We start from the raw sequence: 114,741 nt of genomic DNA, 5'->3' as shown, positions 1-114,741 counted from the left end.
CCGGCAGCGACAAGTACAAGCTGTTGTACAACCTGGTCACCGAGAACAAGTGGGAACGGGTGATCGTCTTCGCCAACCGCAAGGACGAAGTGCGGCGCATCGAAGAGAAACTGGTGCGCGACGGCGTGAATGCCGCGCAACTGTCCGGCGACGTGCCACAGCACAAACGCATCCGCACCCTGGAAAGCTTCCGCGAAGGCCGCATTACCGTGCTGGTTGCCACCGACGTGGCCGGTCGCGGTATCCACATCGATGGCATCAGCCACGTGATCAACTTCACGTTGCCGGAAGATCCGGACGACTACGTGCACCGTATCGGCCGTACCGGTCGTGCGGGGACCAGCGGTGTGTCGATCAGCTTTGCCGGTGAGGATGATTCCTACCAGTTGCCGGCGATCGAGGCGTTGCTGGGTCGCAAGATCAGTTGCGAGATGCCGCCGACCGAGTTGTTGAAATCAGTGCCTCGCAAGCACGCGTGATCGAGAAAACGCAGCCTTGGAGCTGCGTTTTTTTATGGCTGCAATTTTTTCGCGAGCAAGCTCGCTCCTACAGATTCAGACCATACCGTGTCTGTAGGAGCGAGCTTGCTCGCGAAGCCCCTTGGTAGCCCCAATCTTTTTTTCCACCGGGATAGCGAAGACTTAAACTAAAAGTCCATAATGGAAAAATTAGTTTAGAAACCAGTCACCCCGGAGTCTCGAATGGCCGCGCCCCTCGTTCTCGATCAGCAGCACGCCCGTCAACTGCTCGCCCAGGTGGATGTTCCCCAGGTGCTGCGCGATCTGTTCCGTGACCTGGCAGCCGGCCAGGCGGTGCAGCCACCGCAACAACTGGTGGAATTCCCGTCCGGCAAAGGCGACTTCATCAATTACGGCGGCGTGCTGGCGCAGGAGCGCGTCTACGGGGTCAAGACCTCGCCTTATATCGTCCGTGAGCAAGGCGCACTGGTTACCGCCTGGACCTTGCTGATGTCCATGGACAGCGGTCAGCCGCTGTTGCTGTGCGATGCCGGCGAACTGACCACCGCGCGCACCGCCGCAACCACTGCCGTGGCCGTGGATGCCCTGGCCCCGGCCGACGCCCGGCGCCTGACCCTTATCGGCAGCGGCCCGATTGCCCGTGCTCACCTGCATTACGTGCGCAACCTGCGCCCATGGCAGGACATCCGCCTGTACTCGCCGAGCCTGAACGGCAAGAGCGCCAGCGAACGCGACGCCCTCACCGCCCTTGATCCACGCCTGAGCCTGCACGACGACGCCGAAGCGGCCCTGGTCGATGCCGACGTGATCCTGCTGTGCACTTCGTCGGCCAAGCCGGTCATCGATCCGGCCAAGCTGAGCAAGCCGGCACTGATCACCTCCATCAGCACCAATGCGGTGCGTGCTCATGAAGTGCCACCGGCCAGCCTCGCGGCGATGGACGTGTACTGCGACTACCGGGTGACCACGCCGGGCAGCGCCGGGGAAATGCGCCTGGCCGCCGAGGAGCATGGCTGGAAGACCGACGCCATCGTCGGCGACCTGCCGGAGCTGATCAGCGGCCAGGCTCCACGCCCGGACTACCAGCGCCACGCGTTCTTCCGCTCCATCGGCCTCGGCCTGGAAGACATCGCCCTGGCCAACGCCCTGTACCACCTGCAACGCGCGCGCTGACAGCGTCGGAGGCCCCATGCAACAGGCTGATTTCATCATTATCGGCGCCGGTATCGCCGGCGCGTCCACCGGCTACTGGCTGGCCGCCCATGGCCGGGTGCTGCTGCTCGAGCGCGAGACGCTGCCGGGTTATCACTCCACCGGTCGTTCGGCGGCGCTGTACACCGCCGCCTACGGTACGCCGCAAGTCCGCGCCCTGACCCTGGCCAGCCGGGCGTTCTTCGACCAGCCGCCCGCCGGCTTCGCCGAGCACCCGCTGCTGACCCCGCGCGGCGAGATGACCGTGGACTTCGACGGCGACGCCGCCGAACTGCAACGCCAGTTCGACAGCGCGCGCGCCTGCGTGCCGGAGATGCAGTTGCTCAGCGCCGATGAGGCCTGCGCGCGCCTGCCGGTGCTGCGCCGCGAGAAAGTCCACGGCGCGCTGTACGACCCGAGCGCCAGCGACATCGACACCGATGGCCTGCATCAGGGTTATCTGCGCGGCATCCGCCGCCAACAGGGCGAAGTGCACGGCGACTGTGAAGTCCTCGCCCTGCATCGCGAGGACGACGGCCAGTGGCGCGTGGAAACCAGCCGCGGCGAATTCCGCGCACCGGTAATCATCAATGCCGCCGGCGCCTGGGCCGACCACATCGGCCAACTGGCCGGCGCCCGTCCGCTGGGCCTGCAACCCAAGCGGCGTGCCGCGTTCATCTTCGAAGCACCGGCCGACTTGGACACCCACGACTGGCCGATGCTGGTCAGCCTCGATGAGTCCTTTTATATGAAGCCGGACGCCGGCATGTTGCTCGGCTCGCCGTGCAACGCCGACCCGGTCGAACCCCACGACGTGCAGCCCGAAGAACTGGACATCGCCATGGGCATCTACCAGATCGAGGAAGCCACCACCCTGAGCATCCGCCGCCCGTTCCGCACCTGGGCCGGGCTGCGCAGCTTCGTTGCCGACGGTGACCTGGTGGCCGGTTTCGACGGCGCTGTGGCCGGCTTGTTCTGGGTCGCGGCGCAAGGCGGCTACGGTATCCAGACCTCGCCGGCGATGGGTCAGGCCAGCGCCGCGCTGGTGCGTGGCGAGCCCCTGCCCGCCCACCTCGGTGATTTCGGCCTGAGTGCCGAGCAACTCTCGCCCGCGCGCCTGGCCACCCGCCAGGAAGGATGACGCGCCCGCGCGTTTGCGGCACACTCCCAGCGCCCTGGCCCCAGGGCGCTGAACCCGTCCGGAGCCCGCCCGAATGTCGACACCCGATGATGTCCTGCAGAACTACCGGGCGATCGCCGATGCCATCGCCACGCTGTTCTTCCCCCATGCCGAAGTCGTGCTGCACGACCTGCGCACCCAGAAGATCGACTACATCGCCAACAACCTGTCCAAACGCGAAGTCGGCGACGACGCGGCGCTGGAAGACATGTTCGAGGAAGGTACCGACGAGACCAATATCGGCCCCTACGAGAAGCTCAACTGGGACGGGCAGAAGATCCGTTCCCTGAGCACGGTACTGCGCGACGCCACCGGCAACCCGCAGGCCGTGTTGTGCATCAACCTGAATATTTCCCTGTTCGAGAATGCCAAGGCGGCGCTGGATTTGTTCCTGTCACCGAGCAAATTGATCCCGCAGCCCGACGCCCTGTTTCGCGATGACTGGCAGGAACGGATCAATACCTTTCTCAACAGTTGGCTGCGCCAGCGTCAGCTCAGCCTCAATGTGCTCAACCGCGACCACAAGCGCGAGCTGGTCCTGGCCCTGCACGCCGAAGGCGCGTTCCGCGGCAAGAGTGCGGCCAACTATGTGGCCAATGTGCTGAATATGGGGCGGGCGACGGTGTACAAACACCTGAAGGAACTCAAGGCCTGAGGCTGCGGGTACCGCTTCGCGAGCAAGCTCGCTCCTACAGAAAGGGCAGCAGCCCCGGGCGCTTGAGTCAGGCGATCAGTCGCCGTAGATGTCGGTCTTGAAGTACTTGCTCTGGATCTTCTGGTACTCGCCATCGGCGCGGATTGCGGCAATGGCATCGTTCAGTTTCTTCACCAGCTCGGTATTGCCCTTGCGCACGGCGATACCAGCGCCTTCACCGACGAATTTCGGATCTTTCAGCTCAGGGCCGACAAAGGCGAAGCCCTTGCCGCGTGGCGTGTCGAGGAAGCCCAGTTGCAGCGGGATGGTATCGGCGAACACACCGTCCAGGCGCCCGCTTTCCATGTCCAGGAAGATTTCTTCGTTGGTGGTATACGGCACCACGATCACGCCCTTGGGCTCCAGCACCGCACGCACATAGCGGTCAGTCGTGGTGGCGCGCTGCACACCGATGCGCTTGCCCTTCAGGGCTGCGTACTGGTCGTCCACCTGGGTGCCTTCCTTCATCGCCAGGCGCGCCGACGTGAAGTAGTACTTGTTGGTGAAGTCCACGGACTTCTTGCGTTCTTCGGTGATGGTGATCGACGACAGGGCCGCGTCGATCTTCTTGACCTTCAGCGACGGGATCAGGCCGTCGTATTCCTGCTCGACCCACTGGCACTTGACCTTCATCTCGGCGCACAGCGCGTTGCCGATGTCGTAGTCAAAGCCTTCTATGCCGTTCGGGGTCTTGTAGGCAAAGGGCGGGTAAGCAGCCTCGATGCCGATGCGCAGAACGTCGTCGGCCGCGAACACAGGGCTGCTGGCCAACAGGCCAAGCGCCAGACCGGCGATCAGGTTGGAGGTCTTCATGATGGGGCTCTCTCGCTCGTTGTTGTGTTGGGGGTGACAAGACAGAGGAAAGGGGCCGGCCAGTGGCCGAACAATTTTATACTTATATTTCTATTATGGACTTTATCGTACACACGGCAGGTGCAAGCTACAAGCGCCAAGCTGCAAGAGAAAGCAGTCGGTGGCGTTCCAGCCTTTTTCTTGCAGCTTCAAGCTTGCAACTTGCGACTGCCCCTCACTACCAACGCTCAGCGGCGTCAGCATCACTCTGCTTGCCCTCGACCCAACGCGGGCCTTCGCAGGTCTGTTCCTTTTTCCAGAACGGGGCGCGGGTCTTGAGGTAGTCCATGATGAAGTTGCAGGCGTCGAATGCCGCCTGGCGGTGGGCGCTGGCGACGCCGACGAAGACGATCGGCTCGCCCGGTTCGAGCGCGCCAATACGGTGCAGCACCTCGACCTTGAGCAGTGGCCAGCGCTCCTCGGCCTCGATGACGATCTTGCCCAGCGCCTTCTCGGTCATGCCTGGATAGTGTTCGAGGAACATCCCCGCCACCTCCCGGCCATCATTGAAGTCACGCACATAACCAACGAACGCCACCACGGCGCCAACACCGACGTTGGCCGCGTGCATGGCATTGGTTTCCGCTCCCGGATCGAAGGGCGCGGTCTGGACCCGAACGCTCATCTCAACCTCCGGTGACCGGCGGGAAGAACGCGACTTCGTCGCCGTCTTCCAGGGCTTCGTCCGGCTTGCACAGGTCCTGGTTGCGCGCGCACATCAGGTTCTTCTCGGCCAGCACGGCGTAGCGCTCGCCCTTGTCGAGCAAGGCCTGGCGCACGTCTTCGATGCAGGCGAAAGCGCCGACGAGCACCTCGCCGTCCGTGCCCAGCAGTTCACGGTAGCGGGCGAAATACACCACCTTGATCGTCATTGCGCATCCGCCTGGTAGTGGCCGCTCTTGCCGCCGAGCTTTTCCAGCAGGCGCACGTTTTCAATGGTCATGCCGCGATCGACGGCCTTGCACATGTCATAGATGGTCAGCGCGGCGACGCTGGCGGCGGTCAGCGCTTCCATTTCCACACCGGTCTGCCCGGACAGCTTGCAGCGGGCGACGATGTGCACGGCGTCCTCGCCTTCGGCGCTCAGTTCGACCTTGACGCTGGTGAGCATCAGCGGATGGCACAGGGGGATCAGATCGCTGGTTTTCTTCGCCGCCTGGATCCCGGCAATACGCGCCACGGCAAACACATCACCCTTGGGATGGGCACCGTCGACGATCATCGCCAGGGTCTGCGGGAGCATGCGCACGCGGGCTTCGGCCACGGCTTCGCGGAAGGTCACGGCCTTGTCGGTGACGTCGACCATGGCGGCGCGACCTTGGGAATCGAGATGAGTCAGCACGGGGTTACTCCAGATCAGGAGCCCCGATTGTAAACCTGGGAGTCAGCTTTGCCAGCGAAAAAAACCGGGCGGCGCGAGGCCGCCCGGAGCGTGGTTTACAGGTGGGATTCGGCGTATTCGGCGAGGATCGACCGCGGCACGCCCTGCAGGGTGATGTGGACCCCGTTGGGGAAGTCCTTGAAGCGTTCAGTCAGGTAGGTCAGCCCGGAACTGGTGGCCGACAGGTAAGGGGTGTCGATCTGTGCCAGGTTGCCCAGGCAGATCACCTTCGAACCGGTACCAGCACGGGTGATGATGGTTTTCATCTGGTGCGGCGTGAGGTTCTGGCATTCGTCGATCAGGATCAGGCTTTGCTGGAAGCTGCGACCGCGAATGTAGTTCAGCGATTTGAACTGCAGCGGGACGCGTTCAAGGATGTATTCGACGCTGCCGTGGGTGCTCTCGTCGTCCATGTGCAGGGCTTCGAGGTTGTCGGTGATGGCGCCGAGCCAGGGTTCCATTTTTTCCGCTTCGGTGCCCGGCAGGAAGCCAATCTCCTGGTCCAGCCCCTGCACGCTGCGGGTGGCGATGATGCGCCGGTAGCGCTTGCTGACCATGGTCTGCTCGATAGCCGCGGCCAGGGCCAGGATGGTCTTGCCGGAGCCCGCGGCGCCGGTGAGGTTGACCAGGTGGATGTCCGGGTCGAGCAGCGCGAACAGTGCCAGCGCCTGATGAATATCGCGAGGTTTCAGGCCCCAGGCTTCCTGGTGCAACAGCGGTTCCTGATGGAGGTCGAGCAGCAGCAGTTCGCTGTCCTTGATGCCCTTGATCCAGCCGACGAAGCCCTGTTCGTCGATGATGAACTCGTTGACGTGGACCGCTGGCAGGTTGTCGATCAGTTGCACACGGTGCCAGGTGCGCCCCCGTTCCTGGCGGGTCTCGACCTTGCTCACGCGGTCCCAGAACGATCCGGTGACCGAGTGATAGCCCTTGGACAGCAGGCTGACGTCGTCAACCAGCTGGTCGGTACTGTAGTCCTCCGCCGCGATTCCACAAGCGCGGGCCTTGAGGCGCATGTTGATGTCTTTGGTCACCAGCACCACGTCGCGGTCCTTGCGCCGACTGCGCAGTTCCAGCACCTGGTTGATGATGATGTTGTCGTTCAGGTGTTCGGGCAGCAGACGGTGCGGTTCGGCACGCGGGGTCATCAGGATCGACAGGAAGCCCTTGGGCCCGCCCTTGCCACGCTGGATCGGTACGCCCTGTTCGACATCTTCGGGGTTGGCGTCACCGAGGGTCTGGTCGATCAGGCGGATGGCCTGGCGACATTCGGCGGCGATGGTGTGTTTTCCGGTCTTGAGCTTGTCGAGTTCCTCCAGCACCGTCATCGGTATCGCGACGTGGTGCTCCTCGAAGTTGAGCAAGGCGTTGGGGTCGTGAATCAGGACATTGGTATCGAGCACATACAGGATTGGCTGGTTGGAGGAAGGGTTGCGTCCTTGGTCATCCATACTCGGTCACCTTATGTGGAAGCTACACGATGCGGTACTTCGCGCATCGCAGAGTGACCGCCGCGCTTCCCGTATCCGCGTTGCTACGGGCGGGAAGAGAACCTGCCAACAAGGGGGCCTTGGAAGACGCCACCTGGCTGCAGGGTTCGGCTGTCTGACTCCTACATACCGCAAAAACCGTTACCGGAAAAAGCATTTTCATGCACAAGGGCAGTTTATTTTTCGCTTGGACGAATTGCCCTTGGCGGCGTCGCAAAGCGCGACTACATTCAAGGATGGAGCCCGTTGAAACGTTTCGCCCAGCCCCGGACTCCCCTGCTACTGCCGACCCGCGAAGTCTCGGCAACTCTCCCAGCCAATCCCGCTTTGTGCCGTGTGCGTCAGTACCCAGGTCACTACCGCCTGCGCTTTCGGCTGGCTGTCGTGCAACTGGATCAAGCCGCGACGCCATAACAACATCAGGCTCAAGGTGCGCTGCGCCGATTGCTCGGCGGTCAGCGGACTGAGGTCCTGGGCGTCGATATCCCACAACGTCACGCGCAGGTTCTGACTGGCGAAAAAGCCGGCGCTGTCGGCCCGGCGCTGGCCGTAGGGCGGGCGAAACAGTGGCACATACTGGTCAGGCAGATCGCCCTGAACCCGCGCCACACTGCGCAGCACCGAGTCTTCCCAGTCCTTCCACTGAGCATGGGAACGGTACTGCCAGCCCTGCACACCCACGCACTGTCCGCGATAGACCTCACGCAGCGCCGCAAGCGAAAGTTTGTCGCGCCGGCTCTGCACGCTCTGGCCGAGGACGAAGAACAGGCCGTCGAGTTTCTGCTTGCGCAGGAACACGCTCAATTGCTCGGTGCTGGCCCCGGCCATGCTCGGGCCACCATCGAAGGTGAACAAGAACACGCGGTCATTGAGGCGATCACCGTTGACCTCTGCGGCGTCGTAGAACATCACTTCGCTGGCGGTCTGCGGGAACAGCGCGGCCTTGCGCAGCAGTTCATTGAGGTAGGCGGTGTGGAATTGCCGGCTCGGCTCGGCCCAGCCGGCATAGAAGGAGTCGGCGTCGACGGCGAACTTCGCCGCCTGCTGGCGCAGGTCACCGAGGTTTTCGATGGCATAGCAGAACGACGCGTCCTGCTCGCAACTTTGCTGGGCCATGTCGTAGTTGCGCCACAGCGTGCGCCAGAGCCGTTCGCGGTATTCGCTGATGGCCGGCAGGTTGATCTGGCGCAGTTGCAGGCGCGCCGCCAGGGTCGGCTCGTTCAGCACCTCGGTTTCACTCAGGACCCGGGCAAAGGACAGAATCTCGGCCCGCGAAGCAACGTCGAACAGCACCGGGGTATCCAGCGTTTCCGGCCAGTGGCTGCGCTCGAACGTCGCGATTTCCAGCGGGGCGGCCTGGGCCACGAGGCTGAGCAGGGCTGTCAGGGCAACTAGGGCTATGCGCACGTTCACACTCTCCGGTTCATCCGCCGCGCACTATAGCAGCGCGCCCGGCTATCGCCGCGATAGCTGGAGAACATTGCCCCCGCCCCGTAGAATCGCGGCCACGATTCAAGGAGCCGACCTCATGCTGACGGTGATTTCCCCCGCCAAGACCCTCGATTACGACACCCCGCCCGTCACCTCGCGGCACACCCTGCCGCAGTACCTGGACGACTCCCAGGAACTGATCGTGCAACTGCGCGACCTGTCGCCGGCGCAGATCAGCGAACTGATGCACCTGTCCGACAAGCTCGCCGGCCTCAACGCCGCGCGTTTCGGTAGCTGGACCCCGGATTTCACCCCGGCCAACGCCAAGCAGGCGCTGCTGGCGTTCAAGGGTGACGTGTACACCGGGCTCAATGCCGAAAGCCTCAGCGAGGACGATTTCAGCTACGCCCAGGATCACCTGCGCATGCTGTCCGGCCTGTATGGCCTGCTGCGCCCGCTGGACCTGATGCAGCCGTATCGCCTGGAAATGGGCACCAAGCTCGCCAACGCCCGCGGTAAAGACCTGTATGCCTTCTGGGGCACGCGGATCAGCGAATGGCTGAACCAGGCGCTCGCCGAGCAAGGCGACGACCTGCTGTTGAACCTGGCCAGCAACGAATACTTCAGCGCCGTGAAACGCAGCGCCCTCAAGGCGCGGATCATCAACACCGAGTTCCGCGACCAGAAGAATGGCCAGTACAAGATCATCAGCTTCTACGCCAAGAAGGCGCGCGGCCTGATGAGCCGCTTCGTGATCCAGGAGCGCATCAATGATCCGGAGCGCTTGAAACAGTTCGATGTGCAGGGCTACTACTACAGTGCCGAGCAGTCGAAGCCGGATAACCTGGTGTTTTTGCGGGATCATCCTGACGACTGATCCGTCGCGTGGCTCATGGCCTTATCGCTGAGAAGCCAGCGACAAGGCCATGAGCACCAATCTCCCTCTCCCCGTCCAGAATCGCCATTATTCCGGCGCCAAAAAACCACCCTTCCATCCTTATCGCAAAACGCCATAAGACCGTTCGTAGTTTTTTGACGAAAAATCCTGAAAAACTTTTCAGTACTGGCACAAAACCATCTCACCTCAAGTTCGCCCTTTATATACCGGGACGAAACTCCCGCGTGCCATCAAAGTGAAAGTATCGGCAAGTAGAGAAATATTAAAAAATCTTTCACCAGCACTCTCCGCCCTCAGGAACTTATCCCCTCGCCGCTCGCTCATACCACCCGTAACGATTTTCGAACCATGTGTGAGAAATGACTTACATAACAAACTGAAGTCAGGAAGTTATACAGAGTCAGTCGAGCACTCGCCCGAAACCCTTTCGGTGCGCGGCTCACGCCCAGGAGAATACGCACTCACAACTCGTCCTAGTGGTTGATTTCAAAGGATTTAATCCACTTGAAAAAACAAGCACTGCAGTATTGAAAGTGCAGTACTGCAATAAAGACGGCTAGCGTTTTGGGCACGTCCCGATTAATGGCCATTGGCTGCCTACTTTGAGCGCGTGAACGTTCGCGCTCACAAATTACTTATGCCTGCACGCGGTACTGCGTATTTAACGCCACAGTTCCGTGCGCCCGAAAAACGGCTGGTAAATCAACCCGGTCCGGTTCTTTTAATGGAATCGGCAGTGCTAACTACATGAGGTGAATGCGATGCGTATCAGCATCTTTGGTTTGGGTTATGTGGGTGCAGTCTGTGCCGGTTGTCTGTCCGCACGAGGCCATGACGTGATTGGCGTGGACGTTTCCGCAACCAAGATCGACCTGATCAACCAGGGCAAATCCCCGATTGTCGAGCCAGGCCTCGAAGGCCTGTTGCAACAGGGCATCAGCACCGGCCGCCTGCGCGGCACCACCGACTTTTCCCAGGCCATTCGCGACAGCGATCTGTCGATGATCTGCGTCGGTACTCCCAGCAAGAAAAACGGCGACCTGGGCCTGGAATACATCGAGTCGGTCTGCCGTGAAATCGGTTTCGTCCTGCGCGACAAAGCCAGCCGCCACACCATCGTGGTGCGCAGCACCGTGCTGCCGGGCACGGTGAAGAACGTGGTGATCCCGATCCTCGAAGACTGCTCGGGCAAGAAAGCCGGGGTCGATTTCGGTGTCGCGGTGAACCCCGAGTTCCTGCGCGAAAGTACCGCGATCGCCGACTACGACAAGCCGCCCATGACCGTCATCGGTGAGCTGGACCGCGCCAGTGGCGACGTGCTCCAGGCCCTCTACGAAGAACTCGACGCACCGATCATCCGCAAGGACATCGAAGTCGCCGAGATGATCAAGTACACCTGCAACGTCTGGCACGCGACCAAGGTCACCTTCGCCAACGAGATCGGCAACATCGCCAAGGCGGTGGGTGTCGATGGCCGCGAAGTGATGGACGTGGTCTGCCAGGACAAGGCCCTCAACCTGTCGCAGTACTACATGCGCCCAGGCTTCGCTTTCGGCGGCTCGTGCCTGCCCAAGGACGTCCGCGCCCTCACCTACCGCGCCGGCAGCCTGGACGTGAAAGCACCGCTGCTCGACTCGCTGATGCGCAGCAACGAGTCCCAGGTGCAGAACGCCTTCGACATCATCGAAAGCCACGACAAGCGCAAGGTCGCCCTGCTCGGCCTGAGCTTCAAGGCCGGCACCGACGACCTGCGCGAAAGCCCGTTGGTGGAACTGGCCGAGCGCCTGATCGGCAAGGGCTACCAACTGAACATCTACGACCAGAACGTCCAGTACGCCCGCGTCCACGGCGCCAACAAGGACTACATCGAATCGAAGATCCCCCACGTCTCCTCGCTGCTCAACGCTGACCTGCAACAGGTCATCGACGACGCCGAGATCATCGTCCTGGGCAACCGCGACGAGCAGTTCCGCGCCCTCGCCCAACAGGCGCCGGCCGGCAAGCAAGTGATCGACCTGGTGGGCTTCATGAGCAAGGCCACCTGCCCGACCACCCGTACCGAAGGCATCTGCTGGTAAGCAGGCCGCGCGGGGCTGTCCGGCCCCGCGCGCTTTTTCCAACCTGACGTCACCGATACGGATGCAGAACATGCAAAGCCTCAAGCACGGCCTGCTACAGGCTGCCGGTTGGCTGTTCTACGTGACTTTGCTCATGTTGATCGCCCTGGCCTTGCCCAACACCCTGTTCGACCCCGACTCGAAGGATTTCCTCTTCCTGATCGGCGCCGTCGGCATCTGGCGCTATTCCATGGGCGCCACCCATTTCGTCCGCGGCATGCTGTTTCTCTACGTGGTTTACCCACGGCTGCGGCGCAAGGTGCGCAAGCTCGGCGCCGCCGCCGACCCGTCGCACGTGTACCTGATGGTCACCAGTTTTCGTATCGATGCCCTGACCACCGCGCAGGTCTACAGCTCGGTGATCCGCGAGGCGATCGACTGCGGTTACCCCACCACCGTGGTCTGCTCGCTGGTGGAAATGTCCGATGAGCTGCTGGTGAAAAGCCTGTGGGCCAAATACAACCCGCCTGAACGAGTCAGCCTGGACTTCGTGCGCATCGCCGGCACCGGCAAGCGCGATGGCCTGGCCTTCGGTTTCCGCGCCATCTCCCGTCACCTGCCGGACGACAACGCAGTGGTCGCAGTGATCGACGGCGACACCGTGCTCGGCGAAGGCGTGGTGCGCAAGACCGTCCCCTGGTTCAAGCTGTTCGGCAACGTCGGCGGCCTGACCACCAACGAATTCTGCGAAGTGCGCGGCGGCTACATCATGAGCGAGTGGCACAAGCTGCGCTTCGCCCAACGCCACATCAACATGTGCTCGATGGCCCTGTCCAAGCGCGTGCTGACCATGACCGGACGCATGTCAGTGTTCCGCGCAAGCGTAGTGACCAACCCCGAGTTCATCGCCGACGTCGAGAGCGACTCGCTGATGCACTGGCGCCTGGGTCGCTTCAAATTCCTCACCGGCGACGACAAGTCGAGCTGGTTCAGCCTGATGCGCCTGGGCTACGACACCTTCTACGTGCCTGACGCGGCGATCAACACCGTCGAGCACCCGCCGGAAAAGAGCTTCATCAAGGCCAGCCGCAAACTGATGTACCGCTGGTACGGCAACAACCTGCGGCAGAACTCCCGCGCCCTCGGCCTCGGCATGCGTCGCCTCGGCCTGTTCACCAGCGTGGTGCTGTTCGACCAGCGCGTGTCGATGTGGACCAGCCTGCTGGGCCTGACCGTCGCGGTGATCGCCAGCCTCAAGTTCGGCGGCAAGTTCCTCCTCGCCTACCTGCTGTGGATCGGCCTGACCCGCCTGATCCTGACCCTCATGCTGCTGTGCTCGGGGCACAAGATCGGCCCGGCTTATCCGCTGATCCTTTACTACAACCAGATCGTCGGCGCGCTGATGAAGATCTACGTGTTCTTCCGCCTCGACCGACAGTCCTGGACCCGCCAGCCCACTGCGCTCAAACGCGACCTCGCCAGCTTTCAACAATGGTTCAACACCTGGTCTTCCCGGACCATGACCTTCTCGGCGGCCAGCATCTTCGTTGCTGTGCTGTTCGTGGTCGTGTGAGCCGCGGTAACCCAACGGACCCAACAGGAAAACATAACCATGAATACCGCCGTGAACGTCAATGTCGTGCATGAGTCCGAAACCCAGCGTCAGCATGCCCGGGTGCGCATTCCCGCCAAGCTGCGCTATCTGGGGGCCAACCGCGAAACCCTGGAGATGAAGGTCGACGACCTCTCCGCCGGGGGCCTGAGCTTCCACGCCAAACAGCCACTGACGGTAGGCGACGTGCTGCGCGGCCGCCTGCAATTCACGGTGGACAACCTCGGCCTGTCGATGGACGTGGAATTCCAGGTGCGCTCCTTCGACCCGTCCAGCGGCCGCACCGGGGTGCAGTTCCAGAACCTCGAACAGCGCGACATCGCCACCCTGCGCCACCTCATCACCTCGCACCTGTCCGGCGAGTTGATCAGCATCGGCGACGTGCTCAGCACCCTGCAGCGCGACAACTTCACCAAGGCGCGCAAGCAGAAAGACACCCACGGCGGCCTGAGCCCGCTGGGCCGGCTGCGGGCGGTGACCTTCAGCCTCGGCGTGTTCGTGGTCGGGGTCGCGGCGTTCGGCTTTGTCGCCAAGTCGATCTACGGCCTGTACTTCGTCAGCCATGCCGAGGCCGGCGTGGTCAGCGTACCGACCACCCAGGTCACCATGCCCCGCGACGGCACTGTGCAGGCGCTGGTGGACAACGGTGGCGAAGTGGTCAAGGGCGCGCCGCTGGCGTCGTTCAGCACCAGCATGCTCGACCTGCTCAAGGGGCATCTGGACGACCAGCAACTGGAGCCGGCCAAGGTTGAAGAACTGTTCGGCAAGCAGATGAGCGGCACCCTCACCAGCCCGTGCGATTGCACCGTGGCGCGGCAACTGGTGGACGACGGCCAGTACGCGGCCAAGGGCACGGTGATCTTCCAGTTGATCCCGCGCACCACCAACCCGACGGTCGAAGCGCGCTTCAGCTATCGCCAGTTCGACGATGTGAAGCCGGGCACCCGGGTCAACTTCCAGGTTGCCGGCGAAGAGCAGACCCGTACCGGGCAGATCGTCAGCAGCAGCAACCTGAACCAGGACGACCTGTCTTCGGATATCCGCGTGCAGATCAAACCGGATGCACCGATGCCTTCGAACCTGATCGGCTTGCCGGCGAGCGTCAACGCCAAGCGGGGTCCGTCGCTGGACTGGTTGATCGATAGCGCTGTGGCGCATGGGCTCTGAAGAGGGTTCCACGATGAATAATCATATTGCGTCCATCGCGAGCAAGCGGAACGCCGCCCGGCTCTCTCCTACAGCAAATACGCACCCATCCGTTGTAGGAGCGAGCTTGCTCGCGATGAGGCCCCCAGCCTCACCACTGCTGTGCGCCCTGGTCCTGGCCATCAGCCTCACCGGCTGCGCCGGCCTCCCCGACCAGCGCCTGGCCAACGAAGCCCTGAAAAACGGTGACACCGCCACCGCCGAGCGCAACTACCGGCAACTCGCCGACCTCGGCTACAGCGAAGCCCAGGTCGGGCTTGCCGATATCCAGGTGGAAACCCGCGACCCGGCCAAGCTGAAGGAAGCCGAAGCCACCTACCGCGCCGCCGCCGATGTCTCGCCCCGCGCCCAGGCCCGCCTCGGCCGTCTGCTGGCAGCCAAGCCCGATGCCAGCGAAGCCGAGCGCCAGGAAGCCGAAACCCTGTTGAAGAAAGCCTTCGCCAACGGCGAGGGCAACACCCTGATCCCGCTGGCGATGCTCTACCTGCAATACCCGCAGAGCTTCCCGCGGATCAATGCGCAAAACCAGATCAACCAGTGGCGCACTGCCGGCTACCCGGAAGCGGGCCTGGCCCAGGTGCTGCTGTACCGCACCCAGAACACTTACGACCAGCACCTCGATGACGTCGAGCGCATCTGCAAGGCTGCGCTGACCAGCACCGACATCTGCTACGTCGAGCTCGCCACCGTCTACCAGAAACGCGCCCAGCCCGAGCAACAGGCGGCGCTGCTGGACCAGCTCAAAAGCGCCTACCAGCGCGGCGTGGTCCCGGCCAGCCGGGTCGACAGCGTGGCCCGCGTGCTGGCCGACCGCAACCTCGGCCAGACCGACGAAAAAACCGCCCAGGCCCTGCTCGAAAACATCGCGCCGCAGAACCCGGCGTCCTGGGTCAGCCTCGCGCAACTGCTCTACGACTTCCCCGAACTGGGCGACAGCGAGCAGTTGATGGGGTACATCGACAAGGGCCGCGCCGCCGAGCAACCGCGCGCCGAACTGCTGCTGGGTCGCCTCTACTACGAAGGCAAGACCCTGCCGGCCGACGCGCCGAAAGCCGAATCCCACCTGCTCGCCGCCGCCAGCGCCGGCGAGATCAGCGCCCATTACTACCTCGGCCAGCTTTACCGCCGCGGCTACCTGGGCGATGTCGAGCCGCAGAAGGCGGTCGATCACTTGCTGCAAGCCGCACGCGGCGGCCAGCTCAGCGCCGACTACGCCCTGGCCCAGTTGTTCAGCGAAGGCCACGGCATTCGCCAGGACCCGGTCAACGCCTGGGTCTTCGCCCAACTGGCGCAGGCCAACGCCAGCGAACAATCCACCACCCTGGCGGGCGAAATCGACGCCCAGCTCAGCCCCGAACAGAAAGCCGCCGCCCAGCGCCTGCTGGAACAGGAGCGCGCCGCCCGTGGCGCCATGGGCCCAGGCCCTGCAGCCCTGGCCATGCAAACGGTGCAAGCCCCCGACGACGAACCAGCTGAGGACTCCCTATGACGCTCAATCCGTGGATGAAAGCCGGCCTCGGCCTGAGCTTCGCGCTGTTCTGGGCCTGCCCGACCCTGGCCGCCGAAACCGCCGAAAAGAACTTCGGCCTGGAAGTGAAAATCACCGGCCAGTCCGAAGACGACCGTGACCTCGGCACCCGCGCTGGCGGCGACGTCAACGGCCTCGGCCTCGACCTGCGCCCGTGGGTGTTCTTCGAGCGCGGCGACTGGAGCGCCTACGCCATGGGCCAGGCCGTCGCGGCCACCGACATCATCGAGACCGACACCAGCCGCCAGTCCGCCGACGGCAGCGAAATCGACAATGCCAACAGCAGCAGCGACGACCGCGAAGCCAAGAAAAACTACCTGGCGATGCGCGAGTTCTGGGTCGGCTACAGCGGCTTCACCGCCTACCCCGGCGAGCAACTGCGCTTCGGCCGCCAGCGCCTGCGCAACGACGACGGCATGTGGCGCGACACCAATATCGAAGCGCTGAACTGGACCTTCGACACCACTCTGCTGCGGGCCAACCTCGGCGTGGCCGAACGCTTCAGCGAATACCGCACCGACCTCACGGAACTGGCCGCCGAAGACAAGGACCGCCTGCATGTCTACGGCGACGTGGCGGCGCAATGGACACCTGGCCACTGGGTCGGCCTGCGCGCCCACCACACCCACGACGACGGCAAGCTGAAGAACCCCGGCGAAACCCTCGACGTCCTCGACAAGACCCGCACCGGCGACCTCACCTGGCTCGGCGTCGAAGCCAACAGCGACGCCTACAACTGGCGCAACCAGAACACCGTCAATTACTGGGGCAGCCTCACCTGGCTGACCGGCGACCGCGACACCCTCGGCAGCACCACGGTGAACGGCGAGCAGGTCGCCACCGGCAAACAGAGCGGCGACGTCAACGCCTGGGCCACCGACCTCGGCATCCGCCTGCGCCTCGACCCCAACTGGCAAGTCGGCGCGGCCTACGCCCGCGGCAGCGGTGGTGGCGGCAGCGACGGCTCGAACAACTACGAGCAGACCGGCCTTGAGAGCAACCGCTCCAACTTCACCGGCACCCGCTCGCGCGTGCACCGCTTCGGCGAAGCCTTCCGCGGCGAGCTGGGCAACCTGAAAGCGGCGACCCTGTTCACCTCCTGGCAACTGCGCGACGACTACGACGCCAGCCTGATCTACCACAAGTTCTGGCGCGTCGATGGCGACCAGAACCTCGGCGGCAGCGGCATCAACGCAGTGGTCGACGACGGCGGCATCAACCGTCCGCTGATCCAGGGCGAGAAAGATGTCGGGCAGGAAATGGACCTAGTGGTCACCAAGTACTTCAAACAGGGCCTGCTACCGGCGGCGCTGAGCAAGTCGATCGACGAACCCTCGGCGCTGGTGCGTTTTCGCGGCGGCGTGTTCAAGCCGGGCGACGCCTACGGCAAAGAGGCCGACTCCTACATGCATCGCGCCTTCGTTGACGTGGTCTGGCGCTTCTGATGCACGGAGAGCACTGACATGAACCTTCACCCGAACAGGCTCCACGCCCTGCTGGCCGGCGCCCTGCTGCTGGCCGCCGGCATCGCCCAGGCCAATGGCCAGGCGGCGCCGACCGCCAAAGGGCTGCAACACGCCAAGACCTACACCGTCAGCAGCGCGCCGGTGGAGCCCTTGCACATGGACCCGCCGACCCTGCCGGACCTCAGCGGCTACACCGCCGAGGCGGTGCAGAAGAAGATCGACCGCCGTCACAAGGGCCAGGTTTCGGTGCGCCGCATGCTCCAGGAAACCACCCTCAAGGAGTTCATCGGCGGCGACAACAAGGGCGCCGAATGGGTCGCCCGCCAGCGCGGCATTCCCCAGGCGATCTTCATCGACGGCGGCCACGTGGACTTCGCCGAACTGGCGAAAAAAGTGCCCGAGCGCTATGTCCGTGAAGTCTCGCCGGGCGTGTACCTGGCCCGCCTGCCAATCGTCGTCGGCCACGACGCGACCCTGGAAATCAACGGCAAGGTCAAGGAACTGCGGCTGTCGCAGGAAGGCGGCTCGTTCTTGGTCAACGACGGCAAACTGTTCGTCAGCGACAGCCGGGTGGTCGGCTGGCGCGAGGCGGAAAACCGCCCCGCAACCTTCCGCAAGCCGGATGAATTCCGGCCGTTCCTGCTGTCGTGGGGCGGCACCGAGACGTACATCGTCAACACCACCATGGCCAGCTTCGGCTACGCCAAGAGCAAGTCCTACGGTGTGAGCATCTCGCAGTACACGCCGAACATGGCCAAGCAGATGGGCCGCGCCGAACCCACCGGCTGGATCATCGGCTCAACCTTCAGCGACATGTGGTACGGCTTCTACTGCTACGAAACCAGCGACTTCGTGGTCAAGGACAGCACCTACCGCGACAACATCGTCTACGGCATCGACCCCCACGACCGCTCGCACCGGCTGATCATCGCCGGCAACACCGTGCATGGCACCAAGAAGAAACACGGGATCATCATTTCCCGCGAGGTCAACGACAGCTGGATCATCAACAACAAGAGTTTCGACAACAAACTCTCCGGCGTGGTGATCGACCGTAACAGCGTCAACAACCTGATCGCCTACAACGAGATTTACCGCAACCACACCGACGGCATCACCCTGTACGAGAGCGGCGACAACCTGATCTGGGGCAACAAGCTGATCAGCAACCGTCGCCACGGCATCCGCGTGCGCAACAGCGTGAACATCCGCCTGTACGAGAACCTCGCCATGGCCAACGGCCTGGTGGGTGTCTACGGGCACATCAAGGACCTGTCCGACACCGACCGCGACATCGCCCTCGACCCGTTCGACACCAAGGTCTCGCTGATCCTCGTCGGCGGCGAACTGGCGGCCAACGGCAGCGGCCCGCTGTCCATCGACTCGCCGCTGAGCGTCGAGCTGTACCGGGTGTCGATGCTGGCCCCGAGCAAGGCCAGCGGCATCAGTTTCTCCGGCGTGCTCGGCGAGCGTCAGGACGAGATCCTCGACCTGATGGTGCGCCAGCAGAAGGCCGTACTGATCGACCCGGTCGAGCGCCAGACCGAAATGCTGGATTGAGGAAGCCCGACATGACCCCACACCTGATGAAACTCCTCGGCCTCAGCGCCGCCCTGCTGGCGATCAGCAACGGCGTGCGCGCCGACGAGGTCAAGGCGCCGACCTTCAGCGCCGAGCCTTGCTGCCAACTGTGCCCGGAAGCGCACGATGCCAGCCGCTACACCACCCGCTACCAGCAGAACTTCACCACGCTGGTGCAGGCCCAGGGCGACTGGCTGTTCCGTACCAAGGAAGACCTGCGCACCGAGTTCAACACCACCCCGGCCGGCTACAAACGCCTGCAGCAGATCCACGATGCGTTCAAGGCGCGCGGCATCGAGCTGGTGGTGGTTTACCAGCCGACCCGTGGTCTGGTGAACCGCAACATGCTCAACCCCGCCGACAAAGCCGCCTTCGATTACCAGAAGGCCCTCGGCAATTACAAAGCGATGCTCAAGCGCTTTGGCGGCATGGGTTACAACGTGCCCGACCTGTCGCCGCTGACCAACGAGCAACTGGCCGCCGCCGATCAGGGCAAGGATTTCTACTTCCGCGGCGACCAGCACTGGACGCCTTACGGCGCCGAGCGCGCGGCAAAAATCGTGGCCGAGACGGTGCACTCGATGCCCGCCTTCGAAGGCATTCCGCGCAAGGAATTCGAGACGACCAAATCCGGGCGCATGGGCAAGACCGGCACCCTGCACAACGTCGCCGGTCAGCTCTGCGGCACTAGCTACGCGGTGCAGTACATGGACCAGTTCGCCACCGAGCCCAAGGGCGAAAGCGGCGGCGACGACCTGTTCGGTGATTCCGGCAACGCGCAGATCACCTTGGTCGGCACCAGCCACAGCGGCAAGAACTACAACTTCGCCGGCTTCCTGGAACAGTACATCGGTGCCGACGTGCTCAACGTCGCCTTCCCCGGTGGCGGTTTGGAAGGCTCGATGATCCAGTACCTGGGCAGCGAGGAATTCAAGAAAAACCCGCCGAAGATTCTGGTCTGGGAATTCTCGCCGCTGTACCCGCTCAACCAGGAAACCATCTGGCGGCAGATGCTCGCCCTGCTCGACAACGGCTGCGAAGGCAAGCTGGCGCAGATGAGCGCCAGCACCGCGCTCAAGCCGGGCGCCAACGAGCTGCTGGTCAATGGTCGCAACGGCGTGATCAAGGACCTGACCAATCGCAATCACCAGCTCGATATCCGCTTCGAGGACACCTCGGTGAAGACCCTCCAGGCCACCCTCTGGTACCTCAACGGCCGCCACGAAGACCTGAAGATCGACAAGCCGACCACCTCCGACACCGATGGCCGTTTCACCTTCCAGTTGCGCGAGGACGAGGACTGGGCCGGGCAGACCTTGCTGGCCGTGGAACTCCAGGGTCCGGAAAACGGCAGCCAGAAGGTGCAGGCCACCTTGTGCAAACGCGGTTCAGGCGATGCCTCGCGCAACGCCCAGGCCGGACTGTGAGGACACCATGAACAGACTCAGCATGCTCGCCAGCGCGGTACTGCTCAGCCTCGGCGGCCAGGTCATGGCCGCAGGGCTGGTGCCGCCGCCCGGCTACTACGCCGGCATCGAGAAACAGAAAACCGGCAAGAACGACTTCAAGTGCGATGCCGTGCCGACGCCCTACACCGGCAAGCTGCAATTTCGCAGCAAGTACGAAGGCTCGGACGGCGCCCGCTCGACCCTAAACGAAGACGCCGAACAGGCCTTCCGCGACTCCACCGCCAGCATCACCACCCTGGAGCGCGGCGTCGCCCAGCAGGTCACCCGCTACCTGCGTGATGGCCGTCCGCAGCAACTGGACTGCACGCTCACCTGGCTGGGCACCTGGGCGCGGGCCGATGCGCTGCTGTCGAAAGACTTCAACCACACCGGCAAGTCGATGCGCAAATGGGCGCTGGGCAGCATGAGCAGCGCCTGGCTGCGCCTGAAGTTCTCCAATGCGCGGCCGCTGACGGCGCATCAGGCCCAGGCCGAGGAAATCGAAAAATGGTTCGGCCGCCTGGCCGATCAGGTGGTCAGCGACTGGAGCAACCTGCCGCTGGCCAAGATCAACAACCACAGCTACTGGGCCGCCTGGTCGGTGATGGCGACTGCCGTCGCGACTGACCGCCGCGACCTGTTCGACTGGTCGGTGAAGGAATACCGCGTCGCCGCCAACCAGATCGACGACCAGGGCTTCTTGCCCAACGAACTCAAGCGCAAGCAACGCGCCCTCGCCTACCACAACTACGCCCTGCCGCCGCTGGCGATGATTGCCAGCTTCGCCCAGGTCAACGGCGTGGACCTGCGCGATGAAAACCATCAGGCGCTCAAGCGCCTGGGCGATCGGGTGCTGAGCGGGTCGAAAGATCCGTCGGCGTTCGCGCGCAAGAACGGCGAGGACCAGGACATGAAAGACCTCAAGGTCGGCAGCAAGTACGCCTGGCTGGAGCCGTGGTGCAGCGTCTACGCCTGCGGCGCCGACGTGCAGCAGCGCCGGCATGACTTGCAGCCTTTCAACAGCTTCCGCCTCGGCGGGGATGTGACGCGGGTGTACGACCCGGGGGCGGAGGCCCGGAAATAGGGGCTGCTCTGCAGCCCTTCGCGAGCAAGCTCGCTCCCACAACATCAAAAGCAGCAGCGATCCCTGTGGGAGCGAGCTTGCTCGCGAAGGACTGCAAAGCAGTCCCAAAAAAAGGTTTCCCCCATCTTCACGGCTGGGGGGTTTGGGGGGCGCTGTTGCCCCGGATGCTTGAACAACAAGGAGAACCGGGATGGTCTTCTCATCCAACGTGTTCCTGTTCCTGTTTTTGCCGACCTTCCTCGGCCTGTACTACCTGAGCGGGCAACGCTACCGCAACCTGCTGTTGCTGCTGGCCAGCTACCTGTTCTACGCCTGGTGGCGGGTGGACTTCCTCGCGCTGTTCGCCGGGGTCACCCTGTGGAACTACTGGATCGGCCTGAAAGTCGGCGCCGCCGGCGTGCGCACCAAACCCGCCCAACGCTGGCTGCTGCTCGGCGTGGCAGTGGACCTGTGCATCCTCGGCTACTTCAAGTACGCCAACTTCGGCGTCGACAGCATCAACGCGATCATGACGTCGTTCGGCCTCGAACCGTTCATCCTCACCCACGTGCTGCTGCCGATCGGGATCTCGTTCTACATCTTCGAGTCCATCAGCTACATCATCGACGTGTACCGCGGCGACACCCCGGCCACCCGCAACCTGATCGACTTCGCCGCCTTCGTCGCGATCTTCCCGCACCTGATCGCCGGCCCCGTGCTGCGCTTCAAGGACCTGGCCGACCAGTTCAACCACCGCACCCACACCGTCGACAAGTTCGCTGAAGGCTGCACCCGCTTCATGCAGGGCTTCATCAAGAAAGTGTTCATCGCCGACACCCTGGCGGTGGTCGCCGACCATTGCTTCGCCCTGGAAAACCCCACCACCGGCGATGCCTGGCTCGGCGCGCTGGCCTACACCGCGCAGCTGTACTTCGACTTCTCCGGCTACAGCGACATGGCCATCGGTCTCGGCCTGATGATGGGTTTCCGCTTCATGGAGAACTTCAAGCAGCCGTACATCAGCCAGTCGATCACCGAGTTCTGGCGGCGCTGGCACATCAGCCTGTCGACCTGGCTGCGCGACTACCTGTACATCACCCTCGGCGGCAACCGCGGTGGCACCTTCGCCACCTACCGCAACCTGTTCCTGACCATGTTGCTGGGCGGCCTGTGGCATGGCGCCAACTTCACTTACATCCTCTGGGGCGCCTGGCACGGCATGTGGCTGGCGATCGAGCGGGCGCTGGGCCTGGACACCAATCCGCAACGCTTCAACCCGGTCAAATGGGCCTTCACCTTCCTGCTGGTGGTGATCGGCTGGGTAATCTTCCGCGCTGAAAACCTGCACGTCGCCGGCCGCATGTACGCCGCCATGTTCAGCCTCGGCGACTGGAGCCTCTCGGAACTCAACCGCGCCAGCCTCACCGGCCTGCAAGTGGCAACGCTGATCCTGGCCTACATCACCCTGGCCTGGTTCGGCCTGCGCGACTTCTATCGCAACGCCAAGCCGACCGCCAAAGCCAGCCCGGTGGTGATCCACAACGACGGCAGCGTCGGCCTCGACTGGAGCCTCTACGCCACCCGCGCGCTGGTGCTGCTGCTGTTCGTGGCCTCGATCCTCAAGCTCTCGGCGCAGAGCTACTCGCCCTTCCTCTACTTCCAGTTCTGAGCGAGCCGACCATGACCCGATCATTACGCATCCTCTACTCCCTGCTGTTCCTCGCGCTGTTGGCGGCGCTGGGCCTGTGGTCACTCGGCGGGCTCGGCGGCTTCCAGCGCACGGCGCAGATGAGCCTGCTCGACGGCAAGCTGGCCAAGGCCGCCGAAACCCACTACGACGAGCAATTCCCGCTCAAGCGCATCGGCACCAACCTATGGGCGGCGCTGGACTTCAAGCTGTTCAACGAAGGCCGTCCCGGCGTAGTCCTGGGCCGCGACCAGTGGCTGTTCAGCGACGAGGAATTCAAGCCGGCGGCCAACACCGAGCAGGCCCGCACCGAGAACCTCGCCTTGCTGCGTGGCGTGCGCGACACCCTGCGCGAGCACGGTGTGGAACTGGTGCTGGCGATCGTCCCGGCCAAGGCACGGGTCTACCCCGAGTACATTGGCAAGCAGGCCCCGGCCAGCGTCCACAATGACCTCTACAACGCCTTCCACGCCCAGGCCCGTCAGGCCAACATCTTCGCCCCGGACCTGTTCGGCCCGCTGCAAGCGGCCAAGGCCCGCGGCCAAGTGTTCCTGCGCACCGACAGCCACTGGACGCCGATGGGCGCGGAAGTCGCCGCCCAGCAACTGGCCGAAGCGGTGGCCCGGCAGACCCTGCTCAACGGCGAGCCGCAGACCTTCGTCACCGAGGACCAGCAGCAGACCCCGTACAAGGGCGACCTGACCAATTTCCTGCCGCTGGACCCGCTGTTCAGCAACCTGCTGCCCAAGCCCGACCAACTGCAGAAACGCAGCACCCGCGCCACCGAAGAAGGCCACGGCGACGACGGCGCGCTGTTCGCCGACAAGCAGATCCCGGTAGCTCTGGTCGGCACCAGCTACAGCGCCAATCCCAACTGGAACTTCCTCGGCGCCCTGCAACAAGCGCTGCGCAGCGACGTCGCCAACTACGCCGAAGACGGCCATGGCCCGATCCTGCCGATGCTCAAGTACCTGCAAAGCGAAGAATTCAAAAACAGCCCGCCACAAGTCGTGGTCTGGGAATTCCCCGAGCGTTATCTGCCAATCAAGAACGATCTCAGCGGCTTCGATCCGCACTGGATCGCGCAACTGAAAAAAACCCGTACATCCCATCAAGAGCTGGCCCTGTCGTCCCATCGGACGGAACACTGAAGAGGAAACGCACATGACCTTGCACACTTCCAAGCACCGTATCGCCAAAGCCTGCGCCCTCGCTGCCGGCCTCACCCTCGCCTCGCTGCAAGCCTGGGCCGGCGGTGACGCCGCGCTCTACGGCCCGACCGCACCAAAAGGCTCGACCTTCGTGCGCCTGTACAACGCCTCCAGCCAGCCGGTCGAAGCCACGGTCGGCAACACCCCGATCAACCAGGTCGGGGCGCAAGCCAGCAGCGACTTCAGCTTCATGCCGCAAGGCGACTACAGCGCCAAAGTCGGCAGCGCCAACCTGCCGGTAAAACTGGCCGCCGACCACTACTACACCCTGGTCAACCACGCCAATGGCAAGCCGCAACTGGTGGAAGAACCGCCGTTTCGCAACAAGCAGAAATCCCTGGTGCGCGTGCAGAACCTGAGCGACCAGGCCCTGACCCTGAAGACCGCCGACGGCAAGACCGAAGTGGTCAAGCCGGTGGCCGCCAGCAGCCGCGGCGAACGCGAGATCAACCCGGTCAAGGTCAGCCTGGCGCTGTACGAAGGCGACAAGAAAGTCAGCGACGTCAAACCGGTCGCCCTGGAGCGCGGCGAAGCCGCCGTGCTCTATGTCACCGGCTCCGGCAACACGCTGTCCCCGGTCTGGGTCAAGCGCCCGGTATCGACCCGTTAATCCCACTGCCCTTTATTGAACGATTCGGAGAACACCCATGATTCCAGTCATCCTGTCCGGCGGTAACGGTTCGCGTCTGTGGCCACTGTCGCGCAAGCAATTCCCCAAGCAGTTCCTGGCCCTCACCGGCGAACACACGCTGTTCCAGCAGACCCTGTCGCGGCTGGTGTTCGACGGCATGGACACGCCCATCGTGGTCTGCAACAAAGACCACCGCTTCATCGTCAACGAGCAACTGAACACCCTGAGCCTGGAGACCCAGGCCATCCTCATGGAACCCTTCGGCCGCAACACCGCACCGGCGGTGGCGCTGAGCGCGATGAAGCTGATCAATGAAGGCCGTGACGAGTTGATGCTGGTGCTGCCGGCCGACCACGTGATCGACGACCAGAAAGCCTTGCAACGCGCTCTCGCCCTGGCCACCGTAGCCGCCGAGCGCGGCGAGATGGTGCTGTTCGGCATCCCCGCGACCAAACCGGAAACCGGTTACGGCTACATCCGTTCCAGCCAGGACGCGCTGCTGCCCGAAGGCGTCAGCCGGGTGGCGCAGTTCGTGGAAAAACCCGATGAAAAACGCGCCCGCGAGTTCGTCGACGCCGGCGGTTATTTCTGGAACAGCGGCATGTTCCTGTTCCGCGCCAGCCGCTTCCTCGAAGAGCTGAAAAAACACGACCCGGACATCTACGACACCTGCCTGCTGACCCTCGAACGCAGCCAGGAAGACGGCGACAGCCTGAGCATCGACGAAGCCACCTTCGCTTGCTGCCCGGACAACTCCATCGACTACGCCGTGATGGAAAAAACCCAGCGTGCCTGCGTGGTGCCGCTGTCTGCGGGCTGGAGCGATGTCGGCTGCTGGTCATCGTTGTGGGACGTGCACCCGAAAGACGACAACGGCAACGTCACCAAGGGCGACGTGGTGGTGCAGGACAGCCACAACTGCATGATCCACGGCAACGGCAAACTGGTGTCGGTGATCGGCCTGGAAAACATCGTCGTGGTCGAAACCAAGGACGCCATGATGATCGCCCACAAAGACAAGGTTCAGGGCGTCAAGCAGATGGTCAACACCCTCGACGCGCAAGGCCGCAGCGAGACGCAAAACCACTGCGAGGTCTACCGACCGTGGGGCTCGTATGACTCGGTGGACATGGGCGGGCGCTTCCAGGTCAAGCACATCACCGTCAAGCCGGGCGCCAGCCTGTCGCTGCAGATGCACCACCACCGTGCCGAACACTGGATCGTGGTCACCGGCACCGCCGAAGTGACCTGCGACGAGAACGTGTTCCTGCTTACCGAAAACCAGTCCACCTACATCCCGATCGCCTCCATCCACCGCCTGCGCAACCCCGGAAAGATCCCGCTGGAAATCATCGAAGTGCAGTCCGGCAGTTACCTGGGCGAAGACGATATCGAGCGCTTCGAAGACATCTACGGGCGCTCGACGCCGATCGAGCGTGGGGTGTCGATCAAGACGATTGCGCAGTAATGCAGCCATGATCTGCGCGGCACTTACCTGTGCCGCGCAGATCAACCGCGCCTGGCGAAGGCGAGGAAGTTGCCGATGCTTCGGTCGGGGTTGGAATAATCGCCGAACCTCAACAACACCTCTCCGGCTTTATTCACCACGCCCAAGACGCTGGAAGCACCGCCGTCGAGGTTCAGCGAGCGGCCAGGGTCGGCATTCATGCGGTCGATCCGGGCCACTGCGTCAGCCCACTCGGCCATGGTGTAGCCGGTGCCTTCCGGGCCTCGGCCCTTGCTCGAACCTACAACCAGCCTTGTCCGGCCATCGGTACCCGAAGCCGGCTGACTGATCGCCGAGCGGGTATTTCGCTGGTCCGCGTGCCCCAGATTACCCGGCACATTGGTACCGCGACTGAAGATGAACCGGGAATGATTGAGATGGTCCTCGGTGAAAGAAGCGATGCCCTGGAATGCCAGCATCGGAGCGGAATGAATATAAGAAAGGTCTGCCATGAGCAATTTATGGTAGTCGCGAGCATGCACCTCGGGGATCGCAACCGAGTGCACGGTTTTGCTGTCGATCACTGCTGCGCCGATCGGACTGCTCTCGGGAAGCCTGCGGTCTGTCGTACTCTGCCAATTGAAAAAGCCACCATTGATAAACGCCATATGACTGGCGCCCCCGGTTTTCGCCACAGCGTTCAACTGCCGCCCGGCAATGGACTGAAGCGAAGTCAGAGCCCGGTTGGCCCCGGCAACTTTTCCTTTGTAACTCGAATCGATCGACAGCCAGGTCAATGATCGGTGCGCGGGAAACTGTCGTCCGTCGGGAAACCGGCAGCCTCGAAGACAGAACGGTCTCCGGACAGGTGCACCTTGACGATCCCCGGCGCCACACTGGCGATGGCCTTGCGGTGAAAGTTGTAGGCCGTTCTCCATCGCTCCCGCGCCTTTTGCGAGTTGTGGCCCGTCAGGTCGATATGGGTCAGCGGGCTGTTCCTGAGCATCCGGTAGAGGTTCAATCCATCCACCGCCCCGGCCGGATCAGGGTTGAGCCAGCGCTGTAGCCAAGGCATGTAGTAACGGGCGCCGTAGTAATACAGCCCGGTCGCATCCCGCTCCTTGCCCGAATAACGGTGGGTCTTGTAACCCACCTCGATCTCGCTGCGCCCGGCCATCCAGGCGGTGCCACCGAAGGGGTAATACACCTCGTGACTGATCAACGCTGCCGTCTCATCCAGCTCCAGGGTGCAGGAGCCGAGATGATCGCTCAGGGCATAGCGCTGCTGGTCCGGGGCGATTTCAGCGGGGCGCCCGGCCAACCAGTGCAACACCCGCACACCGCATGTACCGGCCTGTACGGTGATGATCTGCAATCGCTCGTCGGTGACCGCGTTGTCGTGCAGTTCCAGACCCGGCAGGTAGCGCACTTCGCTGTGCAGAAGTCGACCCGCAACCAATGCCGAGCGTTGCTTGCGCACGCGCTGGCCGGCGCCATCGTAAAGGTAACGCTCGGTGTCGTTGGCGGCGCCTTCGCGGATCACCGGATGGACTTCGCTCAACTGGTTGCGCACATCCCAGTGCAGCCGCCGGCCCGGTTGCAATTCCAGCCGGTTGCCGCTGGCGTCGAAGCGCTCGAGAAAGTCGTTGTCACTGGGTGGGCGATCGCCGAACTGTTCCAGGCAGCGGTTGCTGTGGCGGTCCGCAGTCAGGATTCGTCCGTGAGATTGCGCCCCGACATGGGTCAGTTCCAGCAGATTGCCGCCGGCGTCATAGCGATAGGTCTGGCGGTAGTTGGCGCGCGCCTGTGGGTCGTTCAGCGTGCCCTGCCCCTTGCTCGTCGCCCCGGCTTCCCAGCCGCTCGCCTCGATCAATTGATAGAGGCTGTCGTAGCGGTAGTGGCAGCGCGGCTCGATGCGCTGGTTGGCGAAGTGGCGCAATGGCTGGGCGCGGTCTTCCACTTGGATGACATTGCCTGCGGGGTCGTAGCCGTAATGAATGTCTTGCAACGTTTCGCCGGTCTCGCGGCGGGCGCTCAGGCTGAGCAGGCGGCCGTCCTGCTCGCAGTAGGCGCGCTGGATGATCACGCCGTTGCCGAGTGTTTCTTCCAGCATCTGACCCGAGGCGTTGTAGCGCGCATGGCTCAACAGCGTTTGCACCGGCTGGCCAACCAGCTGGACGCGGACCTGTTGCAGCTCACCGCTCAGCTGTGAATGGAAGGATTGGCGATGCCCACCGGCGTCGGTCTGTTCCAGCACCTGGCCCAGCGGGCCGTGGCGCCAGTTGGTCGAAGCGCCCTCGCCCGCTTCCAGCAGCGCATCGCGGGCGTCGATAGCGACGGGCCAGTCTGACCCGTCGGTTGCAGCCAGAAAATGCCGCCGCTCGGTACTTGCCTCGCCCGTCAGCGAGAAGCCAGACCAGCGGCGCGTGCCCGCCGTGTCGTCATGGCGCAACAGGCGACCGCTGCGGTTGTGCTGGCCGTTTTCGTCGCGGCCATCGGCGTAGGTGAAGCGTTCACTGCAGCGCTGCGGTTGGTGCGCCGACTGCTCGAACACTGCCACCGGACGCAGCAAGTCGTCGTACTCCACCGTGCGCCGGCTGCCGCGCCCATCCCACTGGCAAACCACCTGCCCCGCCTCGCCCGACAAGCTGCAACACCAACCGTTATCCACACCGTCACTGCCAAGCACCTGGCCCGATAACGACTGCACCGTTACAAGATTCGCGGGCGCCTCAGGTAACGCCCACAGCCGTGGATCACGCTGCTCGACCCGCTGGCCAGCGGTGTCGAAACAGGTGTGATCAATCCGCAACTGCGCCGCTGCACCGGGCGCAACGCGGCAGTAATCCACCGAACGCACAGTCAACCCTCGGGGGTCGCTGACAGTCAGGTGAGGGGTCTTGGCGTGCATTACCCGGGCCTCGAAGGCGAATGCCCCACTCTACTGCCACCCGCCTGCGCCATCACCTGACAAAAATGCCAGGTCGCTGCGTTTTTTCAGGCAAAAGGTAGTGCGTAAAGCGCGGAAACTTCCTCAATCTTCGACTTTCTTGTAGGCAACTTCCCAAGCATGCTGCACCGCCCGCCAGCTTGTTGCGCGGTGTGGAATCGCTGCCTAGTCTCCCTCCGTCGTTGCCAAATCAACGGACGGATTAGCACATCAACAACCTGTCATGGCGGCTGTACGTGTGGGCACCTTCGGGTGCGCCGGGGTTTCTCGTGGCTCGGTCTGCTAACCCGCGTACAGTGGCCACCCTTCGTTTAGCGGCGAAGTGAGGGGAGCACCTGACAGAAATGCCAGGTCGCCGCGATTTTTCAGGCGAAAGGCGGCGCCTAAAGCGCAGAAACTTCCTCAATCTCCGACTTTCTTGTAGGCAACTTCCCAAGCATACTGCCCGGCCCTGCCAGCTTGTTGCGCTCTGTGGAATCGCTGCCTAGTCTCCGTCCGTCGTTGCCAAATCAACGGCCGGATTAGCAGTCCGAACGATACAAACCCAACAGCAACCCGTTATGGCGGCTGTGCGTGTGGGCACCTTCGGGTGCGCCGGGTTCTGTGTCCTCGGTCTGCTAACCCACGCACAGTTGCCACCCTTCGTTTAGCAGCGAAATGTGGCCGCTCCATAAGCCGACGCAGAGTATTGCCATGAAAAAACTCGTCCCCGATCCCCCGCCCGTTGCCTCCATCCGCCCCGGTGTCACCCATGACGAGGCGGTCCGCCAGGCGGCGGAATTCCTCAAGCATGCCCTCGCCAAAACCTCGTGCCTGCCCCGGCAACCCATCCCCGCACAACAGACGCTGCTCAGCGCGTCGATCCTGGAGATGGAGATTTGTCAGGCGTACCTGAAGATCGCGTTGGCCGGGTCGGCCACGGCAATGCCGATCTGAACCCGCGCTGCGGGGGGCCAGCCTCGGCACGGCCCCCTTTCAACCCCAGACAAAAATGACAGTCCGCCCACCTTGCCGCTAGGATCAAGGAACCCTTCTGTCTCGGTACTCGACATGATCATCGGCATCCTGCTCATCCTCACCTGGCTGGTCCTGCTGCTGCGTTACCCGGCCAAGGCGCTGCCGGTGTCGCTGGCGGCGCTGCTCGGGCTGGTCATGGTCGGCGCCTGGGTAGTCTGGCTGGACAACCGTGAGGCACGCCAACTGGCGCGACTGGAACTGCGCCTGGACTACGCGCCGCAAGAGTGCCCCGTCGGGCGCCCGCTGCGGGTGAGGATGAATAACGGCAACGACGTGCCGTTGGTGGAACTGCATTGGCGGGTCGCGGCCTATGCGCCGGGCGACAGCGTCAACCTCGCCGAAAACACCTATGCTGCGCCCCGCTACCGCGGCCCCGGCGAACTCCAGGCCGGCGCCAGTTGGAGCGACTGCCTGCCCCTGCCGCCGGTGCGTCCCGGTTATCGGCCGCAAACCCTGGAATTCCGCGCTGAGCGCCTGCAAGGCAGCTTCGCCAACTAGCTTTTTCCACTGCGGCAAAATCCCCTCTTCCTGAATCAATCGAAGGACCGCCTCATGCCCATCGCTCTCATCACCGGTTGCTCCAGTGGTATCGGCCGTGCCCTGGCCGACACGTTCAAACAGGCGGGCTACGAGGTCTGGGCCACGGCACGCAAGGCCGAGGATGTCGCGGCGCTGGCGTCCGCCGGGTTTCGCGCCCGCCAACTGGACGTGAACGATCCACAGGCGCTGCAGCACCTGAGCGAAGAAATCGACTACGCCCACGGCGGCCTCGATGTGCTGATCAACAATGCCGGCTACGGCGCCATGGGGCCGCTGCTGGACGGCGGCGTCGAGGCGATGCGCCGGCAGTTCGAGACCAATGTGTTTGCCGTGATCGGGGTCACCCGCGCGCTGTTCGGCTTGCTGCGGCGCAACCGCGGGTTGGTGGTGAATATCGGCAGTGTGTCCGGGGTGTTGGTGACACCGTTTGCCGGCGCTTACTGCGCTTCGAAGGCGGCGGTGCATGCGTTGAGCGATGCGCTGCGGCTTGAGCTGTCGCCCTTTGGCATCCGGGTGATGGAAGTGCAGCCGGGGGCGATCCAGTCCAGTTTCGCCAGCAACGCCGGGCATGAGGCCGAGCAACTGCTGAAGCCGGAATCGGCGTGGTGGCCGATGCGTGAAAGCATTCGGGCCCGGGCCCGGGCCTCGCAGGACAAGCCGACACCGGCCACGGAGTTTGCGAAGGGATTGCTCAAGGCGGCGCAGCAAAGCCCGACGCCACCGCTGGTGCGGTTGGGGAATGGGAGTCGGGCGTTGCCGTGGCTGGCGAGTTGGTTGCCGACGCGGTTGCTGGATAAGGTGTTGAAGAAGAAATTCGGGCTGGATCGGGTGTTGTAGGGGGGCTACTGACTTCATCGCTGGCAAGCACAGGACGTCAGATCGCCTCGTACTGTGGGAGCGGATTCATCCGCGAAGGGCCGCAAAGCGGCCCCAAAAACCATCCCGCACGAGGTGGCTGTCTATGTCCTATATTTCTTTCGACCTCATGATGCTTGAATGTGAGATCCAGACCAGCCAGAAACAATGTGCTGGATGGATTTAGGGCCGCTTTGCGGCCCTTCGCGGATGAATCCGCTCCCACAGGATTGTGAGCTGCTGACGGTTTGCGAGTGCCTGCGAGATGTGTAGGTACCCATGCAGCGATGAGGCCCTGAAACCGCCCCATCAATCAAGCAATCGCCCGCACCACCCCACCATCAACCCGCATCGCCGCGCCGGTGGTCGCACTGGCCTGCCGCGACGACAGGTACACCACCAGATTCGCCACTTCTTCCACCGTCGCCAGACGCTGGATGATTGAGCTGGGCCGGTGTTCGGCGATGAAGTTGGCTTCCATCTCCTGCACCGACACGCCCTGCTCTTTCGCCATTTCAGCGAAGAAATCACCCACACCTTCCGAGCGGGTCGGCCCCGGCAACACGGCGTTGACCGTCACTCCGGTGCCAGCCAGGGTTTCCGCCAGTCCGCGGGAAACCGCCAGCAGCGCGGTCTTGGTGGTGCCGTAGTGAACCATCTCGGTAGGAATTTCCAGCGCCGACTCGCTGGACAGGAACAGCACCCGCCCCCAGTTGCGCTCGGCCATACCCGGCGCGTAATGCCGCGACAGGCGCACCGCGCTCATGACGTTGACGTCGAAGAAGCGCTGCCAGTCGTCGTCGCTGATCTCGAAGAAGCCCTTGGGCTCGAAGATGCCCAGGTTGTTGACCAGGATGTCGGTCTGCGGCACCTGCTCGAACAACACGCGGGCGCCGTCCACCGTGCCCAGGTCAGCGGCAATGCCGATGATCCGCGCCGCCGGCACCCGTTCGCGAACCTGCTTGAGGGCTTGATCGACCCGCTCCTGGGTACGGCCGTTGAGCACCACTTCGGCACCCGCCTCGGCCAGGCCAATGGCGATTGCCAGGCCGATACCGGCGGTGGAACCGCTGACGATGGCGCGTTTACCGTTCAGGGAAATATGCATTCGGGCTTGCTCCTACCGTTATCAATCTTCAGTTACTGGCGAGATCAAATGCCTGCCAGCCCCCACCCAGCGCCTTGTACAACCCCACCAGGGCCTGTGACACCGCCGCCGAGCTGTCGATCCATTGTTCTTCACTGGCCAGCAACGCACCTTGCACGCTGAGCACATTGAGGAAGTCCACCGCGCCTTCGACGTACTGGCGCTGGGCGGTTTCCAGGGCGATGCGGTTCTGCCGCACCGCTTCGGCAAGATGATCGCGGCGCAATTGGCTGGCGTTGTACAGGCGTAGCACATCGTCGATTTCGTGCCAGGCGCGCAGCACCACCTGACGGTAATTCAGCGCCGCTTCCTGTTGCTGGGCCTCGCGCAATTCGAGGGTGCCCTGCAAGCGCCCGCCCTCGAAAATCGGCAGGGAAAGCTGCGGGCCGATGGCGAACCGGCGCGAATCCCAGGCGCCGAAATCGCTCAGTTGCAGGGCCTGGAAACCGAGGTTTCCAGACAGACGGATGCTCGGATAGAAGTCCGCCTTGGCCACGCCAATGCTGGCGGTGGCAGCATGCAGCCGGGCCTCGGCCTGGCGGATGTCCGGCCGACGCTCGGCCAGTTCCGACGGCACGCCGATGGCGAAGCGTTGTTGCGGCGCCGGCAGTTCGGTGGCTTCCAGCAAATCGCTTTGCAGGCTGCGCGGCGGCTCGGCGGCGAGCAGGCTGAGGGCGTTGATCAGGTCAGCCTGCCGCGCTTCCAGGCTCGGCAGGCGCGCTTCGATGGACGCCACCTGGGCGCTGGCCTGAGCGACGTCGAGACGGGTGGCGACGCCCTGGTCCTGACGATCGCGGGACAGCTTGAGGCTGTGCCGGGCCACCTCGAGGTTGTCGCGGGTCACCGCCAGGGTGTGCTGCACCGCGCGCAACTGGATGTAGTCGCCGGCAGTTTCCGCCAGCAGCGCCAGCAGCACACCGCGACGATCGTTTTCGGCCACTTGCACCGTGGCGTCGGCGGCTTCGACCTGACGCCGCACCCGGCCCCAGAGGTCGAGTTCCCAACCCGCAACCAGGTCGCCCTGCCACAGGTTGTAGGCGGCCTTGCCGGAATTGCCGGACGGATCGCTAAGGCCTTCGGCGCTGTTGCGGGCGCGGCTGTAACCGGCATTCAGGCCGACCGACGGCGTCTCGTCGGCGGCGATACTGCTGCGCAGGGCGCGGCTTTGCAGCAGCCGGGCACTGGCCATGCGCAGATCGAGGTTGTTGTCGGCAACACTCTGGATCAACGCGCTGAGCCGGGCGTCATGAAAACTCTCCCACCAGCGCAGTTCCAGCGGCTCGGCCTGCGGCTGGCTCGCCGCGGCGTCGCCCTGCAACGGCGCCCACTCAGTCGGCGCCTGGCTGTCGGGACGCTGGAAATCCGGGCCAAGGCTGCAGCCGGCCAATACCAGGCCGAGCAGCAGCGGGCTCACACGAAAGATGGCATTCATCGGGCGCTGACCTCCTTGCCGCCGAGGGTGTCGCCCTGGGTATCGATGGTCGCTTCCACCGACATGCCGACGCGCAAGCGCTCCAGCAGCGGCTGATCGGCGTCGAAGACGATCTTCACCGGAATCCGCTGGACCACCTTGGTGAAGTTGCCGGTGGCGTTGTCCGGTTTGACTGCGGCGAAGGTCACGCCGGTGGCCGGGGCGATGCTCTGCACATGGCCGCGCAGGGTTTCGCCGGAGAAGGTATCGACGCTGATGCTCACCGGCTGGCCGGGCTGCACGTGGGTCAGTTGGGTTTCCTGGAAGTTGCCGACCACGTAGGCCTCGGTCAGCGGCACCACCGACAGCAACCGCGCCCCCGGATTGACGTAGGCGCCGACGCGCAAGGCGCGCTCGCCGACCATGCCGTCCACCGGCGCGACGATGCGCGTGTAGGACAGGTCCAGGTGGGCCTTGTCCACCCCGGCATCGGCGCGTTTGAGCTGGCCATCGGCACTGGCAACCTGGGCTTGGAGGATGTCTACCTGCTTGCGCGTCGCCAGCAGCGCGGCCTGGGCGTTGGCCTGGCGAGCGCTGGCCTGATCGACCCGGCTGCGCGCCTGTTGGGCGTTCTGCACGGTGCCGGCGCCCTGCTCGGCGAGGCGGCTGTAGCGCGTCACTTCATGGTTGGCGAAGGCCGTTTCGGCCTGCGCGGCCTTGAGCGCGGCGTCGGCCTGGGCAATCAGCGCGGCCTGGCGTTCAAGGGTGGCGCGAGCATCGGCGCTCTGCGCGCGGGCCACCAACAACTGGGCCTGGGCGGCGTCCAGGGCGGCCTGGTAATCGCGGTCATCGAGGGTCGCCAGCAACTGTCCGGCGCGCACCTGCTGGTTGTCTTCCACCCGCACTTCTTTGATAAAACCCGCCACCTTCGGCGCGACCACGGTGTAGTCGGCGATGACGTAGGCATCGTTGGTGCGCTGGCGGTGGTCGCTGCCCAGCAGGTGCGGGCCGCCGATCGCAGCGAGAACGGCAATGGCGAGCACCGAACCGATAAGGATGTTTTTGCGTGTGTTGGTCATGTCGGCAAGTCTCTAATTCATCCAGGCTCAGGCCACCGCACGCGGTGGATAGACCCGGACAGGCACGAAAGGAATCAGGCAGATCAGCGCCACGGCAATGCACGCCACAACCAGGTAGAGGTCGGCCGAAGCCAGCACCAGCGCCTGTTCATGGATGCGCCGGGCCAGGTTGGCAGCGCTGTCGTCGAGCAAGGGCGCGTTGCCCAGGCTGTCGGTGAGGTGGTTGGAATGGAAATGCCGGCGCAGGGTGCCGAGGGCATCCAGCAGGCCCCCGGCAACCACGGCCGAGAGGCCCTTGACGGTGTTGAACCAGGCCGAGGCGAACGGGCCTTCCTGCGGGCTCATGCCGTTGGTCGCGAGCATCAACAGCGGCAGCACCGCCATCGGCTGGCCGAACACCTGCAGCAGTTGCAGCAGGTAGAAGTTGTCGCGAATCCATTCCGAGGTCAGTTGCGTGCCGCCGAAACAGCTCAGCGCCAGCATCCCCAGGCCCACCGCCAGCACCCAGCGGCAGTCCACCGCGCGGATGTTGCACAGCGCCGCCACCAGCGGCAGCGAGATCAATTGCGGCATCGCCACCAGCAACATCAGCGGGCTGGTCTGGGCCGGGCGGTAGCCCTGGATCTGCGCCAGGTACGCGGACGGAATGCTGATCACCGCCGACAGCACCACCAGCACGCCGGCCAGGGTCACCAGGGCGAAGCTGAGGTTGCGCCGGCCGAGCATGCGCAACTGGAAGAACGGCAGCGGCTCGGACCATTCGTTGAACATGAACAGCACCAGCAACAGCAGGCCGCCGCCCAGCAGCCAGCAGATCAGCGTCGAATCGAACCAGCCCCAGCGGTCACCCAGACTCAGGCCGAGCACCAGCGAGCTGATCGCCGGCAGGCCGAGCAGCACACCGCGCCAGTCCAGTTGGCGGAAGCGTTCCAGGCGCAGCGGGTCTTGCGGCAGGCCCCAACCGACGCAGAACATCGCCAGCGCCGAGGGCAGGATGATTTGCCAGAACGACCATTGCCAGCCGACGTATTCAGTCCACAAGCCGGCCAGCGGCGTGCCCAGGTTGGGGCCGAAGGTGGCGGTCAGGGCGTAGCAGGCCAGGCCGTAGACCTTGATGCCCGGCGGCAGGAAACGCAGCGCCACGCTCATCAACATCGGCGGCAGCGCGCCGGAGGCCAGGCCCTGGAGTATTCGCAGCACCATCAGGCTGTGCAGGTCTGGCGCATAGGGCTGCACCAGCCCGAGCACGGCGAACAGGCCGACCGCGCAGAGGGTGAAGCGGCGCAGGGAAAAGGTCGCCGCCAGCCATGGCGAGAACGCCATCGCCGAGACCGACGCGGCGGCATACACCGCCACCAGCCAGGCGCCTTCGTCGGCGCCGATGCCCATGGCGCCGCGAATATCACCCAGCGAGATCTTGGTGACCATCTCGTTGAGCCCGGCGCAGAGCACCGCCAGCAACACGCCGAACAGCCCGACCACTACCCGCAGGCCGAATGCCTGTTGCGCGGGAGCGGCCGCCACAGGGGCAGCGGCAGGCGCAGCAAGGGGCGCGGTGAGGGACGTCATCAGTAGAAATCTCCAGCAACAAATTGACTGGAGCGAGTCTAGAAACACTGAATGCTTACGAAAACTGACTTCTCGGCAGTTTACAGTTGCACCAAACGCAATCGACGGTTCAAGGGTCGACGCTGCAGCAGGTTTTCAGGGTCTGGCGCAGCCAGCGGTGCGCCGGATCGTTGTGAAAACGCGGGTGCCAGGCTTGCATCACCGTCACCCGTTCCATCGGCAGTGGAATCTCGAACGAACGCAGCGGCAGGCCGAGCCGGGCGACGCTGTTGAGGATGTTCGCCGGCATCGGCAGGATCAGGTCCGACGCCGGCAGCGAGAACATCGCCGAGTGGAAACTCGGCGTGATCAACGCCACCCGCCGCTGCACCTTGAAGTTGGCCAGCTCGACATCGATCGGCCCGTTGGCCCGCCCGCGCCGCGACACGCTGATCTGTGGATAAGCCGCAAAACTCTCCGGCGTGATCTCACTGTCGAAGATCGGGTGATCGCGGCGCACCAGGCCGACATAGACGGTGTGGAACAGGCTCTGCACCTTGATCTCCGGGCCGAGGTCGATGCTCGAACTGATGATCAGGTCGGTGCGCCCGTCGCGCAGCACCACATCGTCATCGCCGCCGGTTTCCGGGACGAAGCGCAGCACCGTGCGCGGCGCCTGCTCGTGCATCTTGCGCAGCAACTGCGCGCCATAGAGGGCGATGAACAGGTCGTTGGTGCGGATATTGAAGGCACGGTCGAGGTTCGGCAGGTCCACCTCATCGCCGCCCCGAAACACCTGCCCGGCCTGCTCCACCAGCACCCGCACCTGCTCCTGCAACGCCAGCGCCCGCGGCGTCGGCACCAGACCGCGGCCGGCGCGGACCAGAATCGGATCACCGAGCGCTTCGCGGATGCGGCTGAGGGTCCGGCTCATGGCTGCCGGGCTCAGGTTCATGCGTTGGGCCGCGCCGACCACACTGCCCTCGTCGAGCAACGCATCGAGGGCGACAAGCAGGTTCATGTCCGGGAGTTGCATGGCCGGGCTCCGTGGTGGCGTGATGGAAACGCGATCTTAGCAGCTCGGCGGATTGCGTCTGGTGCAATGATCCACTGCACGCCGGGCCATTTATTCGGGCGCTGCATCCGGTCGAAAATGCCCTGTCTCCGCCCCAGCCAAGGAACCCGCATGCCCAGCCCGGTACTTATCGCCATCGACGCCTCCCCTGCCTGCGCCAGCCTGCTCGACCTCGCCCGTCGTTACTGCCGCCCGGAACAACATCACCTGCACGTGCTGCTGGCCATCGACGCCACCTTCGCCGTGCACGGTCAACCCGCGGCCTACACCCGCGGCGAAGAAGAGGAATACCCTGCCGCCTGCGAAGAGCAGCACCTGGCTGAACGAGCGGTGCAAGACGCGGTGGCGGTTCTGCGCGAAAGCGGGTTCACCTGTGACGGCAGCGTCGTGGCGGCCGAGCCGGTGGCGGCGATTGTCGACCAGGCCAAGGCACTGGATTGCGAGCTGATCGTCATGGGCCATCGGCATCTGTCGCGGCTGGGGAGGTTGCTGGATCCGTCGGTTAGCGGGAAGGTGATTGACCGGGTGGGGTGTCCGGTGTTGGTGGGGGTTGCTGGCTGAGCGGGTGGATCCTGGGGCTCGTTGATGCATGGGTGGCTACCTCTCACAGGCAATCGCTAACCGCCAGTCACTTGCGATCCTGTGGGAGCGAGCTTGCTCGCGAAGGGCCGCAAAGCGGCCCCAAAACCATCCAGCACGAGGGTGCTGTCTACATCCGGTATTTCTTTCAACCTTCAGGATGCCTCAATGTGAGATCCAGACCATTCAGAGACAATGTGCTGGATTGATTTAGGGCCGCTTTGCGGCCCTTCGCGAGCAAGCTCGCTCCCACAGTTAGCGATTGCCTGCGAAATGTGTACTGAAACCCTCAATCAAGGCTTCACCACCACCGTACAAGTAGTCCCCGCCGCCAGCAGAAACCCGTCTGGCACTTCATCGATATGAATCCGCACCGGCACCCGCTGCGCCAGGCGCACCCAGTTGAACGTCGGGTTCACATCAGCGATCAGTTCGCGGCTCTCGGGGTTGTCGCGGTCGTAGATACCGCGGGAGATGCTCTCCACATGGCCCTTGAGCACTTCGCCGCTCATCATCTGCAACTCGGCTTCGGCGCCCACTTTCACATGGGGCAGTTTGGTTTCTTCGAAGAAGCCGTAAACCCAGAACGAGTTGCTGTCGACCACTGCCATTTTCGCTTCGCCGGTGCGGGCGTAGTCGCCGCGGTGGACGTTGAGGTTGGTGACGTAGCCGTCGACGGTGGCGAGGATGGTGGTGCGTTTGAGGTCGAGTTGCGCCGCCGCCAGTTGAGCCTGCGCCTGTTGGTAATCAGCTTGTGCAGAGTTGGCGATGTTGCTGGCGTCGTCGCGGTTTTCCTTGGAGATCACCAGGTTGTCCATGTCGGCACGGCGGCTGGCGTTGACCTTGCGCATTTCCCAGGTGGCCTTGCGTGAGGCCACCAGCGCTTCAGCCTGGCGCACCGCGACTTCGTAGTGCTCGGGGTCGATGCGCAGCAGTACGTCGCCCTTTTTCACCAACTGGTTGTCCTTCACCGGTACGTCCACCACGTAGCCGGGCACGTCGGCGGCGACGTTGATGATGTCGGCGCGCACCCGGCCGTCGCGGGTCCAGGGCGTGGTCATGTAGCTCACCCAGAGCTGCCGGCCGATGGCCACGGCGGCAAGCAGCACGAGCAAGGTGGCGATCAGGCTGAAAAACTTCTTCATCGACGGGCTCTCAACGGTAAACGGTCAGCGCCATGGCGCCAAACAGGCAGATGAACAGGCACAGGCGCAGCAGCGCCGGGTGCCAGAAAAAACGGTAGCCATCGATGCTCGCGATAAAGCGGTCCAGCCCCCAGGCCAGGACGGCGGCGAACAGGAACATCAGGGTCACGGTCGGCATGTAAAGGCCATGGAAGGCGATTTCACGGAGCATGGGGCAGTCCTTGCGACGGGCCGAGTTCGGCCAGCGGCGATTGAGGGTCGAGCAGGGAGGTCCGGATAAAGTGCAGGTAGCTCTGCACCCGGCGCAGCGCCGAGGTATCGAAGTGGCGGGCGAACGGTTCGTCGGTGGCCTGCACGCGGCTGATGGCGTGGTCCACGGCGATCAGCGCGCGCTCGTGGTTGCTCGCCGTCGGTTGCAGGAACAGCCGCGCCAGCGCCCGGCCCATGACCCGGATCGCCTGACGCCACGGCTGCGACTCGGCGTAGCTCGGGTGCACCGGCAGGATCGCCTGTTCCTTGCGCAGCTCGATAATGGCGTGGCCGACTTCCAGCACCACGAACATCCAGCGCAGCAAGCGGCTCTGCACCAACGGTTGACCCACCGCCAGGCCATAGGCTTGGTGCAGCAGGTCGCGGGTGCGGCTTTCGAAGCCCGAGCCCAGGCCGCGCAGGCGTCCAGTGATGGCGAACAGCACCTGTTCGCGCAGATCCTGCTCCAGGCGGCTCCACAACCAGCGGCTGTTGGGCGGCAGGATGATCGCACCGGCGGCGGCGCAGACCAGCATGCCGATGATCATGCCGATGTAGTCGTTGATGTAGGTGTAGGGGTTGTACACCGTCAGGTTGTTCGGCACCGAGCCGATGGCGAAGAACACCAGCAAGCCGATGCCGTAACCCGCGTAGGCCGGGCGCGAGGCGAGGAAGGCGCCAAGCACGAAGACCGGCGCCAGCACCATGCACAACAGCGGGAAGCCATCGATCCAGGGGAACACGAAGAAGGTTTCGAAGAAGCCGACAAAGGCGCCGAACAGCGTGCCGCAGGCCATCTGGAACGACATGCGCTTGGGGTTCGGCGACGCCGCCGAGAGGCCCACGGTGACGGTCGCGATCAGCGTCATCATGCCGCCGCTGGGCCAGTTGCTGACCAGCCAATAGCTGCCGAGCAGGAGCAACACCGCCGCCGCGCGCACGCCGGCGGCGGCCGACACCAGCCAGTTGGTTTGCGCCACATAGGGCTCGTCCCATTGCTCGCGTTCGTGGTTGTGCGCGGCCAGCGAGGCGTGCGTCTCGGCGTAGCTGTGCATGTCGTCGACGAAGCGGTAAAGCAGCTCGTAGGCGGTATGGAAATCCAGCAGCTCGGTTTCGCTGGGCCCGGTTTCCTCGAAGGCCGCACGCAGGCTGCGCACCTGGGCCGGCAGGCCTTCTTTGTACGCGGCAAGTTCCAGGGTCAGGCGCAGGGCGTCGGCATCAGTCAGGGCACGGCCAACGTAAGGGTCGAGCAGCTCGATGAGGGTTTTCAGGCCCGGTTCGATGGCGCTGACGATCTGCAACGGTCCACGTAGACGCAGGCGTTCGAGCAATTGGTGCAGGGCGTTGTAGCGCGTGGTGATGGCCATGAACTCGCTGTTCATGCGTACCAGCCGGCCGCTGCGGCGGCGCATGTGCGGGTCTTCGAAAGTGGTCACGCTGCGCAGGCTTTCCAGGCCCACCGCCTCGGCGATAAAGCGCACGTTGCTGCTCTCCAGACGATCACGCTGGCTGTCGCCGCGCAGCCCTTCCACCACCACGCCGGCGAACACGCCAAAGCGCTGATACAAGGCGTTGCGCATCGCGGCGCTGGCCGATTGCGGCAGGATCGCAGCGCTGACCAGGGTCGAGATGAAGATCCCCAGGCCGATTTCCAATACCCGCCAGACCGCAGCCATGAAGGCTTGCTGCGGCTGGTCGAGGATCGGCAGGCCGATCATCGCCGCGGTGTAGCCGGCGAGGACGAAGCCATAGGCGCGGAAGGTGCGGTAGCGCATCGCCCCCGCCGAGCACAGGCCGACCCACACCGCCAGGCTGGGCAGAAACAGCTCGGTGTTCTGCGGAAAGATCGCGATCAGCGCCACCATCATCGCCGAGCCGGCCAGGGTGCCGAGCACCCGGTAGAAGCTCTTGGCGAAGACGTGCCCGCTCTGCGGCTGCATGACGATGAACACAGTGATCATCGCCGTGCGCGGCTGCGGCAGTTCCAGGCGCATGGCCAGCCAGAGAGTGGCGAAGGCGGCGACCAGCACCTTGAAGATGTACACCCAGGTCACGCCGTCGGTGCGCGCCCAGTGGAAGAATCCGCGGCGCCACTCAAGCGAGGCCAGCCAGCGGAACGGCAGGGTCAGGGCGTTCATTCGGAGTGATCGGCTTTATCGAAAATCGCCAGGGTGCGGGGTGTCGGGGGAGCGTCCTGTTTGCCGGGCTCGGGCACATCGGTGCCGGCACCGAGGCCGCCGCCCAGCGCCGTGACCAGTCCGGCATAGGCGCTCAGGCGCGCGGCCTGGACCTGCTGCTGGATCATCTGCTGCTTGAACAGCAGGGTCTGGGCGTTGAGCACATTGAGGTAATCGGTCAGGCCGCGCTGGAAGGCGATCATGGCGATGTCGTAGGTCTTCTGCGCGGAGGCCACGGATTCGGCGGCGAAGTGCGCCTGTTCCTTCATCGACTCGCGGCGGATGAGCTGATCGGAAATACCCTTGAGCGCTTCCACCACGGTCTGGTTGTAGCGCGCCACGGCGATGTCGTAACCGGCCGAGGCCACGCCGAGCTGCGAGCGCAGGCGACCGCCGTCGAAGATCGGCAGGCTGATCGCCGGGCCGACGTTGTAGTTGAACTTGCGCCCGGTGAGGAATTCCAGCGGGCCGCCGCCGGTGGCCATGAAGCCGAGGCCGCCGATCAGGTCGACATTGGGGAAGAAGCCGGCATGGGCCACGTCGATGCCACGGGCCTGGGCCGCGACCTGCCAGCGGCTGGCGACCACATCGGGGCGCTGGCCAACCAGCTCCGCCGGCAGCGCCGACGGCAATTTCAGCGGTGCGCCAAGGGACAGTTGCGGACGCTGCAGTTGCGCGCCCTCCCCCGGACCTTTGCCGGCCAGGGCGGCGAGCTGGTTGCGGGCCAGGGCGATTTCTTCATTGAGGGCGTCGAGCTGGCGGTGGGTTTCCGGCAGCGGCGTCTGTGCCTGGCTGATTTCGAACTGGGTGCCGATGCCGCCGGCCAGACGCCGTTCGGCGAGGGCCAGGATCTGTTCCTGCTGAGCCAGTTCGGCCTTGACCACATCGCGCTGGGCAAAATGCAGGGAGAGCTGGATATAAACTCGCACCACGTTGTTCTGCAGTTCGAGCTGGGCCTGGCGGGCCTGGGCCACGCTCATGTGCGCCATGTCCACGGCCTGCTCGCTGGCATTGCGCTCACGACCCCAGAGGTCGAGGGCGTAGCTGAAGCCGAGCGCGGCGTTGTTGTCCCAGGTGTTGGCGCCAGACAAGGCGCCGGGGCCATAGAACTGGTCTTCCGGCCAGTTGTGGCGTTTCAGGCTGGCGTCGCCGTTGACCTGGAGTTTTTCCGCCGACTCGACCACGCCGGCCATGGCCCTGGCCTCGCGCACCCGCGCGGCGGCCATGGCAATGCTCGGGCTGCCGTTCATCGCCAGGGTGATCCAGCGGTCCAGTTGCGGATCGCCATAGGCACGCCACCATTGCTGGTCGGGCCAATGGGCATCGCGCGCGGCTTCGGTAATCGCCGCGTCGGGGGTCAGGTTGTTGGCTTGCAGCGTCTTGCTTTGCGGGGCAATGCCCCAGGTTCCGATACAGCCGCTCAAGGTCAAGCTAAAGGCACAGACACTGAGCGCATTCAGCGCTCTGATGATGCGACGCGGCACAGCTGCGAGTTCCCGACGTAGAGGTGGATGAGGCCGGGCAATTCTAGGGGGCCGCCGCGGTGGCGATAAGCGTGCTTTCCTGCGAATCTTTGTTACCGAATTGGCGATAATCCGGCTTTAGTCGCAAGACCGGCCTGGTTACTTCATGTCACAATTCTGTCGTCTTCCTTGAGAGCGCCCCATGGACACCCTGCAAAACATGCGTGCTTTCAGTTGCGTCGCGCAAGTCGGCAGCTTCACCGCCGCAGCCGTGCAACTGGATACAACCACCGCGAACGTCTCGCGGGCGGTTTCCAATCTTGAAGCGCACCTGCAAACCCGCCTGCTCAACCGCACCACCCGGCGCATCGCGTTGACCGAGGCCGGCAAGCGCTACCTGATGCGCTGCGAGCAGATCCTCACCTATGTCGAGGAAGCCGAGGCCGAGGCCAGCGACGCCCACGCCCGCCCCGCCGGGCAACTGAAAGTGCATTCGATGACCGGCGTCGGCCAGCATTTCGTCATCGACGCGATTGCCCGCTACCGCCAGACCCACCCGGACGTGACCTTCGACCTGACCATGGCCAACCGCGTGCCAGACCTGCTGGACGAAGGCTATGACGTGTCCATCGTGCTGGCCAGCGAGCTGCCGGACTCCGGTTTCGTCTCGCAGCGCCTGGGCATTACCTACAGCATCGTCTGCGCATCGCCTGAGTACGTGGCCCAGCACGGCATCGCGCAGAAACCCTCGGACCTGCTCAAGCACGCCTGCCTGCGCATGGTCAGCCCGGTGATTCCGCTGGAGAAATGGCTGTTCGACGGCCCGGAAGGCCAGGAAGTGGTGAACATCACCCACGCGCCGTTCCAGGTGAACTCCGCCGACGCGATGAAAGCCGCGATCCGCAGCGGCATGGGCGTCGGCGTGCTGCCGATCTACTCGGCAATCGACGGCCTGCGCGACGGCAGCTTGGTGCGGGTGATGCCCGAGTACCGCTTGCAGGAGCTGAACCTGTACGCGATCTACCCGTCGCGGCAGTACCTCGATGCCAAGATCAAGACCTGGGTCGAGTACCTGCGCAACTCCCTGCCGGAAATCCTCGCCGCCCACGAGGCCGACCTGAAGACCCACGAGCTGCGCGTGGCCAACTGAAATCTTGCTGCACAGCGGCGGCGGGGAATGATAGCGTGCTACCCATTCTCCACCGCCCGCAGAGATTTCGCCGATGAAAAAGACCGTCCTTGCCTTCAGTCGCATTACCGCGCCGATGGTCGAACGCCTCCAGCAAGACTTCAATGTGATCGTGCCCAACCCGAAGCTGGGCGACATCGCCGCGCAGTTCAACGAAGCCCTGCCCGAGGCCCACGGCCTGATCGGCGTAGGCCGCAAGCTGGGCCGCGCGCAACTGGAAAACGCCGCGAAACTCGAGGTGGTGTCCAGCGTGTCGGTGGGCTACGACAACTACGACCTGGCCTATTTCAATGAACGCGGCCTGGCCCTGACCAATACCCCGGACGTGCTGACCGAAAGCACCGCCGACCTCGGTTTCGCCCTGATCATGAGCGCTGCCCGGCGCACCGCCGAACTGGACGCCTGGACCAAGGCCGGCCAGTGGCAGGCCACCGTCGGCCCGGCGCAGTTCGGCAGTGACGTGTTCGGCAAGACCCTGGGCATCGTCGGCCTCGGCAACATCGGCGCGGCCATCGCGCGGCGCGGACGTTTCGGCTTCAACATGCCGGTGATCTACGCTGGCAACAGCCGCAAGGAAGCGCTGGAGCAGGAACTGGGCGCGCGCCATGTGAGTCTTGAGCAGTTGCTGGCCGAAGCGGATTTCGTCTGCTTGGTGGTGCCGCTCAGTGCGCAGACCAAACACCTGATCGGCGCGGAACAGCTACAACAGATGAAGCGCAGCGCGTTCCTGATCAACGTGTCCCGCGGGCCGGTGGTGGATGAAGCGGCGCTGGTGGAAGCGTTGCAGAACGGCGTCATTCGCGGCGCGGGGCTGGATGTGTATGAGAAAGAGCCGCTGACCGAATCGCCGCTGTTTGCGTTGAGCAATGCGGTGACCTTGCCCCATGTCGGTTCGGCGACCGCCGAGACCCGCGAAGCCATGGCCAACCGCGCCATCGACAACCTGCGGGCGGCGCTGTTGGGCGAGCGGCCGCGGGATCTGGTGAATCCGCAGGTCTGGAAGTAGTCGCTTAACGCTAATCGCGAGCAAGCTCGCTCCTACAGAGGAACGCGATCCCCTCCCCTGTAGGAGCGAGCTTGCTCGCGAAGGGCTGCAGCGCAGCCCCAGAACCATCCAATACCGTCTCGCTACCTCAACACCGCCTCCGCATTCACCGCCTTGGGCCGAGACTTCCTGAACACCAACACATTCCCCACCATCACCAACACCAGCCCCATCAACGCCGGTGCCGTCCACTGATACCCCTCCACCACCGCCGACACATTCAGCGCCACCAACGGGAACAGCACGGTGCAATACGCCGCCCGCTCCGGCCCCATGCGCCCGACCAGCGTCAGGTACGCGGTAAAGCCGATCACCGACCCCGGAATCACCAGATACAGCAGCGACCCGACGTACTGCGCGCTCCAGTCCATGGCAAACGGAATCCCGCTGACCAGGCAGTACGTCGCCAGCATCCCCGCGCCATAGGCCATGCCCCAGGCGTTGGTAGTCATCGGCCGCAGCCCGGCTTTCTGCTGCACGCTGGAAAGCATGTTCCCCGCCGAGAAACACAGCGTGCCGGCCAGCGCCAGGCCCAAGCCCATCAGGGTTTCATGGCTGGCGGCCTGCCCGGATAGCTCCGGCCAGAACAGCAGCCCCAGCCCGCTCAAACCCAGCGCACCGCCCAACAGCACGTTGGCGGCGATCTTCTGGCCAAAGAACAGCCGCGCATTCAGCGCGTTCCACAGGGTGGCGGTGGAAAACACCACGGCGATCAGCCCGGTGGTGACCCACTGGCTGGCAGTCAGGAAGCACATGAAGTTGACGCAGAACAGGCACAGCCCCTGCGCCACGCAGACCAGATGCCCACGGCGGTTCATCGGTTGCAGCTTGCGTGTCAGCAACAGCACGGCGAACAGCACCAGCGCCGCGAGGGCGAAGCGCCAGACGATGGACACCGGAATGGCCACCACGCCCAGTTGCAGTTTCAGGGCGATCCAGGTGGTGCCCCAGATCAGGACGGTGAGCAGATACAGCGACAGGTTCATGGCAAGCCTCCCAAGGTTGCCGTCAGTGTCCCGCGCCGTTCGGGCGGGCCGCTTGCACAAACTTGCGCTTTTGTCGGGTCAGCCGCTGTCAGACCCGGTTCACAGGCGTAGGATGGCGTCGGAGGTAGCCACCATGACCGCGCTCGATCAGTTACAGGTTTTCAAATCCATGCACGCGTCCCCCCACGCTCGCCTGGAACATAGCGCGCAGCTCGGCGACGGCATGGCCGCGGCCCTGTGGAGCAACCGCCATGACGCCCGCGACTACGAGGCGCCCAGCCACCATACGTTGTCGTGCTACATCGCCGACGGCACCGGCACCTTCCGCCGTGAACGCCCGGCCACCAAAGGCGCCCCGAACAAGCTGTGCATCATGCCGGCCGGCTGCGTCTCGAACTGGGTGGTCAACGGCAACATCCGCCTGGCCCACCTGTACATCAGCGAAGAACAGTTCGCCCTCGGTTGCGTGACCCTGCTCGACCGCGAACCCCGCGAACTGCAACTGCGCGAGGCGGACTTCGTCGAAGACCCGGAGCAGGCACGGCGCTTTCACCAACTGATAACCCTGAACTGGGAAGAACCCGGCGAACGCCTGCTGACCAGCAGCCTGGCCCACGAGATTCTCAGCCACGCAATTCTCAGCGAAGTCGGCTTGCGTGAAGGGCTCAAGCGCAAGGGTGGCCTGGCCGCGCACCAGCGCCGGCAACTGGTGGATTACATCGACAGCCACCTGGAACAGTCCATTGGCCTGAGCGAACTGGCGGCGCTGTGCAACCTGTCCGAATACCATTTTGCGCGGATGTTCCGAGAGAGCTTCGGCCTGCCGCCGCACCAGTACCTGCTGGCCCGGCGCCTGGCCAAGGCACGGCAGTTGCTGGCTTGCGGGGATCTGCCACTGGTTGAAGTGGCGCTGGCGTGCGGGTTTGCCAGCGCCAGTCATTTCAGCAACCGGTTCCGGCAGGCGGTTGGGGCGACGCCGGGGGCTTATCGGTTGGCGTTGCGGTTAGGTTGAAGGGTCTCATCGCTGCATGGGTATCTACACATCTTGCAGGCAATCGCAAACCGTCAGCCACTCGCGGTCCTGTGGGATTCACCGGACGCCGGACCGCCGCGAAGGGCCGCAAAGCGGCCCTAAATCCATCCAGCACACTGTTTCTGGCTGAACTGGTTATCACATTCAAGCGTCCTGGCAGTCGAAAGAAATGCCGGACATAGACCGCCACCTCGTGCGGGATGGTTTTGGGGCCGCTCTGCGGCCCTTCGCGGCGGTCCGGCGTCCGGTGAATCCGCTCCCACAGGTTGGTGAGCTGCGAGATGTGTCAGAACTCCAGCGTGCTCGACAAACTCACCTGCCGCGAATCCCCCACCGCCACAAAGTACCGGTTCACCGCCGAGGTGTAGTAGGTCTTGTCGAACAGGTTCTTCACGTTCAACTGAAAGCGCACTTTGTGCTCGTCCAGCCGGGTCTCGTAGCTGGCGAACGCATCCGCCACGGTGTAGGACGGCAGGTCGAAGTCGTTGACCGGGTTCCCCGCCCGCTCACCCACATAACGCGCGCCCGCGCCCACCCGCAGGCGGTCGCCGCCGAACACGCTGCCGACGTCATACACCGCCGACACCGAGCCACTGTGCTTCGCCACGTTCTGCAAACGGTTGCCCTTGTAATCCGGGTCCTTGGTCACTTCGGCATCGGTGAAGGCGTAGCTGCCGATCAGGCTCCAGCGCTCGCTCAACTGGCCGCTGACATCCACTTCCAGCCCACGGGAACGCACTTCGCCGGCGTTGCTGTAGACGGTGTCACCGGTGGTGGTATCGAAGTTGGAAACCAGCACGTTCTGCTTGGTGATATCGAACAGCGCGACGGTGGCGCTAAGCGAGTCCGGCAGATCGAGCTTGGCGCCCAGTTCCCAGGACTTGCCCTCTTCCGGCGCAATCGCCGAGTCCAGCACCAGGCCGCCGGTCAGCGGGGCGATGCTGGAGTTGGGTTTGAACGATTCGCTGTAGCTGCCATAGAACGACAGGGTGTCATCGACGCGATAGACCACGCCGGCATGCGGCGTCCAGGCCTGGTCCTGGTTGTTGGTGTTGGCCTTGAACGGGCGACCGCGACCGGCGAGCTGGTCGTAGGTCTGCCAGCGCGCACCCGCCACCAGAATCCAGTGCTCGTCCAGGTGGAGGGAGTCCTGGAAGAAGATCGAGTCGTTGCGCAGTTTGTCGGTCTGGTCGCTGTCGGTGGCACGAACGGTGGTGCCCTCGACTTCACGGCCATACACCGGATTGAGGTAGCTGAAGGTGCTGCGGCTGGTCTGGCGGATCAGGTCGGAGCGGTAGATCTTGCGGTACTCGCTGTCGACGCCGAACAGCAGGTCGTTCTGCAAGCCGGCGATCTGCACCTTGCCGTCGAAGCTGAGGGTGGCGAAGCGGTCGGTGCTCAGCGAGCCACGGGTGCCGTCGATGCTGCGGGTCAGGGTGCCGGCGGTGGTATTCACGCCGGTCACGCGGACCTGGCTGGCGTCATAGGTTTCGCGGTTGAAGCTGTAGCCGAAGTGGGCTTTCCAGTCATCGGAAAACTGGTGGTCGATTTCCAGCCGGTACAGGTCGGAGCGGCCTTCCATATCATTGAACGGCTCATCCAGGCGACGCTCGCGAGGGATGTTCAGCGCGCGATTGGTGCGCGGGTCGATCGCGGTGCCACGGTCGAACGGGTAGAGGAACTCGCGGTGCTCGTAGGCCAGTTGCACCTGGGTGTTTTCGCCGTACCAGGCCAGCGACGGCGCTACCAGCGATTCGCGGTGCACGCCAAAATTGCGCCAGTAATCTTCGTCTTCGTGGTCCAGCACCATCCGGTAGGCCAGCCCGCTGTCGCCCAGCGCGCCGGTGCTGTCGATGCCGCCGCCGCTGCCGTTCTTGCCGTCGCCGTAGGTCGAGCCACGCAGGTTGATGGCGTTGTAGCTCTGCAGTTGCGGACGCTTGCTGACCACGTTGATCACCCCGCCCGGGTCCTGGATGCCGTACAGCAGCGAGGCCGGGCCCTTGAGCACTTCGACCCGCTCGGTGGTGGCATTGAGGCTGCGGCCCTGCACGATGGGCATGCCGTCGCGCATGATCGAGCCGTCGCGGTTGTCGCCGAAGCCGCGCTTCATCACGGTGTCGGAGGTGCCGCCGAAGTTGTTGCCCTGGGTGATGCCGCTGACGTTGTACAGCGCGTCGTCGAGGTTGCGCGGGGTCTGGTCCTTGAGCACCTGCTCCGGCACGACGTTGATGGCGTGAGGGATTTCCATGCTCGACGCCGCGCCGCGCATGATCGAGCTGGTCTCCGGCTGGCGGTAGCTGCCAACGCCGTCACGCTGCGAAGAGACGGTGGTGGCGTCCAGGTTCAGGGCACCAGCATCGCGGGCCAGCGGTTCGAGGGTCAGGGTGCGGGCGTTGATCCGGCGGTAGCCGTAGCCGGAATTCGCCAGCAGGCGTTGCAGGGCCTGTTCGGCGCTGAGGCGGCCATTGAGTGCGGGCGCTTGCAGGTTCGGCAGATCGACGGTGTAGACCACACTCAGCCCGGTCACCCGGCTGAAATCGCTCAGGGCGTGGGGCAACGGCTTGCCCGGCTGGTCGAACGCGTAGACCTGCTCGACCTGCTCGGCGGCGAACGCCGGAACCGCGCAGGCAGCCATAAGCCCCGCCGCCACACCGATTGAAATGCTGTGAACCACCGCCGATCTTGCCTTCATGCCGATGAACCTGTGAGAGAGAAGCTTTCATATATGCGAATCAATCGCACTTCCACTCACTACACGGACGCCGTCGCGGGATACCTCACCTGAATCTGAAAATATTTTTTCAGCGCAGCAACGTGACCCGCCCGAGCAGGGTGTGACGCTGGAATCCGGCTACCGCGCCGAGGGCATCGAGGGCCGCCAGCGGGTCGTTGCTGGGGAAGCTGCCGCTGACCTTGCGCGTCGCCAGTTCATCGCCGAGCAGGACGATGCGCCCCGGGTAATAACGGGCGAGGTCGTCCACCACCTGGCCCAGCGGCGCCTGGTAATAATTCAGCCAGCCTTGGCGCCAGGCCAGGCGGCTTTCGCTGTCGACACCGTGGACAGTGCCGGCGCTGCCGTCGCGGTAATTCACTTGCTGACTGGCGCCGAGCACCTGCTGCGGCTGGCCTTCGGCGGCGGTAACGCCGACCCGGCCAGAGAGCACCGTGACCTCGGCGCCTTCCTGCTGCCGACGGACTTCGAAGCGCGTGCCCAGCACCTCGGTGCGGCCGCCCTCGGCTTCGACGATAAATGGTTCGCCGGTATGGCTGACCTGGAAGAACACCGCGCCGCGGTGCAGTTCGATACGGCGCTGGCCCTGGCTGAAATCGACGCTGATGGCGGTGTCGGCATCCAGCACGAGCTGCGAGTTGTCTGCCAGGGTCACCTGGCGGATCTGGCCGACGTCGGCCACATAGTCCGCGCCGAGGTCGCGCAACCAGTCGCCGGGATGCCAACCGGCGCCGACGCTGACCATCAACACCACCGCTGCCGCCGCGGCCAGTCCGCCAACACGCCGGCCGATCCGCGACCCGGGTGCCGCAGCGGGCCGATCCATGGCGCGCAGGTACGCCTGCAACGCCGCGTCTTCTTCCTGCGCCAGCCGCGCCGCCGGTTCCGCGCTGCGCTGCCATAGCGCCTGGGCCTCGCGATAGGCCCGCGCGTGCGCAGGATCAGCCAGCAGCCAGCGCTTGAAGGCGGCGCCGTCGGCCAGCGCCGGCTGCCCGCTGATGCGGGTCAGCCAGTCGAGGGCCATCTGCTGCTGTTGGGGAGTGGCTGAAGCGTTCATCGCGGCGCGGTTCCAGGCTTGCGGGGCAGCTCGGGCTCTGCGGCGACACTCGCCTTGCAGGCCTCGAGGGCCCGCATCATATGTTTTTCCACCGCGCTTTGGGACACCTGCATGACCTTGGCGATCTCGCTGTAGGTGCGGCCGTGAATGCGGTTGAGCAAGAAGATGTGCCGGGTGCGCTCGGGCAATTCCCGCAGCGCCGCCTCGATCCGGCGCAGGTCGCTGTCGGCTTCGAGCGCGGCCTGGGGCTCGCTTTCCAGCGTCTGTTGAATGGGTTCGGGCAGGTTGTCGTTGATCCGCTCGCGAGCGCCTTCACTGCGCAGGTGGTCGATGGCGATATTGCCGGCGCAGCGCATCAGGTAGCTGTCCAGCGATTCAACCTCGACCTGCGGCCGACGCCAGAAGCGCAGGAACAGCTCCTGCACCAGATCGGCCGCCGTGGCCCGGCAACCGACTCGCCGGCTGACCAGGCTTTCCATGCGCGCACGCTGGGCCAGGAACACCTGGAGAAAGCGCGCGCGGGCCGGGGCGTCGGTGGACGGCGGGTCGAGGGGTTCGCTCATCGGTTCAGATCAGCCCCAGTGCGGAAAACGGCGCCAGCAACAGGCTCGCCGCCGCCAGCCCCAGCAGCCAGCGCGGCCGGTACGGCAAGGCGAACACCCACAGGCACAGGCCGGCCATCAGCACGCCGGACAATTCGACCAGGCCCATCGCCCAGCCGCTGTGATGCACCGCGGCGGCCAGGGCCAACGCCATCAACAGCCAGCCGGCGACACGCAGCCCCTTGAGCTGGCGCGGGGTCGGTTTGCGTCCGAGCAGGTCGCTGAAATGCTTTTCCATGGCCAGGCACAAAGCAGCAGAACCGGCGAAGGCAAACAGGGCAATGGCCAGCATCAGTGCACCTCCACTTCACGGGTGGCTACCGGTGCGGCCTTCGCCGCTTTCGGCGTGCGCTTTGGCGCCTGCACCGGTGGGCGCAGCATCTTGCTGGCGGTCCAGGCGAAGAACAGGCCGCAACCCAGGGCCGTCAGGTCGAAGCCGGCCATGCCCCAGTCGCCAGCAGCCAGCGAGTGATTGAGGCCGGCGTCGGTGGTCAGGCCGTTGAGCAGCGGCAGCCCGCCCCAGGCCAGCGCCGCCAGCGCCAGTTGTTCGCCCCAGGCTTTGCGGCCCGGTCGCAGCAGCGCATGCAGCAAGCCCAGCAGCCAGACGCCGAAGAAGGCGTTCACCTCCCAGCCGGAGCGCCCTTCCAGCGCCACCGGCAACAGGCGGTTGGCCCAGAAGAACCCGGCGATCCCGAGAATCAGCCCGCTCATGCTGGCAATGTTCAGCACTTCCACCAGCCGCAGTTCGAACGGCTGGGTGCCGCTTTTCGCGTGCTTGAGCTGGCGCTTGCCCAGCCACATCACCAGGCCGGTGCCGATCACCGCCGTGCCGGCCAGGCCGAAGAAGAAGTACAGCCAGCGCAGCAGCGGCCCGGCGAACTCGCCCATGTGCAGACCGTAGAAACCACCGGCGATCAGCACCGGTGCCGGGTTGGCCAGTTCGCTGTAGGCCAGGGTGCCACCAGCGCCCTCGACCACCCAGCCAACACCGCGCTGACGGGCAATGTGCGCGCCGGTTTCGGGGATGAAACGAATTCGCGCATTGAGGTCGCCCGGCTGCTGCACTTCGACCCAGCCGATGGAGCTGCCCGGCGCGGCTTCGACGATCTTGTGGTGCAGCGCCGCCAGCGACTGCAACGGCACCGGCTGGTTGGCCCGCTCGATGGTGGGCTGCGGACCGAACACCTCGTTGAAGAACGCCCGGGTGTCGTTGCCATAGCTGGCGAGGATGCTCGCCGGCATGACCATGGACATGAAGATCACCAGGCTGCTGTAGCTGATCATCAGGTGGAAGGGCAGCACCAGCACGCCGATCGCGTTGTGCCCGTCGAGCCAGGAACGCTGGCCCTTGCCGGGGCGGAAGGTGAAGAACTCCTTGAAGATCTTCTTGTGGGTGATGATCCCGGTCACCAGCCCCACCAGCATCATCAGCGCGGCGAAGGTGGACAGCCAGCGGCCCCACGGGTACGGCATTTCCAACTGGAAATGGAAGCGGTAGAAGAACTCGCCGCCCAGGCTGTCACGCGGGGTGATTTCGGCGCCGCTGGCAGGATCAAGGGTCTTTTCGGTGAAGTCGCGCCGCCCGGCGCCGGGCGCGCGCCAACCCAGCGTCAGCGCCGGCTCGCGGGCGTGCGGCAACTGGATGAACCAACTGCCGGCATCGGCGGCGTTGCGTTGCAGGTAATCCTGGGCCATCGCCAGACTGGCGGCGCCGTCGAGCGGGCGCACCGGGATTTCCGGCTGGCTCCAGTGGGTGATCTCGGACTTGAAGTAAGACATCGTGCCAGTCAGGAAAATCGCGAACAGCAGCCAGCCGAAAATCAGTCCGGCCCAGGTGTGCAGCCAGGCCATGGCCTGGCGAAAGCCCTCTTTCATGCGTTGGTCACCCACCACGTCAGTCCGTTGATCACCCCCAACACCGCACTCGGCGCCAGCACGCCGAACCAGGCCAGCCACGCACTGCGCGCAGCAAAGACCCAGATGAACGCCCCCAGGTAAAACAGGAACGACAGCATCATCCCGCTGAGCACCGCTTCGGCCCGGGGAATCGGCAGCAGCAGGCTGAAACAGACGCTGGCCATCGCCGCCAGCAGGTAGCCGCCGAGCAGCGCCGCGAGGCAGCGAGACGCCACGGCCATGCGGTAACTCAAGGGCAGCCCGGCGGCTTTGCTTTTCATGAGGGAGATTCCAGGGCGGAAAAGGCCGCCAATATAAATGATAAGGATTCTCACAAGCAAAACTGTCTGACCGACGCCCTCGCGACGTGATTCCTGCAGACCGCCAGTCAACGTCCGATTGCCGAATTCCGGCTTTCACTCATACAATGCGAATTATTCTTATTCTGTTGCGCATCCCGGCGCCGGAGTGTCCACGGTGCCCAGTGCCCCAACCGCCCTGTCTTCCTCGGTCGAAGGTCTTTACCACGATCACCACCACTGGCTGACCGGCTGGTTGCGGCGCCGTCTCGGCTGCCCGGACAGCGCCGCAGACCTCGCGCAAGACACCTTCATGCGCCTGCTCCAGGCCCGCGAAGCGCCAGCGCCGAACGAGCCGCGGGCGTTCCTCACCACCGTGGCCAAGCGCGTGCTGTTCAACCACTACCGCCGCCAGGAGCTGGAGCGCGCCTACCTGCTGGCGCTGGCGCAACTGCCGGAAGAGGTCGCGCCGTCGGAAGAACACCGGGCGATCATCTTCGACACGCTGCTGGAACTGGACCGCCTGCTCGACGGCCTGCCGGCGCAGGTCAAGCGCGCCTTCCTGCTGGCCCAGGTCGACGGCCTGACCTACAACGAAATCGCCGCGCAACTGGGGATTTCCCTGGCCACGGTCAAACGCCATCTGAACAAGGCCGCCCTGCGCTGCTATTTCGCCCTGTGAACACACCCAATCCCGCGTTTTCCCATCAAGTGGCCGAGCAGGCCGTGCACTGGCTGATCGAACTCCAGGGCGGCACGCTGGATCACCGTCAGCAACTGGCCATGGAGCGCTGGTTGCAGGCCAGCGAAGAACATCGCCGGGCGTGGGCGCATATCCAGCGGGTCAACCAGCGTTTGGGCGGACTGTCCTCGCCGCTGGCCCATGCCACCTTGCAGGCGCCCGCCTCGGCCAGCCGTCGTCGTGCGCTGAAAATGCTGTTGTTGCTGGGCGCCGGCAGCGCCGTCGGGTTCGGCCTGCAGGCCAACCACACTCTGACACCGCTGCTGGCCGACTACCGCAGCCCGCTGGGCCAGCGCCGGCAAATGCGCCTGGACGACGGCAGCCAACTGCACCTGAACACCGCCAGCGCCGCCGATGTGCGTTTCGACGCCGAGCAGCGCCTGATTCACCTGCTCGAAGGCGAGTTGCTGCTAACCGTGGCCAATGACAGTCGCCCGTTGCGGGTACAGACCGACGACGGCCTGCTGGACCTTTCCGCCGGGCGCTTCAACGTTCGCCAGTGGTCGCGGCACAGCAGCGTGGCGGTGTTTCAGGGCAGCGCCGGCCTTGATGGTGCGTTGCTGGAAAGCGGCCGCCAGGCCCGCTTCGACGCCAGCGGCTGGAGCGCCAGACGCCCGCTGGACGCCAACAGCGGCGCCTGGGTCGACGGCATGCTGGTGGCCGCGCATATGCCGCTGGGCGAATTCCTCGACGAACTGGGTCGCTACCGTCGCGGGCAGCTCAATTGCGATCCGAAGGTCGCGGGGTTGCTGGTGTCGGGGAGTTATCCACTGGCGGACAGCGAGCGGATTCTGGATCTGCTGGAAGTGGCGTTGCCGGTCCGGGTGAAGCGGTTTACGCGGTATTGGGTGACGGTGGAAGGCCGGGCCTGATGGGTAATGCCTGTCAGTTAAACCCATTGGGGCCGCTTTGCGGCCCTTCGCGACGGTTCGGCGCCCCGACAAGCTCGCTCCCACAGGATCCTGGCCAAGGTGCAAGTGTGTGGGAGCGAGCTTGTCGGGGCGCCGAACCGTCGCGAAGGGCTGCAAAGCAGCCCCAACATAGGCGCCAAAACGTTAACTGGCTGGCATTAGGCCTGATGGGTGTTTTCAAACCACCCATCCACTGCGCTGTGAATTATTTTCAAAACCCGTGAGCCGTTTTCCGCTCCTCGCGTGACAGAGAAGACAGAACCCTTCCGCTCCTGACTTCTCAAGGATCCCGAAATGCCCTTGCGTCCAAGCCCGCTTGCTCTCGCCCTGCTGCTGACCTTCAGCGCCATCGCCCCGACCCAGGCCGCCGATGCCCCGGCGCGCACTTACCAGATCGCGCCGATGCCGCTGGAAAACGCCCTGAACCAGTTCGGCCGGGAAAGCGGCGTGCTGATTTCCTTCGGTTCGGAGGTCACCCAGGGCCTGCAAAGCCACGGCCTGAGCGGCAACTTCACGGCAGAGCAAGCCCTCGCCGCGCTGCTCCACGGCACCGGCCTGTACGCCCGCGCCGAGGGCAACAACGCCTTCAGCCTGCAACCGGTGAGCAGCGCCGCCAGTGCGCCGGTCGAACTGGGCGCTTCCAGCGTGGTGGGCGACTGGCTCGGCGACGCGGCGCAGGACAACGTCTTCGAGCACGCCGGTGCCCGTGACGTGATCCGCCGCGAAGAATTCGAACGCACCGGCGCCAGCAGCGCGCGGGAAGTGCTCAACCGTATCCCGGGGGTCAACGCGCCGGAAAACAACGGCACCGGCAGCCACGACATGGCGCTGAACTTCGGCATCCGCGGCCTCAATCCACGCCTGGCTTCGCGCTCCACGGTACTGATGGACGGCATTCCGGTGCCCTTCGCGCCCTATGGCCAGCCGCAACTGTCCTTTGCCCCAATCAGCATGGGCAACATGGACGCGGTGGACGTGGTGCGCGGCGGCGGCGCGGTGCGCTACGGGCCGCAGAACGTCGGCGGCATCGTCAACTTCGTGACCCGGGCGATCCCGGACGAGCCGACCGTCAAGGCCGGCCTGCAAACCCAGACCAGCCCGTCGTCCAGCCACGACGGCTTCAAGAGCAGCGCCAACCTGCTCGCCGGCGGTACCGCCGACAACGGCCTCGGTGGCGCCCTGCTCTACTCCGGCACCCGCGGCGGCGACTGGCGCGAGCACAGCGACACGCAGATCGACGACCTGATCCTCAAGGGCAAATTCCAGATCGACGAAGCCAACAGCCTGCACGCCACGGCCCAGTACTACGAGGGCGAAGCCGAGATGCCCGGCGGCCTAAGCACGGCTGCGTACGACGCCGATCCGTACCAGTCGACCCGCCTGCAGGACGAGTTCTGGGGCCGTCGCACCATGTTTAACGCCGGCTACGACTACAAGGAAGGCGAGCGCCAGTTCAGCGTCAACAGCTTCTTCACCAAGACCCTGCGCAGCGGCTACCTGCGCCAGGGCAACTCGATCTCGCTGTCGCCGCGCGAGTACTGGGTGCGTGGCATCGAGACGCGCTTCACCCAGGGCTTCGCGCTGGGCGACAGCCACCACGAAGTCGGCCTCGGCTACCGCTATGTCAACGAGGCCGGCCACGAACTGCGCTTCATGGAAGCGGTGAGCGCCAATCGCCTGCCGTCCACCGCCAGCCTCAACGACCGCGACACCCGCGGCGCCACCGAAGCCCATGCGCTGTTCCTCGATGACCGCATCGACATCGGCCAGTGGACCATCACCCCGGGTATCCGCTACGAGATGATCGACTCGCGGCAGAACAACAACCTCACCGGCAAGGACTACCAGGGCAGCTACAACACCGCCCTGCCGGCACTGAACGTGATGTACCACCTGAGTGAGAGCTGGAACCTCTACGCCAACACCGAAGGCTCGTTCGGCAGCGTGCAGTACAGCCAGATGCCGAACCGCGTGAACCAGGGTGAAGTGAAGCCGGAGAAGGCGCGTACCTGGGAAGTCGGAACTCGCTACGATAACGGCAACTTGCAGGCAGAAGCCGGCCTGTTCCTCATCAACTTCGACAATCAGTACGAGAGCAACCAGACCAACGACAGCGTCATCGCCCGTGGCGAAACCCGTCACCAGGGCCTGGAAACCAGCGTGAAATACGCGCTCGACGGGCTGACCCCGGCGCTGGCCGGTTTCGATGTGTACGCCAGCTATGCGTTCGTCGACGCCACCATCCGCGAAGACGGCGCCAACAAGGGCAACCGCGTGCCGTTCTCGTCGCGGCACAAGGGCACACTGGGCGTGGGTTACAGCGAAGGTGCGTGGAAGCTCAACCTGGACAGCACCTACCAGAGCGGCCAGTTTGCCGACAACGCCAACACCTCGGCAGAAAGCGCCGACGGCAGCACCGGACGCATCCCTGGCTACATGCTGTTCAGCAGCCGCGCGGCTTACGACTTCGGTCCGCAACTGTCGAACCTGAACGTGGCGGTAGGGGTGAAGAACATCTTCAATCGTGAGTACTTCACGCGCTCGTTCGACGACAACAACAAGGGCAAGTATGTGGGTGAGCCGCGCACGGTTTACCTGCAAACGTCCGTGGCGTTCTGAAGACCCTGGGGGCCGCGTTGCGGCCCTTCCTGGGCAAGAGTGAAATGCCCCCATGCAACTTATCTACCGGATCCTAACCCTATTCCCCAACCCACTTGAAACAAAATATTTTTATTTTTTAGGGGGTTGAAATGTTCGTCCAAGTGCCTGACCTTGTAGTCAAGAGGCAATGATTCCCACAGAGCGCAAAGCTCCTGGTCAGTCTCTTGCGAGCTAGCTGAATAAGGATTGGAACCATGCAAATCCAGGTCTACAGCGACAACCATATTCAAGGCAATATCCGGCTGAACGAGTGGGTTCGCAGCACGGTGGAAAGCACGCTCGAACGTTACGAAGAGGACCTCACCCGAATTGAAGTCCACATGCGCGATGAAAACGGCGACAAGCCCGGCCCGCATGACAAACGCTGCCAGATGGAGGCACGCCCAAAAGGCCATCAACCGATTTCCGTGTCCCACAAAGCCGAATCGCTGGAGAAGGCTGTCGCGGGCGCCGCAGACAAATTGAACCACGCGCTGGAACACCATTACGGCAAGCAGCGCAGCAAACGCGCAGTCACCCAGCAGGAAAGCAGTGCCAATGACGCCGATGGGCTGCTGCAGGAAGAATTCCTGGAAAACGAACAGGCTCGTCTGAGCTGATAATCCCGCGGTAACGCGGACGGTAGAGAAAGCCCCTGGCCTTGAGGCCCGGGGCTTTTTTTGTTCTTCACGGGGCTCTGGGCTGGCCAGGCTGCGCTCCGGGTCGCCGCTGCGGTGTTTCCTCCATGTCGTAATCCGACAGCCCCGGGACGCAACCGGGTCAATTCCCCCGCAACCGCTCAAGGTAAGGTATTCCCGCCGGAACGCCTGACCCGGCCCATGACAACACGCGTAGAGGCACGTCCCTTGAAGCGGCTTCATTGATTTCCTAACGCTTCGCGGCGTCGCTTCGTCTCTGCCTCCAACAATCCCTTCAAAAGAGCAGAGTATGTCGAGCCTGAACGACTCCAGCGGCGGACAACTGTCCAACGGTTTCAAACCTCGTCACGTCACCATGCTGTCCATCGCCGGAATCATCGGCGCCGGACTTTTCGTCGGTTCCGGCCATGCGATCGCCGCTGCCGGCCCCGCCGTTATCCTGGCCTACCTGGCCGCCGGCACGCTGGTCGTGCTGGTGATGCGAATGCTCGGCGAAATGGCCGTGGCCAACCCGGACACCGGCTCCTTCTCCACGTACGCCGAAAAAGCCATCGGCCCCTGGGCCGGCTTCACCATCGGCTGGCTGTACTGGTGGTTCTGGGTGCTGGTGGTGCCGATCGAGGCGCTGGCAGCCGGCTATATCCTCAACCAGTGGTTCCCCGGAGTGGACACCTGGATCTACGCACTGGCCTCGGTCGTCCTGCTGAGCATCACCAACCTGTTCGGCGTGGCGAAGTACGGCGAGTTCGAGTTCTGGTTCGCCTTGCTCAAGGTCACTGCGATCATTCTGTTCATCGGCTTCGGCGCCATGGCGCTCAGTGGCTGGGTGCCCAACCACGAAAGCGCGGGCCTCATCAATCTGATGCGCGAACATGGCGGCTTCGCGCCGAACGGCATGGCGGCGGTGGTCGGTGCGTTCATCACCATCATGTTCAGCTTCATCGGCACCGAGTCGGTGACCATCGCCGCAGCCGAATCAGGCGAGCCCTCGCGCAACATCGCCAAGGCCACCCGCTCGGTGATCTGGCGCATCGGCGTGTTCTACCTGCTGTCGATCATGGTGGTGATTTCCGTGGTGCCGTGGAGCGATCCGCAACTGGCAACCGTCGGTTCCTACCAGCGTGCGCTGGAGTTGCTCAACGTTCCCCATGCAAAGTTGATCGTCGATCTGGTGGTGCTGGTGGCCGTGACCAGTTGCATGAATTCCTCGATCTACATCGCCTCACGCATGCTGTATTCCCTGGCCCGGCGCGGCGATGCGCCCGCAGCGGCGGCGCGAACGTCCGGCAACGGCGTGCCGCGCACGGCAGTGCTGATCACCGCGTCGGTCGGTGCGTTCATTGCCGCGTTGAATCACTTCGCGCCGGCCAGCCTGTTCGACTTCCTGCTGTCCAGCTCGGGCGCGATCGCGTTGCTGGTGTACCTGGCGATCGCCATTTCCCAACTGCGCATGCGCCGCCTGCACGGCGATGCTCTCACCTTGAAGATGTGGCTGTTCCCGTGGCTGACCTATGGCGTGATCGTGTTTATCTCGGCGGCGCTGGCGGTGCTGGTGGTGACGCCGGAGCATCGCGCCGAAGCGACCAGCACGCTGGTGCTGGTAATGGGCGTGTCACTGGTGGGGATTTTCGTCTGCCGCAAACGCGGCAAGGAATCGGCGGCGGGACTTGAACGGGTCTACTGACAAATTTCAGGCATAAAAAAACCGCGAAGCGCCATCCGGCCCTTCGCGGTTTTTTTTAGATCAGAACGAAGCGTTCTGCAGACCATCCAGGTAGCGCTCGACATCCAGCGCGGCCATGCAGCCGGCACCGGCCGAGGTGATCGCCTGGCGGTAAACGTGGTCGGCCACGTCGCCAGCGGCGAACACGCCCTCGATGTTGGTGGCGGTGGCGTTGCCTTCACGGCCGCCGGCAACAACCATGTAGCCGTCTTTCAGCTCAAGCTGACCTTCGAACAGCGAGGTGTTCGGGGTATGGCCAATGGCGATGAACACGCCGTCAACCTTGATCTCGTCGAAGCTGCCGTCGTTGTTCTTCAGGCGCGCGCCGGTGACACCCATGTTGTCGCCCAGCACTTCGTCCAGGGTCGCGTTGAGCTTGAGCTCGATCTTGCCTTCGGCAACCCGGGCGTGAAGCTTGTCGATCAGGATCTTCTCGGCGCGGAAGGTCTCGCGACGGTGGATCAGGGTCACTTTGCTGGCGATGTTGGCCAGGTACAGCGCCTCTTCGACAGCGGTGTTACCGCCACCGACCACGGCAACCGGCTTGTTGCGGTAGAAGAAGCCGTCACAGGTCGCGCAGGCGGAAACGCCTTTGCCCATGAAGGTCTCTTCCGAAGGCAGGCCCAGGTAACGCGCGCTGGCGCCGGTGGCGATGATCAGTGCGTCGCAGGTGTAGGTGCCGCTGTCGCCCTTGAGGGTGAACGGCTTCTGCTGCAGCGCGACTTCATTGATGTGGTCGAAGACGATTTCGGTCTCGAAACGCTCGGCGTGTTCCTGCATGCGTTGCATCAGCGCCGGGCCAGTCAGGCCATGGGGGTCGCCCGGCCAGTTGTCGACTTCGGTGGTGGTGGTCAGCTGACCGCCAGCCTGCATGCCGGTGATCAGCAGCGGCTTGAGGTTGGCACGGGCGGCATAGACAGCAGCGCTATAACCGGCAGGGCCGGAACCGAGGATGATGACCCGCGAATGACGTACTTCAGACATGACACGCTCCTGTCAGGCCGGCGATGCATTGCCGGCCCCGTTACGCCGGAATCACCGGCGGAAATAAAAAAGAACCTGCAAAGCACTTGGGGAAGGCTTATGGCTGCAGGTCCTGAAAACCAATGTGCGCACTGTAGCGAGGGGGCAAAGATTAAGGAAATATCCTTAAACAATCCACCTTATAGACTTGATCTATATTCCCCTTCATCGCGTGGTTCATTTCCTATTGGCGACTTTCCCGAGGATTTGTTACAGCCCGTTGCGCCGCCCCCGGACGGCTTTCGTCGCGTCGGCAAACTCGGTAAGGTCGGCGCGTTTTCCATCGCTCGGAGCCTTATATGCAAGCCCCTGTCCTTTCCGGCCCACAGTACCTGCGCGAGGGCCTGAAACTGGTCCTGAGCCCCGGATTGCGGGCGTTCGTGCTGCTGCCGTTGGCGATCAACCTGCTGCTGTTCGTCGGCCTGATCTACCTCGCCGGCCATCAGTTCAGCCTCTGGGTCGATGCGCTGATGCCCACCCTGCCACACTGGCTGAGCTTTCTCAGCTATGTGCTGTGGCCATTGTTCGTGGTGCTGGTGGCATTGATGGTGTTCTTCACCTTCACCTTGCTGGCAAACATCATCGCCGCGCCCTTCAACGGCTTCCTCGCGGAGAAGGTCGAAGTGGTGCTGCGTGGCAAGGATGAATTCCCGCCCTTCAGTTGGGGCGAACTGACCGCCATGGTGCCACGCACCCTGGGCCGCGAAATGCGCAAGCTCGGCTACTTCGTGCCGCGGGCGCTGGGGCTGTTCATTCTGTCGTTTATTCCGGTGGTGAACATCGTTGCCGCGCCGCTGTGGCTGCTGTTCGGGATCTGGATGATGGCGATCCAGTACATCGACTACCCGGCGGACAACAACAAGATGAGCTGGCAAGACATGCTCGCCTGGCTGCGGCAGAAGCGCTGGCAATCGTTGGGGTTTGGCGGGATTACTTATCTGGCGCTGATGGTGCCGTTCGTCAACATCCTGATGATGCCGGCAGCGGTGGCGGGCGCCACGCTGTTCTGGGTGCGCGAGCGCACCTGATCCCGTCCATGGCCGGTGCCTTGCGCACCGGCCATCGTTCTCCCGCCCTTACTTGAGCTGGTTGGAGAACTGTCCTACCGCATTCACCACCTTCTGCGCACCGTCCTGAATCTCGACGATCACCGTACCGGTCTGCCCGGCCAGGGCCAGGCCCTGTTCGGCCTGGCGCTTGCTGCTGTCGATGATGTCCACGGCAGCCTTGGCCAGTTGCTCGTTCTGCTGTACCACCCGGGCAATTTCCTCGGTAGCGCTGCTGGTGCGCGAGGCCAGTTGGCGGACTTCGTCGGCGACCACCGCAAAGCCACGGCCTTGCTCACCGGCGCGGGCCGCTTCGATGGCGGCGTTGAGCGCCAGCAGGTTGGTCTGGCCGGCGATGTCGCTGATGGTCTTGATGATCGAACCGATGATCTGCGACTGCTTGTCCAGCGCTTCGATGCCGCTGGCGGCGTCCTGCATGTAGGTTTCCAGGCCGCGCATCACTTCGACGGTCTGGGTCACTACTTCCGTGGCACGGCGTGCGCTCTCGTCGGTGGCGATCGAGTTGCTGTAGGCAATGTCGGCCGCCTTGGCGACCGCAGCTTCCTGGTTGACCTGTTCAGTGATCACGGTGGCGAACTTGACCACTTTGTAGAGCACGTCATGGGCGTCGATGATCGGGTTGTACGAGGCTTCCAGCCATACGGTACGCCCATGGGCATCGATGCGCTTGAAGCGCTCGGCGACGAATTCGCCGCGACGCAGCTTGTCCCAGAATGCCTGGTAAGTAGCGGAGTTGTATTCCTCCGGCTCACAGAACATACGGTGATGTTTGCCGCGCACTTGCTCAAGGGTGTAACCCATGGTGCGCAGGAAACGGTCGTTGGCGCTGAGCACTTCGCCATTGAGGTTGAACTCGATCACCGCAGTCGAGCGCATCAGCGCCTTGATCAGGCTTTCGTGCTCGCGGGAGCTTTCGATGGTGCGGGTCAGGTCGCTGGAGTGCAGGGTGAAGTACTTGATGCGGCCTTCACTGTTCTTCACCGGCTGCAGGATCGAACGCAACCAGGCTTCCTCGCCATTGCCACGCAGCAGGCGGAAGGCGCCGTTGAGGTGTTCAGCACGGTTGAGGGCGTGACGCATGCGCTGGTAGAAATCCAGCGGCTTGACGTGATCGGGAACGATCTCCTCGATATGGCGACCGATCAGTTGCGAACTGTTGTACAGCATCTCTCTTTCGAAGTTGCCATTCACCGACTCGATGCGCCCGTTAGGGTCTAGTTGAAGCACCAGCATTTCACTGTCGAGGCTGCCTTTTACCTGTTCCAGGGACATCAGTTCTTCGCGTAATTCGAGAACTTCTTTTTTCAATTTGCTGTTGAACATCAACGCTCTCCTGGAGCGAAATCGTCATTCGGAATGTCGCTTTTATCGGCTGACAGGTGGCCATTCTTGAGCAGTAAAACCGGGAATATTTCGCGGTCCGGAAACGCCAGGGATCGGGCGTCACGGATACGTCACCAGAATGTCATACCGGCGCAATTTGGTCGCCGGAGACTGGCCATCATGACAACACTCCCGCTGCATATCACCCTGATCAGTGAAACCTTCCCACCGGAAATCAACGGCGTGGCCAATACCCTTGGCCGCCTCAGCGAAGGCCTGCGCCAGCGCGGTCATCGGGTCGAGCTGGTGCGCCCGCGGCAGAGCGATGACCCGCCGGGGCAGGCCGACAGTGACCAACTGCTCTGCCGCGGCTGGCCGCTGCCTGGTTATCCGGGGCTGCAGTGGGGACAAGTGTCGATGCACAAACTGCTGCGACGCTGGCGGCGGGACCGGCCGGACGTGCTCTACATCGCCACCGAAGGCCCGCTGGGCCTGAGCGCTCTGCGTGCCGCGCGGCGCCTGGGGATTGCCGTGGTCAGCGGCTTCCACACCAACTTCCAGCAGTATTCCAGCCAGTACGGCCTGGGCTTGCTGGCCCGCGCGCTGACCCATTACCTGCGCTGGTTCCATCACCGCACCCACAGCACCCTGGTGCCCAGCCCGAGCCAGCACCTGAACCTGGAACGCCGTGGCTTCGAGCGCCTGACGCTGCTGTCGCGCGGCGTCGACGGCTGCCTGTTCAACCCGGCGCGGCGCAACCCGGCCCTGCGCGAACAGTGGGGCCTGGGCGAACATGATATTGCCCTGCTCTACGTCGGTCGCCTGGCTGCGGAGAAAAACCTGGGCATGCTCGGACGCACCCTTGAGGTGTTGCAGCAAAAGTATCCACAGCGGCGCATGCGCCTGGTGATCGTCGGCGACGGTCCGCAATGGGCGGCGTTGCAGGAGCAGTTGCCGGATGCCGTGTTCTGCGGCCCGCAACGCGGCGAACACCTGGCGGAACACTATGCCTCGGGGGATATCTTCCTGTTCCCGAGCCTGACCGAGACCTTCGGCAATGTGGTGCTGGAGGCCCTGGCCTCAGGGTTGGGCGTGGTCGCGTATGACGAAGCCGCGGCGGGCCAGCATATCCGCCACGGCCACAACGGCGCACTGGCCATACCCGGCGACGCCGCCGGCTTCATCGACGCGGCCTGCTGGCTGCTGGAAGACCGCGAAACCCTGCGCCGAGTCCGCCTCAATGCCCGCCAGCACGCCAGCCGCCAGGGCTGGCCGGCGATCATCGAGCAGTTCGAAGGACACCTGCGCGACGCCTGCGAGCCGCTGCATCCCGAGCAGGCGACTCACCGCGACCACGGTTTGCAGGTCAAACCAGGCTCGTCAGCGCCTCACGGCTGAACGGCAGGATCTCGGCTTCGCGACCATCGCGCACCTTGGCCGCCCACTGCGGGTCCACCAGCAGCGCACGGCCGACCGCCACCAGGTCGAACTCCTGATTGTTCAGGCGTTGCAGCAAGTTTTCCAGGCTGGCCGGCTGCGCGACTTTGTCGGTGTCCACCATGAACTGCAGGAACTCGCCGTCGAGGCCGACACTGCCCACCGTGATGGTCGGCTTGCCGGTGAGCTGGCGGGTCCAGCCGGCCAGGTTGAGCGGCGAACCATCGAACTCCGGCTCCCAGAAGCGCCGCGTCGAGCAATGGAAAATATCCACGCCGGCGTCGGACAGCGGCTTGAGGAAAGCCTCCAGCGCCTCGGGGGTGGTCACCAGACGCGCGCTGTAATCCTGCTGCTTCCACTGCGAGAAGCGGAAGATGATCGGGAAATCCGCGCCGACGGCGGCACGCACGGCCTGGATCAGCTCGATGGCGAAGCGCGAACGGCCTGCCAGGTCGCCGCCGTATTCATCGTCGCGGCGGTTGCTGGTTTCCCAGAAGAACTGGTCGATCAGGTATCCGTGGGCGCCGTGGATTTCCACGCCGTCCATGCCGATGGCCTTGGCGTCGCGGGCCGCCTGGGCGAAGGCGGCGATGACCTCCTGGATGTCCTGGTGGGTCATGCCGTGGACCACTTCCTGGCCATCCTTGAGTTTTTCGCTCGGGCCATAGCCCGGCACGCTGGCGTCCGGCTCGGTGCCGATGCGGCGCACGCTGCCCACGTGCCAGAGTTGCGGAACAATGCGTCCGCCCTCGGCGTGCACGGCCTCGACCACTTTCTTCCAGCCGGCCAGGGCGTCTTCACCGTAGAAACGCGGCACGTTCGGGTAGCCATTGGCGGCCTTGTGCCCGACCGTGGTGCCTTCGGTGATGATCAGGCCGACACCGGCCGCGGCGCGGCGACGATAGTAATCCACCACTTTGGCGTGGGGCACGCCGCCGGGGCAGAAGGTGCGGGTCATCGGCGCCATGACCACGCGGGTCGGCAGCTCCAGGGCGCCCAGTTGGAAGGGGGTGAACAACGGGTTGGCGGACATGTGGCGCTCCGTGGGGGTGGCAAGAGCGCTTGAGGATAGGGTCGGCTTGAGGGAGGGCCCAGTACTATTGATTTGGGTGATTTGGCGGTAAAGGTCTGGTGTTGGTCTTCAGGGCCTGAATGGATAAGCCCGCAACATAAACACCCAACAGCCTGCCGCCCGGCCCGACCCTTGCAACCTGATCTGAACTACCCGCCTTGAGGCCAGTCAATCGATGCACGTCATTTGTCAGGTGAGCACCATGCACAATCCCTTTCAGCAGATCAGCGCCGCCTTTTCGGCGCAGTACCGGGTCAACCTGAGTATCGAGCGGCTGGACGGCAGCATCATGCTGACGCTGTCCAACGAAACCGGCGGTGTGGTCGCCAAACGCCTGATCAGCCCGGCCCAGCGCAACGACCCGCAACGCCTGGATCGGCTGATCGACAGCGTGCGTTTCGGCATCGCCATCGAGCAGGGCCACAGCGCCATGGACATCCTCGCGGCCATGACCGAAGAAGGTGCACGCCACAGCCGGCGTGACAATCGCTGGGGCACCAGCGCCACCCGGCATTAATCGGGCGACCACCATTCGTCGCCTGCCACCTCTACGGCCCGGTCCTCATCGACGAACGGCACGCGACTGCGGACCTGTTCGTACACCCGGCGCACGCCTTCGCCCAAACGAATTTCGCCGCGCAGGTCCACCGCCTGCGCGGCAATCACCGCTTCGATGCGGGTCAGCCATTCCAGCCGTTGCAGCAGCGCGCGGGTCTTTTCGATCACCGCCAGCGCCTGCCCGGCATAATCCTCCACGCGGTCAGCCACCGGCACGCTGATGGCCGGAATCGGGTTGGCCAGATGGCTGATCTCCGCCACCAATGCCGCCGCCGTGCGCTGCAACGCCGCCAGCCCGACGCGCCCCGGACGCGGGCTGAGCGAACGCGGCAGGTCACTGGACGCCGGCGACAGCAGCTTGGCCATGCGCTCCGCACTCGCCACCGCCACCCGACTTAACGCCAGTCCCAGTCCTTCAAAGGCCAGAGCCAGGTGCGTGCTGTCGAAGTTGGCGGTCACCAGCACCTGCCGGCTTTCGTCCACCAGCGCCGGATTGTCCGCGCCGCTGGCCAGCTCGATTTCCAGCATGTCGCGGGCATAGGTCCAGGCGTGCCGGGCGGCGCCGAGGACGATGGTCGAACAGCGGAAACTCAACGGGTCCTGCAAGCGCCGCGCATGCGACGAATCGTTCAAGTCGCTGCCCGCCAGCAATCCGAGCAACTCGGCCGCCGCCTCGACTTGCCCCGGCGCCGGACGCAGACCCGCCGCCCGAGGCTGAAACGGCGCGAGGCTGGCGCGGTAGCCTTCGCAAGACAACGCCAGCGCCGCCAGTTGCCGCGCCAGCACACGCTCCGCCTCGATCACCAACAAGGCGCCAAGGCCGATGCTCGCCGCATTGGCCGAGACCAGCGCCAGACCGTCCTTGTCCCGCGGCACGATCGGACTCAGCCCGGCACGGCGCAGGGCCTCATCCGCCGCCAGCCGCTCACTGCGGTATTCGACCCAGCCCTGCCCCTGCAACGCCAGGGTCAGATGGGCCAATGGCGCCAGATCACTTTCGCCCAGGGAACCGAGCAAAGGCACTTCGGGATGGATGCCATGGTTGAGCAGATCAAGCAGGCGCTCGGCGCTGGTCAGGGAAATACCGGAACGGCCCTGGACCAGCCCGGCCAAGCGGGCGCAGATGATCGCCCGCACCTCGCGCCGCTGCGCCAGGCGCCCGACACCCACCGCCCGGCCTGCGGCGATGCGTTGCTGGAACGCCATATCGTCCAGCGCTTGCGCCTGATCCACCGCTGCACCAAGCCCGGTGGTCACACCGTAGATCGATTCACCGGCGGCGATCAGCTCACGCAACAGGCGATGTCCGGCCTCGATGCGTCCGCGCGCCGCGCTGCTCAGTTGCAGCGGGACGTCATCGTCCACCAGCGCCAGCAACTGAGGCAGCGCGAGGCCATCAACCCCCAGTTCCAGCGCGCTCATGCAAAGCGCAGCCGCTGGCCGATACCCAGCCGACGGGCCTTTTCCAGCAGTGCATGGCCGAGGGCGATATCGCTCAGGCTCAGGCCGCGGTGCCAGAACAAGATGGTTTCCTGCGGGTGCTCACGACCGGTTTTCAGCCCGGCGACGATCTGCCCAAGCTCGGCATGCAAGGTCTGCTCGCTGAGCTTGCCGGCCTCGACATGCGCCCGCAGCGAACCGAACTGGCCGCCCTTGCACTGGCCCCAGTCGTCAACCACCAGCTTGTCCATGATGTCGGTCAGCGACAGCTCCACCGCGCTCATGGTGCCGTAGGGCACGACAAAGGCGCCGGGCTTGATCCACTCCGTACTCAGTAGCGGCTCGGGTTGTTGCAGGCGCGAGGCTTCGACCACGATATCGGCATCGCGCACGGTGCTTTCCCAGTCTTCGGTGACGATCACCGGCTTGCCCAGGTCGCGGCGCAGGCGTTCGGCGAAGGCTTCGCGGCTCTCGACCCGGCGCGAGTGCACGCGGATTTCGTCGAAGTCGAACAGGTGATCCAGCAGCCGCACATTCCAGTACGCCGTGCCACGCGCGCCGATGTGCGCCAGCACCTTGCTGCGTGGATTGGCCAGGTGCCGGGCGCCGATGGCGGTCAGCGCGCCGGTGCGCATGTCGGTGATCGCCGAGGCGTCGAGAATCGCCTGGGGCACGCCGGTGGCCGGGTCCAGCAGGTTGAGGATGGCCAGTTCCGAGGGCAGCCCTTGCTGGTAGTTGTCGACGAAATCGCCCACCACCTTGACCCCGGCACGGCCGATATCACCGCCGAGCACGCCGCGCAGCACGTTGAAATGACCATTGATGGCGCCGCCCGGAATCAGGTGGGTGCGCGGTTCTATCACTGCCGCGCCCTGCCCCTGAAGGACAAGGCCAGCTTCGACGGCGGCGAGGATTTCATCGTTGTTCAGGTTCAACTCGGCCACGTCGAGGCCGTTGAGGAAGTCGATGTAGATCGGTCGTGTGCTCATGCAATCACAGGCTCCCGCTCACCTTCGCCGCCACATCCGCCGGCAGCCAGGCACGCCACACGTCGGGGTGGTCGCGCAAGAACGCCTGGGCCACGGCCTTGGGTTGCAGACGCTTTTCCGCCATCTGGCCGAGGGTCTGGTTGAGCAGGTCGATGGGCAAATCGACTTTCTCGAAGAACGCCACCAGCTCCGGGTACTGCGTGCGGAACGGCGCGGACACGCCGATCGCCAGGCGCGCCGGCATCGAGCGGGTGCCGCGCGGGCTGGGGTTGTTGGTGTCGGACAGGGTTTTCCAGGCCTCGGCGTCGAACGGCGGTTCTTCCAGCTTCACCAGCTTGTAGCGGCCCAGCAGCGGCGTCGGCGACCAGTAGTAGAACAGCACCGGCTTGCCACGGCGGATCGATGCGCCGACCTCGGCATCCAGCGCCGCGCCGGAGCCAGTGCGGAAGTTGACGTAGCTGTCGCTGAGCCCGTAGGCCTTGAGTTTCTGGCTGTTGACGATTTCCGAGGTCCAGCCGGTGGGGCTGTTGAGGAAGCGGCCCTTGTCGGGGGATTCCGGGTCTTTGAAGACGTGGGCGTAGCGCGGCAGGTCGGCCACCGATTTCAGCTCCGGTGCCAGCGGCGCGAGGCCGCGCTCGGGGTCGCCCTTGATGACAAATTCCGGCACCCACCAGCCTTCGGTAGCGCCCTTGACCGTGTCGCCGAGGCCGAACACCTTGCCTTCGGCTTCGGCCCTGACCCAGGCCGGACTGCGCCCGGCCCATTCTTCGCCAATGACCTGGATATCGTTTTTCGCCAGCGCCGCTTCAAGGCTGACGGTGCTGCCCGGCAGTGTGTCGGTGGTGTAGCCGTAGCCCTTTTCCACCAGGGTACGGAGGATCTCGGTGATCAGGCTGCCGCTTTCCCAGGTGATGTCGCCGAAGTGGATGGGCTGCGGTTTGTCGGCGGCGTGGGTGAGCAGGGACAGGGTCAGCAGCGAGCCGGCCAGGAGGGTTTTCAGTGGTTTCATGGTGTGCCTCGGTACACGGAGGGACCGCGTTGCGGCCCTTCGCGAGCAAGCTCGCGCCTACACGGTCGTCCCCTGTAGGCGCGAGCTTGCTCGCGAAGGCTGCAGCGCTGCCTCGGATCAGAAGTCGTAAGTGAGCTTGGTGTAGTAGAACGCCCCCTCCGGCGCCGACGGCGCGAGGTAGCTGTACTGCTGCCCCGGCGTCTGGCGCAGGCGGAGGTTGAAGTCGTCCGGCTTGCTGTTGAACAGGTTGTTGGCGCCCACCGAGAGTTTCAGTTGCTTGGTGAACGCGTAGTTCACGTCCAGGTCGGTGTTCCACTGCGCCGAGAAGGTCTGGTCGTACTGGGCGTTGGTCGCCGAGGCCGCGTATTTGCGGTACTCACCGTAGCGGGTCTCGGACAGGCTCACCGTCCACGGGCCGTAGCGATGCACCGCGCCGAGCACCAGCTTGCTTTCCGGGTAACCGTGTTCAAGGAAGCCACGGGCCTCGCGGGTCAGGATGTCGAAGCCGTAAGGGCTGGCATTGACCGACTCGATGGTGGTCCGCGCCTTGGTGAAGCCGGCCGACAGCGCCAGGCTGCCGAACTGTTTGAGGTCGAGGTTGTACTTGCCGACGATGTCGACGCCGCGGGTCCGGGTGTTGGCCGCGTTGGTCATGAACTGCGCCCAGCTGTACTGGCCGTAGCCGGCGGCGGCGAGGATGCGCTCGGCATCCGGCCCGGAGATGCCGCCGCTGTAGAGCAGGCGGTCGCGGATGGTGATCTGGTAGGCGTCGATGGTCAGCGAAGCCTGCTCGCTCGGCCGGAACACCACGCCCAGCGAGTAGTTGGTGGATTTCTCCGGTTTCAGTGCCTCGGCGCCCAGCGCCTGGGCGGCCGGGTGGTCCACCGGCAGCATGCGGGTCAGCACCGGGTTGCCGTTGACGTCGACGTTGGTGGTGGTGGTCCAGGACGTGCCGATCTGGCCCAGGGTTGGCGCGCGGTAGGCGCTGTTGACCGTGGCCCGCAGGCCCACTTGCGGAGTCAGTTCGTAACGCGCCGAGAGCTTGCCGGTGGTGGCCGAGCCGAAGTCCGAATAGTGTTCGGTACGCCCGGCAATACCCACCTGGAATTTCTCGGTGAGCTGGTTTTCCAGGCCGAAGTACACACCGCCGACATCACGCTTGTAGACCCCTGCGTCATCCGGCGTCAGCCCGGACGCCTGCACCGCGCCGACCTGCACACCGTCGATGCCGCCGTAGGAATAGGAGTCGTAGTCGCCCGCCTCCAGGGTGTACTCTTCGTGGCGGTAGGCAACGCCGGCGGACACCGTCAGCGGGTTGTCCGACCAGGCCACCGGCAGGTCCTTGGTGTAGTCGATGCCGACGTTGGTCTGTTCGTTGATCAGGGTGGCGACATCGAACTTGGTCGGGCTGCTGGCGCCGTAGCTCGGGTTGACCGTGTCGAAGGCCAGCTCGTCGTGTTTGTCGCGGCCGTAGGTGGCGCTGATATCGAGGCGGCCGATGACATCGTCCTCAAAGCGCGAACCCACCGTCAGCGAGGAATCTTCGTAGCGGAAGCGGTATTTCGGAATGGTCCCGTTGGGGTAGATCGACGCGACGTTGTTGGGGTTGGACGCCAGCAACGGCGGCGTGTTGTTGATCGATTTGTCCTGACCGAAGGTGGCGAAGCTGTACAGCCGCCATTGGTCGTTCAGACCGACCTCGGCGTTCGCCGCGAGGTTGTATTTGTCGCGGCCGGCACCACCCCAGCGCGGGTCCTGCAGCTTGCCGTCGGCGACGTATCTGTCACCGATATCGGTGGGTTTACTGTTGACGCCGTTGAAGCTCAGGGTCAGGAAACCATCGCCCGGCAGACCGATGCCGTACCAGCCATCGGCGCTCTTGTTGAAACCGTCGCCCTGGCCGTACTGGCCGACCTGAGTGTTGATCTGCCCGCCCGTGTCGCGCTCCTTGAGCACGATGTTGACCACCCCGGCCACCGCGTCGGAGCCGTACTGCGCCGAGGCGCCGTCGCGCAGCACTTCGACGTGGTCGATGGCGCTGATCGGGATCATGTCCAGATCCACCGGCTGGGCGCCAATGAACGGCACGCCGCTGGAAATGTTCACCACCGCCGAGGCATGCCGGCGCTTGCCGTTGACCAGCACCAGGGTCTGGTCCGGCGCCAGCCCGCGCAACGAGGCGCCCTTGGGGTTCTGGCCGCGGGTGGCGCTCTGGTTCTGCGGGAAGTTGAACGACGGCAGCAACTGGAACAGCGCCTGGTTCAGGGTGGTGGCGCCGGTCTGCACCAGCTCTTCGCTGTTGATCACGTCCACCGGCGCGGCGCTGGTCAGCGCGGTGGCGTCACTGCGCCGGGTACCGAGAGCAACGACCCGGTCCAGGGTCGGCACACTGGCCGCGGAAGTCTGATTGCGCGCGACCGTGCTAGCGCTGGCGCTGGTGGTTGCTGCGGGCTCGGTGCCATTGCCCTTGATGATGAACGCGCCGGTGGGGCTGACTTCCAGCTCCAGGCCGGTGCCGCGCAGGGCCGCGTTGATCGCCTGCTCGGCGGAGAGATTGCCGTCGACCCGCGCCGAAGAATAACGGCCCAGTTCCGGCGTAAAGGAAATCACCTGACCGCTCTGCCGGCTGATGCTCAACAGCACCTCATCCAGCGGGCCGGGGTTGATATGCCAGTTCTGCCGCGCCTCGTCGGCGAACGCCATGCCGCTCAGCAGCAGGCTGAACGCGATGGCACCGGTTGCGGATGTCGTGTTGCGTTGGATCTTGTCTTTGCTCTTGCGCACAACGATTCCCCCCACGGAATCAAACGACGCTGCTCCCTCGGCAGCGCTTACGGGAAGGGTGTGGCGCAGGAAGGGGAAATCTTGCAGATCGATTGGTTATGGGCTTAGAACCGGGTGTGAAGCCGCTGCGCCGGCAAAAATCACCAACACATAAGAGCTGCTATAGTCGACCTTAAATTAATTAAGCATTCTCAAAAGAGTTCTTATGACGAGCATCTTTCCATTGGCCTGCGCTGACAGGCTCGAAAAGATTGGGCTTCTGGTCAAAACCAGACGCCTGGAGCGAAAAATTCGCCAAAAAGACCTTGCCGCTCAAACAGGCCTGTCCACGACGACACTCGGCAAGATCGAGTCCGGCATTCCAAGCGTCGAGATACGCAGCTACATGACAGCCCTCTGGCACCTGGGGCTGCTGGACGAGGCCTTCCAAGACCCCGCTGTTCCCACCATTGCTCCGCGTGCCACGGAGCACCGCGTCCGTCTCAGGAAATTTTCCGAGGAAGACTTCTGATGGCTTCCGTTTACATCTACATGCAAATACCCGGCTCGGATGACGTCAACACACTGGGCCGCCTGGAAGTCCGTAACGGCATCGGCGAATTCGTCTACAGCCCGGCCTGGGTCAATGCCGGCGGCTGGGTGCCGGACCCTGTCCGTTTTCCGCTGCGATCCCAGCCCTACGGCAACCTAACCAAAAACCGCGGCGTACCAGGCTTCATCAGGGATGCCGCGCCGGACGGCTGGGGAGAACGGCTGGCAATCCGGGAATTCGACGGCGAACTCGATGCAGTGGGTTTCCTGCTCAAGTCACCGAACCACGATCGAACCGGCAGCCTGATGATGGGGACAGCACGCGTCGCTCCGGAAGGTGTGGGCCAGGCAGGACTGGCGAACCTCACCCAACTCGACGACTTCATACAGTTTGCCGATGGAATACAGGGAGGGTTCCCGCCCGGAGCAGACAAAGCCACCAGAGCGACGCTGCAGCAGCGCTCTTCGCTCGGCGGTGCACGTCCGAAATGTACGCTGCTTCACGAAGGACGGCTGATTCTGGCCAAACCGAGAGACCGTCACGATGCCTATGACATTCCGGCACTTGAATACGCCTGCATGTCATTCGCTGCCCGAAAAGGTTTGAATACCGCTGGCGTGACGCTGCACCGTAGTCGCGTCAATACACTGCTGGTGGACCGGTTTGACCGCGAGCCGGCGGCGGACGGCCGGTTCCTTCGCATCCCCATGATCAGCGGGCTGACACTACTGGATAGTGACTGGAACACGCCATCGGCCTGGCCAAGAGAATGGCACTACGGCTATCTCGTAGACGAAATGACCAGGCGCAACATCCCCGAAGGGGACCGGCAGGAGTTGTTCAAACGCATCTGCTTCAACATTCTGGTGGGCAACGACGACGATCACCCGAAAAACACAGCCGTGATATTCACAAATGGCGGCTGGCGTCTTTCTCCCCTGTACGACGTGGTGCCCACGACTGAAGGGCAGGCGCCTTCCAGGTTGGCGATGGGTATCGGTCGCTATGGGCATGAACTATCACGGCGCAACCTGCTGAGCCAGGTCGGTCACTTCGGCTTGACTGAGGCTGTGGCTACAGCCGTGATTGATGAAGTTGCTGGTTGGGCTCCAGAGTTGAAACAGCATTATCACGAGCAGTTGCAGGCGGCCGAGTTGCAATTGGCAATCGCGGCAATGGGCGCCGAGAAACTGGAAAAGTGAATTTACCGACATTGTCTTTGGCAGTCTTACGCGGGCTCAGCGGGAGCAAAAACTGTACCTTGGCGATTTGATTTATGCCGGAACCAACGTCACCCAATAATCACTACGCCGCGCTACCCGAATCGGCAAGGTCCGGCTCAGCGCTTCCAGCACCACATCGCTCTGGTCCAGTCGATAGAGTCCGCTGACCCGCAGCCCGGCGATCGCCGGGTCGAGGCGCAGGACGCCGTGGCGGTAAGGCCGCAATGCTTCGATCACCTCGCTGAGCGGGCTGTCGCGTACTTCTAGCAAGCCGTTGACCCAGGCGCTGTCGCCGTTGCGAACGGCCTCGACGACGCCGAAACGGTAGCGGTCGAAGCTGACTTCCTGTCCGGCCTGGAGCTGTAGTCGATCGCCGCCGCGGGTGACGATCTGCACCGGCGCATCCAGCGCGCCAACCCGGCATTGCGCGCCGCGCTCGCGCACCAACACCTGCGCGGCACGGGCGAACAGGTCGCCAGCGTCGGTCTGGACGATAAACGGCCGGCGGTCGTTGACGACCCGCACCAGGCCCTCGCCGCCGCGCCATTTGAGCAGCCGGCGCTGTTCGTCGAAGCGCACATCGGCAGCGCTCTGTGCGTTGAGTACCAGTTCGCTGCCGTCGTCCAGTTGCACGGTCTGGCGCTGGCCGATGCCGGTGGAGATATCCGCGCTCAGGCTATCCAGTGACGGCAACCCGGAACTGAGGGTCAGGCCGCCACCGATCATCAGCCCGGCCCCCAGCAACGCCCGTTGCAGCACTTTGCGTCGGCTCGACGGCGCATTCAGCGCGCGTTGCAGCACGCTGCCGTCGATGCCCTGGGCGACCGGCACCTGAAACACCCCGAGGGTGCGTTCGAGGCGCAGGCACAGTTCTTCGTGACGCGGGTCGCGGGCGCGCCAGGCCTGGAAGGCCAGGCGCTCCGCGTCGCTGGCATGTCCCGAGCGCAGCAGCACGATCCAGCGGGTGGCCTGTTCGATCAGGTGGTCCTGTTCAGCGCTCATATCACTCCAGGCTGGCCTTGAGACAACGGTGGATGGCCTTGGCCATGTAGTCGCTCACCGAGCGTTGCGAGATGCCCAGTTGCGCGGAAATTTCCGGGTACGTCAGGCCGTTGACCTGAGACAGCAGGAAGGTCGCCTTGACCTTGGCCGGCAGGCCGTCGAGCAGGCCGTCGATGATCTGCAGGGCCTCGATCATTTGCGTCAGTTCTTCCGGCGACGGCGCCTGCGCTTCGTCATCAAGGTGCAGGGCCTCAAGGTAGGCCCGCTCCAGGTCGCGGCGGCGCCAGAGTTGGTACATCAGGCGCTGGGCGATGGTGGTGAGCAGCGCCCGTGGCTGGCGGATCGGTTCCACACCCGGCGCGCTGAGCAACTGCACGAAGGTGTCGGCGGCGATGTCTTCCGCGCCGCTGTCGCCCAGATGCCGGCGCAAACGAAGGCACAGCCACTGGTAATGACTGCGGAACAGGCCGCCCACGTAATCGCTGTGAGAGTTTTCGATACCGGACATGAATGGCTCCAGAAGGAGGATTGCTTGAAATGTCCGGTGGTCCGGTGACGCCATGCTAGTGGGAGGTCTTATTCTTTAAAAATATTTAAAAAGCATTTTTATATTCGCTAATGGAATTACCCGTCTTCGGGGTGAATCTGCGCCAAGCCCCGCCTCGCGGCCTCGTCGCGGTAACCCAGCAGCACCTGGTAATCCGCCTCGCTCGCCGGTAGCACGCGGCTGATCGCGAGGGTCGCGGCGACTTCCGGCAAGTCCTGCAGCGCCTGGTTCAGCGCGTCGCGGATCAGCGCCGCAGCGTCCTGATCGAGGTGCGCGGGGCCGATGAACGGCAGGGTCGGGCTTGGCGCGCTGATGTCGATGATGCGCAGCCCGGCGACTTCTTCGCTGTGGTCACGGGCGAGGTACCCCCAGGTCACGCTGTCGATGGCCGCCAGATCGCCGCGCCGCTCGCGCAAGGCGCGCAGGCTGTCGCGATGGCCGCCGGTGTAGCTGATGGTCGAAAAGAAGCGGCCCTCGCGTTGCAGTGGCACGAGGCGATAGCGCAGCAGGTTCATGCCGGAATTGGAGTCGGGGCTGTTGATCAGGCCGTGGCTGTCGAAAAACGCCGCCAGCTCGCGGCGCGGATCGTCCGCCCGGGCCACCAGCAGGCTGCAATGGTCGCCACCGCCGCTGTAGGGCAGTTCGTAGACGGGTCGGCCAATCACCTGCACCTTGCCGCGCAGCAGGGTCATCAGTGGATAGCCGCAAGTCTGGGTGAAGAGCAATTGCGGCGACAGCCACAGGCCCGGCAGGTCCAGCCCGCCCGCGTCGAGGCGGCTGGCACCGAGCAGCGCCAGGGTGCGCTGCAACCACGCCTCGCTGGCAGCACAGACCCGTGGCGGCGCGACGTACATCAACAATTCGGCAAACCCCTGGGACATGGGCGGACTCCGGTTCAGGCGTGGGGATGTTCAGGGCTGTCGATAGGGCTGAAAGCATTGCGGCGCCACAACTCGCCATAGCCGTGCACCAGGAAGCCGCCGCTGCGCGCCAGCCACTGCTCGCGACGCCGACGGTAGACCTGCGGCAGGAAATACCATTGCAAGCCAGGAAGATCGTGATGCACCAAATGCAGGTTCAGGTGCAGGAACAACCAGCTCCAGGGCCAGCCGGCCTCGTTGAGCACGGTGCGCTGCTCCGGCCGTTCGGCGGGACGGTGTTCATAAAACGAACGCACCATCGCCACCGACAACGCCGGCACGCTGACGAAAAACACGTAGTGCGCCACCGACAGCGCGCTGTATTCGGCGATGAAGGCGAACATCAGCAGGGTGGCGGCGCCGTGAGTCAGCCACATCAGCCACGCCTGCCGATCGCCCTTCGCCAGCCGGGCGAATTCTTCCCGCGCCAGACCGAACAGCGCTTGCGGTGCACCACTGAGCACCCGCCCCGGCACGGTCTTGTCCAGCCAGCGCAGCGCCCGCGCCAGGCGTGGCGCCTGCTGCCAATGGTGGCGGCTGAGGTAGCGGCTTTCCGGGTCGCGGCCCGGCAGGGTCAGGTCTTCATCGCGGTGGTGCAGCAGGTGGCTGTCGCGGTACAGGGTGTACGGATACCAGACCGCGAACGGCGCGTAGCCGATCAGTTTGTTCAGCCAGAGGAAGCGCGTCGGATGGCCGTGCAGCAGCTCATGCTGCAGCGACAGCCAGAGCACCAGCAGCGGCACCAGCAGCACGGTGGTGGGCCACACGCCGAGAACCGGGCTGGCCAGCAACAGCGCGAACCAGCCGGCATAGACACCGATCAGCAACAGCCAGGTCGGCCATTCGCTGCGCCCGAGAAAACTGGCTTGCAGGCGCAACACATCTTCGCGCTGGGCGTCGTCGAGGTAATGGGGCATTTGCGGAGGTCCTGGATCATGGGCTGACCTCCGCTTGTGGGGTGAGACGAGAAAATCTTGCAGATCGTTTGGTTATAAGCGCCTCACGAATCCTTCAGCGCCCTTCCTCGATCTCCTTGCCGTTGGCATCGATCACCCGGCTCGAGGGATAGCGCGACGACGCGTAACGCACCACCAGGATCGAGAACGACAGCAGCAGGATTCCGCCGCACAGGTACAGCAGCCCGACATCCGGCGCCTTGTGGTGCGAGACGTCGCCGATCAGCAGGCGGGTCAGCGCGGTGATTGCCACATACAGCAGGAAGCGGATCGGCATGTGGTTGGTCTTGAAGTAGATCCCCACCATCGCGCCCAGCTCGAGGTAGATGAACAGCAGGAGGATGTCGTCGACGCTGACCCCGCCCTTGCCGAGCATGTCGATGAAGGTCATCACCGCAGCCCAGGCGGTGATGCCGCCGATGCCGAACAGGGCCAGGTAGTGGAACGACTCGACGCACAGATTGCCCAGCGAGTCGGCGGCGCCATGCAGGCCCTTGCGCAGTTTGTCAGCCCATTTGATGTTCACGATGCGGATTCCTTGGTACGACTTCGACGGAGGATGCGACAAGCACATGACGCTTTGCCTGCATGCAGTAAAAAGGCCAGCGGCCTCGCTTGAGAAGGCGACCGATTGCCGCAAGGCACGCGTGCTCTCCATCAACCTGCAAAATCTGGGCTATAAAATGCCACTATCCAGCTTTGCCGGATTACTGTATAAAAACCCAGTATTCGTATTATTCAATTATCGAAAGGCATGTGAGGTGATGAATGGCCGTCGAAGTGGTGTACCGCAGCAGCCGCGACCTGGAGCGCTTGTCCGCCGTTTTCTACACCTAATGCCTGTCCAGTTAGTGTCAAAATGCTTTGTTTTATTGTTTTAAATCAGCGCGTTAGACGCCAACTGACAAATCAGATACAGGAAGGCGGTGCATAGATTTTCGAAAGGACCTATGCCTAGTTATCAATGTTCATATGAAGACAAGCACGGATCGTAGAGATAACATCCATCGGATAGAATTTTTTTCAGGGCATTGCCCCAGGTAGGCAGCCCTTTAATTTTTGAGAGGCCATCATGGCAGTAGAAGTACTTTACCGAAGCACTCGAGATTTGGAGAAGGTTTTTTTGGATCGAAAACTAGCCGATGCACATGATCAAATGCTTGAATTGGCAGAAATTTTAACTTCCGTTCTCATTAAAAATGTACCAGGTCTTGACGAAAAACAAGCGGAGGACGCAAGCATTTTTATGGCGAAAAATAGAGCAATCTTTGCGTCGGCGTTTAAGAGTGGTGCTAATGCGTTGGATCAGTTGACAGGGAAAGACGATAGCGCCAACTGAGATGGTGTCACAACACATAGCCAACCCATTTGATGCATGGCGGAATCAGCATGCTTGAACGTCCCGCTTTCGGCTCCATAATCGCCCTTGATAATGGATAGCTATGGACGGGACGGTGCTTAAACTACTGAGCCTAGAAGTCCGATCGAATGCCCGATGCATCGAGAGTTTCATGGTCTTCGGATGTACTCGCCGCAGAGTCGATCCAATCCTCCTCTTGATCGTGCCAGTCGCCCGTGTCTACCATCAAAGAGTCTTCGACGAACTCTAGCGCCTCAGGATTTGGATTTGCCGCTTCGCAGGTCAATTCGCAGGTGTAATCGAACGACTCATCCAATTCGGCTCCATCGCCTCTTCTGAGATCAGAGTTAGATCCCCACTGCAGTGTTACCCCTATGCTACCGCTTACCCTGATGTGTACAGTCTCTGAGGTAATACTGGTAACCTCATGCGATTCCACATAGATTTCTTCAAGGGAATAGTGCGAGGCTAGCTCATCTACAGCGTCCAAACTTTCCCCAACAATCTGCTGGACCGTCGCATCATTGATCGCATGCGATAAACGATCCCCGACGGCGGCTCTGCACTCTTGGATGCAGGCCATCAGTCCGGCCACGGCTTCGATTGTTTCTACTGCGAGGTGCTCGATGTCGTCCTCCTCCATGAGGAAAACTTCTGGTGTGATGTGGACGTACCCGTTCAAACGGACTACGGCATCTCGAAGCTCCTCAAACTCCTGAGCGAAGTCCAACCGGAGCTTTGTTCGCACGTAGTGGTTGGAAAGCCCGCCCTGCGTTGCATACACACACCGCTCGACTCGCGTTACCTCCGGGACAACGCCTTCTGCCTTCTGCTGCCACCATATGCACTTTTTCACCTCGGCGTCTGGAGCCAGGCGCTTCAGCGTGTGACCCACCAGCTCGCGCATAGCAAAGGCGAAGTTATGAAAGCGAAGCCTGTTCCTGCGGTCTTCGAGATTAAACATCGCAGCTTCATAAAGGCAACGCTCGAACTGAGCATCACCGATTAGCTGCAAGATCCTTTCGTCCATGTTCTTCCTCTCGTCTACGACCATTCCGCATCATTGCTCAGAGCGGGGATGGAAGTCACCTACAGGCTAAGCACAACGGATGTTAAGCGCATCAGCTGGCCATGCAGTCAGGGCTTGGCCAATAATGACCTAGCAAGGGGCAACAACCCCAGATCCACACGATACACCCACGAGGATGTACTCGGCGCGGTAGAGAAGATCGCAAAGAAGAAAGGAAAAGGGAATGCAACTGTTGACGACATTGTCGCGAAGGTCCCCTTTGGATTCTGGGAAACGATTATCAAAGGCTTGAAGCATAAATCGCACCCTGCTGGCATGCAGGCTAGCGTTTTATCAATAGCATTTCCAAACGCCCCTGACCTTGCTACGACGCCATACGATGATGCGGCGTTTGTCGATAGACTGGCCAACCTACTTAGCCAAGTACGAGATGTTCGAAATAGGATTGGCCATCACGATCAGATCTGGAGAACGCCGGAGTTTGACTCCTATGGCAATCTGGGCTTTATACCTCGCCGGCCACGCCAAACGGTAAACAGCCTCCGTTTGCTCGCAAACCAAATATCTTGGCTAGCAGGCTGGATAGATCCCGAAATTACTAATTACATTAAGGCGTCCGATCACTGGTGGTCCCTGCAAGCTCTGCTGACAAAAGAAGCATTGACAGTCTATCGGAAGAACGGTGGTAGGGTCGGTACCTACGAGGCGGTGATTCGGATGACACCACAGCATGAAGCCGTCACTTGGCCTAACAAGACTCCTCGTACACCTGAAAAAATCCATAGGATCAATCGTCGCAGAGTAACTAAAAATATTTTCTATTGAAGCCAGTTACTGTTGATGAGCCGTTCGTTAGTCTTGAAAAATTCATAACCTGAAGGCCTATGCTCATACTGCACTGGGTAGCGCAAGCCTCTCCCCAAAATACACCTGGGCCAGCCTAGGCTCACTGACAACCAGTTGATCGCTGGGTGGAGAAAGTCCTAAGCTTACTGGCAGGAGATTAAACAGTTTAGGATGACAACATCTGAAACTCGCCTCCATAAAGATAGCACTGATTGCAGCTAATTCAATAGTAAAAACCAAGATAATTACTCTAGAATAGTCTATTTGCCTTCTAAAAGCCGTAACGATAAATTAAATGCGTAAGCTACTTTAATCATCCACTCACGCGTAGATCGCGCTCAGCCAAAAAAATAATTTCAGTGACCTTGAGGTTATCTCGCTGAGTTGAGTGATGAATGCTGTAACAAGCCCCGCCTACTACCTTATAGATATAGCCCTCTTCTGTTCCTGACGCGTCTTCAGCAATGCTCACTTCCTGAAGCGGTTCCATCACCCAGTCGTTACCGCCTCTCATGTGACCAGGTGACATCAGATGTGCTTGCGCGAGCCATGAGCGGTCATCAAGCTCCGAAAGCATCTGCTGTAGGATCGGTACCGTGGGGATCATCAGCATGCTGCCCACGATGTCGTCACCGTAATCGCGCACAAGCTCCACGTAAAACCATGGGTGGTGCAGCTCCAGCTCAATAAATTTCCAGTGACGGCTGGCGGGCTCGCCGAAAATACCGGCTGGGCTGAGTTCGGCATGGCTATAGGTCTTGAACATCGAAAAACCCTCAAAATATTAACAATAGTTAATGGATGTATGGCGTTCAAGACGGCTTCATCATTCCTTTTGTAGGAATGAAAAAATGGAGCTGAAACAGGCATTTGGTAAGGCCATGAGGTTGCTGAGGAAATCTCGTAGCCTCAGCCAAGAAGAGTTCGGCGGCCACAGTAGCCAAACCTACCTTAGTCAACTGGAAGCCGGAGGAAAGGGCCCTACCCTCGAAATGGTGCATGGGCTCGCCTCTGTCATGAATGTTCATCCTTTGACGATCTTGACCCAGTGCTACCTTTTTATGGACAAGGATGCCACTCTGGATTCAATCATTGAGCGCGTTCGTGAGGAGCTAAGCGTGACGCCATCGGACCGATGAGGAGGGGCGCCTGTCCCCCTTCAGCATGGACTGAGATGTCCGATCGGATGCAACCAAAGTCTGCGCGATCTGACCCTGCGGCTGGTTTGATCTTGGGCGCTACCTACGTGGAAGAGGAGAGGCAATGAAGGGCCGACGGAAGGTAAAGACTGATAAGTGGCGTATAAAGTCGGAAAATGAAGACGACGCCCGAAGGCTTTTGCGAAGGCGGGTACAGACGCAAGGAAGGTTTCTCGACATAGCAGCACATGCCGGCAAAGGAATGGAACCTGTTGGCCGAATTGCCGGTTGAGAGATAGGCTTTCACCTTTGAGGTTTGCAAATGAAGGATCCTCAGATATTAGCGCTGTGCCCATGCTCGCCGCAGGGGTGCTGGAGCATCGACCACCGAAGCTTCAAGGGCAGGTGCGAAGAAATCGTGCATCTGGCAACGCTGGTGCTTGGCAGTCGAGTGCTTGCCGCGCAATGGCTGTACAAGCCAGCAATCGGGCTAAGGCATCAGTCACCTTGCAGCACCTTGGTGACTCGATCGGGCTACCAGCAAGTTGTGACACTCCTAGGACGAATTGAACACGGTGTCTACACTTAACGCCGTTGGGTTCCATGCCAGAGGACCTGTCTACATCTCGTCTGACATAGGATTAGCTGTGTCTATCGCAGGATCTAACTCGAACCGCATCAAGCGTATGCCTAAGGGGAAGCCCCTTTGTTAGGAAGGTATTCGAGCGAACGGGCTCACGCTCCGCGGTAAACAAAGCTCTGTCTCGGATGGTGCTCAGTGGTTCGATAGCGCGGTCATTAGCGACTGGCTGCTTGCGACCTCAAGCAGACACGGCCCTAAGCTGAGTTGTCAGCGCCATCGCCGCCAGCCGGAAGCAGGATTATCACTAAACTCCTTCATACTTGCGAAAGCAGAGCTTGCCGGTGCTGGCTCCAACATCCAGCCTTCGCAGTGGGTCGAATGCTGCCAGTAGGGGGCAAGTGGGCGTAGGATGGAGGCTTCCCCATCAGCTCATAAGGAGCCGCCCCTTATGAATGAATCCGTGCGGACAACCTTGAAATGCCAAGAACCAGGTGATGGTACTGGGGATGTCATCACTGACCTCCCGGACGATATCCTCGAACGCATGGGTCTCAAAATCGGTGATTCCCTGAGCATACAGCTGATAGGCGGGAGCATAGTGCTAAAGCCAATTAGTGATGCAGACGCCCAGCCCTAAGGCAGCTTTCGACCCACAGCGGTCGTTGTCGACCGGCCGCTTCATAGGTCGATTACGCTCAGTCGCCACCTGCTGCGACCCAGGTTACCCATGACTAGAACGGCAGCAACCGAGATGCCAGCCTAGGTCTCAACACTGGTCAATGCGCTTGATTGGCCCGAATTGCTTGAACGTACACTGCAGGCGCATCGCTCGCGGTACAAACGGATCGTGGAACACTGCGGTGGCAAGGTCGACATTCACAGCGAGCAAAACCTGGGCAACCAGATTCAACTGACTTTTCTGCTCTCCAATTGAATATTGCAGCTGATACGAGCGAGTATTTCAATCGCACTTCGAGCATTCAGAGGCCGGAGTACGTGCTTCCGGCCAAGGGCTTGCAAGGGGCAGTGAAGTCTAGGGCTGAGCGATACGAGGATGTCTGGACGCTCATCATCCCGAGCACCGTGTGGAACAGGTTGTCATGGCTCAATGGCGAGTTTGTCTGGGCTTTCAAGCAGCCCATATTCAGCCGTTCGCTCTTCGCGATAGAGTCAGACATCCAGAGCACCATTGGCACCTTGGTTTGCTCGTCCGGGGCCATCGCATAGGGCAGCCCATGTAGGTAGAGGCCACCCTCTCCCAGTGACTCCCCATGATCCGAGACGTACATGAGCGCAGTGTCGAATTTGGTGTTCGCAGCCAGGATGTCGATCAGCCCGGCCGTTACGTAGTCGGTGTAGAGGATCGAGTTGTCGTAGGCATTGATCACCTCCTGCTGCTTACATTTGTCGAGCTCATTGGTCTCGCAGACCGGCTCGAATTTCTTGAACTGCGAGGGATATCGCTTGTAGTAGGCTGGGCCGTGGCTGCCTTTGTAGTGGAGCACCAGGACAGCATCGCCTTCCTGACGGTTGATGAAGTCCTCCATTTCCGAGAGCAGCACCCCGTCCTTGCACTCGTCGCTGGTGCACAGCTGAGCATCCGCATGTTGGGTAGCCTTGTGGTTAGGCACCCGGTCACAGACCCCTTTACAGCCCGAATTGTTGTCAGTCCACATTACGCTGATGCCTGCGCGCTGAAGCACATCGAGTAGCCCTTCTCGGCTCTTGGCCAAGCCGTCCTTGTACTCATCCTTGCCGACGTCCAGGAACATGCACGGCAGTGATACCGCGGTGGCGGTGCCGCAGGAACTCACATTTGAGAAGCTTATGACATTGCGTTTTTTCAGTTCCGGATTCGTATCACGGGAGTAGCCATTGAGGGAGAAGTTGGCAGAGCGTGCTGTCTCCCCCACTGCCAGCACCAGCAGCTTGGGTTTGCGAGCTGCTCCCTGCCTTTTCACTACTGCATCGGTACCGATGGTGGTCAGTTCTTTCGGCGTGGCCAACTGACGTTTCAGGTAGCCATGACTGGCCGCAAACAGGTTGGTGGGAACCAGAATGAGCCGAATCTCCCGGTTGTTGCGCAGCAAGGACGCATAAGACTGGTATTGGCTCAGCACAATGCCGGCAAGGGTGACTAGGGCAAGCGAAAGGACAATGAGTCTACTGGCCAACGCTTTGATCCAGGGCTTACGTCGGAGCGGCACCTGACTGATCAGGTAAACGGGCAATCCCCCTACCATTGCCACCCAGAGGCCGAGCTTCCAGTTCAGTAGCTCGGAGACCTCACTGACGTCGGTCTCCACGACGTTGGTGAACATGGTGTAATCAATGACGATGCCGTAAGCATTCATGAAGTAGCTGGCGAAAGCCGCACTGATCAGGATCAGGCACAGTAGCGGTTTGGCGAGCCGTGCCCATGACAGCAGACTGAGTATGGTAAACACCCAAGCAAACACAACAACTGGCAGGCTACTCGCGAGCAGCCAATTAACTTCATCGGCATTGAAAATCAGCCGCGTAAGAACACGCCAAAGCTCAGCGTTCGTAAATAGCAACAACCAAAGAGTTACCAGCCCGATGAGCAGATTGGTGCTGATGCCTTTTTGTCGAGTACTGCGAATAGCAAAGATCAATCTACTGAACAGGGTGTGAACAATGGATTTCGAAGGTGTCATTATCAAACTCTAGGAGGCTGCTGATCCATGACGCATGGCTATGGAATCCTCGGTAGCTACCAGGCAAACCATCGACAGATACTGTGCGAAGGTGGGCGTGCGGAGCGCCAGAGACCCCGAGCCCTATGGCTTAAGGGCGCTTAGGATGTTTGAGGCAAAAGAATTGAATGAGAAGTAAACTCTCGCTAGGCGCATTATTTCCGGAACACGATAACGACACGATGACCTCGTGATTACAATGCTGTCAGAATCGCAGCAATGGCTTTTTTGATTGTGATCGACCAGGCTATGATAAAAAATCGGACACGTTCGACTGCTGTGTGGTTAGTGCCACCCAGCGAATTAAATTAAATTTCATAAACAAAATGGGCTTGTTTTGTCGTACGCTCATTTTGAACTTTTACTTCAATTTAGAAGTCTTTCTCGCGAGCAGAACACTTCCTTAACTTTTGCCCGTGCTTATGTCACTTATCAATGAGGGACGAACACCATGAGCTTTTTCAAGAACATCTTGGGCGGCCACCACGGCCGGGGAAACCACGGCGGTGGTAAGCACCACAGTGGTGGGCACGGGAGCGATCGGCATGACCGCTATGACCAGCAGCAGAGCTGCGACGGCAATGACCGGGTAATTGACAGTGGGCGGGCAATATCCCAAGCCCCAATCACTGATCTGCAGCCTTGCAGGCAGTGCCGGACCGCTAACGCCCCATCTGCGCGCTTTTGTCTAAACTGCGGAACACCACTATCGAGTGGCTGCAAGGCCTGCGGCTCCTCGCTGACGTCAGGAGCGAAATTCTGCAGCCAGTGCGGCCAAGCCACGCCTTAGCGCCTGGCCACCCTGGTAAGCCAACGCGACCACCCCCCTGCGCAAGGAGAAATACGTGGGATCGAATCATGATCATGGCAGTGCAGCAGTACGTGAGGGACATCAGAAGAAGCTAGTCATGGCATTGGCCCTGACTGGCAGCTTTATGATTGCTGAAGTAATCGGTGCATGGATAACCGGCAGCTTGGCGCTGCTGTCGGATGCATCTCACATGTTCACTGACACCGCCGCCTTGGCGATATCGCTGATTGCGCTCCAGATAGCCAAGCGGCCGGCGGATCAAAAACGAACCTTTGGCTATGCGCGGTTGGAGATCCTGGCCTCCACGCTCAACGCAGTCCTGCTCTTCCTGGTGGCAATGTACATCTTGTACGAAGCCTACCAACGCTTCTTCATGCCGACGGAGATCGCCACTGGCGCGATGATGTGGATCGCGATCGCTGGCCTGATCATCAACCTTATTTCGATGCGTCTTCTGGCATCTGCCAGCAACGAGAGCCTCAATGTCAAAGGGGCTTACCTCGAAGTTTGGAGCGACATGCTCGGATCGTTGGGCGTAATCATCGCGGCTCTCATTATCCGCTTCACTGGCTGGACTTGGGTCGACACGATTGTCGCTGTTGCAATCGGCCTCTGGGTACTGCCGCGGACATGGCAGCTGCTTCGCGAGAGCCTGGGCATCCTCATGGAGGGTGTCCCAAGGGGGCTTGACGTCGCGGCAATCGAGACCACCATCCGCAACGTTGATGGCGTCACTGATGTACACGATTTGCACGTTTGGGCCGTCAGTAGCGGCAGCAACGTGATGACTTCGCACGTAGTAGTGGGTGACACAGCAGATGGAGATGCCGTGCTGGCGGGCGTCGTGGAAGCGGTCAGCGATGCGTTCGAAATCCACCACTGCACCATTCAGATCGAGCGCGCAGCTTTCCACCAGAGCATGCCGTTACCGTCGCACTGATCGGTTGGTAACCACCTGGTCAACGCACCACTCTTCAAACAGAGAGAGTGGTGTCGTAAAGGAAAGATCGGGAATGATAGGCGTCAAAACGGCAGGAGCACTTCGTGAGCGCCTTGGGAAGATTCCGACAGACTCTCTCGAGTGCCCGTAGGAGGTTCAGCAATGGCTTGGATCATCACGAAGTACTTAGTCACTGCCGGAATAGTGATTCTAGTATCAGAGCTGGCAAAACGTAGCGACAAGCTGGGTGGCCTAGTTGCCGCTCTGCCTCTGGTCACGGTCATGACGCTGATCTGGCTGTACTTGGAAAACCAGAGTATGGAAAAGATAGCTAATCATGCCTGGTATACGTTCTGGTACGTCCTTCCAACCCTGCCAATGTTTATCACTTTTCCGGTGCTGCTGCCCAAACTGGACTTTTGGCCGACGCTTATCATCAGCATCATCATCACCATGGTAAGTTTTGGGGGCTTTGCTCTGCTGCTACGTCGTTTTGGCATCGAGTTGCTGTGAGCTAAGCGCCGGGGGCAGCAAGTGGGTGGCCGCTCACCGACTATTAACGCACTCGCCTTTCACCAGGTAGCGAACCATGTGCAATTCGCCCTTCGAGTCCTCGTAGGCCATCATGCTTTTCACGTTGCCGCAGTACCGCACGTTGGGCGACACGTACACCAACTTCCCAACGTCCAGATTCATGCCATAGGTGTAGTCTTCAAGCTCTGGCATGGGCTTCTTCACGCTCTGTGCATAGCGCTCTGTAGCCTGCCGAGCAGACTGCTCAAGATCCTCATTGATCTGCACGCTACTTAGAGCATCTGTCGACAGCACAGAGAAGAGCATGAATACGGCAATTGCAGATCTAGTGGTTTTCATGAGAAGTCCATTAATAAAAAAGCGCCCACGGCGGGCGCTAAAATTCACCTTACCAAAGGAGCGTATGGTTCCAAGGTGAATGCATTGGCGTGAGCAGGGTTTCGTTACTCCCGCCATGCTGCTCCGGATGAGACGACTCCAAAGCAGCGCTGCCTGTGTGCTGTACTAAAACTAGCAAAGGCGGCTAACGACAAGATGATTGTGAAATTACAATTTGGACATGTAATAGATTGTAAAGTAATTATCTGCACTTTCGACGGATCAAGAAATCATAGCCGCGCGCAGCGCAGCGCATCCTGCGATGCCACTGATCGGTGGTTGGCAACGAGCTCTTGGTAGCTCCCCAAGGAATTTTCCTGGCAAAACAGAACGGCTTGGCAGAAATGCCGCCTTTTACGACCGAATTCACATGCCAGCTACTGAGTGCTCAACCGGCTGAAGGCCGCTGAATCCGCTAAGCTCAAAGGGTATGCCGGTATGACTGTCAGCAATCTTACGGCTACATTACAAATTTGTAGGATTTCGCCACGGCCAGCTTCTTCGCGTTAAGATTCAAGCGTCCTCAGGTGACCACGGCGTATGGACAGAGGTAGCGACTACCGCATGCCATGCACTCAGCCGAACCTTTAAACAGCCTGCAAACCTCTTGGCGGATTGGCCAATTCCTTCTTCACACCTTGAGATAAGTCATGCGCGTTCTAGTTGTCGAAGACGAAATTAAAACTGCGGAATATCTTCAGCAGGGCCTATCCGAAAGCGGGTATGTCGTAGACATTGTGCACAACGGTGTTGATGCCCTTCACCTATTCAACGTCAATGTCTATTCGTTGGTTCTCCTCGATGTGAACCTCCCAGGTATCGACGGATGGGATCTGCTGGAAACCATCAGGAAATCCAGCCGGGTCCGCATCATCATGCTCACAGCCCGTGGTCGCATCAACGACAAGCTCAAGGGATTGGATGGCGGCGCGGATGACTACTTGGTGAAGCCCTTCGAGTTTCCCGAGCTGCTTGCTCGCATCCGTTCTCTCCAGAGACGTGGCGATGAACTCGTCGAGAAGAGCTCGCTGAAGATTGCCGATCTGGAACTCGACTCCGTGCGCCATCGAGTTTTCCGTGGTGGCACACGCATCGATCTCACCACAAAAGAATTTGCGCTCCTGCACCTGCTCATGAGCAGGACGGGTGAAGCGCTGACTCGTTCCCAGATCATCTCTCTGGTCTGGGACATGAATTTTGACTGCGACACCAACGTCATCGATGTTGCGATCCGGCGATTGCGCTCAAAGATCGATGACCCGTTTGAAACCAAGCTCATTCATACGCTTCGTGGCGTTGGGTACGTTTTCGAGGAACGCGCATGAGTCCGTTCAGCCTGGCTGCAAAGCTAGGGTTCAAAGTCGGGTTGATGAGCGCAGCATTACTGCTTCTGTTCGCGACCTTTGGCTACTTGATGGTGGGTCAAGCGCTGGAAAGAAATGCCAGAGCAGACCTAGAAGTGAAGATGGCAGGCATGGCTCACAACCTGTCCACTATCAACGATATCTCCGGCGTCAACGCGGATGCGCACCAGCTAGTTGATTTGGTCATGGGCCATAACAACCTGTACGTGAGCATATTCGATACATCAACAAAGCAGGTACCTTTGCTCTCGATAGGCTCAAAGCAGGTCAATCTGGAGGTGCACAAGTTCCAGCCGGCTGCGCAGCCTAAAGAGCATGAATGGCGTGATACCCAGGACCGCCCACTGTTGAGCGCTTCTCGTATCATGCGCTTAGCCGATGGAACCGAAGTCAGCGTCTACATGACCATGGACCAGTCATCCAGTGAGGCCCTGCTCGATGCATTGCTGACCTGGGCCCTGATGATGTCGCCCGTCATCCTCGCATTGATCTTGGCCATCGCTTGGTGGACCGTGCGCCGCGGACTGCTACCTCTGACCAAGTTCTTGAAAGTTGCCTCGAAAATCTCCACCGAGAGCCTGGACCATCGCCTGCCAACGGATGGAATGCCCTCAGAGCTTAAAGAGCTCGCTGACGGCATTAACATCATGCTGGCTCGCCTAGATGACGGTGTGCAGCAGCTTTCTCAATTCTCTGACGATCTTGCTCACGAGTTGCGTGCACCGCTTTCCAACCTGATGGGTAAGGCCCAGGTTGCCTTGACCAGAGAACGATCGCTTCAAGAGTACCGGGAAGTGCTGGAATCGTGCACAGAAGAGCTGGACCGCATGAGCCGGATGGTTTCCGACATGCTGTTCCTGGCTCAGGTCAGTCACCCAGCATCCATGGTGGAGTTTGAACCCGTGTCGCTGGTCGACGAGGTTGAGCGTGTATGCGATCTCTTCAGCATTTCGGCAGAAGAAGGCGAGATCCAGCTGCAAATCTCTGGCAATGAGGACGTAGTGCGCGGTAATCGTCTCATGATTCAACGGGCCGTCTCGAACCTGGTGTCAAATGCTATTCGCTACTGCCCACGCGGCCGCACGGTCTACGTGAAGGTGCAACACGGTACGAGCGGTACGACATTGAGTGTCGGCAACCCGGGCCGGGGGATCGCGAGGGAACACCATGCGCATTTGTTTGAACGTTTCTATCGAGTGGACAAGAGCCGAGCACGGAGTGAGGGCGGTACCGGTCTAGGCTTAGCCATCGTTCAGTCGATTATGAGCTTGCATCAGGGCTCGGCGAGCGTGGAAGTAACCGAAGAGAACTTCACGTGGTTCCACCTTCACTTTCCCGAAGCCCAGTTTAAAGAACCTGTAATGGCTGCTGCTTAACCAGCGCAGACATGCATAAGCCCGTCAATTGACGGGCTTTTTTGTGTGCAAGCATCAGTGCCTGAGGACCACAGGCTCCATGGGCGATCGCAAAATCACCGACTTTATGATCCTCTGCTCCTCTGGATTGGCATTCCTCCACAGTTGGGTGAAATACTGCGCGTTCACCCTTTCCTGAGCGCTTACGCTGGCAGCAGTGTCTATAAAACGCATCGTCGTGTAGACACTGATCAACCCCAGGATGAAGAACGCTGTTGCCACGACCATCACATAACGTTTGGCCAAAACCGGGGCACGCTTGAGCTCCAGAATGGAGATATTGGCAGCCTTAGTCGCTGTAGAAAGCTCCGCGATTAGCGGTTTAATGGCCGTGTCGACTCCCCGACACGCGGCGGAATATGCCTCTGCCGCAGCTCGCAAAGCGACCTCTTCGGCATTCGACCAAGCTTTCTCGGCCTTCCGCACCTCATCTTGTATCTGCCGGCCGACAGTATCGACCTGCTCCACAAGGTCGTTCGACTTCTCCAGCACGGCGCTGCAGGTACGTGTCTGAGCGGTCAGCTCATCAATTTGGACAGTGAACTTTTCAGTGCTTCGACGAAAATCACCGATCGCAACCGCCCAGGGCTCTATGTCATTCATGGCTATCTCCGAGAGCGGCCGAAAGCCGCACTGATTATTTAAGTAGATATCAAAATTGTAATTTTAGGGAAAATTTAACATCGCCCTCAGCAATGCCGAGATAGACATGATCCTTCCAGATTTGCAGATTTAACGCATCATCCCGGCCGCCAAAATTACGGAATTGTAATTATTGACTCACCTTGTCGTTAGCTTCGCGTTCCTAAACTACAAACCAACAAAGGCCGCTAATCAGGCGGACCTAGTAAAAACCGAGGCTCACAATGAAATTTGTCAAATCGATCGCTATTGGCAGCCTGCTGCTTGGTCTCACGGGTGTCGCTTATGCCGAAGGCGGCTACGAGAGAGCGAAACAGTTCAATGAAAACTTTCGAACTGAACAGGCTCGCCTATGGAGCGATGACTCTTCGGATCAGAACAAACAGCAAGTCGCTCAAGAGCAAAAGAAAGAAAGCAAGGATGGTAAGGAACAAGCCGATAATTAATCGGCGGTTAAACAGGACTCTAAATGACGAAAGCAATTTACAAAAAAGCCAGGGTACAACCTGGCTTTTTTGTGTCTGGAATTTAGCCTTCGTCCGTACGAGACGCTCCCGCATCAATTTCTCCAGCCAATCCGTTGTTACTTTGCTGAGCGTCCTTCCAACGACACAGCATTAGCTGGCTGGCGTTTACTTCGGTGATCTTGACGCAGCTCAGGTTGACAGGCAGTTCAGCGTTGCTGTCACGCAGGCGCCTGGATAGGTAGAACGAGCTATCACGTGGCCACTTAGCAGGATCCTGAATGTTCTCTGACTTCCCGCTGCTGTAGAACTCCGACGAATACGAGCGACGGCCAGGGTAGATCAGCGGAGCCGACTGAGCTGACTGCAAATCACTCCAGGCTTCAACCACATCTCGCTGGTTCTGAGGTCGCTGCTCCATTACCCCTGCAATGATGATCCCCGCACCTACGATTGGGAGTACTACAGCGCTCGTAGCGGCAGCCCAAGTGGTCTTCGGGCCTGCATCGCAGATCCGTCCAGACAACAACATGGCCCAGGCTGGTAGAGATGGAAGCAGGTAGGTCCACAGAATGTTACCGGCGAATGTAAAGAATATGGGAGTTGCCAGCGCCCAGAGCCAGAGGTAGGCCTCGAATCGCTGCATTGATCCGCGCTTGCGAATCAGCAGAGGAAGAAAGAAAGCCCATGGCAATAGCGACAAACCGAGCTGAATCCAGATGGTGCCGTATGGCTTGGCATGAGCGCTGCCATAGAGGTCTCCAGCCCAGTTGCTGACGACGTAACGACTCCAGTGTTCACCAACGAAAAAGTATTGCATGAACCCCGGCGTTTTCATTTCGGCCGCGATATACCAGGGCAAGGATATACCGAGCATTAGGACAAGGCCGCCGATCCAGGGAAGTATCAGCACTCGCCCCCACTCTTTATAGAGAACCACCCACACGAATGCTGGCGTGCCCATAAGCACCAAAATGAGCGGACCTTTAGCCAGTAGGCCCAGGCCCAGCCCGGCGAACATCAGGTAGGCATCCGCGTTGCTGGAGCACTTCATCCAACGCCAGAATCCATAGCTGGAGAGCAAAATCGAGAACGACAGAACAGGGTCAGTCAGCACGACTCCGCTGGAGACTAGGCCAAGTGTCGTACTAGAGAAGATGATGGCGGCCCAGATTCCAGCATTACGCGAGATCTGCTGAGTACCGAGCTTGATGATGATGAAACAGCTGCCCAGATGCAGCAGCCAGGCCGGGAATCGAGCAGCGAACTCATTCACCCCGAAAACCGTCATGCTCGCAGCCTGGGTCCAGAAGGATAGCGGCGGCTTACCCCAGAACGGTACCCCGTAGTCGAACATCGGCGTGATCCAATCGTTTAACTCGACCATCTTGCGTGCCATTTCGGCATAGCGTGCCTCCGATGTGTCCATCAGTGGGTAGACGCCCAAACCCAACAAGCGCAATACCAGAATTGAACCCAGGATCCACCACAGGGGCCGCTCTTTTCTCAGATTCAGCATTTCTTACCCTCGATCAAAGGCACCGAAGCATGGAGCGACACGGGATCTGCCTTGCTGTTGCTCTTCAGGAAATAGCGAGGCCGGCGTTTGACTTCTGCGAGTGCCACGCCTAGGTACTCCCCCACCATGGCAACTCCGATGCACAGAAATGAAGCCATTCCGACGAGCAGGTGATGGACGTCGAAGCTGCCTGCTACGAGCGATGCAAGCATGTAGCAGATGCTGGAGACGAATAGACCGAAGCTGATTAGACTGAATATGCGTAGCGGTTTGCGAGAGAAACTGACGATGCTCTCAATGGCCAAATTGAAGAGGCCAGCGGCGTTCCACTTGGTGCTACCGGCATGGCGCACAGTACGATCGTAAGGCAGCTCGACGGTGCGAAAACCTACCCAGCCGATCATCCCCTTGAGTATTCTGGAACGCTCATCCAGCGCTCGAAGTGCCGCCAGTGGAGCAGGTCCGATCAGGCGGAAATCGCTGACATCGGCGGGCAGATCAACCTTTTCAACCAGGCGCTGCATGACCCAGTAGTAAGCCCGGGCACTCACACGCTTGAACCATGAATCACCGGTTCTAAGGTTGCGCTGCATGTTTACTATATCGTAGCCACGCTGCCAGAAATCCACCATGGCCGGGATGAGCTCAGGTGGGTCCTGCAGGTCGACGTCAATGAAGATTAATGCGCTGCCACGGGCATGATCTATCCCGGCGCTCAGTGCTGCCTCTTTGCCGAAGTTGCGGCTGAGGAACAGACTACGAACAGCCGATCCATCCTGATAATCGCGTAGCAAATTTGCAGTTCGATCGTTGCTTCCATCATCAATGTAGAGAATCTCACAAGAGACAGGTAGGCGCTTTACGACGCGGGTGATGCGCTGATGGAACTCTGGAATGCTCTCCTCTTCCTGAAAGCATGGAACGACTATGGTTAATAAGGGATCAGGGCGCTCGGGAAAGCGATGTAATGTCTGCATGATTGAATGTCCAGAAACGGTGTGCAATGAATCCAAGTGCAGTGAGCGTCACAGTCACTAGGACCTGGGAGATGAGCGGTGACAGATTCGACTTGATGAGCAACCACATACCCACGCCGTTGCCGATGTTTGTTGCTAGCGCGACCAGTGCAAACCGAAGAGGCTGAAATTTCCGAAAGCCATCCGCCTTAAAACAGTACGCCCTATTACCTATGAAGCTTGCAATAGCGCCTACCAGGCCGCCGAAAATACTGGCTAGAAATGGCGTAGACATCTCTGTAGCTACCAGCAACAGGAACACAAAATAATGGATTGCAGTGGCTATGAATCCGATCCCTAGATAACGAATCAGTAACCTATAAAGAGGTGGGCTTTTATTTTCCATGTCCGAAGCCTATGGAGGCAAAGGTGAAAAAATGGTGAATCAAATGTAAAAGCACCGCTACCTAAACACACATGTTTCGAGGAACAAAAAAACGGGATGCTAGGCTAGCAGGCTATAATATCAGCAGGATTGCTTGAAAATTACGCTTTGGCAATGAAGGGCCTCCAATAACGCACGCATGACCTACACATTACAATGTTGACAATATAAGGAATGCCGGGCGGCGTTGAGATAAATTCCCCGCATCAAGGGGGACCTAATGGTTACACAAAATGAAACATATACAAGCGGCTCTGTTTCTTACAGTCCTGACATATTGGATGATCTGCCAATTGATGATCAGCTAGCGCTAGAATTTTTCGCAACAGCACGTTGTGCGAGTTTCAAACAGGCTGCCCGAGGGCTCAATGTACCGGTGGTAGGCTTGCGGAAACGCCTAGAAAAGCTTGAGGAGCACATCGGTGCTCCAGTATTTGTCTATAAGCACAACAAGCTTGCTCTGACGCGCACAGGCGAAAGGGTCAGTCATTACCTGAGCCAGCTCTTCGGCCCAGACGGCCTCGGCAAGGCCGGCGAGAAGGAAGTGCCCAGGCTTACCATCGCGATCACGGAGCCGGTGCTCAGCGACATCGTGAACCGCGATCTGGTCGCATATGTGCGGGATCATGCCGAAATGCAACTAGAAATCCACTCTGAGTGCACAGCGAGAATGCTCTCTGAGTGTGAAGTTGATGTAGGCATAATTTTCGTCACCCCGGATGATGACGGCGAGCTCGATCGAAACCCTACCTATAGGTTTGAAAGGCTTGGTCGAATTGGGCATTCGCTGTTTATTTCCAGTCGCTACTCACGAAGCGTCACGCTGCCAGTTGAGAACGTGGATCTGCATAACTTCATGCTCGTTGTCCCTTGGGATGATGAGATCTTGGCAGACTCACAAAAATGGGCTTCGATAATGGCCGAGCATCAGGGAGGCACAACACGGGTAAAAAACTATAACTTGTCACGCGGCCTCGTCGTCGGAGGCGCTTGCATCGGTGTGCTGCCGGACTACAGTAGAAAAATGGAAAGGAACATCATTCCTATACCGGGTTTCCTGGATGACCTAGTGGAGAAAGATATCTATCTTGTTATCAAATCGACATGCATTCGTAACCCACAGGTATTGGAGATCCGCAGATTGATAAAAAAGAGCTTTTTTGATAAGAAGGATTGGCTTGTTCGGTGACAATTTTGTTAGGTTACAAAATCTCCCCTTAACACTCCAGCAACACAACTGTCATTTTTGCTTGCAAACTAGTCAGAGTGCTTAGAACAAAGGCATCTTGTTACAGCGGGTGACGAACGTGACCTGCTCCTATCTTCAAGATCTATAACGGCCGGCACAGGGCGAAACAATCTGTCGGCTGCTAGCACTTAACACACGAGAGGCAAGCAATGATCCGTTCTTCGAACATGCGGGAAAAGCTGTTGGTCGCTGCAATAGTAGGCACATTTTCCTCGCAAGCATTTTCCGGAACAGTCACTACCGACGGAGCTGACCTAGTTCTAAAAACCAAGGGCGGTCTTGAACTTTCTACCACCGACAAGGAATTCAGCTTCAAATTGGGCGGTCGCGTTCAGGCCGACTATGGCCGATTCGACGGTGTCTTCACCAAGAACGGCGATACCGCAGATGCGGCCTACTTCCGTCGCGCCTACATCGAGTTCGGCGGCACTCTGTACCGAGACTGGAAATACCAGGTCAACTATGACCTGTCCCGCAACACTGGTAACGACTCCGATGGCTACTTTGATGAGGCCAGCCTGACGTACACCGGCTTCGCCCCAGTCCAGCTGCGTTTCGGCCGCTTCTACACCGATTTCGGTCTTGAGAAGGCAACCAGCTCGAAGTGGACAACTGCCATGGAGCGAAACCTCTCCTACGACGTAGCCGACTGGATCAACGACAACGCCGGCATGGGTGTTCAGGCGACCAGCACCATCGCTGACATGGCCTACCTGTCGGGTAGCGTTTTCAGCGAAACCAACAACGACTCCGACGGTGACAGCACCAAGCGCTACAACGTGCGTGGTGTTTTCGCACCGCTGCACTCTGACGGTAATGTCCTGCATGTCGGTGCCCAGTATGCCTATCGCGACCTCAAGGACAGCGCCGTCGACACCCGTATACGCTCGCGCCTGGGCGTTCGCGGTGTAGACACCAACGGCGGCGGCGATGCGGGAACCAACGGCAATCGCATGCTGTTCGGTGGTGCTGCTGCGCAAGAAGGCCTTTGGGACAACGATTCGGTCTGGGGCGTTGAAGGCGCCTGGGCCACGGGTCCATTCTCCGTTCAAGCTGAGTACCTTCGCCGCAAGCTGAAGGCTGATCAGTCCGCCAATGACATGAAGGCTTCGGGTTACTACGCACAGATGGCGTACACGCTGACCGGCGAACCGCGAATTTATAAGCTCGACGGCGCGAAATTCGACACCATCAAGCCACAGAACAAAGATCTGGGCGCCTGGGAAGTTTTCTACCGCTTCGACGATATCAAGGTCGAGGATGGCAATCTGGTTGCCACCGCGGACCAATCCGATGAACGCAAGGCCAAGAGCCACACGGTCGGCGTGAACTGGTACGTCAACGAGGCGGTGAAAGTCAGTGCCAACTACATCAACGTGCGCACAGACAACAACGAAAACACTGTCGGCGACGACAAAGGCAACGCCTTCATCACTCGCCTACAATACGTGTTCTGATTCCCCAATCAGGTGACACAAAAAAGCCGGGAGCGCTCAGTGCACTCCCGGCTTTTTTGTGCGCTTCGTTCAATGATCAGGCGTCTTTACGATAAGCCAACAGGCGAAGGGCATTGAACACGACAAGGAGCGTGGAACCCTCATGAATGGCAACGGCAGCGCCGATGCTCAAGCCCATGATGGTGGAGGGAACCAGGATGGCCACGATTCCGAGGCTGACGAACAGGTTCTGGCGAATGATCGAGCGGGTGTGACGACTGAGGCCGACCGCAAAGGGAAGCTGCCGGATGTCGTCTGCCATCAGCGCGATATCGGCCGTTTCCAAGGCGACATCGGAGCCTGCCGCCCCCATTGCGATGCCTACGCTCGAATGGGCCATGGCAGGCGCATCATTCACGCCGTCGCCCACCATGGCGACTTGGGAGCTGAGGCGAAGGTTCTTGATCGCCTGTACCTTGTCGTCTGGCATCAGATCTCCCCACGCTTCGTCCAGGCCGACTTGCCTGCCCACTGCTTCGGCGACGCGGTTGTGGTCCCCGGAAATCATGATCATGCGGTCGATGCCCATTTCCCTGAGTTTCTGGAGTGCCTCTTTCGCTCCTTCTCGGGGGGTGTCCAACAAGCCGATCACCCCCAGATCCTTGTCAGCACGGCGCACCACCATGGTAGTGCGGCCCGACTGGCGCAGGCGCTCTGCTGCCTCTAGGGCGGCTTTGCTAAGGGCCGGAATGGCGTCGGCACCGAACATCTCGACTTTGCCAATCCAGACGAACTGATCATCCAGCTCAGCGCGTACGCCGCGGCCAACCAGGTTTTTCAGGTTCCTGGCCTGGTATTTGCCCCTGCTACCAATCATCTCCTCGCCGTCGCGCACGATAGCTGCGGCGAGTGGGTGGTCGCTCATAGACTCCACTGCGATAGCGACGGCCAGCAGGTCCGGAACCTGGGTACCGGCTAGCGGTATCACATCGGTGATGCGGGGACGCCCCTCGGTCAGGGTGCCGGTTTTGTCGAAGGCCATGGCATTCAAAGAACCGAGTTCTTCGAGCGGAGCACCGCCCTTGATCAGTACCCCGCCTCTGGCAGCCCTGGCGATGCCGGAAAGAATGGCGCTGGGTGTAGCAATCGCAAGCGCACACGGGCTGGCTGCGACCAAGACCGCCATGGCACGGTAGAACGAATCACGGAATGGCTCATCGATGAAAATGCCAGCACACATCAGCCCTACCACCAGAAGCAGGACCAAGGGGACGAACACCCTTTGGAAACGGTCTGTGAAGCGTTGAGTCGGCGACTTTCTGACCTCGGCTTCACTGACCATTTTGATGACCCGCGCCAGGGTGCTTTCCGTGGAGCGACGCGTTACTTCGACCTCAATCAGGGTTTCGCCATTGATGGTGCCGGCGAAGACTTTCGACACAGCATCCACGGCATCCGGCTTGCTGCGGGCAAGAGCGGCATCAGCGACTGGTTGCTTGTCCACCGGGACGCTCTCACCAGTCACGGGAGCCTGGTTGATGCTTGAAGAGCCTACGACCACAAAGCCATCGGCCGGCAAACGGTCATTGGGGCGTACGATGACAATGTCGCCAGGCACGAGGAGTTCTACAGGCAACTCCTTCGTGCCGTTTGTGCTCCGCACGATGGCGGTGGCAGGGGCGAGCTTGGAAAGTGCCTCGATGGCTTTCTTGGCTCTGCCCATCGCATAGCTTTCCAGTGAATGCCCCAGGCTGAACAGGAACAACAGCAGTGCACCTTCTGCCCAGGCGCCAATGCTCGCGGCCCCCGCTGCGGCGAGCAGCATCAGCGTGTCGATTTCGAAGCGCTTCTGGCGGATATTGCTGATCGCCTCCTTGGTGGTGAACCATCCACCGAACACGTAGGCAGATACGTACAGAACTAGCGGCAGCCTGTCGATCAGCCCGAGCTTTCCGGCCAGAACTCCGGCACCGAGCAGCGCACCACAGATCAGTGCGAAGACCAACTCGGTGTTCATGCCGAAGATGCCCCCATGCTCATGGCTGTGGCCTTCGTGCCCCGCTTGGTCGTCGGGGCGTTCAAGCAAACTTTTCATAACTCGTACCTTCTGGGGTATCGCTATTGATTAGCTGAAATCTATTTCACGGCTTGCCCGAGGGCTGATCATTAAGAGTGACGCTCTTAACAAGGCACGCAGGGGAAATAAAAAATGCCAGGCTCTGCCTGGCATTTATGAATTCATTAATTATTCTATTCAAAGCGCTCACTACTTATTGTTGATGCATTGCGAGTACATGGAGTAGCGAACCGTTTTGAGCGTACCCTGGGAGTCCTCGAAGCTCATCAACCGTGGGTAGACCTGGCAGGTGCGGGGGTCTTGAGATTGGCGCACGAATTTCGCCACATCGATTTTCATGCCGTATTTGTAATCTTGAATTTCCGGCATCGGCTTGCCATTTTTCTCGGCATACTTCGCCACAGCGGTCTGGTGGTCGTTGATATATTGCAGCTGCTTGCTTTCTGAGAAAGTGTTGGCCTGCGAAGCCATCGAGAAAACAACAAGTGCAGCAGCAATAATTAGCTTTTTCATAATAACCTCTCAAATTCAAATCTTCTCGGGCGTAACTTTAGCAACGCATAGGCATCACTGGCATGACGAGAAACTTACAATTTTGAAAGGTAAGTGCATCTGGCTCATATAAAACAAAAAAGCCCACAACGTGTGTTGTGGGCTTCTCTTTAGTGGCTATCAGCTAACCACTTCGGCCTCATCACCGTCTTCATCCTTGCGGTGTGCCCATTGATACAGGGCAGGGAGCACCAACAAAGTCAGCGCGGTGGAGGACAGGATCCCGCCAATCACCACTGTCGCCAGTGGCCGCTGAACCTCTGCACCGGTACCGGTTGCCAAGGCCATCGGGATGAAGCCCAGGGACGCCACCAGGGCTGTCATCAGCACAGGTCGCAGTCGGGTCAACGCGCCTTCGTCGACGGCCTGCCTAAGCGTTCGTCCCTCCTCTCGCAATCCGCGGATGAAGGCAATCATCACCAGGCCGTTCAGTACCGCGACGCCGGACAGTGCAATGAAGCCAACCCCAGCCGAGATCGACAGCGGGATGTCCCGCAGCCACAGCGCCACGACGCCACCGGTGAGTGCGAATGGAATACCGGTGAACACCAGCATGCCGTCTTTCAGGTTGTTGAACATCAGGAACAGCAGGGTCATGACCAGCAGCAAGGCCACCGGAACCACGATCTGCAGACGCTTGGCCGCCGATTGGAGCTGCTCGAACTGGCCACCCCAGGTGGTCCAGTAACCAGCAGGAATCTGCACCTTGGCATCCAGCGAAGCGGTTGCCTCTTGAACGAACGACCCCAGGTCGCGGCCCCGGACGTTGGCGCTGACGATCACCAGACGCTTGCCGTTCTCGCGGCTGATCTGGTTCGGACCCAGCTGCAGGTCCAGGTTAGCGACCTGCGACAGCGGGATGAAGCCGATCTGATTGGCACCTTGAGATGCATTGGCCGGTACAGGGATCAGAAGGCTGGACATACCTGCTACGTCGGTACGTACGGTCTCAGGCAGGCGCCCCCCCATGTCGAAGCGACGGTCGCCTTCATACAACGTGCCGGCCGTACGACCGCCGACAGCGATGGCGATCGAGTTCTGTACATCCGCGATGTTCAGGCCGTAGCGTGCGGCTTTCTCGCGGTCGATGTTGATGGTCAGCACCGGCAGGCCGGTGGTCTGTTCAACCTTGACCTCCGAAGAGCCCGGTACCGCTTTGAGCGCTGCAGCGATCTTGTTGGCCGTGTTGTTGAGCACGTCCATGTCATCGCCGAACACCTTCACTGCGACGTCACTCCGTACGCCCGAGATCAGCTCGTTGAAACGCAACTGGATGGGCTGGGACAGCTCATAGTTGCTGCCTGGGACACCGGCTGCGGCTTTCTGCACTTCAGCAATCAGCTCATCGCGAGGCTTCTTAGGGTCGGGCCACTGATCCTGAGGCTTGAGCATGATGTAGGCGTCGGAGGCGTTAGGCGGCATCGGGTCGGATGCGATTTCGGCTGTACCCGAGCGCGCAAACATCCGCTCTACTTCCGGGACCTGCTCAATCACAGCCTTTTCAAGGCGTTGCTGCATTTCTACGGATTGGGTCAGGCTCGTACCTGGCACGCGCATGGCCTGCATCGCAAAGTCACCTTCACTGAGGCTTGGAATGAACTCGCTACCCATACGACTTGCAAGCACACCACTGAGCACGACCAGGACTACAGCGGCCGAGAACGCGATGTTCCGATGCCCAAGGACCCACTTCAAAATCGGCTCATAACGCAGCCGCGCAGTGCGCATCACCACGCCTTCCTCTTCCTTGACCTTGCCAGTGACGAACATGGCGATGGCTGCCGGAACGAAGGTGACGGAGAGGATCATTGCACCCAGCAGCGCCATCACAACGGTGAAGGCCATGGGGTGGAACATTTTGCCCTCGACGCCGGTCAGGGCGAAGATCGGCAGGTACACCACCATGATGATCAACTGACCGAAGATCAGTGGCCGGCGAGCTTCACCCGCAGCAGCGAAGACCTCATGGAAGCGCTCAGCTTTGGTGAGCATACGGCCATGCTTGTGTTGCGCATGAGCCAGTCGACGGATCGCGTTTTCTACAATTACCACGGCACCGTCGACGATGATTCCGAAGTCGAGTGCGCCTAAGCTCATTAGGTTGGCGCTGACCTTGTTGTTGAACATACCGGTGAAGGTGAACAGCATGGACAACGGGATCACCATCGCGGTGATGAGTGCAGCACGGATGTTACCGAGGAACAGGAACAAAATGGCGATTACTAGAATCGCGCCTTCCACCAAGTTCTTCTTCACAGTTGCAATAGCTTTTTCAACCAGGTTGGTGCGGTCGTAGACCGTCACGGCAACCACACCTTCTGGAAGGGTACGGTTGATGTCAGCCAGTTTGGCGGCAACAGCCTGAGACACGGTACGGCTATTTTCACCGATCAGCATGAACACGGTGCCGAGTACGACTTCGCGACCGTTCTCGGTGGCAGCCCCCGTCCGGAGCTCTTTGCCAATGCTAACGTCAGCGACGTTGCTGATTCGAATCGGTGCGCCATCGACACTGGTGATCACAATGTTGGCGATGTCTTCGATGTTACCGACCTGCCCTGGCGCACGGATGAGGAGCTGCTCACCATTACGCTCGATGTAACCGGCGCCGACGTTGGCGTTGTTGCTTTCCAACGCTGCGACCAGATCATTGAGGGTCAGTTTGTATGTAGCTAGGCGCTTCGGATCCGGCGCGACCAGGAACTGCTTGGCGTAACCACCGATGGTGTTGATCTCGGCCACACCTGGGACGTTCCGCAGCTGCGGCTTGATGATCCAGTCCTGGATCACACGCAGGTCGGTTGGGGTGTACGGTGTACCGTCTTCCTTGACCGCACCATCCTCAGCTTCAACGGTCCACAAGAAAATTTCACCAAGCCCAGTGGATACCGGACCCATGACAGCCTCAACGCCCTCTGGCAACTGCTCCTTCGCAACTTGCAGCCGCTCGTTGATCAACTGGCGGGCAAAGAAGATGTCAGTGCCATCCTTGAAGATCACGGTGACCTGAGACAGGCCAGAGCGAGACAAGGAACGGGTCTGTTGAAGGCCCGGGAGACCGGCCATGGCCGTTTCAACTGGAAACGTGATCCGCTGTTCAGTTTCCAATGGCGAATAGCCAGGCGCAGCAGCGTTGATCTGCACCTGGACGTTAGTGATGTCGGGTACCGCATCGATGGGCAGCTTCTGATAGCTGTAGATACCGATGCCGGCCATGATCAGAACAGCGATCATTACAACGATGCGCTGCTCAATGGCGAATCTGATGATACGTTCAAACATGAGAAATCATCCTGTCAGTTCGCATCAGTGACCGTGTTCGGCAGACGCTTTGCCGAGCTCAGACTTGAGTGTAAAGCTGCCACTGGCTGCTACTTGGGCGCCGGCTTGGATGCCGTCGATGATTTCCACGTATCCATTGTCACGGCGGCCCGTTTTTACCGGCCGAGTGTCAAAGCCTTCCCTGGTGCGCACAAATACCGAGGGTTTGTCTTCAACGGTCTGCACGGCGCCTTCAGGAACGGCCACAGCCACTCGATCGGTCTGAGAAGTGACGGCGATGTTCACGAACAGACCTGGACGCCAGGCGCCGTCAGGGTTGGTCAAGGTAACGCGAACGGTCGCTGCACGGTTTTGCTCACCCAGCAGGCTGCCTACATAACCCACCTTGCCGTCGACCTCGACGTTCATGTCGGGCGATGAAACTTTTACCGCACGGCCCGTCACCACCTTGCCCAGTTCAGTGGGAGGGACAGCGAAGGTGGCCCACACCTGATTCAGGTCGGACAAGATGAAAGCGTTAGTCGCCTCGCTGACGACTTCACCCATGGTCAGGTGCTTCTCTACCACCACGGCGTCAAAGGGTGCCCGAAGCTCGTAACGATTGCCGCCTACGGAATTGACCGAAGCGCCGATGGCACCGACCTTCTGCTTGGCATTGGCCAGAGATATCTCTGCTTCTTGCAGCGCTTGGCGTGCCTGCAGGTAATCCTGCTCGGCGGAGATCTTGTCCTGCCACAGTTGCTTCTCACGGTCGAAGGTAACGCGGGCCAGCTCTACGCGTCGCTGTGCGGCTTGTTGTTCGCTGCGCAGGTCAGAAATCTGTTGGCTGGCAATCACTGCGAGGACTTGGCCTTTCTTAACGGCTTCGCCCAAGTCGGCCTGGACACTTTCAACAACGCCAGGGACCCGAGGGACAACATGTGCAGTCCGGTCTTCGTCGAAACGAATCTCCCCCGGGAAAGTCACAACGGTGCCGAGGTCACGGGGGGCCGCAGACTCCAGGACTACCCCAGCTGCCTTGATCTGTTCAGCGCTCAGGGTCAGCTTGCCCTCTTCCTCACCACCCTCTTCGCTATGGCCTTCTGCACCATGACCCTCATCACCCTCCTCTTTGGCGGCTGATGCGGTCGTCTTCTCATCGCCATGGCCATCGTTAGCGCCGTGCTCGACGGTACTGGCGGCCTGCTCTCCGGAACTGTTGTTCCAGGCAAGGCTGCCAAATCCAAGGGCTGCCACAGCGGCGACCGCGAGGGCGATCTTGCGTTTGTTATCCATTGCTACTCCTGCTGATCATAGGCACCGACGTGTTATGCCGAGCGCCGAAGAAAATTTCTGGCCCGTTCAACGAACGCCGGCAGTCGAACCGACATCGCCATAAACCCTTTCCACCTGCGCACGCGCATTGGTCGCTGTTGCCAACGAATCGAGGTATTGGCCACGAGCGACGATCAAGGTGCGCTGGGCATCCAGCACTTCGATGAAGCCGAATTTGCCCATCTCGAAACCGCGAGTTGCGGTCTCCACAGCCTGCTGTGCGGACGGCAGAATGGTCTTGTCGTAGGACTCGACCTCCTGCATGGCGGTCGCCCACTGGTTTACTGCGGTTTGGGTTTCGCTACGCAGCCTCAGCTCAACTGCGTTGCGCTGGTCTCGGGCTTGATCTGCGCGTCGAGAAGCGGAAAGAATGTTGCCCTGATTACGATCAAACAGCGGCAATGGCATGGACAGTCCTACAGTGTTGACCCGTTCACGTACGGAGCGGTCGTACTGGCTACCCACGCTTACAGTGAGGTCTGGGATTCGCTGAGCTTTCTCTGAGCCGAGGGACGCATCGCTTTTGTCGATCTGCACCACGGCCTGACGCATTTCCGCAGTTTGATCGAGCCTCGACAACAGCTCTTCAGCGTCCGGAGGCAAACCTGGGGAGAGGGTCGGCGAATCCAGGCGATCGAATACTGTGACCGAGCTCCCCGTAATTTGAGCTAGCTGCTGGTAAGCGGTCGCTTTCTCCGTTTCGGCGCGTCTGACCTGCAGCTTGGCTTCGGCCAACTGTACTTGAGCACGAGTAGCCTCTACTGGGGAGGATTTACCTGCGCGAACGCGGCCGTCGACAATGCGCAGACCACGCTCAGTCAGCTCCAGAGATTGCTTGGCTAGATCTAGGCCAGTCTGCGCTCGCAATGCTGCGTAGAAGGCTTGAACGACCTCGGCGCGCAGAGCGTTCACTCGACGGTCCAACTCCAGCTGTGCAGCAGTCTGGCCATAGGTGGCGACGTCAACACGTGCGCCCCGCTTTCCGCCCAGCTCCAGGGTCTGGCTGAGCGTCACAGTTGTCTGGCTAGTGCTGCGACGGGTGTCTTCTACGTCGTACGAGATTGTTGGGTTGGGGATAAGCCCTGCCTGCTTGCGTGCCCCATCTGCGATCCCAATCTCCTGACGGGCGGCGGCCATGTCAGGGTTGGCATCCATCGCCGTCGAAAGCGCTTGAGGCAAGCTGATGCTTTGGGCAAATGCAGCAGGTGCCATCAGCCCGGAGATGACCGCACAGAGTGCGGCTATCTTCCAGGGTGAGATTGAGGTCTTAGGAAAGACATTGCGGATATACCGGGGCACTTTAATGGTCCTCGTGCACAAACTTCGATAAAGCTTGGCGAGAACGCCGAAACAGCTGCCAAGCCCCACTGGATTAGGTGATGGCACTCTAAAGAGCGGTAGCTATCAGAGGGGTGGCTAGAAAATTACAATTTCGTAAGAAAAGTGGGTAATGCCCGTAAACACTGAGAAATTCAGTCGAACCCAGGATTTGATTACAACCGAGAGAGATGGCTAACACACGGTGCTAGGCACCCGGATAACCTGTAGATGACGAAATTGTAATTATCCTATCACCCTCCCGTTATCTTCGGCCTGCAAATATGAGCTCGGCGCTCTTCATAGGCGCGCCGCCGGGTCAGAACATATAAAGACACCCGCGTCGGTACACATAATAAAAACTGCCGTAAATCAAAGGAGCATCAGATGAAAATCAAAGTACCACTGTATTTGGCGGCAGTTTCTGCGCTGTCTGGAAGCTATGCAATTTCTGCTCAAGCTGAAGACAAACCAGAAGGTTTCATTGAGGGCAGCAGCCTTACAGTGCTCAACCGCAACTTCTACTTCAATCGTGATAATCGCGACAGTTCGGCTCCCACTTACAACAGTGGTAAGGGCAACACCAACGGCTACTCCGAAGCCTGGGCGCACGCGCTCATTTCCAAATTCAACTCTGGTTTTACCCAGGGTACCGTCGGTTTTGGTGTTGATGCCTTTGCAATGATCGGCCTCAAGCTTGATACCGGCGACGGTCGCAACGGCGGCCGTAGCTCCTTCGACGTGCTGCCCGTTGATAACAAGGGTGAGGCGCGTGATGAATACACCAAGGTTGGCGGAGCGGCCAAAATCCGCTTGTTCGATACCGTGGTGAAAGTGGGTGATGTATTCCCATCGACGCCGGTCGTCGCAGCGGGCGACTCGCGCCTCCTGCCAGAAAGCTTCCGCGGCGTGACCGTTGAGAACAGCAGCATCCAGGGCCTCACCCTGCAAGGTGGTCGACTGCATGCAATGAGCCAACCGGTTTCCAGTAACCTGAACGACAATTTCGTTACCTTCTATGGCGGCCCGGTCAACTCGCCTTGGATCGGCTACGGCGGCGGTGACTACTCGATCAACGACAATTGGACCGTGAGTGTCTACGGCAGCCAGTTGAAAGATGTCTGGAACCAGTACTACGCCGGTACCAGCTTCGCCTACCCACTGAGCGATGACCTCGCGCTGATTGGTGGGTTCAACTACTACAAAGCCGTGGATGAAGGTAAACGCCGACTGGGCGAGTTCGACAACAATATCTGGAGTGCCAAGGTCGGTGTTCGCTACGGCGCCCACACCTTGGCCCTGTCACACCAGCGCAACAATGGCGATGACGATTTTGATTACCTGCGTCAGTCGGACTCAATCTTCGTAGACAACTCGATCCAGTACAGCGACTTCAACTCGCCGAAAGAACGCTCCTGGATGATGCGTTATGACCTTAACTTCACCAGCTACGGTATTCCTGGTCTGACGTTCATGACCCGCTACGCAAGGGGTTCGGGCGCAGACTACTCGAACGCCAACCAGTTCTACATGCGTACCGACGACAACGGCAATCCGCTCACCGATCAAAAACGTTGGGAGCGTGACGTCGAGGTGAAATATGTCGTTCAAACCGGCCCGGCTAAAGACTTGTCCTTCCGGTTGCGCCAAGCTACCACGCGTGCCACTGCTTTCGAATCGGACCTTGATGAAACTCGCGTGATCATTGAATACCCGCTTTCTATTCTGTAATTCTCTGATCGGATCAGTTTTCCATGAACTGGCCCCTCAGAAAAACGTGCATTACGCATTCACCTTGAGTGGCTTAAGTGCTCCTTTGGTAAAAGGTGAATATTTGGCGCCCTTTGGGCGCCTTTTTTTATCTAAAATTCGAGCAGTTGTTCGAGTTCATGCATCGCATGTCGATGCAGCTCATGGCTACACCAATGTCCAGCCTCCTCAATGAGGGGAACTTCGCCGTCATCTGAACGGAATGAAACCAGAACAAAGAATAGAATAACCCAGTACTTCATAAGGTCAAATCACCTATTGGAGAGAGGGCTCGCATCTGTCAAACCCAAACCGCGACAAGATATAACGCCAGACTATCAAATATATTACCTAGAAATTACAAATCCGTAATTTAGCCCCCAGACAACTCTTTTTGATTTACCATTCATTTCAATAACGCCGGCGCGCGTGCGCGGTTAATTGCTCAGTGATGTCGAGACAAAATCCCATGCGAATTCTGGTAATTGAGGATGAAGTAAAAACTGCGGAGTATGTGCGTCAAGGCCTTACTGAATGCGGTTATGTTGTAGATTGCGTCCATACCGGTTCAGATGGATTATTCCTGGCCAAGCAGCACGAATATGAGTTGATCATCCTTGATATCAATCTGCCGGAGATGGATGGGTGGCAGGTGCTTGAACTGTTGCGACGTAAAAACTGCCCTTCTCGTATCATGATGCTGACGGCTAGAAGTCGCCTAGCAGATAAGGTTCGGGGCCTGGAGAACGGTGCAGATGACTACCTAATCAAGCCATTTGAGTTCCCAGAACTGCTGGCCCGGGTCCGCGCCTTGATGCGCAGGTCTGACCACCCTGCATCCGTCGAGATAATTCGTGTAGCTGACCTCGAACTCGACCAGAGCCGTCACAGAGCCTTCAGGGATGGCCAGCGCATCGATTTGACTACAAAAGAGTTTGCACTGTTGCACTACCTGATGCGCAACACGGGGGTGGTACTGAGCCGTACGCAGATCATCTCACAGGTTTGGGACATGAACTTTGACTGCGATACAAACGTTGTAGAGGTGTCGATTCGAAGGCTCAGAGCCAAGATCGATGATCCTTTCGAGACGAAGCTTATCCACACGCTCCGAGGCGTGGGCTATGTTCTTGAGAAGCGGTAAGCGACCAACCGCCTAGCCTTGGAAACAGCTCGACTGATTATCCAGCGCCTACTACATTGACAGTTAAATTTTAATTCCAACAGCACTTATCTTCGCAATAAGCATGTCAAACCAACAAGCACCACCCATTGACCCGGAGTCAAGGAGACCAGACCACGAGAAATTTAGTGATACGCAATCCACTCAGAGTACTGATAGGACGGTCGTGGCGGAACGGGGCAACGAAAGCCAACAATCCAGCCATTAATCGCAAAAATCGCTCTGGGTTGCCGATTGGAAAACTACCAATCAGACAGTGGAATCTAGAGATCCACCACATAAAACGCAATTCCCACCAGTACGATCTAGCTCTCCGGGGCCAACAGGTTTTACCATCAAGATACTAATATCAATCGAGTGACTTAGCATTGCCTCGATAAGGTCAATGTATTGAACTCGAATCGCTTCATACATAGTCCGCACCATAACAACTTCACGCTGAAGCTTATGATTCTTTTCTTGAAGATTCCTGTATTTAGCATCGCCATCATGATTAATCTTTGAAACTAGACAAGACCGCAAGCAAGCGTCAATTTCAGATTGATATTTCCTGATTGTCTCTCTAGAAACTCCTGCGTATTTAGAAAATTCTTTTTGGCTATAAACATATCCTCCAATTTCTTTTTGGCGAACACTTATCAATTCCAAAATCTTAGAATTGAGATACCCCTTTAGACGCTCACCTCTGAGCTGCATAAGCCCCCCGATATATTAATTCTTTTTAAAAATCTCATTCAACAGAAAATCAGCCGACAGTTCAATATTTTTGAAATGTTGGTATTGCGGACTCAACTCCCCTCCAGCAGTTAAGATATGATTCTTTATTAAGTTAGCGTCTCGGCTCAATCTTTCAATTTCCAGACGCTGCGCATCATCTTGAACGTTCACTATTAAATCCTCGCAAGGCTTGCCATTTGTCCCCTTCGCCAAACATGACAGACTGTGCTGGCATGGTTTCAACGCAAGGTTGTGAGCGCACGCTCCATGTGGCATTGGATTAACCACACGAATGGCTGCTGAAAGATATTCCTCTGCGGCTTGACGATTTTCAATTCTAAGTTTATTGAAAGTTGTTTGAATAACCCCCACAGCTCTATCTTGCCTAACACTTTCAATCATATCCTGCAGAATCAATGATCTGCTTAAAGCTGGTGTATGATCATAAACCTGAGCCTGCGTGAGGTCTGAACGTCCTAGGATCAGGTTCACCTGAACATCAGATAAACCTCCCTGCTTATAGACAGTATTGAGCCAATGCCTAATATCATGCCAGTAAAACTCAGCCACTTCACCGGTACGAGGATCGAGGACATTAAATTTCTTAAATAATGACTCTTCAGTTCTTGATGTACCATCAAGCCACCCTTGAAACATACCAACCGAAACCTTCCTAAATTCCCTATCACTCTTAGCATTAGAAAATGTCAACAAATTCCGCGGGATAATGAATAATGAATTTTCCGGCTCTAGAATTGCCACACCATTCTTTTGGATCGTAGGCAGAATTTTTCGAGCAAAGTTTAATTCGAACTCAAAATCAGGCTGAAATGGAAAAGTTTTATTCTCAAGCTGACACAACAAAGCCTCATCAAGGATATCGTCAACAATCTCACGCATCCATGATGGATTGAAGGTAACTTCACAAAATGCCTCAAGACGCTGCAACGATATAGCATGAGGGTGGCGCCTCAACCTGCTTCGCCACTTATATACATTTGAAGTCAAAGGCAAATATTCATTCCAAGCTTTCTCATACATAAATATCTTAGAATTCATAGCTTTCTGACATTGAAGCAACTTGACAACTGTTCGTGTAGAGGCACCCAGAAATGCCGCGACCTCAGACACACGCCCGAGGCGTCCAACCAACTGAATTACATCTACAAATTGCCCTGTAGATTGATAATAAACCCCTCGCGGCGTATACAAATCGAATTCGCTCACCCATTTCGCGACAAACTTACGCGCATAATATTTCAAACTAATAGGCGTTTTTTTTACTTCCTTCCAATTCACCCCTGGATTCAATCTCATTTTCTTAACAATACGACGCCCTTCCGCAGTATGTTCAGTGATAAATTCTACCGCTGCGCGTACTGCTGGGTATAAATCTTGCGGAAATGGTCGGAAGTACAATCGCCCTCCCTTTTCGGGAAATATTTTTATAACCCATTTCCCCTCTTGCTGTATCAAGCAATCTACAGGAAGACATGCCAGCTCATTGATTCTACCGCCCACAGCTGCGTTAATCACTAGCGCACTAATATAAAATCTATCCCGAAAAGAAAGTTCTGGATGAGTGGCCAATCCGAATAAATCTCTAATCACCTCTGTAGGTAGGAACTTTCGCTCTCTTCCCTCTTCACTTCCATGCCGGCCATACTTACATCTGCCTTTTGGAGCATCATAGATTACCCTTAAACCAATTCGCTTCTGCATCCATTTAGCAAAGCCCTGAAGTGTTGTTAAAGTTGAAATCTTCCCGGTCACCCCGCGCTCTGCGTAGGTCCTTTCAACCGCTTTAAAATCCAATAGATTCAATCGTGAGATTTCTTTACTACCCATTTCCAAATCAAGCCTAACTAATGCCTCGATGGAGGCGAATGCACCATCAGCGGTTACACCCGCTTGGACTCGCTTTGCTGCTATATACACTTTAGCAACTAATCTAAGCTCGTCATTTCTAATACGGCAAAATCTCAAATTGTATTGCGACAGATTTCCAGGGCGTTCAACCCAGTCGAGAATATTCCATTCATCACAAAAAAAATCGACTGAAGGCTTTAACCCCTCAACAAGTGATGCTGCCAAATTTATCAAAGGCTCTGGGAGGCCATGACCACGCAACTTTGAGTGAATATCCATCTTCGTCATTCCCCACTATTGATCCTAGCCATAACATCGTTAACCGCTTGGTATACGCGCTCCAGCTCTTTCAGTATCTTACTCCTTTCCTTTCCACCCTCAGCTCTACCCCATCTTTCTAATTCAGACTCTAGGTAATCTAAAGATTTTTTATGGTCTGCGTTGCGCCAGGCAATGAAATACCTACAACCATTGTAACAATTAAAAAATGGATGATGCCCACAAGATCCGGACTTGCCACATTCCCCTACTATAGCTGGCTGATTTACGACCGGTATCAATATAGGCATCCCCGAACTCTTATGCCCAAGCTGACCGGCGAAAAATAAACCATTTAACTCTGAGAATATCCCACCTAATTTTCTGTTTGCTCGCTCCAACAACGGGCAAAACTCAGAAGCCAAACAGTCAATGTAAGCATCAGCTGCATGCACGGAGTCATGCTCAAGTACATATTGTATCTCGTCCCTAGACGCGCCTTGGGCGGCCATCTGTGTAGCTCCGCTATGTCGGATTCTATAGGGTGTCAAGATTAGAGGCCTATTCGTACGCGGACTGATCAGCTTTAATCTGCTACACCAGCCAGTTATCGCCCGTCCAAAATTTGATGATTCTCCCTCCCTTGAACTCACTAACAACCTCCCAGTCCTTTCCTGTAACGCCTTAACCTTAGGAGATGAGGAGTACTCGAGAATGGCATTAGCAAGTTGAGTAGTTATGGGCCAAAGCTCTGACGCCTGTCCTGTTTGATATTTTGCCTTAGGCATTCTAAGGAAATATTGGCCCCCTTCTGCCATCGAATCGGGTACCCACAATGCATCACGGAACATTTCATGCAACTGGATAGGTCTCTTTAATGTTTCGAACGAGATCCAAGTAAACAGCCTTGAGGTGAAATCCGCCGTGGATTCCCCCTCTGCAGAAATGATCATTGCTTTTCGAACCACTTCAATTTCGGAGCTTGTTAGCGCCCCGCGCGTCTCGTGCCATTCCAGTATCCTTAAAGTTGGGTGAGGCTTTTTAAGCCTTATAGCCTCTAACTCCAATGCATGAATCTCGTCCGCACCTGCCAACCCCTGAAAAGCAGCGTAAATGTAGAACCTTCGAAACTCGGTCGCCTCCGCATGGGATGATGTCATAACGCTCAACAATTTCCCGAGAGACATATCTGAAAAGTCCTTCCATGAAGGTTGCCAGTGCCTTTCCAAGCAAGAGATCCCCGCGTGCACTGAGCTCAGGATTCTAGGGCAAACCGACTCAAGCTTGTGCACTAGGTACTTTTTGACCACCTCAATAATTACTACTGGGAGCTGGTATCTGCTTAGATCAATAGAATATCTAGCCCTTCTCCACACCGCTTCAACATAATCTGTCGTCACATCAATGAAAAATGGACTACTCGGATCAGCAT

Annotated in this window: 101 protein-coding genes and 1 pseudogene (2 of these 102 only partly in view); 49 read left to right on the top strand and 53 right to left on the bottom strand. The window is 60.7% G+C overall.

Annotated features, from left to right (window positions below; genetic code table 11):
• The 4 genes from rhlB to HWV67_RS17370 all read left to right on the top strand — a co-directional run.
• Positions 1-479, top strand: partial view of an ATP-dependent RNA helicase RhlB gene (gene rhlB / locus HWV67_RS17385; RefSeq protein WP_175652137.1) — the 3' end only. It extends 949 nt beyond the left edge of the window; the window shows 479 of its 1,428 coding nt (coding positions 950-1,428); its start codon lies off the left edge, out of view; it ends in the stop codon at positions 477-479.
• Positions 480-701: 222 nt separating this feature from the next.
• A complete protein-coding gene (locus HWV67_RS17380; RefSeq protein ID WP_175652136.1) occupies positions 702-1,652 on the top strand; it encodes an ornithine cyclodeaminase family protein in 951 nt (316 codons plus the stop codon).
• A 16-nt stretch (positions 1,653-1,668) separates the two neighbouring features.
• Entirely contained in the window at positions 1,669-2,811 is a 1,143-nt protein-coding gene (locus HWV67_RS17375) for an NAD(P)/FAD-dependent oxidoreductase (RefSeq protein WP_175652135.1), read from the top strand.
• 73 nt (positions 2,812-2,884) lie between these two features.
• Entirely contained in the window at positions 2,885-3,505 is a 621-nt protein-coding gene (locus tag HWV67_RS17370) for a helix-turn-helix transcriptional regulator (RefSeq protein ID WP_175652134.1), read from the top strand.
• A 75-nt stretch (positions 3,506-3,580) separates the two neighbouring features.
• Here the strand turns inward: HWV67_RS17370 and HWV67_RS17365 are convergent, their stop codons facing one another.
• From HWV67_RS17365 to HWV67_RS17340, 6 genes are all read right to left on the bottom strand, one after another.
• Positions 3,581-4,357, bottom strand: coding sequence for an ABC transporter substrate-binding protein (locus tag HWV67_RS17365; RefSeq protein ID WP_095154588.1), 777 nt, complete (start codon positions 4,355-4,357; stop codon positions 3,581-3,583).
• 217 nt (positions 4,358-4,574) lie between these two features.
• Positions 4,575-5,021 (bottom strand): molybdopterin synthase catalytic subunit MoaE, encoded by a 447-nt coding sequence (gene moaE, locus HWV67_RS17360; protein ID WP_175652133.1) that lies wholly within the window; start codon positions 5,019-5,021, stop codon positions 4,575-4,577.
• 1 nt (position 5,022) lies between these two features.
• Positions 5,023-5,268 carry a MoaD/ThiS family protein gene (locus HWV67_RS17355; RefSeq protein WP_175652132.1) on the bottom strand — a complete coding sequence of 82 codons (246 nt, stop codon included), beginning with the start codon at positions 5,266-5,268 and terminating at the stop codon, positions 5,023-5,025.
• Positions 5,265-5,738, bottom strand: coding sequence for a cyclic pyranopterin monophosphate synthase MoaC (gene moaC, locus HWV67_RS17350; RefSeq protein WP_175652131.1), 474 nt, complete (start codon positions 5,736-5,738; stop codon positions 5,265-5,267). Before moaC ends, HWV67_RS17355 begins: the two co-directional genes overlap by 4 nt.
• Before the next feature lie 95 nt (positions 5,739-5,833).
• The gene (locus HWV67_RS17345) at positions 5,834-7,228 is read right to left on the bottom strand and encodes a PhoH family protein (protein WP_175652130.1); all 1,395 of its coding nucleotides are present in this window, start codon (positions 7,226-7,228) and stop codon (positions 5,834-5,836) included.
• Positions 7,229-7,546: 318 nt separating this feature from the next.
• Positions 7,547-8,674: a polysaccharide deacetylase family protein gene (locus HWV67_RS17340; protein ID WP_175652129.1), complete on the bottom strand. Its 1,128-nt coding sequence runs from the start codon at positions 8,672-8,674 to the stop codon at positions 7,547-7,549.
• Between the two features lie 121 nt (positions 8,675-8,795).
• Here HWV67_RS17340 and yaaA point away from each other — a divergent pair, with 121 nt between their 5' ends.
• The 13 genes from yaaA (at position 8,796) to HWV67_RS17275 (ending at position 26,554) form a co-directional block, all read left to right on the top strand.
• On the top strand, positions 8,796-9,575 hold the full coding sequence (yaaA, locus tag HWV67_RS17335; RefSeq protein WP_175652128.1) for a peroxide stress protein YaaA: 780 nt from the start codon (positions 8,796-8,798) through the stop codon (positions 9,573-9,575).
• 782 nt (positions 9,576-10,357) lie between these two features.
• A complete protein-coding gene (locus HWV67_RS17330; protein WP_175652127.1) occupies positions 10,358-11,674 on the top strand; it encodes a nucleotide sugar dehydrogenase in 1,317 nt (438 codons plus the stop codon).
• 61 nt (positions 11,675-11,735) lie between these two features.
• Complete coding sequence (alg8, locus tag HWV67_RS17325) at positions 11,736-13,226, top strand: mannuronan synthase (RefSeq protein ID WP_175652126.1); 1,491 nt, start codon at positions 11,736-11,738, stop codon at positions 13,224-13,226.
• Between the two features lie 39 nt (positions 13,227-13,265).
• Positions 13,266-14,432, top strand: a complete 1,167-nt coding sequence (locus HWV67_RS17320) for an alginate biosynthesis protein Alg44 (protein ID WP_175652125.1) — start codon at positions 13,266-13,268, stop codon at positions 14,430-14,432.
• A 115-nt stretch (positions 14,433-14,547) separates the two neighbouring features.
• Positions 14,548-15,960 carry an alginate biosynthesis TPR repeat lipoprotein AlgK gene (gene algK / locus HWV67_RS17315; protein WP_175652124.1) on the top strand — a complete coding sequence of 471 codons (1,413 nt, stop codon included), beginning with the start codon at positions 14,548-14,550 and terminating at the stop codon, positions 15,958-15,960.
• Positions 15,957-17,444, top strand: coding sequence for an alginate export family protein (locus tag HWV67_RS17310; RefSeq protein WP_175652123.1), 1,488 nt, complete (start codon positions 15,957-15,959; stop codon positions 17,442-17,444). Before algK ends, HWV67_RS17310 begins: the two co-directional genes overlap by 4 nt.
• Positions 17,445-17,462: 18 nt before the next feature.
• Positions 17,463-19,025, top strand: a complete 1,563-nt coding sequence (algG, locus tag HWV67_RS17305; protein WP_175652122.1) for a mannuronan 5-epimerase AlgG — start codon at positions 17,463-17,465, stop codon at positions 19,023-19,025.
• A gap of 11 nt (positions 19,026-19,036) precedes the next feature.
• Positions 19,037-20,473 carry an alginate O-acetyltransferase gene (locus HWV67_RS17300; protein ID WP_175652121.1) on the top strand — a complete coding sequence of 479 codons (1,437 nt, stop codon included), beginning with the start codon at positions 19,037-19,039 and terminating at the stop codon, positions 20,471-20,473.
• 22 nt (positions 20,474-20,495) lie between these two features.
• Positions 20,496-21,578: a mannuronate-specific alginate lyase gene (locus HWV67_RS17295; RefSeq protein WP_256680156.1), complete on the top strand. Its 1,083-nt coding sequence runs from the start codon at positions 20,496-20,498 to the stop codon at positions 21,576-21,578.
• 190 nt (positions 21,579-21,768) lie between these two features.
• Positions 21,769-23,226 (top strand): MBOAT family O-acyltransferase, encoded by a 1,458-nt coding sequence (locus tag HWV67_RS17290; RefSeq protein ID WP_175652119.1) that lies wholly within the window; start codon positions 21,769-21,771, stop codon positions 23,224-23,226.
• A gap of 11 nt (positions 23,227-23,237) precedes the next feature.
• Entirely contained in the window at positions 23,238-24,395 is a 1,158-nt protein-coding gene (locus HWV67_RS17285; RefSeq protein ID WP_175652118.1) for an alginate O-acetyltransferase, read from the top strand.
• Between the two features lie 13 nt (positions 24,396-24,408).
• A complete protein-coding gene (locus HWV67_RS17280) occupies positions 24,409-25,065 on the top strand; it encodes an alginate O-acetyltransferase AlgF (protein ID WP_175652117.1) in 657 nt (218 codons plus the stop codon).
• Positions 25,066-25,102: 37 nt separating this feature from the next.
• Entirely contained in the window at positions 25,103-26,554 is a 1,452-nt protein-coding gene (locus HWV67_RS17275) for a mannose-1-phosphate guanylyltransferase/mannose-6-phosphate isomerase (protein WP_175652116.1), read from the top strand.
• Positions 26,555-26,595: 41 nt separating this feature from the next.
• Here HWV67_RS17275 and HWV67_RS17270 read toward each other — a convergent pair whose 3' ends face one another.
• Together HWV67_RS17270 and HWV67_RS17265 are read right to left on the bottom strand one after the other, a co-directional pair.
• Positions 26,596-27,330, bottom strand: coding sequence for a phosphodiester glycosidase family protein (locus tag HWV67_RS17270; protein WP_175652115.1), 735 nt, complete (start codon positions 27,328-27,330; stop codon positions 26,596-26,598).
• Positions 27,327-29,444, bottom strand: coding sequence for an RHS repeat domain-containing protein (locus tag HWV67_RS17265; RefSeq protein WP_175652114.1), 2,118 nt, complete (start codon positions 29,442-29,444; stop codon positions 27,327-27,329). Before HWV67_RS17265 ends, HWV67_RS17270 begins: the two co-directional genes overlap by 4 nt.
• Before the next feature lie 732 nt (positions 29,445-30,176).
• Between HWV67_RS17265 and HWV67_RS17260 the strand changes: the two genes are divergently transcribed.
• The 3 genes from HWV67_RS17260 to HWV67_RS17250 all read left to right on the top strand — a co-directional run bounded on the left by HWV67_RS17260 (position 30,177) and on the right by HWV67_RS17250 (position 31,877).
• A complete protein-coding gene (locus HWV67_RS17260) occupies positions 30,177-30,419 on the top strand; it encodes a hypothetical protein (RefSeq protein WP_175652113.1) in 243 nt (80 codons plus the stop codon).
• Between the two features lie 114 nt (positions 30,420-30,533).
• Positions 30,534-30,998: a multidrug transporter gene (locus tag HWV67_RS17255; protein ID WP_175652112.1), complete on the top strand. Its 465-nt coding sequence runs from the start codon at positions 30,534-30,536 to the stop codon at positions 30,996-30,998.
• Positions 30,999-31,052: 54 nt separating this feature from the next.
• Positions 31,053-31,877 (top strand): SDR family oxidoreductase, encoded by an 825-nt coding sequence (locus tag HWV67_RS17250; RefSeq protein ID WP_175652111.1) that lies wholly within the window; start codon positions 31,053-31,055, stop codon positions 31,875-31,877.
• 331 nt (positions 31,878-32,208) lie between these two features.
• Here HWV67_RS17250 and HWV67_RS17245 read toward each other — a convergent pair whose 3' ends face one another.
• The 5 genes from HWV67_RS17245 to HWV67_RS17225 form a co-directional block, all read right to left on the bottom strand.
• Positions 32,209-33,003 (bottom strand): SDR family NAD(P)-dependent oxidoreductase, encoded by a 795-nt coding sequence (locus tag HWV67_RS17245; RefSeq protein WP_175652110.1) that lies wholly within the window; start codon positions 33,001-33,003, stop codon positions 32,209-32,211.
• A gap of 28 nt (positions 33,004-33,031) precedes the next feature.
• The gene (locus HWV67_RS17240) at positions 33,032-34,474 is read right to left on the bottom strand and encodes an efflux transporter outer membrane subunit (protein ID WP_175652109.1); all 1,443 of its coding nucleotides are present in this window, start codon (positions 34,472-34,474) and stop codon (positions 33,032-33,034) included.
• Entirely contained in the window at positions 34,471-35,532 is a 1,062-nt protein-coding gene (locus HWV67_RS17235; RefSeq protein ID WP_175652108.1) for an HlyD family secretion protein, read from the bottom strand. The genes HWV67_RS17240 and HWV67_RS17235 overlap by 4 nt, the downstream gene beginning before the upstream one ends.
• Positions 35,533-35,559: 27 nt before the next feature.
• On the bottom strand, positions 35,560-37,101 hold the full coding sequence (locus HWV67_RS17230) for an MFS transporter (RefSeq protein WP_175652107.1): 1,542 nt from the start codon (positions 37,099-37,101) through the stop codon (positions 35,560-35,562).
• Between the two features lie 109 nt (positions 37,102-37,210).
• Positions 37,211-38,116: a LysR family transcriptional regulator gene (locus HWV67_RS17225; RefSeq protein WP_110969690.1), complete on the bottom strand. Its 906-nt coding sequence runs from the start codon at positions 38,114-38,116 to the stop codon at positions 37,211-37,213.
• Positions 38,117-38,266: 150 nt separating this feature from the next.
• On the opposite strand from HWV67_RS17225, the gene HWV67_RS17220 reads away from it, so the two are divergent.
• Entirely contained in the window at positions 38,267-38,716 is a 450-nt protein-coding gene (locus tag HWV67_RS17220; RefSeq protein WP_175652106.1) for a universal stress protein, read from the top strand.
• A gap of 311 nt (positions 38,717-39,027) precedes the next feature.
• On the opposite strand, the gene HWV67_RS17215 is transcribed toward HWV67_RS17220, so the two are convergent.
• Genes HWV67_RS17215 through HWV67_RS17200 form a run of 4 tightly spaced genes read right to left on the bottom strand, consistent with a single transcriptional unit; the run spans position 39,028 to position 43,789 of the window.
• On the bottom strand, positions 39,028-39,879 hold the full coding sequence (locus HWV67_RS17215) for an efflux RND transporter periplasmic adaptor subunit (protein ID WP_175652105.1): 852 nt from the start codon (positions 39,877-39,879) through the stop codon (positions 39,028-39,030).
• Positions 39,880-39,889: 10 nt separating this feature from the next.
• Entirely contained in the window at positions 39,890-40,090 is a 201-nt protein-coding gene (locus HWV67_RS17210) for a DUF1656 domain-containing protein (RefSeq protein WP_175652104.1), read from the bottom strand.
• Entirely contained in the window at positions 40,080-42,266 is a 2,187-nt protein-coding gene (locus HWV67_RS17205; protein WP_175652103.1) for an FUSC family protein, read from the bottom strand. Before HWV67_RS17205 ends, HWV67_RS17210 begins: the two co-directional genes overlap by 11 nt.
• Complete coding sequence (locus tag HWV67_RS17200; protein WP_175652102.1) at positions 42,263-43,789, bottom strand: efflux transporter outer membrane subunit; 1,527 nt, start codon at positions 43,787-43,789, stop codon at positions 42,263-42,265. The genes HWV67_RS17205 and HWV67_RS17200 overlap by 4 nt, the downstream gene beginning before the upstream one ends.
• Positions 43,790-43,970: 181 nt before the next feature.
• Between HWV67_RS17200 and HWV67_RS17195 the strand changes: the two genes are divergently transcribed.
• Both HWV67_RS17195 and HWV67_RS17190 read left to right on the top strand, forming a co-directional pair.
• Entirely contained in the window at positions 43,971-44,918 is a 948-nt protein-coding gene (locus HWV67_RS17195) for a LysR family transcriptional regulator (protein ID WP_110969684.1), read from the top strand.
• Between the two features lie 73 nt (positions 44,919-44,991).
• A complete protein-coding gene (locus HWV67_RS17190) occupies positions 44,992-45,963 on the top strand; it encodes a 2-hydroxyacid dehydrogenase (RefSeq protein ID WP_175652101.1) in 972 nt (323 codons plus the stop codon).
• Positions 45,964-46,085: 122 nt separating this feature from the next.
• On the opposite strand, the gene HWV67_RS17185 is transcribed toward HWV67_RS17190, so the two are convergent.
• A complete protein-coding gene (locus tag HWV67_RS17185) occupies positions 46,086-46,988 on the bottom strand; it encodes a DMT family transporter (RefSeq protein WP_175652100.1) in 903 nt (300 codons plus the stop codon).
• A 133-nt stretch (positions 46,989-47,121) separates the two neighbouring features.
• On the opposite strand from HWV67_RS17185, the gene HWV67_RS17180 reads away from it, so the two are divergent.
• Entirely contained in the window at positions 47,122-48,000 is an 879-nt protein-coding gene (locus HWV67_RS17180) for a helix-turn-helix domain-containing protein (protein WP_175652099.1), read from the top strand.
• Positions 48,001-48,307: 307 nt separating this feature from the next.
• On the opposite strand, the gene HWV67_RS17175 is transcribed toward HWV67_RS17180, so the two are convergent.
• The 6 genes from HWV67_RS17175 to HWV67_RS17150 form a co-directional block, all read right to left on the bottom strand.
• A complete protein-coding gene (locus tag HWV67_RS17175; RefSeq protein WP_175652098.1) occupies positions 48,308-50,713 on the bottom strand; it encodes a TonB-dependent siderophore receptor in 2,406 nt (801 codons plus the stop codon).
• 109 nt (positions 50,714-50,822) lie between these two features.
• On the bottom strand, positions 50,823-51,809 hold the full coding sequence (locus tag HWV67_RS17170; protein WP_175652097.1) for a FecR family protein: 987 nt from the start codon (positions 51,807-51,809) through the stop codon (positions 50,823-50,825).
• Complete coding sequence (locus HWV67_RS17165) at positions 51,806-52,372, bottom strand: RNA polymerase sigma factor (RefSeq protein ID WP_175652096.1); 567 nt, start codon at positions 52,370-52,372, stop codon at positions 51,806-51,808. The genes HWV67_RS17170 and HWV67_RS17165 overlap by 4 nt, the downstream gene beginning before the upstream one ends.
• A 4-nt stretch (positions 52,373-52,376) precedes the next feature.
• The gene (locus HWV67_RS17160; RefSeq protein ID WP_175652095.1) at positions 52,377-52,703 is read right to left on the bottom strand and encodes a DUF3325 domain-containing protein; all 327 of its coding nucleotides are present in this window, start codon (positions 52,701-52,703) and stop codon (positions 52,377-52,379) included.
• On the bottom strand, positions 52,703-54,286 hold the full coding sequence (locus HWV67_RS17155) for a PepSY-associated TM helix domain-containing protein (RefSeq protein ID WP_175652468.1): 1,584 nt from the start codon (positions 54,284-54,286) through the stop codon (positions 52,703-52,705). Before HWV67_RS17155 ends, HWV67_RS17160 begins: the two co-directional genes overlap by 1 nt.
• A complete protein-coding gene (locus HWV67_RS17150; RefSeq protein WP_175652094.1) occupies positions 54,283-54,588 on the bottom strand; it encodes a DUF3649 domain-containing protein in 306 nt (101 codons plus the stop codon). Before HWV67_RS17150 ends, HWV67_RS17155 begins: the two co-directional genes overlap by 4 nt.
• Positions 54,589-54,784: 196 nt before the next feature.
• Here HWV67_RS17150 and HWV67_RS17145 point away from each other — a divergent pair, with 196 nt between their 5' ends.
• The 5 genes from HWV67_RS17145 to HWV67_RS17125 all read left to right on the top strand — a co-directional run bounded on the left by HWV67_RS17145 (position 54,785) and on the right by HWV67_RS17125 (position 61,242).
• On the top strand, positions 54,785-55,288 hold the full coding sequence (locus tag HWV67_RS17145) for a sigma-70 family RNA polymerase sigma factor (RefSeq protein WP_175652093.1): 504 nt from the start codon (positions 54,785-54,787) through the stop codon (positions 55,286-55,288).
• Complete coding sequence (locus tag HWV67_RS17140) at positions 55,285-56,220, top strand: FecR domain-containing protein (protein WP_256680145.1); 936 nt, start codon at positions 55,285-55,287, stop codon at positions 56,218-56,220. The genes HWV67_RS17145 and HWV67_RS17140 overlap by 4 nt, the downstream gene beginning before the upstream one ends.
• Positions 56,221-56,553: 333 nt before the next feature.
• The gene (fecA, locus tag HWV67_RS17135; RefSeq protein WP_175652092.1) at positions 56,554-58,878 is read left to right on the top strand and encodes a TonB-dependent Fe(3+) dicitrate receptor FecA; all 2,325 of its coding nucleotides are present in this window, start codon (positions 56,554-56,556) and stop codon (positions 58,876-58,878) included.
• A gap of 236 nt (positions 58,879-59,114) precedes the next feature.
• Positions 59,115-59,519, top strand: coding sequence for an HPF/RaiA family ribosome-associated protein (locus HWV67_RS17130; RefSeq protein WP_095154499.1), 405 nt, complete (start codon positions 59,115-59,117; stop codon positions 59,517-59,519).
• A 328-nt stretch (positions 59,520-59,847) separates the two neighbouring features.
• Positions 59,848-61,242: an amino acid permease gene (locus HWV67_RS17125; protein WP_175652091.1), complete on the top strand. Its 1,395-nt coding sequence runs from the start codon at positions 59,848-59,850 to the stop codon at positions 61,240-61,242.
• Between the two features lie 60 nt (positions 61,243-61,302).
• Here HWV67_RS17125 and trxB read toward each other — a convergent pair whose 3' ends face one another.
• Positions 61,303-62,265: a thioredoxin-disulfide reductase gene (trxB, locus tag HWV67_RS17120; RefSeq protein WP_095158575.1), complete on the bottom strand. Its 963-nt coding sequence runs from the start codon at positions 62,263-62,265 to the stop codon at positions 61,303-61,305.
• A gap of 338 nt (positions 62,266-62,603) precedes the next feature.
• Between trxB and cysZ the strand changes: the two genes are divergently transcribed.
• On the top strand, positions 62,604-63,332 hold the full coding sequence (gene cysZ / locus HWV67_RS17115) for a sulfate transporter CysZ (RefSeq protein ID WP_175652090.1): 729 nt from the start codon (positions 62,604-62,606) through the stop codon (positions 63,330-63,332).
• Positions 63,333-63,380: 48 nt separating this feature from the next.
• Here the strand turns inward: cysZ and HWV67_RS32155 are convergent, their stop codons facing one another.
• Together HWV67_RS32155 and HWV67_RS32150 are read right to left on the bottom strand one after the other, a co-directional pair.
• Positions 63,381-63,788, bottom strand: coding sequence for a methyl-accepting chemotaxis protein (locus HWV67_RS32155; RefSeq protein WP_371929317.1), 408 nt, complete (start codon positions 63,786-63,788; stop codon positions 63,381-63,383).
• 129 nt (positions 63,789-63,917) lie between these two features.
• A pseudogene (locus HWV67_RS32150) lies at positions 63,918-64,604 on the bottom strand (PAS domain-containing protein); the annotation flags it as partial.
• A 270-nt stretch (positions 64,605-64,874) separates the two neighbouring features.
• Here HWV67_RS32150 and HWV67_RS17105 point away from each other — a divergent pair.
• Positions 64,875-66,092, top strand: a complete 1,218-nt coding sequence (locus tag HWV67_RS17105; protein ID WP_175652088.1) for a glycosyltransferase family 4 protein — start codon at positions 64,875-64,877, stop codon at positions 66,090-66,092.
• On the opposite strand, the gene HWV67_RS17100 is transcribed toward HWV67_RS17105, so the two are convergent.
• Positions 66,061-67,164 (bottom strand): NADH:flavin oxidoreductase, encoded by a 1,104-nt coding sequence (locus tag HWV67_RS17100; protein WP_175652087.1) that lies wholly within the window; start codon positions 67,162-67,164, stop codon positions 66,061-66,063. The genes HWV67_RS17105 and HWV67_RS17100 overlap by 32 nt on opposite strands.
• 241 nt (positions 67,165-67,405) lie before the next feature.
• On the opposite strand from HWV67_RS17100, the gene HWV67_RS17095 reads away from it, so the two are divergent.
• The gene (locus HWV67_RS17095; RefSeq protein WP_095154968.1) at positions 67,406-67,720 is read left to right on the top strand and encodes a DUF3509 domain-containing protein; all 315 of its coding nucleotides are present in this window, start codon (positions 67,406-67,408) and stop codon (positions 67,718-67,720) included.
• Here the strand turns inward: HWV67_RS17095 and HWV67_RS17090 are convergent.
• From HWV67_RS17090 to HWV67_RS17075, 4 genes are all read right to left on the bottom strand, one after another.
• Complete coding sequence (locus HWV67_RS17090; RefSeq protein ID WP_175652086.1) at positions 67,717-69,183, bottom strand: HAL/PAL/TAL family ammonia-lyase; 1,467 nt, start codon at positions 69,181-69,183, stop codon at positions 67,717-67,719. The genes HWV67_RS17095 and HWV67_RS17090 overlap by 4 nt on opposite strands.
• Positions 69,180-70,190 carry an ornithine cyclodeaminase family protein gene (locus HWV67_RS17085; RefSeq protein WP_175652085.1) on the bottom strand — a complete coding sequence of 337 codons (1,011 nt, stop codon included), beginning with the start codon at positions 70,188-70,190 and terminating at the stop codon, positions 69,180-69,182. The genes HWV67_RS17090 and HWV67_RS17085 overlap by 4 nt, the downstream gene beginning before the upstream one ends.
• Positions 70,191-70,194: 4 nt before the next feature.
• Complete coding sequence (locus HWV67_RS17080; RefSeq protein WP_175652084.1) at positions 70,195-71,199, bottom strand: ABC transporter substrate-binding protein; 1,005 nt, start codon at positions 71,197-71,199, stop codon at positions 70,195-70,197.
• 117 nt (positions 71,200-71,316) lie between these two features.
• The gene (locus tag HWV67_RS17075; protein WP_256680154.1) at positions 71,317-73,902 is read right to left on the bottom strand and encodes a TonB-dependent receptor; all 2,586 of its coding nucleotides are present in this window, start codon (positions 73,900-73,902) and stop codon (positions 71,317-71,319) included.
• Between the two features lie 286 nt (positions 73,903-74,188).
• Between HWV67_RS17075 and HWV67_RS17070 the strand changes: the two genes are divergently transcribed.
• Both HWV67_RS17070 and HWV67_RS17065 read left to right on the top strand, forming a co-directional pair.
• Positions 74,189-74,494, top strand: coding sequence for a helix-turn-helix domain-containing protein (locus HWV67_RS17070; RefSeq protein WP_110969667.1), 306 nt, complete (start codon positions 74,189-74,191; stop codon positions 74,492-74,494).
• Positions 74,494-75,717: a type II toxin-antitoxin system HipA family toxin gene (locus HWV67_RS17065; protein WP_175652083.1), complete on the top strand. Its 1,224-nt coding sequence runs from the start codon at positions 74,494-74,496 to the stop codon at positions 75,715-75,717. Before HWV67_RS17070 ends, HWV67_RS17065 begins: the two co-directional genes overlap by 1 nt.
• Positions 75,718-75,789: 72 nt before the next feature.
• Here the strand turns inward: HWV67_RS17065 and HWV67_RS17060 are convergent, their stop codons facing one another.
• From HWV67_RS17060 to HWV67_RS17040, 5 genes are all read right to left on the bottom strand, one after another.
• On the bottom strand, positions 75,790-76,740 hold the full coding sequence (locus HWV67_RS17060) for a DUF4880 domain-containing protein (RefSeq protein WP_175652082.1): 951 nt from the start codon (positions 76,738-76,740) through the stop codon (positions 75,790-75,792).
• A 1-nt stretch (position 76,741) separates the two neighbouring features.
• Positions 76,742-77,248, bottom strand: a complete 507-nt coding sequence (locus HWV67_RS17055) for a sigma-70 family RNA polymerase sigma factor (RefSeq protein WP_110969665.1) — start codon at positions 77,246-77,248, stop codon at positions 76,742-76,744.
• A gap of 116 nt (positions 77,249-77,364) precedes the next feature.
• Positions 77,365-78,168 (bottom strand): phosphate/phosphite/phosphonate ABC transporter substrate-binding protein, encoded by an 804-nt coding sequence (locus HWV67_RS17050; protein WP_175652081.1) that lies wholly within the window; start codon positions 78,166-78,168, stop codon positions 77,365-77,367.
• Between the two features lie 14 nt (positions 78,169-78,182).
• Positions 78,183-79,124 (bottom strand): fatty acid desaturase, encoded by a 942-nt coding sequence (locus HWV67_RS17045; RefSeq protein WP_175652080.1) that lies wholly within the window; start codon positions 79,122-79,124, stop codon positions 78,183-78,185.
• A 94-nt stretch (positions 79,125-79,218) separates the two neighbouring features.
• Positions 79,219-79,689 carry a phosphate-starvation-inducible protein PsiE gene (locus tag HWV67_RS17040; RefSeq protein WP_095154483.1) on the bottom strand — a complete coding sequence of 157 codons (471 nt, stop codon included), beginning with the start codon at positions 79,687-79,689 and terminating at the stop codon, positions 79,219-79,221.
• A 546-nt stretch (positions 79,690-80,235) separates the two neighbouring features.
• Between HWV67_RS17040 and HWV67_RS17035 the strand changes: the two genes are divergently transcribed.
• Entirely contained in the window at positions 80,236-80,502 is a 267-nt protein-coding gene (locus HWV67_RS17035; protein WP_034137100.1) for a YebG family protein, read from the top strand.
• Between the two features lie 133 nt (positions 80,503-80,635).
• On the opposite strand, the gene HWV67_RS17030 is transcribed toward HWV67_RS17035, so the two are convergent.
• On the bottom strand, positions 80,636-81,553 hold the full coding sequence (locus HWV67_RS17030; protein ID WP_034137099.1) for a hypothetical protein: 918 nt from the start codon (positions 81,551-81,553) through the stop codon (positions 80,636-80,638).
• Between the two features lie 48 nt (positions 81,554-81,601).
• Between HWV67_RS17030 and HWV67_RS17025 the strand changes: the two genes are divergently transcribed.
• Entirely contained in the window at positions 81,602-82,378 is a 777-nt protein-coding gene (locus HWV67_RS17025) for a hypothetical protein (RefSeq protein WP_125923842.1), read from the top strand.
• A gap of 334 nt (positions 82,379-82,712) precedes the next feature.
• Here the strand turns inward: HWV67_RS17025 and HWV67_RS17020 are convergent, their stop codons facing one another.
• Positions 82,713-83,165 carry a hypothetical protein gene (locus HWV67_RS17020; protein WP_059395175.1) on the bottom strand — a complete coding sequence of 151 codons (453 nt, stop codon included), beginning with the start codon at positions 83,163-83,165 and terminating at the stop codon, positions 82,713-82,715.
• Positions 83,166-83,250: 85 nt separating this feature from the next.
• Here HWV67_RS17020 and HWV67_RS17015 point away from each other — a divergent pair, with 85 nt between their 5' ends.
• From HWV67_RS17015 to HWV67_RS32140, 3 genes are all read left to right on the top strand, one after another.
• Positions 83,251-83,538, top strand: coding sequence for a helix-turn-helix domain-containing protein (locus HWV67_RS17015; protein WP_059395176.1), 288 nt, complete (start codon positions 83,251-83,253; stop codon positions 83,536-83,538).
• A 322-nt stretch (positions 83,539-83,860) separates the two neighbouring features.
• Entirely contained in the window at positions 83,861-84,127 is a 267-nt protein-coding gene (locus HWV67_RS32145) for an antitoxin Xre/MbcA/ParS toxin-binding domain-containing protein (RefSeq protein WP_080761430.1), read from the top strand.
• A gap of 403 nt (positions 84,128-84,530) precedes the next feature.
• Positions 84,531-84,758 (top strand): AbrB/MazE/SpoVT family DNA-binding domain-containing protein, encoded by a 228-nt coding sequence (locus HWV67_RS32140; protein WP_371928076.1) that lies wholly within the window; start codon positions 84,531-84,533, stop codon positions 84,756-84,758.
• 343 nt (positions 84,759-85,101) lie between these two features.
• Here HWV67_RS32140 and HWV67_RS17005 read toward each other — a convergent pair whose 3' ends face one another.
• Positions 85,102-86,799, bottom strand: coding sequence for a phosphoethanolamine transferase (locus HWV67_RS17005; protein WP_034138157.1), 1,698 nt, complete (start codon positions 86,797-86,799; stop codon positions 85,102-85,104).
• Positions 86,800-87,289: 490 nt separating this feature from the next.
• Between HWV67_RS17005 and HWV67_RS17000 the strand changes: the two genes are divergently transcribed.
• The 3 genes from HWV67_RS17000 (at position 87,290) to HWV67_RS16990 (ending at position 89,102) form a co-directional block, all read left to right on the top strand.
• On the top strand, positions 87,290-87,628 hold the full coding sequence (locus HWV67_RS17000) for a zinc ribbon domain-containing protein (protein WP_080761431.1): 339 nt from the start codon (positions 87,290-87,292) through the stop codon (positions 87,626-87,628).
• 55 nt (positions 87,629-87,683) lie between these two features.
• The gene (locus HWV67_RS16995; protein WP_034138158.1) at positions 87,684-88,589 is read left to right on the top strand and encodes a cation diffusion facilitator family transporter; all 906 of its coding nucleotides are present in this window, start codon (positions 87,684-87,686) and stop codon (positions 88,587-88,589) included.
• A 162-nt stretch (positions 88,590-88,751) separates the two neighbouring features.
• Positions 88,752-89,102, top strand: coding sequence for a DUF3147 family protein (locus tag HWV67_RS16990; RefSeq protein ID WP_034138159.1), 351 nt, complete (start codon positions 88,752-88,754; stop codon positions 89,100-89,102).
• Positions 89,103-89,135: 33 nt separating this feature from the next.
• On the opposite strand, the gene HWV67_RS16985 is transcribed toward HWV67_RS16990, so the two are convergent.
• Positions 89,136-89,462, bottom strand: a complete 327-nt coding sequence (locus tag HWV67_RS16985; RefSeq protein WP_034138160.1) for a DUF2790 domain-containing protein — start codon at positions 89,460-89,462, stop codon at positions 89,136-89,138.
• Between the two features lie 689 nt (positions 89,463-90,151).
• Between HWV67_RS16985 and HWV67_RS16980 the strand changes: the two genes are divergently transcribed.
• Complete coding sequence (locus HWV67_RS16980) at positions 90,152-90,826, top strand: heavy metal response regulator transcription factor (protein WP_034138161.1); 675 nt, start codon at positions 90,152-90,154, stop codon at positions 90,824-90,826.
• Positions 90,823-92,241: a heavy metal sensor histidine kinase gene (locus HWV67_RS16975; RefSeq protein ID WP_034138162.1), complete on the top strand. Its 1,419-nt coding sequence runs from the start codon at positions 90,823-90,825 to the stop codon at positions 92,239-92,241. The genes HWV67_RS16980 and HWV67_RS16975 overlap by 4 nt, the downstream gene beginning before the upstream one ends.
• 54 nt (positions 92,242-92,295) lie before the next feature.
• On the opposite strand, the gene HWV67_RS16970 is transcribed toward HWV67_RS16975, so the two are convergent.
• Entirely contained in the window at positions 92,296-92,883 is a 588-nt protein-coding gene (locus HWV67_RS16970) for a hypothetical protein (protein ID WP_125923841.1), read from the bottom strand.
• A 263-nt stretch (positions 92,884-93,146) separates the two neighbouring features.
• Between HWV67_RS16970 and HWV67_RS16965 the strand changes: the two genes are divergently transcribed.
• Positions 93,147-93,368 (top strand): hypothetical protein, encoded by a 222-nt coding sequence (locus tag HWV67_RS16965; protein WP_059395178.1) that lies wholly within the window; start codon positions 93,147-93,149, stop codon positions 93,366-93,368.
• Positions 93,369-93,450: 82 nt separating this feature from the next.
• Here HWV67_RS16965 and HWV67_RS16960 read toward each other — a convergent pair whose 3' ends face one another.
• Genes HWV67_RS16960 through HWV67_RS16950 form a run of 3 tightly spaced genes read right to left on the bottom strand, consistent with a single transcriptional unit; the run spans position 93,451 to position 96,267 of the window.
• A complete protein-coding gene (locus HWV67_RS16960) occupies positions 93,451-94,905 on the bottom strand; it encodes an ArnT family glycosyltransferase (protein ID WP_059395179.1) in 1,455 nt (484 codons plus the stop codon).
• Positions 94,899-95,882 (bottom strand): glycosyltransferase family 2 protein, encoded by a 984-nt coding sequence (locus tag HWV67_RS16955; protein WP_175652079.1) that lies wholly within the window; start codon positions 95,880-95,882, stop codon positions 94,899-94,901. The genes HWV67_RS16960 and HWV67_RS16955 overlap by 7 nt, the downstream gene beginning before the upstream one ends.
• Positions 95,848-96,267 (bottom strand): GtrA family protein, encoded by a 420-nt coding sequence (locus tag HWV67_RS16950; protein WP_080889212.1) that lies wholly within the window; start codon positions 96,265-96,267, stop codon positions 95,848-95,850. Before HWV67_RS16950 ends, HWV67_RS16955 begins: the two co-directional genes overlap by 35 nt.
• 259 nt (positions 96,268-96,526) lie before the next feature.
• Between HWV67_RS16950 and HWV67_RS16945 the strand changes: the two genes are divergently transcribed.
• Both HWV67_RS16945 and HWV67_RS16940 read left to right on the top strand, forming a co-directional pair.
• The gene (locus HWV67_RS16945) at positions 96,527-97,495 is read left to right on the top strand and encodes a LysR family transcriptional regulator (RefSeq protein WP_103438541.1); all 969 of its coding nucleotides are present in this window, start codon (positions 96,527-96,529) and stop codon (positions 97,493-97,495) included.
• Positions 97,496-97,704: 209 nt separating this feature from the next.
• A complete protein-coding gene (locus HWV67_RS16940; protein ID WP_034137073.1) occupies positions 97,705-99,012 on the top strand; it encodes an OprO/OprP family phosphate-selective porin in 1,308 nt (435 codons plus the stop codon).
• Positions 99,013-99,088: 76 nt separating this feature from the next.
• Here HWV67_RS16940 and HWV67_RS16935 read toward each other — a convergent pair whose 3' ends face one another.
• The 5 genes from HWV67_RS16935 to HWV67_RS16915 all read right to left on the bottom strand — a co-directional run bounded on the left by HWV67_RS16935 (position 99,089) and on the right by HWV67_RS16915 (position 107,515).
• Positions 99,089-101,086, bottom strand: coding sequence for a heavy metal translocating P-type ATPase (locus tag HWV67_RS16935; RefSeq protein ID WP_034137072.1), 1,998 nt, complete (start codon positions 101,084-101,086; stop codon positions 99,089-99,091).
• 171 nt (positions 101,087-101,257) lie between these two features.
• The gene (locus HWV67_RS16930; protein WP_034137071.1) at positions 101,258-101,581 is read right to left on the bottom strand and encodes a DUF2790 domain-containing protein; all 324 of its coding nucleotides are present in this window, start codon (positions 101,579-101,581) and stop codon (positions 101,258-101,260) included.
• 159 nt (positions 101,582-101,740) lie between these two features.
• Positions 101,741-104,902 carry a CusA/CzcA family heavy metal efflux RND transporter gene (locus HWV67_RS16925; protein WP_175652078.1) on the bottom strand — a complete coding sequence of 1,054 codons (3,162 nt, stop codon included), beginning with the start codon at positions 104,900-104,902 and terminating at the stop codon, positions 101,741-101,743.
• Positions 104,903-104,926: 24 nt separating this feature from the next.
• Entirely contained in the window at positions 104,927-106,177 is a 1,251-nt protein-coding gene (locus tag HWV67_RS16920; protein ID WP_034137069.1) for an efflux RND transporter periplasmic adaptor subunit, read from the bottom strand.
• A 66-nt stretch (positions 106,178-106,243) separates the two neighbouring features.
• Positions 106,244-107,515 (bottom strand): TolC family protein, encoded by a 1,272-nt coding sequence (locus HWV67_RS16915; protein ID WP_139273552.1) that lies wholly within the window; start codon positions 107,513-107,515, stop codon positions 106,244-106,246.
• Between the two features lie 405 nt (positions 107,516-107,920).
• Between HWV67_RS16915 and HWV67_RS16910 the strand changes: the two genes are divergently transcribed.
• Both HWV67_RS16910 and HWV67_RS16905 read left to right on the top strand, forming a co-directional pair.
• Entirely contained in the window at positions 107,921-109,264 is a 1,344-nt protein-coding gene (locus tag HWV67_RS16910; protein WP_034137067.1) for an OprD family porin, read from the top strand.
• 487 nt (positions 109,265-109,751) lie between these two features.
• Entirely contained in the window at positions 109,752-110,426 is a 675-nt protein-coding gene (locus HWV67_RS16905; protein WP_034137066.1) for a heavy metal response regulator transcription factor, read from the top strand.
• Between the two features lie 288 nt (positions 110,427-110,714).
• Here HWV67_RS16905 and HWV67_RS16900 read toward each other — a convergent pair whose 3' ends face one another.
• The 3 genes in view from HWV67_RS16900 to HWV67_RS16890 are tightly spaced (at most 15 nt apart) and all read right to left on the bottom strand, a layout consistent with a single transcriptional unit that may run on beyond the window.
• A complete protein-coding gene (locus HWV67_RS16900) occupies positions 110,715-111,161 on the bottom strand; it encodes a hypothetical protein (protein ID WP_125923840.1) in 447 nt (148 codons plus the stop codon).
• A 15-nt stretch (positions 111,162-111,176) separates the two neighbouring features.
• Positions 111,177-113,330 carry a hypothetical protein gene (locus HWV67_RS16895; RefSeq protein ID WP_139273551.1) on the bottom strand — a complete coding sequence of 718 codons (2,154 nt, stop codon included), beginning with the start codon at positions 113,328-113,330 and terminating at the stop codon, positions 111,177-111,179.
• A 5-nt stretch (positions 113,331-113,335) separates the two neighbouring features.
• On the bottom strand, positions 113,336-114,741 hold the 3' portion of the coding sequence (locus HWV67_RS16890) for a site-specific integrase (RefSeq protein WP_080761392.1). The gene runs 67 nt beyond the window's last position; 1,406 of the gene's 1,473 nt are visible here — the last part of the coding sequence; its start codon lies beyond the right edge, outside the window — the gene reads right to left on this strand; the stop codon is at positions 113,336-113,338.

Source organism: Pseudomonas sp. Marseille-P9899, assembly GCF_903166565.1.
Lineage (GTDB): Bacteria > Pseudomonadota > Gammaproteobacteria > Pseudomonadales > Pseudomonadaceae > Aquipseudomonas > Aquipseudomonas huaxiensis.
Note: the sequence above shows the minus strand (reverse complement) of the source record. Positions and strands in the feature narration are given on the sequence as shown.

What these genes read in the sequence shown, in the direction of transcription:
- HWV67_RS17165 (WP_175652096.1), bottom strand. Translation starts at nt 52,372, where the DNA reads ATGAGCGAACCCCTCGACCCGCCGTCCACCGACGCCCCGGCCCGCGCG.
- HWV67_RS17160 (WP_175652095.1), bottom strand. Translation starts at nt 52,703, where the DNA reads ATGCTGGCCATTGCCCTGTTTGCCTTCGCCGGTTCTGCTGCTTTGTGC.
- HWV67_RS17320 (WP_175652125.1), top strand. Translation starts at nt 13,266, where the DNA reads ATGAATACCGCCGTGAACGTCAATGTCGTGCATGAGTCCGAAACCCAG.
- HWV67_RS17090 (WP_175652086.1), bottom strand. Translation starts at nt 69,183, where the DNA reads ATGAGCGCGCTGGAACTGGGGGTTGATGGCCTCGCGCTGCCTCAGTTG.
- HWV67_RS17005 (WP_034138157.1), bottom strand. Translation starts at nt 86,799, where the DNA reads ATGACACCTTCGAAATCCATTGTTCACACCCTGTTCAGTAGATTGATC.
- HWV67_RS17185 (WP_175652100.1), bottom strand. Translation starts at nt 46,988, where the DNA reads ATGAACCTGTCGCTGTATCTGCTCACCGTCCTGATCTGGGGCACCACC.
- HWV67_RS17375 (WP_175652135.1), top strand. Translation starts at nt 1,669, where the DNA reads ATGCAACAGGCTGATTTCATCATTATCGGCGCCGGTATCGCCGGCGCG.
- HWV67_RS17310 (WP_175652123.1), top strand. Translation starts at nt 15,957, where the DNA reads ATGACGCTCAATCCGTGGATGAAAGCCGGCCTCGGCCTGAGCTTCGCG.
- HWV67_RS17085 (WP_175652085.1), bottom strand. Translation starts at nt 70,190, where the DNA reads ATGAGCACACGACCGATCTACATCGACTTCCTCAACGGCCTCGACGTG.
- HWV67_RS16985 (WP_034138160.1), bottom strand. Translation starts at nt 89,462, where the DNA reads ATGAAAACCACTAGATCTGCAATTGCCGTATTCATGCTCTTCTCTGTG.
- HWV67_RS16965 (WP_059395178.1), top strand. Translation starts at nt 93,147, where the DNA reads ATGAAATTTGTCAAATCGATCGCTATTGGCAGCCTGCTGCTTGGTCTC.
- HWV67_RS17000 (WP_080761431.1), top strand. Translation starts at nt 87,290, where the DNA reads ATGAGCTTTTTCAAGAACATCTTGGGCGGCCACCACGGCCGGGGAAAC.
- HWV67_RS32140 (WP_371928076.1), top strand. Translation starts at nt 84,531, where the DNA reads ATGGAGGCTTCCCCATCAGCTCATAAGGAGCCGCCCCTTATGAATGAA.
- HWV67_RS16975 (WP_034138162.1), top strand. Translation starts at nt 90,823, where the DNA reads ATGAGTCCGTTCAGCCTGGCTGCAAAGCTAGGGTTCAAAGTCGGGTTG.
- HWV67_RS17015 (WP_059395176.1), top strand. Translation starts at nt 83,251, where the DNA reads ATGGAGCTGAAACAGGCATTTGGTAAGGCCATGAGGTTGCTGAGGAAA.
- HWV67_RS17245 (WP_175652110.1), bottom strand. Translation starts at nt 33,003, where the DNA reads ATGCATATTTCCCTGAACGGTAAACGCGCCATCGTCAGCGGTTCCACC.
- HWV67_RS17235 (WP_175652108.1), bottom strand. Translation starts at nt 35,532, where the DNA reads ATGACCAACACACGCAAAAACATCCTTATCGGTTCGGTGCTCGCCATT.
- HWV67_RS16905 (WP_034137066.1), top strand. Translation starts at nt 109,752, where the DNA reads ATGCGAATTCTGGTAATTGAGGATGAAGTAAAAACTGCGGAGTATGTG.
- HWV67_RS16930 (WP_034137071.1), bottom strand. Translation starts at nt 101,581, where the DNA reads ATGAAAAAGCTAATTATTGCTGCTGCACTTGTTGTTTTCTCGATGGCT.
- HWV67_RS16925 (WP_175652078.1), bottom strand. Translation starts at nt 104,902, where the DNA reads ATGTTTGAACGTATCATCAGATTCGCCATTGAGCAGCGCATCGTTGTA.
- yaaA (WP_175652128.1), top strand. Translation starts at nt 8,796, where the DNA reads ATGCTGACGGTGATTTCCCCCGCCAAGACCCTCGATTACGACACCCCG.
- HWV67_RS32145 (WP_080761430.1), top strand. Translation starts at nt 83,861, where the DNA reads ATGAAGGATCCTCAGATATTAGCGCTGTGCCCATGCTCGCCGCAGGGG.
- HWV67_RS17055 (WP_110969665.1), bottom strand. Translation starts at nt 77,248, where the DNA reads ATGTCCGGTATCGAAAACTCTCACAGCGATTACGTGGGCGGCCTGTTC.
- HWV67_RS17100 (WP_175652087.1), bottom strand. Translation starts at nt 67,164, where the DNA reads ATGTCCGCCAACCCGTTGTTCACCCCCTTCCAACTGGGCGCCCTGGAG.
- HWV67_RS17045 (WP_175652080.1), bottom strand. Translation starts at nt 79,124, where the DNA reads ATGCCCCATTACCTCGACGACGCCCAGCGCGAAGATGTGTTGCGCCTG.
- algG (WP_175652122.1), top strand. Translation starts at nt 17,463, where the DNA reads ATGAACCTTCACCCGAACAGGCTCCACGCCCTGCTGGCCGGCGCCCTG.
- HWV67_RS17345 (WP_175652130.1), bottom strand. Translation starts at nt 7,228, where the DNA reads ATGGATGACCAAGGACGCAACCCTTCCTCCAACCAGCCAATCCTGTAT.
- HWV67_RS17105 (WP_175652088.1), top strand. Translation starts at nt 64,875, where the DNA reads ATGACAACACTCCCGCTGCATATCACCCTGATCAGTGAAACCTTCCCA.
- HWV67_RS16920 (WP_034137069.1), bottom strand. Translation starts at nt 106,177, where the DNA reads ATGGATAACAAACGCAAGATCGCCCTCGCGGTCGCCGCTGTGGCAGCC.
- HWV67_RS17155 (WP_175652468.1), bottom strand. Translation starts at nt 54,286, where the DNA reads ATGAAAGAGGGCTTTCGCCAGGCCATGGCCTGGCTGCACACCTGGGCC.
- HWV67_RS17025 (WP_125923842.1), top strand. Translation starts at nt 81,602, where the DNA reads ATGGAAGTCACCTACAGGCTAAGCACAACGGATGTTAAGCGCATCAGC.
- HWV67_RS17080 (WP_175652084.1), bottom strand. Translation starts at nt 71,199, where the DNA reads ATGAAACCACTGAAAACCCTCCTGGCCGGCTCGCTGCTGACCCTGTCC.
- HWV67_RS17365 (WP_095154588.1), bottom strand. Translation starts at nt 4,357, where the DNA reads ATGAAGACCTCCAACCTGATCGCCGGTCTGGCGCTTGGCCTGTTGGCC.
- HWV67_RS16945 (WP_103438541.1), top strand. Translation starts at nt 96,527, where the DNA reads ATGGTTACACAAAATGAAACATATACAAGCGGCTCTGTTTCTTACAGT.
- HWV67_RS16980 (WP_034138161.1), top strand. Translation starts at nt 90,152, where the DNA reads ATGCGCGTTCTAGTTGTCGAAGACGAAATTAAAACTGCGGAATATCTT.
- HWV67_RS16895 (WP_139273551.1), bottom strand. Translation starts at nt 113,330, where the DNA reads ATGGATATTCACTCAAAGTTGCGTGGTCATGGCCTCCCAGAGCCTTTG.
- HWV67_RS17210 (WP_175652104.1), bottom strand. Translation starts at nt 40,090, where the DNA reads ATGCTCCGTGAAATCGCCTTCCATGGCCTTTACATGCCGACCGTGACC.
- HWV67_RS17295 (WP_256680156.1), top strand. Translation starts at nt 20,496, where the DNA reads ATGCTCGCCAGCGCGGTACTGCTCAGCCTCGGCGGCCAGGTCATGGCC.
- HWV67_RS16970 (WP_125923841.1), bottom strand. Translation starts at nt 92,883, where the DNA reads ATGAATGACATAGAGCCCTGGGCGGTTGCGATCGGTGATTTTCGTCGA.
- HWV67_RS17300 (WP_175652121.1), top strand. Translation starts at nt 19,037, where the DNA reads ATGACCCCACACCTGATGAAACTCCTCGGCCTCAGCGCCGCCCTGCTG.
- HWV67_RS17220 (WP_175652106.1), top strand. Translation starts at nt 38,267, where the DNA reads ATGCCCAGCCCGGTACTTATCGCCATCGACGCCTCCCCTGCCTGCGCC.
- HWV67_RS17205 (WP_175652103.1), bottom strand. Translation starts at nt 42,266, where the DNA reads ATGAACGCCCTGACCCTGCCGTTCCGCTGGCTGGCCTCGCTTGAGTGG.
- HWV67_RS17050 (WP_175652081.1), bottom strand. Translation starts at nt 78,168, where the DNA reads ATGTCCCAGGGGTTTGCCGAATTGTTGATGTACGTCGCGCCGCCACGG.
- HWV67_RS17130 (WP_095154499.1), top strand. Translation starts at nt 59,115, where the DNA reads ATGCAAATCCAGGTCTACAGCGACAACCATATTCAAGGCAATATCCGG.
- HWV67_RS17290 (WP_175652119.1), top strand. Translation starts at nt 21,769, where the DNA reads ATGGTCTTCTCATCCAACGTGTTCCTGTTCCTGTTTTTGCCGACCTTC.
- HWV67_RS17060 (WP_175652082.1), bottom strand. Translation starts at nt 76,740, where the DNA reads ATGAGCGCTGAACAGGACCACCTGATCGAACAGGCCACCCGCTGGATC.
- trxB (WP_095158575.1), bottom strand. Translation starts at nt 62,265, where the DNA reads ATGTCTGAAGTACGTCATTCGCGGGTCATCATCCTCGGTTCCGGCCCT.
- HWV67_RS17150 (WP_175652094.1), bottom strand. Translation starts at nt 54,588, where the DNA reads ATGAAAAGCAAAGCCGCCGGGCTGCCCTTGAGTTACCGCATGGCCGTG.
- HWV67_RS17355 (WP_175652132.1), bottom strand. Translation starts at nt 5,268, where the DNA reads ATGACGATCAAGGTGGTGTATTTCGCCCGCTACCGTGAACTGCTGGGC.
- HWV67_RS17265 (WP_175652114.1), bottom strand. Translation starts at nt 29,444, where the DNA reads ATGCACGCCAAGACCCCTCACCTGACTGTCAGCGACCCCCGAGGGTTG.
- HWV67_RS16990 (WP_034138159.1), top strand. Translation starts at nt 88,752, where the DNA reads ATGGCTTGGATCATCACGAAGTACTTAGTCACTGCCGGAATAGTGATT.
- HWV67_RS17240 (WP_175652109.1), bottom strand. Translation starts at nt 34,474, where the DNA reads ATGAATGCCATCTTTCGTGTGAGCCCGCTGCTGCTCGGCCTGGTATTG.
- HWV67_RS17330 (WP_175652127.1), top strand. Translation starts at nt 10,358, where the DNA reads ATGCGTATCAGCATCTTTGGTTTGGGTTATGTGGGTGCAGTCTGTGCC.
- HWV67_RS17250 (WP_175652111.1), top strand. Translation starts at nt 31,053, where the DNA reads ATGCCCATCGCTCTCATCACCGGTTGCTCCAGTGGTATCGGCCGTGCC.
- HWV67_RS17380 (WP_175652136.1), top strand. Translation starts at nt 702, where the DNA reads ATGGCCGCGCCCCTCGTTCTCGATCAGCAGCACGCCCGTCAACTGCTC.
- HWV67_RS17095 (WP_095154968.1), top strand. Translation starts at nt 67,406, where the DNA reads ATGCACAATCCCTTTCAGCAGATCAGCGCCGCCTTTTCGGCGCAGTAC.
- HWV67_RS16935 (WP_034137072.1), bottom strand. Translation starts at nt 101,086, where the DNA reads ATGAAAAGTTTGCTTGAACGCCCCGACGACCAAGCGGGGCACGAAGGC.
- HWV67_RS17370 (WP_175652134.1), top strand. Translation starts at nt 2,885, where the DNA reads ATGTCGACACCCGATGATGTCCTGCAGAACTACCGGGCGATCGCCGAT.
- HWV67_RS17275 (WP_175652116.1), top strand. Translation starts at nt 25,103, where the DNA reads ATGATTCCAGTCATCCTGTCCGGCGGTAACGGTTCGCGTCTGTGGCCA.
- algK (WP_175652124.1), top strand. Translation starts at nt 14,548, where the DNA reads ATGAGGCCCCCAGCCTCACCACTGCTGTGCGCCCTGGTCCTGGCCATC.
- moaE (WP_175652133.1), bottom strand. Translation starts at nt 5,021, where the DNA reads ATGAGCGTTCGGGTCCAGACCGCGCCCTTCGATCCGGGAGCGGAAACC.
- cysZ (WP_175652090.1), top strand. Translation starts at nt 62,604, where the DNA reads ATGCAAGCCCCTGTCCTTTCCGGCCCACAGTACCTGCGCGAGGGCCTG.
- HWV67_RS17180 (WP_175652099.1), top strand. Translation starts at nt 47,122, where the DNA reads ATGACCGCGCTCGATCAGTTACAGGTTTTCAAATCCATGCACGCGTCC.
- HWV67_RS17190 (WP_175652101.1), top strand. Translation starts at nt 44,992, where the DNA reads ATGAAAAAGACCGTCCTTGCCTTCAGTCGCATTACCGCGCCGATGGTC.
- HWV67_RS17285 (WP_175652118.1), top strand. Translation starts at nt 23,238, where the DNA reads ATGACCCGATCATTACGCATCCTCTACTCCCTGCTGTTCCTCGCGCTG.
- HWV67_RS17020 (WP_059395175.1), bottom strand. Translation starts at nt 83,165, where the DNA reads ATGTTCAAGACCTATAGCCATGCCGAACTCAGCCCAGCCGGTATTTTC.
- HWV67_RS17075 (WP_256680154.1), bottom strand. Translation starts at nt 73,902, where the DNA reads ATGGCGTTCGCCGACGAGGCGCGGCAGAACTGGCATATCAACCCCGGC.
- HWV67_RS17260 (WP_175652113.1), top strand. Translation starts at nt 30,177, where the DNA reads ATGAAAAAACTCGTCCCCGATCCCCCGCCCGTTGCCTCCATCCGCCCC.
- HWV67_RS17255 (WP_175652112.1), top strand. Translation starts at nt 30,534, where the DNA reads ATGATCATCGGCATCCTGCTCATCCTCACCTGGCTGGTCCTGCTGCTG.
- HWV67_RS17215 (WP_175652105.1), bottom strand. Translation starts at nt 39,879, where the DNA reads ATGAAGAAGTTTTTCAGCCTGATCGCCACCTTGCTCGTGCTGCTTGCC.
- HWV67_RS16950 (WP_080889212.1), bottom strand. Translation starts at nt 96,267, where the DNA reads ATGGAAAATAAAAGCCCACCTCTTTATAGGTTACTGATTCGTTATCTA.
- HWV67_RS17280 (WP_175652117.1), top strand. Translation starts at nt 24,409, where the DNA reads ATGACCTTGCACACTTCCAAGCACCGTATCGCCAAAGCCTGCGCCCTC.
- alg8 (WP_175652126.1), top strand. Translation starts at nt 11,736, where the DNA reads ATGCAGAACATGCAAAGCCTCAAGCACGGCCTGCTACAGGCTGCCGGT.
- HWV67_RS17125 (WP_175652091.1), top strand. Translation starts at nt 59,848, where the DNA reads ATGTCGAGCCTGAACGACTCCAGCGGCGGACAACTGTCCAACGGTTTC.
- HWV67_RS17175 (WP_175652098.1), bottom strand. Translation starts at nt 50,713, where the DNA reads ATGAAGGCAAGATCGGCGGTGGTTCACAGCATTTCAATCGGTGTGGCG.
- HWV67_RS17065 (WP_175652083.1), top strand. Translation starts at nt 74,494, where the DNA reads ATGGCTTCCGTTTACATCTACATGCAAATACCCGGCTCGGATGACGTC.
- HWV67_RS16940 (WP_034137073.1), top strand. Translation starts at nt 97,705, where the DNA reads ATGATCCGTTCTTCGAACATGCGGGAAAAGCTGTTGGTCGCTGCAATA.
- HWV67_RS17230 (WP_175652107.1), bottom strand. Translation starts at nt 37,101, where the DNA reads ATGACGTCCCTCACCGCGCCCCTTGCTGCGCCTGCCGCTGCCCCTGTG.
- HWV67_RS16900 (WP_125923840.1), bottom strand. Translation starts at nt 111,161, where the DNA reads ATGCAGCTCAGAGGTGAGCGTCTAAAGGGGTATCTCAATTCTAAGATT.
- HWV67_RS17195 (WP_110969684.1), top strand. Translation starts at nt 43,971, where the DNA reads ATGGACACCCTGCAAAACATGCGTGCTTTCAGTTGCGTCGCGCAAGTC.
- HWV67_RS17070 (WP_110969667.1), top strand. Translation starts at nt 74,189, where the DNA reads ATGACGAGCATCTTTCCATTGGCCTGCGCTGACAGGCTCGAAAAGATT.
- HWV67_RS17170 (WP_175652097.1), bottom strand. Translation starts at nt 51,809, where the DNA reads ATGAACGCTTCAGCCACTCCCCAACAGCAGCAGATGGCCCTCGACTGG.
- HWV67_RS16960 (WP_059395179.1), bottom strand. Translation starts at nt 94,905, where the DNA reads ATGCTGAATCTGAGAAAAGAGCGGCCCCTGTGGTGGATCCTGGGTTCA.
- HWV67_RS32155 (WP_371929317.1), bottom strand. Translation starts at nt 63,788, where the DNA reads ATGCAGGACGCCGCCAGCGGCATCGAAGCGCTGGACAAGCAGTCGCAG.
- fecA (WP_175652092.1), top strand. Translation starts at nt 56,554, where the DNA reads ATGCCCTTGCGTCCAAGCCCGCTTGCTCTCGCCCTGCTGCTGACCTTC.
- HWV67_RS16955 (WP_175652079.1), bottom strand. Translation starts at nt 95,882, where the DNA reads ATGCAGACATTACATCGCTTTCCCGAGCGCCCTGATCCCTTATTAACC.
- HWV67_RS17225 (WP_110969690.1), bottom strand. Translation starts at nt 38,116, where the DNA reads ATGCAACTCCCGGACATGAACCTGCTTGTCGCCCTCGATGCGTTGCTC.
- HWV67_RS17035 (WP_034137100.1), top strand. Translation starts at nt 80,236, where the DNA reads ATGGCAGTAGAAGTACTTTACCGAAGCACTCGAGATTTGGAGAAGGTT.
- HWV67_RS16910 (WP_034137067.1), top strand. Translation starts at nt 107,921, where the DNA reads ATGAAAATCAAAGTACCACTGTATTTGGCGGCAGTTTCTGCGCTGTCT.
- HWV67_RS17030 (WP_034137099.1), bottom strand. Translation starts at nt 81,553, where the DNA reads ATGGACGAAAGGATCTTGCAGCTAATCGGTGATGCTCAGTTCGAGCGT.